We start from the raw sequence: 115,343 nt of genomic DNA, 5'->3' as shown, positions 1-115,343 counted from the left end.
GTATGGGCCCTCCGCCCGAAACCCCTGCTGCATGGGCGGCCCTTGCTACCGAACAGGTCTGCAGATATTCCATATTAATATTAAGCGGTATATCAATGGCAATTGGCTTTATACAACTGCATAAACTGTTAGCACAAACACGGGGTAAAAATTATGCATCGTATGGCAAAACAATGATATGTATAGCCCTGCCATTATTTGTTTTGAACATGGCTTATTGGGGATTTTTTCTCACACATGTCTTTGTCAAATATTCAGAACCCGGGCATCCTGTAAAGCCCGGTTGGATCAGGTCTGTGGGTGATGTTTTCACTGTGGTTCGTATGACTGAAGTGACACTGATCTATCTTGCAACCGCGGCAATGTCATTTGCCTTATATCTTGCTAAGTTGTTATCTAAAAAAAGCACTGTAAGCTATATTACTTTTGCCTGCCTCGGCACTGTTTTTAATCTTCTTCCGGCTTCAGTTGGCGGGCCGCTGGCAGTTGCAGCTTATCTTTCCATAATACCTGCTATTACTTTACTTATGCCTTATTTGTTAGGCGTTAACCTCCTTTACAGGCAATCGTTCAAAAAGCTTGGTTAAATGGTATGTAATGCAACCTAAATTTTAAAACGATAATCTGTTGGCTTTGCATTTACCGGCCAGATACCCTATCATTGCGAAATATTACATGTACTTATTATCATGACTCAAAAAAGAGGTTTTACCACTACCCTGCTGCATGCCGACCGCTTACGCAAACCTGAGTTTGGCGCTTTACACCAGCCAATTCATACTGCCGTAACCTGGGGCTTTGATGATGTACAAGGGCTGGTAAATGTGTTCCAGAATAAAGAAAAAGGTTTTGCTTACTCGCGCCAGGGTAACCCAACAACCGCGGCCTTAGAAAATAAGATTACCATGATGGAAAAAGGCATTGCAACGGTAAGTTTTTCTACCGGTATGGCGGCCATCATGGCAACCGTGTTTGCCCTTGTAAAACAGGGTAGCCATATTGTGGCAAGTTCTTTTTTGTTTGGCAACAGCCGCAGCGTGCTGCAAACCTTTACCGAGATTGGCCTGGACATTGACTTTGTTGACGCAACCGATGTAAATAACATCAGGGCAGCATGCAAACCAAACACCTGCATGGTGTTTGTAGAAACCATTGCCAACCCGGCCACACAAATAGCCGACCTGGAAGCTATCGGTAACTTTTGCGAAGAACATGGGTTGATTTATATGGTAGATAATACCATGACATCCCCATACATTTTTCAACCGGTTAATGTAAAGGCATCCCTGGTGGTAAACTCATTAACAAAATACATAGGCGGCCATGGCAATGCCCTTGGAGGCGCAGTTACCGATACAGGGCTGTTCAACTGGGATGCTTATCCCGGCATTGCCCAGATTTTGCGCCAGCAGATAAAACCCGAACTATTGGGTATTACGCAGATACGTAAACGCGGCTTGCGCGATGGCGGCGGCACCCTTGCACCTGAGGCGGCACATAACATCTCGGTAGGTGCAGAAACGCTTGCCCTGCGTTTACAACATGCCTGTGGAAATGCACAAGCCTTAGCCGAATATTTAAACGATCATCCGCTGGTAGATAAAGTTTATTATCCCGGCCTGCCAGATCACCCTCAGCACGAGCTTTCTAAAAAGTTGTTCCGTTTACATGGCGGATTAATGAGTTTTGCGCTTAAGGATGGGGTGGATATTTTCGCATTTCTTAACCGCCTGCAGGTGGTTATTAAAAGCAGCAACCTGGGCGATACACGCACACTGGCTATACCGGTGGCCCAAACCATATTTTTTGAGCTTGGGGCCGAGCGCAGGGCCGAAATGGGCATACCCGAAGGTATGATACGGCTGTCTGTAGGGATTGAAGACCGGGAAGACCTGCTAAACGACTTTAAGCAGGCTTTTGATGCTATATCATAAACTTTACCGATATTTTATAAAGGCAAACGTAAAACCGTTTGCCTTTTTTATTTGTAGGAATATTAGTCCTTTAGTTGTTTATACAGTTTATAAATAACTGATTTACTTGCTGCACCTTTCAAAAAGCATTAACTTGACATTGAATACCAAATTAGATACCTATGTCTGATAAAACGCCCTGTACATCGCCGCAAAGCGAAGATACTACTGTTGATACCCGTCGCGATTTCATTAAGAAATCCTCCCTGCTTACAGCAGTTGCATTAACACCGGCTACGGCCTTAAAGGCCGCCGAAGATCATGTGGATGAAGCCATTGCAGAAGCGCTGGAAAAGCTGCCCGTAAAACTGGAGGTTAACGGGCAGGTGCATGACCTGAAGGTTGAACCACGCTCTACGCTTTTGGATATCCTACGTGAGCAACTCGACCTGACGGGCACCAAAAAAGGCTGCGACCATGGGCAGTGCGGCGCTTGCACGGTACATGTAGACGGGCACAGGGTAAACTCCTGCCTTACTTTGGGTGTTATGGTAAGCGGTAAAAAAATCACCACCATTGAAGGGCTGTCAAACGGCGATGAATTACATCCCATGCAGGAAGCATTTATCAAACATGATGGTTTTCAGTGCGGATACTGCACGCCGGGACAGATCATGTCGGCAGTGGCTTGCATCAATGAGGGGCATGCCAACTCAGAGGCTGAAATCAGGGAATACATGAGCGGTAACATCTGCCGTTGCGGTGCTTACCCTAACATAGTAAATGCCATACTGGAAGTAAAGAATGGAGGGCAGCCGGCATGAAACAGTTCCAATACCTAAAAGCGACCAACAATGCCGGCGTTATCAGCGCCATAGCTAAGCCGGGCACTAAAATCATAGCAGGCGGCACCAACCTTATCGACTTGATGAAGCGCGGCGTTATGGCTCCGGATAAACTGGTAGACATCAATAACCTGCCTTTAAAAGACATCAGTCAGACAGACACCGGCCTGCACATTGGCGCCCTGGCATTAAACAGTGCCGTGTCTGAAAACAATCTGGTAATGCAACAACAACCATTATTAGCAATGGCGCTAAAAGCCGGGGCATCACCTCAACTGCGTAATATGGCCACCGTAGGTGGCAACATGATGCAGCGTACCCGCTGTACTTACTTTTACGATACCGCCATGCCTTGCAACAAGCGCGAACCGGGCAGCGGTTGCGGAGCCATTGGCGGCTTTAACCGCATGCACGCCATATTTGGCGCCAGCAGCAAGTGTATTGCTGTACATCCAAGCGATATGTGCGTGGCCCTGGCAGCCCTTGATGCAACAGTGACACTCAGCGGGCCAAAAGGTAACAGAACCATTCCGTTCACGGATTTTCATCGCCTGCCGGGCGAAACACCCCAGTTTGATAACCACCTTGCCAACGGCGAAATGATACTGGGAGTTAATATCCCTGCAAACAACTTTGCCAGGAACAGCTATTATCTTAAGGTGCGCGACAGGCAGTCGTACGCTTTTGCGCTGGTATCCTGCGCTGCCGCGTTGGATATACAAAACGATACTATTCAAAACGTGCGTTTGGCTATGGGCGGCGTTGCGCATAAACCCTGGCGCTTGTTTGACGCTGAAAAAGCACTCGTTGGCAAAAAGCCAACTGAAGAAAACTTTGCAGCAGCCGCTCAGTTAGCCATGCAGGGTGCAAAAGGCTACGAGTATAATTCATTTAAGTTAAAACTTGCCCCGGCTACTATTACCGAGGCCCTTAAACATGCCGCAGGCTTAATATAATATGATGGAAGAAGCATTATTCAAAAAGGCCATCCCTTCGTCGGCCGATGGTTTGGGCCGTATAGATGGCAGGGCTAAAGTAACCGGGCAGGCCAAATATACCGCCGAATACAAGCTGGATAACATGGTATATGCCGTATTAGTGGGCAGTACCATCGCTAAAGGAACGGTGGCTACAATAGATACAGCGAAAGCAATAAAAGCGCCGGGCGTTCTGTCGGTATTAACCTATCTTAACGCACCAAAGGTTCCGGGGCATCAAAAGGCAAAAAACCCGGGCAAGCCAGAGGCTAAAAGCGGACCGTTAAAGGTTTTCAATGACAATAAGATCTTTTTTAACGGCCAGCCTATCGCCATGGTGATCGCGGATACTTTTGAAAGAGCCGTTTATGCAGCATCATTAGTTAAAGCCACTTATAATAAAGAAAAACATGACACTACCCCGCCTAAGGATTTAAGCAGGGGCGCTGCCCCCTGGGATGGTAAAGATTTTGTACGCGGCACTGCCGATGCATGGAAAACCGCTCCTGTAAACCTGCAGGAGGAGTACATACAACCCACCGAGGTACATAACCCAATGGAACTGCATGCCATCATCGCCCGCTGGGACGCACCTGATAAATTAACCGTTTGGGATAAAACCCAGGGCGTACAGGCCACACAGGGCGATATAGCCAAAGCTTTTAAGCTGCCCGTAGAAAATGTACAGGTAAACTCCAAATATGTTGGCGGTGCTTTCGGTAGCGCGTTACAGGTATGGCCCCATGAAATTGCCGCGGCTTTAGGTGCGCAGGTAGTTAAACGCCCGGTCAAGCTGGTACTTACACGTATGGATATGTTTACCTCTGTTGGTTATCGCCCATACACCTGGCAGCGTATAGGCATTGGCGCCACAAAAGATGGCAAACTGATAGGCATTACCCACGAAGCTGCCGGGCAAACATCCGTTTATGAAGATTTTGCCGAAGGGCCTATCAATACCAGTAAAGGCCTGTATGATTGCCCCAATGTTACCACCCGCTACAAGCTGGTGTCGCTTAACGTGAACACCCCTACCTGGATGCGCGGCCCTGGCGAAGCTACAGGCGCCTTCGCGCTCGAGTCGGCTTTGGATGAGCTGTCATACAAACTCAAGATGGATCCTATTGAACTGCGCATGAAAAACTACGCTAAAACGGATCCTGACAATAAAAAAGAATACTCCAGCAAATTTCTGGATGAAGCTTATAAAATGGGCGCCGACCGCATTGGATGGGACGCACGCAAGCAGGAACCTGCGTCCGTTAAAGAAAACGGCTGGCTGGTTGGCTACGGCATGGGTAGCGGCATGTTTGGCGCCTACCGCGAAAAAGCTGTGGTACGCGCTACCATGAACGCCGATGGTACCCTGCTGCTGCAAACCGCCGTTAGCGATATTGGTCCGGGCACGGGTACCGCAATGGTGCTCATCGCATCCAAACAATTGGATATCCCTACAGATAAGATCAGGTTTGAAAACGGAGATTCATCATTACCGGATGCCCCCATGCAGGGCGGCTCGGCTACTACTTCAACTGTTGGGTCGGCTGTACATGAAGCCTGCTCTATCCTTAAAGAAAAATTTCAGCAGCTGATGGGTAATGGCGGTGCAGATAAGCTGGATTATGTTAAGATATTGAAAGATAAAAACCTGCCGTCGGTACAGGTGCTCACCAAATCGCAGCCCGGGCCTAACAACGAAAAATATTCGATGCAATCCTGGTCGGTACACTTTGTAAAGGTTCTGGTTCACCCTACAACGGGCGTTACTAAGATAGATAAGGTAGTGTGCGTAGCAGATTCGGGCACCATTGTCAGCCCGAAAACTGCCCGAAGCCAGATAGTAGGCGGCGCTATTGGCGGTATTGGCATGGCTTTGATGGAAGAAGGTGTTATAGATGATCGCTTTGGCCGGTATGTGAACAATAACCTGGCAGATTACCATGTACCTGTAAATGCTGATATTCCGCAGATAGAAGCCCTGTTTGTTAACAAACCCGACCCCTATATTAACCCAATGGGTTCTAAAGGCATGGGCGAGATAGCTTTGATAGGCATGGCCGCGGCTGTTGCCAACGCGGTTTACAACGCTACCGGCAAACGCGTAAGGGATTTACCTATAACGCCCGATAAACTGATTTGAAAGAGATTATTGACATAGTAAACGCTTACGATACTGCAAACAAGCAAGGTAAAAAAACCGCTTTGGCTACTGTTGTGCTGGTTGAAGGTTCGGCCTACAGGCGGGCTGGTGCACGCATGCTGATAACCGAGGACGGACAGCTGACCGGCGCCATTAGCGGCGGCTGCCTGGAAGGTGATGCCCTACGCAAAGCCCGACTGGTTATTTTGCAGCAGCAGCCTATGCTGGTTACCTATGATACTACTGATGATGATGACGCCAGGCTTGGCGTTGGCCTGGGATGTAATGGCATTATCCACATTTTGATAGAGCCGGTTGACGACCGGCAGACCAACAACCCTATTGCCATGCTAAGGGCGGTAGTAGCAAGCAAAGCAAACACTGTATTGGTCACCCTCTTTTCCGTAGAGCATCGTAAAGCACCGCAACCCGGGACTTGCCTTTGCCTTACAGATACCGGTGTGTTTTTGAACGGCCTTGAAAATACACCTTACCGTTTAAGCCTTATTAATGATGCTGAATATGTACTGGAGAACCATCGGTCAGAGGTTAAAACTTACACCAGTGATAATTTAACTTATACCGCCTTTATCGAACATATCAGGCCGCAAATGTCGCTGGTTATTGCAGGGGCTGGTAATGATGCTATTCCGCTTACCAAAATTGCATCCGTATTAGGATGGAATGTCACCGTTGTGGATGGCCGGCCAAATTACGCTACTGCCGAACGTTTTCCGCTGACACAGCAAACACTTGTAGCCAAACCTCAACAGGTACTTGATGGTGTTTCTTTAAATCAGTGGACAGCCTTTGTCCTGATGACACACAACTATAATTACGAAATAGAATTGCTTAAGCACCTGCTGCCCTGCAATTTGCCATACATTGGGATGCTTGGGCCCAAAAAGAAGCTTGAACGCATGCTGGCCGAACTTGAAGATAGTGGCATCGAAATAACCGAAGATCAAATGGCAAATATTTATGGGCCTGTCGGCCTGGATATCGGCTCGGAAGGCGCGGAAGAGATAGCGCTTTCCATCATAGCAGAAATTAAGGCCGTATTCTCGTCGCGCAAAGGGTATTCGCTGAAATATAAGCCCACTCCTATTCACGCCGGGCTTTTAAAACCTGTAAGCAGTAAATGACCGGACTGATCATACTGGCAGCAGGCGCTTCCAGCCGCTTAGGCCATCCCAAACAAAACCTGCTTTATAAAGGCAAAACCTTGCTAGAAAGGGCCGTCGATGCCGGTATCAGATCGCCATGCAGGCCGGTTGTAGTTGTGCTTGGCGCTAACGCCGAAGATATTACACTCAGTAACATAAGCAATGAAGCGGACCTTGTTTACAACAAACACTGGCAGCAAGGTCAGTCGGCATCCATAAAAGCCGGAATTACCGAATTACAAAAGCATCCTAACATCACCAGTGCTATTATGATGCTGTGCGACCAGCCCTTTGTAACGTCTAAATTGTTAAGCAACATGCTCCAGGTTCGCCTGCAAACACAAAAGCCTGTTGTTGCCTGCAGTTATAATGGCACCATTGGTGTACCTGCCCTGTTCAACAAAGGCTTATTTGGCCATCTGCTATCGCTCAGTGGCAACCATGGGGCAAAACAACTATTGCAAGCCCAGGAAAACGATGTTGCCATAGTTGAGTTTGAGGAAGGCAGCATAGATATAGATACACTGGCCGACTATGAGCGTCTGCTTGGGAAATAGCTGTGTAAAAATTCCTTCAACAATAACTGCCGGTTGTGGTTAAATAATAAACCGGAGCAGCAATGGAAAAATTCAATCTGAAAATCAAGTACAACAAACAGGACCTGCAATTAGAGGTAAAGGAATACATTCATCACAGCCATCAGCGCTGCAAACTGGAGGTTTACCAGGACGATAAGTTACTGGTAAGCTTTAACCCCGATGACCATGAAACCTTGTCTGTTTGCCAGAACCCGGGTGGTTTGGATGATAAACTGGTACACCTTATAGCCGATACTATCGAAAAAAAGATAGACCTGTTCGGCTGATCACTTGCCCATCCAAACCTTAAAATCATTTACTTTTTCGCGGCTTACAATGGCCTCCTTATCAAATGCGGGCTTTAATCTCAATATCAGCCGATTACCAAAATAAGGCTGTATCTGGTCTACACTATTGATTGATACGATCACAGAACGACTGATACGGAAAAATTGCTCAGGGTCAATCGTTTCTTCAATCTCGTCCATGGTATAATCAACAATGTAAGTTTTACCATCGCCCGTAGTAAAAAAATTAACCCTTTCGTCACTGTAAAAATACGCTATGGAAGCTACCTCCACAGATACCAGTTTTTGCAGATGCTTTACCAGGAAACGCTTACGGTAACTAATGCCGGTGGTTTGCTTTTGCAGTTCGGTTACCAGTTTTTCAATCTTCAGGGTATGATCATCGGGCTGTATACTTCCGCGCAAATGGTTCAGTTTATCAATGGCCGCCTTTAATTCATTTTGCTGAATAGGTTTAAGCAGGTAATCGATACTGTTAACCTTAAAGGCCTTTAAAGCATATTCGTCATAAGATGTTGTAAAGATCACCGGGCAATCAACCTGCACCTCATTGAAAATAGCGAAGCTTTGCCCGTCGGCCAGCTCAATATCCATCAGTACCAGGTCCGGGCTGGTGGCCGTTTCATTAAACCATTTCACCGATGAGGCTATACTTTCGGTAACCCCTATCACATCAGCCTCTGGCGCCACCTTGTTCAGCGTTTGGGTGAGTTTGGCAACCGCCAGCTGTTCATCTTCAATAATCAGCACTTTCATGGTCATAAATTTTTAATCAGGGGAAGGCTAACGCTAAAAACTTCATTATCCTGGTTGATGATCACGCCGCTATGGTTAAGCAACTCATATTTGGCGATGATATTCTGCAAGCCAATTTTGTTGGACAGCACCTTTGATACTTTTTTCTGCCGGTTATTAATTACTGTTAAAAAGCCGGCTTCATCAGTTTTGATATCAATCTTAAGCGGCCTGTTCTTTAGTATGGTATTATGCTTTACCGCATTTTCAATCAGCATTTGCAACGTCAATGGCGGGATCAGCAGGTCCTGTTTATTATCGGCAACATCAATATGCAGTTCAATACCATCGCCATAACGTGTTTTAAGCATGTGAAAGAAAGAGTGAACAAACTGCAATTCGCTGCTTAGGGGAATCAGCTCAAATTCGTTTGAGCGCAGCAGGTACCGGTATACTTTACTCATCTCATCTAAAAACTCGCTTGCTTTATCCGGGTCGCTGCTGATAAGGGATGAGAGGCAATTGAGGCTATTGAACAAAAAATGAGGGTTTACCTGGTTCTTTAAGCTATCCAGCTGGCTTTGCAGATTGATCTTCTTTAATTTCTCCGTCTCTACCAATGATATTTTCCATTTATCAAACAATTTGATTCCTTCATGAAAACTTGTAGCTACAACATTGATGAGGAAGCCGGTTATAAACAGCGGGCTGTAATTGCTCCAATTAAATTGAAAACGGATAAACCCGGCACCTTTATAGGCAAAAAATAGGCTGATACACATTAGCTGTGTTAAAACAGCATATACCATCATTTGCATGGCAATGCGCAGATGGGTTTTGGTATATTGGGGCACCACATAATTGAGTATGTTGGCTGCGGTAATATGAAACACCCATGAACAGGTACCTATAAGCCAGGTAATAAGTGTGGCATAGATAAACAGCGGTAAAGTGAAGTAAGCATCTTTTAAAAGTAGATAGGCCAGAATCATCATAGCCGGATAAACGGTAACGAACAACACCCAAACATCCTGGCGGGAAAAACTCAGGTACCTCATGGCAAATACGTTTGATCTTAATGTATTTCGCCTCAAGACAAGCTTTCTGAAGAAAATGTTACTCTTGCGGATGATGAAATTATCCATTGATGATGACATAGATTTGGCATTATAAATATAGCCGGAAGAAAGCATATTTCATCCGGCCATACCTAAACTAAATTGCTGCTCCTTCTGATATTTGCTGTTCAACTACCGCCCACCTGTCTTGCGGCAGGTTCTGCTGGCAGGTTTCCAGCAAGGCATTAAATACAAAGTCGGGCGCATGTGCCTTAACCGCGTTAAGCCAGATGATCAGCTCGGTATTATTGATACCTTTTATCATCCATTTAAAATAGGTAAGCATCTTTTCAGGTTCTATCTGTTGCTGTATCTGGTGCTCCATCCCCAATATCTCGGCATCGGTGTAGTTAGTCCATAGTATGGTATTCAGCAACTGCTCCTCTTTGTTCATGTGCTTTAAGTTGAAAGCCACAAAATCATTAAGTGCATAGTATAAATTGTAGCCGGCCACGTACCTTGCTGCATCGCTTTGGCCCAACCTGTAATCAGTAACTTTCTGCCGTAGCGAGTTAGAAAGTGCAAGATCGGTTTCATGCTCGCTTTCGAAATCCTTAATCACCTGCGGCGAGTGTTGTTCTGCCGCGCTTAATATGCAGGTATCCTCATGGTAAGCGTGCGAATCAAAAAGGTGTAAAAGCAATTCGGTTTGCTCTAAAACCGGCGCTGCTGCTTCTGCATTGCTCATATCCGTTTGCTGTATCTGCATAACGGTATCAAATAATAAAGCCCTCAGGCCTTTGTGGATCTGGTTGAATACGTTGAATCTGTTTGTGTTCATTTTAATTAAGATTTAGTGATACAAAAATGTTACGCAATCATCCTATTCAAAATAACAACCTGTATGAAATGCAATTTATCAAGTATGAATTGTAAATGCCTCCTTTAATCCGGTTAACCGGCTGCCGATGCTACTTATTTCAATAAAAACAGCAGTTCAACCAATTGAATTTGCAACTGGTACAATACAGGCTATGAGTGGTGCGGGCGGGCCCACATCTTTGCATTATAATCGAAACACAAATCACAATTAAAATGAAAAAATTACTATCAATCGCAATGGCTGCCTCTATGTTAGCAGCATGCCAGAAAAGCAACGACACAATTTCAACTACTTATACTGTAAATGATGCAGTTTCAAAGGCAGAGTGGAAAGGCTCGGCGCCAGATCATTTCCATGTGGGCTCGTTTAAAGTTACCGGCTCTTTAACCGCGACAGACAGCGGCAAATTACAAACCGGGGACTTTATAATCCCCATCAGCTCGATACAGGACTATGACCTGCCCGACCCGGTAAGGCAAACTTTGCTGGCCGACCTGAGGGACAACTTCTTTAAGATAGCTTTACACCCTGATGCAAAATTTCACTTAACGGGTACCGCGCCTTACACTAAAGCAGATACCGCGGCAATAGCCGGTGCCAACACCCTGTTAACCGGCGACTTTACCATGCTGGGGCAGACACATTCTATCAGCTTCCCTGCTAAGGTTAGCGCTACTGCCGATAGCATAAATACCGAGGCTAAATTTGATATTAACCGTTACCAGTGGGGTATGAACAATTATAACGACTCGACCCAAAAGCTTTACATCTTACCTACAGTAAACATCAGGCTGAGTGTTAAAGCAGGTATTAAAAAATAAACCGATCAACCTTAAAAATAATTACAATGAAAAAGCACATAGTTAACCCATGGAAATGGCAGGACCAGCTTGGGTACGCGCAAGGCGTAGAAGTAAGGAATAACCAGGGTACTTTATACTGCGCAGGCCAGGCGGCCATGACGGCAGACGGGCAACCATCTGAAGGTAATATGGCGCAGCAAATTGAGCTGAGCCTGCAAAATGTAGAAAAAGTGGTTAAACAAGCAGGGTATCATTTAAGCAATATTGTTCGCTTAAATATTTACACTACTTCTATTGACGAATTTTTCCCGGCATATGGCACCCTTGCCGGATGGATGGCGCAGCACAACATACTACCATCAAGCACACTGGTAGAAGTATCGGCGCTGGCGTACCCGCAATTAAAAATTGAGTTTGAAGCGACAGTTGTAGATTAAGCTCAACCAACAACCTACCCTTATCACTATAAAGCCCGTTTCAACCAAACGGGCTTTGCATTTATTAGTTGTTAAGCGCCTGGTTTTTCTTCCAGCGCTTTTACCATTTTATCAGTAATTGGGTCGGCAGTTGGGCCGTAGCCGTTTACCAACACACCCTTTAAATTATATTTGTCTGAAGATATAGCATAAACAATCGCTTCATCTCCGGGGTCGGATGCGCCTTCAAAACGGTAATGACGGTCAACAACAAAATCTTCCGGATGTAATTGTAACTGGTTACCCGCACAGCGCAGGCAGTTTTCATGCAGGTTAAAATCTTCGGTATAACCTTTTTCCCTGAGATGGTTGATCACTTCAGAAACGGTTGTCATTGGTTGCATAAGTATATATAAAGTTTAAGGTGTATCTGAATTGTTTATTTTTTACAAACGGCAACTGTCCTTTTATTGGCTTTTTCAAGTGTAGCGCCTCTTGATGAGTTATCACATTTGCCCAATAGCGTATAAATAATGATAAAGATAACAATGGTTGAAAGGCAGCCTCCACCTAACTTTTTTGCGCCCCAGGCAGCAATAATGGCTCGGAAAAATTTATTCATAGTAGCATGTTTTTCATGCTAACAGCCATTGCATACAGATAGTTTTATTTAGCCCAGCGGCAATGTGAAATAAAATGTGGACCCTATACCGCTTTCGCTTTCCGCCCATATCCTGCCGCCGTGCTGCTTAACAATTTCGGCACTAAGGTATAAGCCTATGCCAAAACCTGATATATGCCGGGTATGATCTGATTCTACCCGGTAATAACGGTCAAACAGCTTGTTAAGGTCCTGCTCTTTTACACCCATTCCCTCATCTTTGATAATTACTTTCACGAAGCCATCTTCAGTTTCGCAGCTTACATCAATCCGTTTGCCTCCGGGCGAATATTTAACAGCGTTACTCAACAAGTTGGATATTACCGAGCCAATTTTCTCTCTATCGGCAGATACCTCAACATGGCTGTTATGGTGCACATAGATAGTATGTATCTGGGTAGTTATCTGTATCTCATCGGCCACTTCGCGCAATAGCTGGTCTACACGAAATTGTTGCTTATCCAGATGGATCTTTCCCGCTTCCAACCGCGAAATATCTAAAAAGCCATTGATAAGGTTACTCATCTTCCTGATCTGGCTGGTTGCCTTACTCAACGCACCGCTTATAAACGGATCGGGGTTATCCTTCAGTTTTACCGACAGCACCTGTACAATTGCTGATAAAGATGTAAGCGGCGTTTTAAGTTCATGGCTGGCTATGCCTATAAAGCCATCCTTTTGTTTTTGCAGCTTTTGCGCCTCCAGCAGGTTTTGCTCTATTCTTTGCCTTGCCAGCACCTGTTCGGTAACATCAATAGAGGCCACTATTATTCCGGTTGTATTACCGCCCGAATCACGGTATGGCTCATAAACAAAATCCTGATAAACAACCTCCTGGGTGCCGTTGCGTATCAATGATACAGGCCTTTCACTTGCCCTGTACGTTTGGCCGGTGTAATATACATCAGCCATCAGCTGTTCCAAACCCTGATCACGAGAATCGGGCAGGCCCTCGAATATGGGCTTATTCCAAACATCGGTAACCGGCTTGCCCCACAGTTTTATCATCATATCATTTGCTACCTCAACTATGTGTTGTGGCCCGGTTAGTATGCACATGGCCACCGGAGCCTGCAAAATCATGTTATACAGGTTTTTTTCGCTTTGCTCAACCCGCTGCTTGGCCAGTACAATATCTGTTACTTCGGCGGCAGTGTTCATTACCCCGTAGATGTTTCCGGCGGTATCATATAAGGGCGTGAAACTATAGTTAAAATAAAAAGGCTGTAGTTTACCGTCAACTACTATGTCTACCTGCTGATTACGAGCATGGAAAGGGATACCGGTAATATATACATCATCTAACTGATCGTATATCTGCTGATTATCCAGTTCTGGCAATAATTCATGATAAGTTTTACCAATAACGTCGTACCCTTTTCCCCAAACATCCATAATTGCCTGGTTAGCTAAAACTATGCGCATTTCGCGCCCCTGGTAAACCCCAATAGGAAAGGGAGCACTTTCTACAAGGCTGCGTATGCGGTGTTCTGTTTCCTTAAGATCACTAACCAAACGCTCCAGCTTTTGCTGGCTTAGCATCAGCTCGTCATTGGTTGCGGCAAGCTCTTCGTTGGTAACTGCAAACTCCTCGTTAATAGCGGTCAGCTCCTCGTTAAGGGTTTGCTGCTCCTGCTCGCTATCTTCAAGTTCGATGGTGCGCACACGCACCTTTTCCTCCAGCTCGTCATTAAGGTTGGCAAGCATGGCTTGTGTTTGATGCAACTCTTTATTAATGTGTTCCAGCTCGGCGTTAGCCGTTTTAAGCTGGCTATTCAGCTTCTGCTCAATTTGCAGTGCATGCGCGCTAATGAACTCCTTTTTTATCCGTTCAGACTCAAGCAGTTCATCAATATCCATACATGAGCCGATGAACCCGGCAAATACGCCATCTGTGTTAAACCTGGGCATACCATGAGCAAGTATCCACCGGTACTGCCCGTCGTGGCGTTTTAAACGGTACTCCAATTTAAATTCCTCGCAGGCGTTATAAGCTTTATTCAAAAGCTCTGTACAACGTTCAACATCATCCGGATGCACACCTTGTATCCAACCTTCGCCGCTTTCCTCCTCGAATGTGCGGCCGGTAAACTGCAGCCAAGTTTTACTGAAAAAGTAACGCATTTTGTCTGCGCCGGATACCCACATCATAACGGGCGCAGTATCTGCCATTAACTTAAATTGTTCATCTACCGGTATAAAAGAGCCGTTATTCTGATGCATGCACAAGTTTACTAAATTGAAAAACGTGAACCTATAATTAATTTTAATTGCATCTCAATTTCCTATGCTTTAACTTGCACAACATGAAAACCGCGATACAGTTTTTTGCCCTTATACTTTTTAGTTTAGCAGTTAAAGCTCAAAATAACCCCGACTGGCCAAATATCAAACGTTACGAAGAAGCTAACAGTAAGGTAGCCGCTCCGGCCAAAGGGGAAAAAAGGGTAGTTTACATGGGCGACTCCATCACGGACTTCTGGATAAACAACGACTCGACTTTTTTTACGCATAACAATTATTACGACAGGGGCATAAGCGGCCAAACTACCGGCCAGATGCTGGTACGTTTCAGGGAAGATGTTATCAATTTAAAGCCTGCGGTGGTGGTTATACTGGCAGGTATAAATGATATCGCGGAAAACAACGGCCCATCAAAGCTGGAGGATGTTGCAGGTAACATCAAATCAATGGCAGAGCTTGCCAGGGCAAACAACATCAAAGTGGTCATATCATCCGTATTACCGGCCAATGCCTTTCCCTGGAGGCCAGCCATTAATCCGGTTGAAAAAGTAAGCAGGCTGAATTCCATGCTAAAACAATATGCAGCCGAGAAAGGAATTGTGTACCTGGATTACTTTACCAAAATGGTTGATGATAAAGCCGGCCTGCCTGCAAAATACTCAAAGGACGGTGTACACCCTAACCTTGAAGGTTACAAGGTAATGGAGCCCCTTGCCCAGCAAGCCATAGCGAAGGCATTAAAAAGTAAGTAACTATTTCCCGGTTTGCATGTGTGGCGCATCAACGGGTTTAGATTCCGGCGAGCCTTTTTGCCGTAGGTAGATGGTCAGGAAAACGATAGAAACGATTGATAAAAACTCGCTTTGCCAGTTCTGAAAGGTTTCGAACCAAAAGGTGGGTTCACCTAAAAATGCGCCCAGGCTTTCCGGAGCTTTATGCTTTAAAAGCTGCTGGTCATTATGATCGGTAAAACTACCGTACAAATGCCCTGCCCAGCTAAGCAGAAACAAACCAAAAAAGCATATCGATAAAGAGTGTTTATAAATTTTAAGCATCCAGCCACCCTTGCGTACCGGCCAGGGCGCATCCGCCGATGGTACAGGCTCACGGTCCACCTCTTCGGCTTCATCCATGCTTTTGGATTCGGCCGAGCCTATCTGCCTTAACCCTACTGTCATCATCACATACATACCCATCTGTAAAAACTCACTCTGAAAGTTCTCAAAAGTGGACGAAAAAAAATGCCCCGAGTGCAGATAAGATAAAAAGCCTAAAGCCCGCCCGCCCTTTTCAAGCACTTCTTCATTATTTTCTTTCCACCCGGTAAATGCCTGTGCAATAAGGGTTATGATAAACAGCGCCATAAAAACTATGGTTAGTCCGTTACGCTTGTAAAATGAATATTTAGAAGGTTGGTTTGGCATAATTTAGTTTATGGATAACAACATCATTCTGAAACTATAGTTTAATCATAGGTAATAATTAAATTAAAACTTAAAACTACAGTGCGCTTATAGCGTTATCTCATTGCTCAAGTCAGCTATATGCAGCTGACTACTTGCCGGTCTGATTAACATTTAAATTTTTAGTATAAACATGAATGGAACATCATTGTGGGCAATTACCGCTGCCGAACAACTGGCAGACCTGAACAACACCCCCCTTTTTACTTATCAAAAACAGAGTTTCAACTTCTCGGTATATTTACTGCATGATACCCTGTGGATAACGGCGAGCAGCGGCAAGAATGGAAAAACAGGATTTCGTACAGCCTTTTCGCCCAATGGGCTGGCAGTTAAAAAGGTAACCAAAAAGGGTGCCGGCGTTATGATAACGCTTGACTCTGAACTGGGTGCTTATAAGGTTGATGTTGAATTTCCGGAGGGAGACAACCCAATTTTACATTACACGGTACGCCTGAAATCAGCTAAAAAAATCACCGTTCCTTATTGGCCGAAAGATGTACTTGGCTTTCACCAACAGAATAGTGGTACGGAAGGAGAAACTTACGTTAGGCAAAGTGGTATCCGCTCGGGCTTAATTTACGCGGGCATGAAAAAGCCCGACGAAACATCATTTTTATATTTCCAGAACCTTACCTCTATTAATGAGTACTGCATTGCAACAGAAACTTCTGTTGCCGGTACCGTTAGTGGCGAATGGCCTGAGTTTGGTTTTTCGCCGCCGGTAACAAAACAAAAACCTATACCGGATAATAAGGAGTTAATTATATCAGACGCTTATGTTTCCTTTAAAGATGGGGTCCCCAAAGATCAGTTTGATATAGCCAAACAGTTTATGGAGCATATTGCGTACATTTACTTGCTTCTTCCCAATCCGGATACTAAATATCATAATTATCCGGAAATTCTTGAAAAATCTCTTTTTGATATTGAGCACAATAAAGGCTGCTGGACCCAGCGCAAAGGCTGCTCTTACCTTAATGCCTACGTGTGCGATTACAATACCCCGCCAGAAATAATGGTACAGCTTGCCGTACTGATGCCGATGTTAGAATACAGCCAGTGGAGTGGTAAGGATATTTATTCTATAAATGCCATCTCAGAAAACCTGAGCACTTTTTATGATGATGAAATGAAAACCATCATGCGGTGGTTGCCTTCTATGGAAAAGAATCTGGATGAATCTGAGGAACAAAAGGTACCAAAGGTTATGGATTCATGGTACCTTCACCACCCGCTGCTTAACCTAAGCAGGATGGCTTTGGATGGTAATAAAACCGCGCATGAACTGTTTTTTAACTCTATTGAGTATGCCATAAAAGTAGCGCACCATTTTAACTACGAGTGGCCTGTGTTTTATAATATGGAAACGCTTGAGATACTCAAGAAGGAATCAAGCCCGGGCCAGGGCGGCGAAAAAGATGTTGGCGGCATATACGCGCATACCATGCTGCAGGCTTATGAAATAAGCAAGGATAAACGCTATCTGCATGAAGCTGAAAAGGCGGCCAAAAAGTTAACCGATTTTGGTTTCGACTTGTTCTACCAGGCTAACAACACTGCTTTTTCTGCGGGGGCCATGATGAGGCTTTATAAGCTGACCAAAAACGAGCTTTACCTTAACTTAAGCTATTTATTTATTGCCAATTTGTTCAAAAATGTTGCATTATGGGAGTGCCAATACGGTTACGGTAAAAACTTTCCTACATTTTTCGCGCTTTTCCCGCTTAATGATGCCCCGTATACCGCCGTTTACGAGGAACAGGAATGTTTTGCCGCGATAAATGATTTTCTGCTGAATGCGCAGGGTGTTGACATTCCGGAAAGTATTTCCCTGTTGCTTGCGGAGTTTGTGCGCCATGTTATTCATCGCGCGGTTTATTACTATCCGCCAATGCTGCCGAAAGAAATGCTGTCTGAAAGCGCCAAAACCGGTGAGCTTGACCCTAAACTATGGATAGCATTGGAAGACATACACGATGGCTGGGAAAAATCAGGAAGTGTGGGACAGGAAGTATACGGGGCAGGACTATGCTTTGGCATTGTACCCCGCCATTTTGTACGTGTGCCCGGCCAACCTTTTTTGATATATACCGATTATCCAATAGCATCTAAGATAATTAAAAACAACACCGTAACCTTGAAAATTCTTGGCGATAAAAAACTTACCTGCCGTTTATGTATTGTAAAATATGGCGAGGGCGAAATGCCGGATATCAGTGTAATGATGGGCGATAAGCAGGACCAGGACAACGGTGATAAAAAAGATTTCAGGAAAGAACCAATGGAGTTTGTATTACATGGCGATCAGACGGTAATTATTAAGTGGGATTAAATAAAGTCAGGCATACAGGTTTACCGAAAGTTTGCGTAAAAAAATTAAACGAGTTAGGCTGTAAGGATGCTTTAATAAAACCCGCAACTACTGTTTACTTGGCATTGATACAGCCAAAGCGCGGTGAGATCATCTCATAACCATCGACCAGTAACCACCATTTGCATCCCAACTGCTAAGATTACTTTTAAGCTTTAACCTATTTACGGTAAGCGGCGAAGCGCTGTATTATTAGGCAATCTAAATACTTTGCAGGTTTATGCATCTCCTTTAATTGCCCTCCCTTACTAAAAGCATGATTTTTATTCAGTTACTGATAACATATCATGCTTAAAACCAATCAAATAACCAACCAGGTAACCGGGCAGGTATTCCGTTTTTTACAAACATCGGCAGACACCAATGGTAAGGTGCTTGAAATGGAAACGGTTTACGCTCCTTTCTCTGATGAGCCGCCCTTACATTACCATCCGCAACAAAACGAATATTTTAAGGTTTTAGCCGGCGAACTGACCGTACGGCTTAACAACGAAATAAAAAGTTATAAACCCGGCGCGGTTATACATATTAAACCCGGCATACGCCATAGCATGTGGAACGCCGGTATCATTGAAACCGTGGTGAACTGGAAAGTAGAGCCAGCGTTAGATACCGAGCACTTTTTGAAAGTAATGACCGCACTTGCCAATGGTGGCCACACCAACAACAAAGGCATCCCACCCTTACCGCAAATGATATACATCTTAAAAAAGCACAACAAAAGCTTTAGGCTGGCTAAGCCCAAAACCGGTGTTATAGGTACTTTATATGTGCTTTTAAAACCTGTGTTTGCTTTGTGCAGCTATAAAAAGAAGTTTAAAAAAGTATTAAACGCCGCTTAACCAATACCCTGCAATATTCTATGAAAAAAGTAATTATCAACCCCATAATTAAGGATAAAGTAACGTTTATAAAAACATCCGCAGAAACCGGCGGGCAATACACCGAAATAGCAGTTGAATTAATGCCCGGCGGGGGCACGCCGTTGCATTATCATCGTGATTTTGCAGAAACATTTATTGTTACCGAAGGGCATTTGACCCTACAGCTTAAACATGGCTTAAAAAGAACATTAGCAGCCAACGAGAGCTTTACCGCCGAAAAAATGCAGCCGCACCGTTTTTTTAACGCCTCAAACCAAAAGGTTTGTTTTAAAACTATCATCACTCCCGGTTCGCCCGGCTTTGAAAATTCATTACGGATACTTTACGGCCTTGCAGAAGATAAGCGCACTAACAGTAAAGGTATTCCTAAAAACCTTACCGAAATGGCCGTAGTATCCAAAATGAGCAACATGAACTTTGGCGGCGTTTTCAGGATATTTAGTCCGCTATTTAACATGCTGGCTAAACGTGGTTATAAAAACGGGGTGGATAAATTATTAATTGCCCGGTATTGCAGATGAAGCAATACCGGGGCATTATTATAAAGCCTGTAGCCTCTTGTAACATTCCGCCTTATAGTTGCGCCCGATAGGCAGCTGTTTACCCAGCATCTCTATAAAATACGCGTGATAACTTTCCACCTTACTCATGGAAACGATGAACGAGCGGTGTATACGTACAAATTTGCCCTCGGGCAGTAGTTTCTCTAAAAGGCTAATTTTTTGCTTGGATATCAGCACCTTATCCTTCAATACAATTTTTATATAATCCTTAAAGCTTTCTATCCAGTAAATATCCATTACATTTATTTTTACCATCTTACGCTCAACACGCAGGTAAATAAACACATCGCTGTTGTGTTCGGCAGGCTTTTCGGCGATGGATATGCTTTGGTTGCCAATTTTGTAAGTAGCAAACACCTTGTCAATCGCTTTTAAAAACCTGTCAAAAGGGATGGGTTTCAGCAGGTAGTCAACCGCGTTAAGGTCGAAACCCTCTAAAGCATAATCCTGGTAAGCCGTTGTAAAAATGATCTTAGGCGGGTTTTTAAGTGTCCGTATAAAGTCGGTTCCCTTTAAGCCTGGCATTTTTATATCCAGAAAGATCAGATCAACTTTGCTTTGCTGCAAAATCTTGAAGGCATCGATGGCATTACTGCATTTGGCTACTATATCAAGCTCCTGAAAATTGGTTGCATAATTTTCTATCACCTCAATGGCATGGGGCTCATCATCCACTATCAAAGTTTTTATTTTCATTGCATTATCAATATAAATCCAGCTCAAGTATGGTTATATACATATCGTCTTCTTCATAAATATGAAGCTGGTTGTTGTCATTGTGCAAAAATTCAAGCCGTTTACGTACGTTGCTAAGGCCAATTTTCCCGAAATGCTGGTCTGCATCTTCCAAAACATTTTCGGGTTTGCTGTTTGATACTTTAAATATCAGTCGGCGATGATCTATCTGCAGGTCGATGTTTATCCATGCATCGTACATGGTTTCGCTGGTGCCATGTTTAAAAGCATTTTCTACCAGTGGCAGCATCATCAGCGGGGGCACCTGCTGATCTTTTACCCTTCCGCGGATACTAAAGTTAAGTTCCAGCCTTTCTTCGTAACGTATCTTTTCGAGTTCAACATAGCTTTGCAGTATTTCAATATCACGCTTAAGCAAAACACTGTCGTTATTGCACTCGTAAAGCATATAACGTAAAATCTGCGACAGCCCCATTACTACGACCGGCGATTGCGGCGACTGCTTCAACGTTAAAGCATATAAGTTATTAAGCGTATTGAACAAAAAATGAGGATGGATCTGGCTTTTCAGAAAGTTAAGTTCGGCCTGGGCCGCGGCCTGGCGCTTATCTACCCACATCATTACAAACTTTACAAAAAGCCCTATCCATATCACCACGTTGGTACCCTCCAGGGCTACCAGCAAATACTCGGGGTTAGAAAAGCGCTCCCAGAAAGTGCCCTGTATGCGCGGCCATTTAAAGTTAGGATCGGCAGCTAATTTGATTTTGTACAGGTAAGGCTCTGCTAAAAATATCTGTAACAACCTGAAAATAACAGCCACAACTATTGCACAGGCCGCAAAAGCCACAAACATCTTTAAATATTTTTTTCGATAAAAAAAGGTGGGTATAACCCAATAGCTTACCGTATAAAAATAGATCATGTCTGCCGGCATCAACATTAAAATGTAAGTTAATGCTATATAAAAATTAGGCAGACTGTAGCCATAAACAAGCGTGGCTACCAATGTGGCAACCGACCAAAACATTATATGCTTTACAATACGCCGTTTATCTGTTTGCATTACCGTTTAAAAATGTTCAATCTGTTACTTTCCTTCAGGTTTACTTTTAACAGCACTATAAAAATATCTTCCTCGTCTACAATATCAATAGCGTGCTTGTGCCGGTACAATATATTCAGCCTTTTTTTGATATTATACAAACCGATATTACCGTATTTGGAAGACCTGCGTGTGGCAATATTTGTTACAGGCTTATTGTTTGATATTTTAAAAGTAAGCCACTGGTCGGCTATGTTTACTTCGATATTTATCCAGCCATCTTCTTCCAGTTTGCTGATGCCGTGTTTAAACGAATTTTCTACCAGCGGCAAAAGCAGCAGCGGTACAATTTTGCAGTTGCTGATATCGCCCTGTATGGAAACATTAACCTCAAGGGTGTTTTTATAGCGTATCCTTTCTAATTCAATGTAACGTTCAATAATATATATCTCCTGCTGTAGGCTAACCAAAGGCGAATTACACTCATATAAAATGTACTTAAGTATCTCTGCCAACCCCATAACCACCCTCGGCGACTCGTCTGACTTTTTTAAACTCAGGGCATACAGGTTATTAAGGGTGTTAAAGAGGAAGTGAGGGTGTATCTGTGATTTGAGTAAACTTAGCTCGATAGATTGGTTTTTATACCGCGATACCATGTAAACAATAACACTTATGGCTGCAAGCAATATTACGGCTGCTATGCTAAAGGCAACATACTTTTTGCTTCGTTGTAACTGGATATTTTTTTCGCTTATCTGGAGCTTTTGCTTGTCTATGGCCTGCTCCTTCAAGGATGTTTGGTATTTGATCTCTAATTCATGCGTTACCTTTTCGGTATGGGCTGTTAATATCGAATCGTTCAGTGCCGCATATTTTTTATAATAACCTAAGGCCATTGCCGGTCGGCCGTTATTTTCAAATATCTCGGCGCCCAATACATATACTTCTTTCAGATCGTTTTTTGGCATCAGTTTACCGGCATATCCAAGGGTTTTGTTGAAGTAATGTTCTGCCTTTGCATAATCCTTTAAACTGGTGTAGCAATTGGCCAAACCAAATAAAGTGTACATTTCATAATCGGTACTGGGGTTGCGTTTAAGTATGTTCAATGCTTTCTCATATAACTTAAGGGCCTTGCTGAACTGCCCTTGTTTGTTATAAATATCGCCCAGGTTGATAGATGCATCAACAATCATCAGGCTGTCCTTCAGTTTTTCAGAGATGGACTTAAGCTGATCCAGATGAACAATAGCCTGGTTGATCTGATTATTGTTAACCTCGCTTATGGCAAGGTTAATTATGCTGAGCGATATTTGTGTGCTATCTTTTGATTGCAGCGCTATATCATAGCTTTTACGCGCGTAGTACAGACTGTTCTTATTGTCCTTTAGATCCAAAAAGATGGATGCCAGGTTACTGTAATAACGCCTTAACAAACCCGGCTCGTTAAGTTTTTCCGACACCTTTAAAGCCTTTATCATATTATCCGCAGCCAACTCCAGGTTGCCAAGCACCCTGTACTGTATGGATATATTGTTATAAGCATTGGCGGCGCTTTTTATATCGTTGATGCGTAATGCCAGCTTTAGTTGCTGTTGGCTTATTTTTAATGCTTCTTTATATCGTAGCTGTTTAAAAAGTAAACGGGCGTAACGGGCAGTATACTCTAAATAATACTTATCAAGATGCTTTTGCCCGGCCAGGTCGCCTGCTCTTTTAAGATAGTATTCAGCTGAATCGTATTTGTTCGCCTCGAAATAATTATCAGCCGTTTTTATCCATAACCGCAGTACAGAAGTATCAGGGAAAGTTTTTTGCACCCCTGCCCCATGCGCAGTGTATGCCAGCGCACCGCATGTTGTTACACAAACTATTATGATGTAAAATCTTAAACAGCGCATTATATTTAAACCTGGCGGTAAGCCTTAAACCTCAAATATATATCAATGCACTTTTTGATAAGGTAAACGTCGATATACCACTTATTTACGTCGACTAATAACAGTCATCATGGATAAAAGCAGGTATTTTAAAACCAATACATCCTTTGGCATCCTTATACGGTCATATACATCTGCAATATACTTTTATATCGCATGCGCTTTTAAGGCGTGCGGCAGGGCTATACCTTCGGGTATTATTTCCAAACTTACTTAGGAGTTTTTTCACGTTGGAGATGATAAAATCGTTAATAGTTTAACAAGCGGACAGCAGCGAGTGGTGTCCGCTTAATTTTGAAATAATCAGCACCTAACATACCTTAACCATATCACAAAAAGCAGAAAAAGCAATACTTTTCAGTATTGCTTTACATCTGCTGAAAGTTGCCAGCCCTGCCGCCGCTTTTGCCAAACCTGTACAAAATAACCGCAATACTTACCCTGCTGCGCAGATGCAGCATCTTTAGCCATACTGCCGTAACAGTAATACATGCTTTTGCTATCATCATATCCACCGCCTTTAACCAGATGTATAAAGTTAATGGTGCTATCCGCCTTATACATGTTTAAAGAGCCTGAACTGTTAATAGCAAACTTTCCCGGCCGAAGCACAAGCGCGTTTGGTGCAAGGTATTTCAATGCTTTTTCCGGATGCCGGATAATCCCATCGTTCAGAGCCTCTAAATAAAGTGAACCATCATTTGTATTATTCGCGATGCTGTTAATAAGTTTAAAGTCCGACTGCATTGCCTGCGCGCTTAAAAAATCGCCGTTAGGTACCGGGTGGGTCACGCCGCCATCAAACATTACTTTAAATTTCCCGCTGCCATCTTTCTTCCAAACCGAAAAAAAGTAACCCGAGGCTACCGGCTTGTCCTTTTTGCTGGCATAGTAGTGATAAGGCCCGCTTGTGAAACCGAAGGTTTCCCGGTCATTAACCTGCGCATACTCCGGGTACCACAGCAGCAGGCTGGTGGTATCTGTTTTTGCGGTACTGTACAATTCCAATCCGTTGACAAAATCGTTCCCATTTACTACAATACCGCTACTGTCAAGGTTGGCTGTAAATGCAGCCTTCATACTTTCATCATGAGCCTTATGTGCAAAGTTGTGTTCAGCATCAATAATGGCTCTTAAATGCTCATTTTTTAAAGTTTGAGCATAACTGCCTGCCGCCAGCAAAAGGCAGCAGGCAGTTAATAGGTTCTTACAGAACATCAATCAAAAACTTTAATATCTGTAATTACCGAGGCTTTCGCATTCTTATTCTCAATTTCCACCAGTTTATCGTTTCGCCAGTAGCAGGCTAACCCGCCCTGCTCACCTGAAGTATAAACATTACCGCCGTTGGTGGCAACAACAGTAGCCGAGCCATAAGTAACTCCGCTCTTTACCTGCAGGTCAATCTTTTTTGTTACCAGTTTCCCTGTATTGTTGTCAAGTTTAAGGGTTATATAGGCGCATTTGTTATCGCTGTTTTCAAAGTAAGGTAAATAGACTGTGTTGCTGGCATAAGCGCCTTTATTGATATGAAAATTCTTTTCCGGCATATCTGCCTTGTACATTTTTACGGCATGGTTAATCAGGTCTATCGTAAAATAGTAAAGATCTGTTATTGGGGTACCTTCTCTCTTACAGTCAACAATAACAATTAAATGGTCATCGTCCTTTGCGAAAATGTTTTCAACGTCAATATAAATATGCCCTGGCACCTGCAATTTATAGTCCTGTATCCAGTTGGCTTCTCTAAACACCTCTACAAAGGTGGCTTTGTTATCCATACTTATAGTTTTTGCGACTATCAGGCCTTTACTGGTGCCGCAATACCATCCGTAACCATTGCCATTAGGAGTTTGAGCAAGCGGATGAAAAGTTTGCTTACCCGTTGCTCCTTCTATTTTATAAAAATAAGAACTGGCGCGTTGCCCCGGGTAGGAACCAACCGCAATAATGTAAGTATCTCCATTATAAGTAGTACTGCCCTGTGTCCACTCAATATATTGTGGATCTAATGTGCGGCCTGTAGCTTCGGCAAGGGAAGTGCTTGTTTGTAAAAACTGGCAAATACGGGAGCCCTTGTTTCCGATTACCTCATTGCCAAAATAAACTATGCCATGGGCAGCGCCATTAGGCGAAATAACAGATGTTTCATAAAGACCGGTCACAACCATGCCACTATGCCTATAGGATACTATGGATGTATCGCGCGTTTTGCCCTGCCAGGCAGTAACTATACCATAAGAATTGTCGGTTACCCATGTTTGTCCAAATAGCAGCGGGTCGGTTGTTGGTTTTAACACGTCCGGGTCCTGGGTGCCTTTGTTAGGGCTGTCTTTTTTACAGCCCCAAAATGCAGCCGATGCTGCGATAATAAGGATAAAGAATTTTTTCATTTTTTTAAATTGTGATAAATAACAACGGCAAGAACCGGTTTAACCCGGCCCCTGCCTGACTATGAAAAGAAAACACTAAACGGTTGCATTATTGGGGTTCGTCGGCCTGGAAGCCGGTGCGATGGAAGCCGGATATCTTAAAGGTTTTTCCTTTAACTTTCAATTCGAAATAAATAGAATCTGCAGGCGAGCGCGATGCTACGCCAACCGTTCCGTTGGTAATAACTTTACCGTTAGCCACTTCAAACTTGGGTATAGCGGTTGCCGTTGCAGCCAAAATATTGGTTAGGCCGGTACCGGCAAATGTTTGTGCAGATAGCTGCACAGGTACTTTACCTTTTATGTTGATGTTTTCATTTGGCCCTACGTCAAGGTCACGCAGGTTTGATGTTTGCACCCAAAACTCGTCCGCCGAATTGGTGGAGGTGTTATAGGTGGTCATGATGTAACGTTTAGGTTTATCATCTATACGTACATACCATTCGCCTGCCATCTTTTCAACTGTGGTACCCTCCCTCTCGGGTATTTTATTGCATGCAGACAGTACCGGGATAAGCAGTGCGGCAAGCGATACATAATTGATATATTTTTTAATCTTCATGGTTTTTTTTATTGATTATTGCATTATTTGCCCCACCAAACCGGGTTAGAGATCGGCACTTCGGCAGGTGTATTGATATTTCTTGAGCGCTCAACATCAGGGAAAAGGAAGCGTTTAGGCAATTTTTGTCCTATCGCGCTTTGCGGAACTATTACCAGCCTGCCTGGCACATATCCAGCATCGGTTGAGTATACATCGCTGGTACGCGGATAGCCTGTACGGTTTTTCTCCAGAAAGGCCTCTATAGCGTGCGAACCAAACAGCGACGCCCATTTCTGAACGATGATGGCTTCCAGCTTTTGCTCAAAAGTGCCGTTTGCGGGGTAAGCATAGGGGCCGGCAAGCAAGGCATCGGCCTGGGCCTCTGTCAATCCATTTTCAACAAATGAAGCCCTTACGCCTTCATTGTATAATTGCTCGGCATCATTGCCGCCATAATAGCGTTCATTTGCCTCGGCTTGTAAAAAGTACGATTCGGGTTTTGATATCAGCCAGGCTGGGTCTGTTGCCTTTTGTACCGCTACTGCCGCCTGCTGCTCCTCAAGCGATGTAGTACCGTAATTACCCTGATTGATATATTTTGGATTAGCCGAACCATAATAAGCCTCTATACGCGGATCGTTATTGGCTTTAAGCCAGCTTACCATGGTATAACTGGCGCGCAAATTGGTTTGGGTATTCTGTTTTCGCACGTTCGACTCGTAGAACGGGTTGCTGGCGTTTGGCGCGTCGGTAAAAGTGGTTACCCCGGCGCCAACGTTCAGGAAGTTTTTGTCGCCATCTATCATCGCACGTATACCCGCTTCTGCCTCGGTTGGTTTAGCGTTCACCATCCGCAGGTACATTTTCAATTTAAGCGTATTGGCAAACTTTTCCCAGTTTTCCATTTCTTCCTCAAAATCGGCAGCGCCCTGATCGCCAAAAATAAAGTCGCCTTTTGTCTGGTTCGATTTAAATGGCGCCGCCCCTGCAAAATCATGTGATAAAGCTTCATCAAGATCGGCCAGCAGGCTTTTGTAAATGGTATAACCATCATCAAACTTTGGTTGTATAAACTTATCGCCCTGCAAAGCCTCGGTATAAGGCACTTTGTCGTACAGGTCTACCAAAACCTCATAAGCATAAACTTTCAGTACAGTAGCCATCAGGTAATACCGCCAGTCTTCCTGCGCTTTAGCTTTGGCAATAACCGAGTTAAGATCTAAAAGCGCCCCGGTATACAATTCGTTATAAGGCCTGTTGATGTAACCGGAAGTTGGGTTCAGTAAAAACGAATCCAGGTCTCTATACTGGCTGGCGGTTGCGCTTTGCGCCCAAAACTGGGCCCACATGCCGCCAACAACGGCCATGCTTGCATGGGTACCACCAATGGTTGACAGGATAGCCGAAGGGAAAAGGGTTTCAATACTTGCCCTGTCTTCAGAAAGGTTGTTTGGATCGTGGTTGATATCCAAAGCTTTTTTACACCCGCTGCCGGCTATTGCGCAGGCCGCAAGGGTAAGTAGTATATGTTTTTTAAAACTTATTTTTTTCATCTTACAGATAGGTTAAAAAGTTACATTGAGCTTAACACCCATATTGCGTGTAGACGGCCCTGTACGGAACTCGCCAAACTCACTGCGCAGGTCGTTACCAAAGTTGGATACCTCTGGATCTATAAACTGGTTCCTGGAAGGCAGGTAGGTGAGCAGGTTACGGCCAAACAGGGTTATTGCCGCGTTGGATATGCCCCATTTGCCAAGCAGGTTCTTAGGCAGCGAGTAGGTAAAGGTTACATCGCGCAGCTTGAAAAAGGTTTTATCCAGAATGCTGTTGCCGTTAGTTACAGCCTGGCCCTTGTTATGATACCAGTAATCATAAAAATTGCTTTCGCTTACCGGTATGGTATTTTCCTGGTAGGTGGTATTACCGGCCGCATCTGTTACTTCAATTACCGAGTTTGGTACGATGAAGGTTCTGCGGTCATTAAACAGGGTTACATAACCATTACCCACAAAGTTGCTCAGGTCGGCTGTGCCTGAGTAAAACACGCCACCCTTACGATAATCCAAAGTAAAACCAAGGGTAAAGTTTTTGTAAGTAAAAGAGTTGGTCATGCCCATGGTATAGTCGCGCTGGGATGTTCCGTATTTATGGCCCTGCTCGGCCACCGGGAAGCCGTTATTGGTAATAATATGCCCCTCGGGGTCATACTTATAGGTTGGTGCCTCAAAAACACCCAAAGGCTCGCCTACTTTGGCCACAAACTCAGCTTCAAAAGCTTTGAGAATAACCACTTTGCTTAAGCCATTGGGCAGCTCCAGTACTTTATTACGGTTTTGAGTGAAGGTATAACCTATGTTCCAGGTAAAGTTGTCGGTTTTTACAGGCGTTGCGTTAACGGCAAGCTCTATACCCCGGTTACGTATGCGGCCAAAGTTAACAATGCGTGTAGCATACCCTGTTGAGGGTGAGCTTACAATAGGTAATATCTGGTCTTTAGTCTCTTTATTATAAAAGGTAAAATCAAAGCCTACCCTGTTGTTAAAGAAACGCATCTCGGTACCAAACTCCATTTCGGTACTTATCTCCGGACGCAGCTTGGCGTTGTTCAACTGGTTGGCTATGGTTTGCCCGGCCACCCCGTTGAATGGGAACAGTATATCGCCAAAAGGCAAAACAATATCGGTATTGTTCAAGATGTTAAATACCCGGTATGGCTCGGTATCGTTACCGGTACGGCCCCAGCTTGCCCTTACTTTAAACAGGCTGATATTGGCCCGGGTAAGATCCAAAGCGTCTGAAAGGACCAGCGCGAGGTTTGCAGCCGGGTAAAAATAACTCCGGTTATTTTCGGGAAGCGTAGAGCTCCAATCGTTACGGGCGTTAAGCGTCAGGTAGGTCCAGCCCTTGTAACCGATGGTTGCCGTGCCATATAGGCCAAACAGCCGGCGGTGGATCATGTTCTGCACTGTAACCGGCGTATTGTTGGAATTGCTTAACTGAAAAAAGTCGGGCACGGCCAGCTCTTCAACCCGGGCATACAAAGTGTTTGCGCCGCGGTCGTTATAGTTCAGTCCCACCAAACCGTTGATCTCAAAATCGCTGCTTACCTTTTTATTGAAAATGGCGTTAAACTTACTGTCGTACTCAAAATTACCTTCAGAACCTTCGGTAACGGCACCTCTTATCGGCGCCTTAACTTCACTTTCGTCATTTGCTCCGGCGGTCCAACTGCCCGGGGTTGGTTCGCTTTTGTTATACCATATTTTGGTGGTAAGGCTGCTCACATCAAATCCCTGCTGAAACTGCAGATCGAGCCAGTTGGTTGCTTTAAAATGCAGGTCTACGTTACCAAACAACCTGTCGTTTACCAGGTGCGAGCCATTTTCGTTTATTGAGTAGTAAGGGTTCTCAGCATAAGTAGTATAATAAGTATCAATGTTATAAAACTTATCCTTGTAGTTTTTCATTGGCGCTATGGGGTAGTTTACCGGTATTTGTATGATCTGATCATAAAATGCGCTGCCTATACCACTTTCATCACCACCGGTGAGCGGATACCTGGAGTTTTTATTGATATAATTAATTGATGAGCTTATGCTGAGTTTTTTATACTTTGTAGAACCGCTTAAGCTAAGCACATTGCGCAGGTACGAGTCGTTTTTGGTTGGCAGGATACCATCACTGGTTGTATTACCATAAGAAAAGTGAAAAGTAGAGGTTTCGTTACCGCCGCTAAAGGCAACAGTATTGTTAAACTCTGTTCCGGTATCAAAAGCGTCCTTAAACCTGTTTTCAACCTTTGAGAAAGGTTTTTTCATTTGTTCCCCATCTACAATGGCACCATACCCGCGTATCATGCCATCCATTTTTGGGCCCCAGCTCCCGTTCTCGTTGATCAGGTCTTTTTTTAACCAGCCGCCGCCCCATACATCCTGGCTGTAGGGTATAAAAGATACATTGGTAAGGGAAGCTGATGATGCCAGATCGACCCTGAACTTACCGGCCTTACCTTTCTTAGTGGTAATAAGCACCACGCCTGATGCCCCGCGCGAACCATACAGTGATGTAGCAGCCGCACCTTTAAGAATGCTTACACTCTCGATATTGTTAGGGTCGATATCGTTAACGGCATTGCCAAAGTCGAAGCTTTCCCCAAGGCTGCCGGCAGTGCCCGGAGGGGCTGTGCTACCCGGCCGACTGTTATTTACCGGTACGCCATCTACTACAAACAAAGGCTGATTATTACCGGTGATGGAGGAAAATCCACGCAGTACGATCTTGCTTGAACCGCCCGGGCTGCCTGATGTTACTGAAATATCCACACCCGCAACCTTGCCCTGCAAACCCGACGCCAAGTTAACCGGCGCGGCGCGGTTGATCTCGGCAGAGTTAACGGCTGTTGTAGCATACCCTATCGCCTTTTTTTCGCGGGATACGCCAAGCGCGGTCACAACCACCTCGGTTAACTGTTTGGCATCCTGTTTCAGCACAATGTTAACAGTGGTTCGGTCATTAACCGGTACCTCCTGGGCAGTGTAGCCCATAAAGCTAACTACCAGCACATCGTTGCCTTTGGCCTTAATGTTAAATTGCCCGCGGGCATCGGCCTGGGTACCGGCGGTGGTGCCCTTAATAACAATGCTGGCACCGGGCACAGTGGCGCCATCATCGGCAGTAACGGTTCCGGTTATGGTAACGGTTTGTGCATAAAGGCCGCTGCATAACCCAAACAGCATTACTATAACAAATAGTAACTTTTGTTTCATGTTCAGATTGATTTTGTTTTAAAACTTTTGTTAAAAACATAAATCTGCTCTAAACCACTAAGAGCCAAAAGCAGCGTCGGCACATGCAGGGCAAGTGCCTGAAACAATTGTATTTTATACGATAAAGTACTTACAGACTGTGAAATACCACTGAGATGAGTTAAACCGGGTTGTTTGTCGATAGGAGCATGTTTTATATCGACGTTGTATCATATTATATGAAATGAGTTTGTATTCCGACGATGCTAATGCCCACATGTGTAGCCGTGGTGACATTGTTTTGTCAGCTATAATTTCATAAGCCTGATTACCAACCTTTTGTTGATGTTCACGGTGTTCACCTGTGTGTTCGTGAACACTACCTATTTTGCTTTACTGAATTTAATTAAAGCTAAAGTTGCCGGTTTACTTGTGAGGGTTAATAACAAGCCATATATTTAAAGCTTAAATCTTATTACATGATTAAAAAATTACTCTTCGCATCAGCCATTGGCATGATTTCTTTTTCAGCTTGTAAAAAATCCGAAGCAACAATCCCACAAAAAAGCCCAAAAGGACAATTTCTTGGTAATCTTGAGGGCAAAACCTGGGTGGTTACTCACAGCGAACTTACTTATACCGCAAATAATGATCAGAACCCGGTTATCCTTGATGTTGCGGACAATCAAAATCTTTGGAGGTTCGGTCACGATGGGGATAAGGCAGACTATAATGACCTGACCCTTGCCACATCAACGAATTTTTCAGACCCTAACACTATAGTAGATATGAAATGGTCGTTAGTAGTAGAGGGTGGAAAGTACTATTCAGTGCTAAGCGGTTTAAAGCGTGAATTTCAAAAAGTAACATCAAATAGTTTCCAACTATCTTACAAAGTAGATGGAGGAGGCTCCGGAGTTGTAAATGGGACTCCGAAAACCTGGGAGTACGTAATTCACAGAGATTATTATACACAGGCAAAGTAGCCAACCAAACCTAATTTAAATTTGCCTTAAGCCCCTGTTAGTGTTTTCACCAAGAGGGGCTTAATAATTTGCTTCGTTGTTATTAAGATACAAGAAACTCAATTAAAATTCAAGGAGAAGAAGAAGCTGATAATGAATTTAAAGCATTAACTTGTACTGATATGCTTAACCTCAATTTTACGCCATTTCCTACAATAACAACCCAACGCCTGGTGTTAAGGCAATTACAGGATAAGGACGTGCATGAACTTTTTGAGCTGCGTACAAACGAACATGTGAACCGTTTTTTAGACAGGCCACTACCACAGTCGTTAAATGATGTCATAAATTTTATTGCGCTGGTCAATCAAATTACGCATGATAACGAGGGCCTTTACTGGGTAATTACCCGTAAAAATGAAGATAAGCTATTAGGCACTATCAGCTTACGGAATTTTGAACCTGAACAATATCAGGCCGAAATAGGCTATGAATTGCATCCGAATCATCAGAGACAGGGTTTTATGCTTGAAGCAACACAAGAAGTATTAGCATATAGTTTTGACCGTTTAGGTTTAAAGGTGATTGTGGCTGATACAGACCCGGGCAACCTGCCATCCATCAAGATACTTGAAAGGCATGGTTTTGTGAAGATGAATGGCCTGGAAAACACTTATATACTGAGTAAGAAAAACTTTTGAGTTAAAACAAGGCATAAAAAAACCTCATATTTCTATGAGGTTTGTTCTCCCGAATGGATTCGAACCACTACAAACAGAGTCAGAGTCTGGTGTGCTACCGTTACACCACGGGAGATTATCTTCATTGCTGACTTTGCAAAAATAACATTTTAGCCAATTTTATATAAATACTATTTTAAAATTATAATCAGATATTCCACCAGTAGGTCCATTTAACAGTCAGCTGGCGGTTTTTAACAGTAAACGGCGAAGGTATAGAGTTATCACCATAAACAATGAACAAATCCGACGCCGGTTTGTAGCGCCATTGCAGCCTGCTGTTGATGTTCATGTTACGGGCCTGCTCGTTGTACTGCACAAATGTGGTAAAGTAAAGTGTATTGGTGAAAGTAATATCAGCCCGCGGACCAATAAGCCAGAATTTATTATGGCCATACGGTGCAGGCAGATGCAGATCGTTATATGATGCATTGAGCAGCAGGTTAACGTACGGCTGAAAGCGGTAGCCTACCTGCCCTATCAGCGTTGTTTTCCTGCCATCATCATAGTAGCCGCCCTGTGCTGCCTCAACCAGATAAGTAAAAACGCTTTGCGGTTTGGACGCATATTGTACATCAATAGTATTCCAGTGGCTTTCAAAGCCTGTAGGTAGCATGGGTTTGCCCGTGTTGGTGGGGTCATAAGGGCGCAGCAGTTTTACATAATCATCCAGCCCGGATATGGTAAGCGTACTGCGGTTGCGAAAGGTTATCAGGTAGCTCAATATCGTTTCGTTATCGGTCGGTTTAAAACCTTCGTCAAAATAATAGATACCGCTGGCCTGTATGCTGTGAGATAGCACTATACCGCTTTTTGGGAAAAAATTATGCTGTATAACCGGGTTCAGCTTGTTGTAACCTGTACGCGGCACATAACCGGCTTCTGCTACATAGTTTTTGCCCACATACTGCTGTTGTATGGCCAGTGTCCAGTATTTGCTGAGGTATTGCAGGTTAAGCGCCTGCACGTAATCGTGGTCCTTTATACCAGGTGTGAACGATTTAAGGCCGAGCAGCTTACCCGTCCACTGGTTATTTGATGATGCTAAATTAAACTCGGCACCTACGTTACGGTTATAGTCATTTGCTGTGCTGCCGGCATTTGGCGCATTGCCGGTACCAGCTTTGTTAACAAACATTACCGCAATATTAGAGCGGGAGAACACGCGCCTTTGCAGGGTTACTATCCCAAAATTCTGCGCAGGCAAATTATCTGCCGAAGATTGGCCTGTTTGTATATCCATTACACCGATGCGCCAGTTTTTATCTATCTTACCGGTAAGCCTGCCACCTGCTCTTATCGGCGCGTTCAAACCTATCCTGCGCGAAAAGAACGGACGTATATCGGCATAACCGAAATTGGCAAACAAATCGCCGTTTTCCAGGAAGAACTGCCTTTTTTCAGGAAAGAACAATTCATACCGGTTAAGATTGATCACCTGCTGGTCTACATCCACCTGCGAAAAATCGGGGTTGACGGTTAGATCCAGATTGAGGGACGAAGTAAGCCCAACCTTAACGTCGCCGCCAATATCATGGCGCCAGTCGGCCTTTTTATTATGCTCAAAATCTTTAGTGATACCGCCAAGCACATAAGGTATCACAGATACGTTATGCGTAGCAACGGGAGGTGCTTCGTCCCACACAATGGTGCCTGTATACGCAAGCGCAGCCGTAGGAAACTGTCTTGGAACCGGCGCCCAGGCAGATTTTTCGGTGGTTTTTAAATCGTTACGGCTAAAGTTAATCCCCCACTCCTTTATACCCTTTTTATAGCGGATGCTTTTGAAAGGTATTGCCGCCTCAAAAATCCATTTGTCCGGAAAGTTTTTTACTGCCGAGTACCATTTGTTATCCCAGCTCAGGTCTACCTTGCTACCCTCGTACATGGTGCCATCCCATTGTGCGCCGGCAGCATTTGCCCCGAAGCTGAAACCATCCGTCCGGGCATCAAAGGGGTCCATAAAGAAGATAAAGTTATCGTTCTTTAAAAAAGCGAAATCGCGCTTAAGCGACTCTACCATATAGCCTGGCGTGGGCGTGTAACAAACCGCAGATACGTAAAAGTTATTGTTATCATAAGCCATGCGCACCACGGTTTTTACGTTGGCAAAGCTGGTATCCATAGGCAGCACCATGTAAAAGTTGGCGGCGCTATCGGCGGTTTGCCAATCGGCCTCATTCAGCAAGCCATCAATTTTAATGGGCAACTGCGCGCGTTTTATATGATACCGGTAGTTAGCGTTATGCTTTTGCGCAAACGCAATGTTGCAAAGCATGCAGCATGCCAGCAGCAAGGTGTAGGTAATTTTATGCAATTTAGATGTATATATCAGGTTATAATGCAGCTAACATCAACGTGTTAACCATACACAATGATATTGATTTAATTACACAATACCTACGCCGGATTATACTATTTGCGCTAATCAACCTTAACGTCAATAGCTTTTACCCACAGCGCCCTGCGGTCATGATTGGTTTTAAAGTTTTGCAGTATGAATTGCTTATCGGCACTTACCTTTCCATTAAAAACCTGCTTACCGTTAACTTTTATGGTAACCGGCTCATTAAGATTTACCATAGCCGGCGATATTAACACCTGCAGTTGCATAACCCGGGAGGTTTTGATATCAAATATGTTATTGGCAAAATGGGCTTTAGCTACGGCTGAAGGACTTAGGTAATTGTAATATAACATATTATCTCTGTATGCTTTTATACTTTTATCATACGCCTTAACATCAAAGTTTTGCTGCCAGGCAGCAGCAGGAAGATTGGTATTGATGCCGGTGATCTTTAGCCAGTCGCACTGGTTAAATAGGGTATCGCTGGCGGTTTCCCAATAGATATCATGCTGATACGGATATCTGCCTTTATCGCTCATGTATATTGCAGCCAATGGCATGTCCTTGTTCAGATGTTTATCATAATGCTCATATCCTCTGTATTCTTTGTAAACTATGCGGTTATCTTCGGCCTTTAGTTTTTCAATCACATCACGCGTCGTTTGTATGGGCCTTATGTCATCCAGATCTGAATGTACCAGATAAAGGTTACGGTTTTTGATATTACGGATGTAATAATCATAGGCAAATATGTTGGTCAGCATAGAGTTGTAACCGATGATAGCTGCAAACATATCTGGCGAATAAACGCCAAGCCCTACGGCACCGTCAGACCCGTCGGAGTGGCCGAATGCGAAAACGCGGTCGTCGTCTATGTTCAGGATACTTTTAAGAGCAATAAGTATGTTAGTGAGTGCTTTATAGGTTAAGTTCGGTTTAGGATTTGCAGGGCTGCTAAAGCGGTCGACCACCCAGTCGAACTTTTTTGATCGATCACCTATCGGCCGTATTATGATGTAGCCCTTGTTTTTAAAGGCATCGAAAAACATGTCGTCATCATTTACTCCGGTACTGTCGATATCGCTGAATTTGCTTTGACCTACTGCACCATGCAGCATAATGATGCAGGGCGTTTTGATGTTTTTATTATAATTTGCCGGAACGAATACCCTTACTGGCACCTTTCCAAAAACAGCATCGTTATAATAGTATACATAGTTAAGGGCATTCTTTGAATTGTTTGGGTAGCGCGACCAGTTAGATACCACATACAAAGCCGAATCGGCATTTACCTTGCTATCCGCGGCAAGGCTTGCAATTAAATCATCGTTTTGTACAGCAGCAGGTAACGGGAGGTTTTGAGCACACATTAAAGAGGGCAGGATAAGCCCTATTAAGGTTAACAGGTAGTTGTGTTTCATTAGTTAATAGTTTAACTACCCTGACAGTAAAAAATGCTGAATGTTGCATTTTAAACGCAAAAAAGCTTCGGTATCCGAAGCTTTTTTGCGTTATTTTATAAACTGTTTATCCAATTTACCAGTTCCTCGCGGGTTTTACCGGTTTTTTGCTGGATGCGGCCAAGGGTTTCATCGTCCTTACCTTCTTCATGAGCTAAATCATCGTCAGTCAAATCGCCGTAGGCCTGTTTGATTTTACCCTTTAACTCGTTCCATCCACCTTTTAATTCTAACTTATCCATAATATGTTTCTCCTATGTTTAGATGTAATAGGAGAACGGATGAAGATTGATTTGGTTTGATAAAAGATAGAAAGATAAAAGACCAAAGATAATTTTCAGTCCTTCGTCTTTTATCTTTCAGTCATTTCACCTACATCGCTCCAGCCTTGATTTCATCCACCACTGCAGGATCAAGCAGTGTCGAGGTATCACCCAGGTTGCTGGTATCGCCTTCGGCTATCTTACGCAGTATCCTGCGCATGATCTTGCCAGAGCGTGTTTTAGGCAACCCACTTACAAACTGGATCTTATCGGGCTTGGCTATCGGGCCAATAATGCGCGATACCGTCATGATGATATCTTTTCTGGTCAGCTCTTCATCGCCATGCTTTTCCGGACTAACAACAAACGCGTAAACCCCCTGGCCTTTTATATCATGCGGATAACCTACCACGGCGCTCTCTACCACGCTGCTGTGCATATTAATGGCATTTTCAACCTCGGCAGTGCCAATTCGGTGACCAGAAACGTTCAGTACGTCATCAACACGGCCGGTTATGCGGTAGTAACCTTCTTCATCGCGCAGGCAGCCATCGCCGGTAAAGTACAGGTTTTCATAAGCTGCAAAATAGGTTTGGCGGCAACGCTCGTGGTCGCCATAAGTTGTGCGCAGCATTCCCGGCCACGGAAACTTGATACATAAATTTCCGCTAACGCCATTGCCTTCAATCTCTTTACCGTTTTCATCAACCAAAACAGGCTGCACACCCGGTAAAGGTAAGGTAGCGTAGCCAGGCTTGGTAGGCGTAACATTCGCAATAGGCGATATCATAAAGCCACCGGTTTCGGTTTGCCACCAGGTATCAACAATGGGGCATTTGCCATGGCCAATCTTCTCGTCAAACCAGTGCCAGGCCTCCTCGTTTATCGGCTCCCCTACCGAGCCAAGCTTCCTAAGTGAGCTCAGATCTTTTCCTTTAATCACATCATCGCCAAAGCTCATTAACGAGCGGATGGCCGTAGGTGCTGTATAAAGTATATTTACCTTAAACTTTTCAACGATATCCCAAAAACGGCCGGCGTTAGGCCATGTAGGTATCCCTTCGAACATTACTACTGTTGCGCCCTGGCTTAGCGGCCCATAGGCAATATATGAGTGCCCGGTTATCCAGCCGATATCTGCCGTACAAAAATAGATCTCGCCCGGCTGGTACTGAAAAGCATTGCTAAAGGTATAGCCGGTATAAACCATATAACCGCCGCAGGTATGCACCACTCCCTTTGGTTTGCCTGTAGAGCCCGATGTGTACAGGATAAAAAGCATATCCTCTGCATCCATTTCCTCCGGCTCGCACTCGGGGTTACCCTGTGTTTCCACCTTTTTTATCTCATCTTCCCACCATACATCACGCCCTTTTATCATAGATACGGGCGTATGGCTGCGGGTCAGTACGATCACCCGTTTAATTGACGGGCATTGAACCAACGCATCATCAATAACAGATTTAAGCGGCACTTCTTTTGTCCCGCGATAACTGCCGTCGGCAGTTACTATGATATTGCATTCCGCATCTTTGATCCTGTCGGCAATAGATTGGGCCGAAAACCCGCCAAAAACCACTGAATGTACAGCGCCAATACGGGCGCAGGCCAGCACAGCTATGGCCAGCTCAGGCACCATTGGCATATAAATGCATATACGGTCGCCCTTTTTTGCCCCGTTATTTTTCAATACGTTGGCAAACTGGCAAACCTTATCATGTAACTGGCGGTAGGTTAAAACGCGGTGATCTTCTGTTGGGTCATTGGGTTCCCAGATAATTGCAGGCGTATCGGCATTGTTTTCCAGGTGGCGGTCGAGGCAGTTTTCGGTGATATTCAACTTGGCGCCTTTAAACCATTCCACTTTAGGCTCTTTAAAGTTCCATTCTAAAACTTTATCCCACTTTTTACGCCATTGAAAATTATTGGCAATATTTTCCCAAAATTGCTCTGGCTGCTCAACGCTTTGCTGATACGCCTGGTGATATTCCTCAAAAGATTTTACTTGCATAACTGGTTATAAATGGTGGCGTAAAATAATAATTTTTGCACTATCTGCTATTACTGTAAGATATCTTTTATATAATCTTACAAACAAGTATTTGTAGCTATTAAATAATGCTAAAAGGTTTTATTTTGCTAAATAACAACTTTTTTGAGATATTATTCATCGCAACTTGTGTTAAGTTTGGATCATCCCATCATAAAAGTTAAACCGGAATAAGTGAGATATGATATTTCTTAAAAATATTTTTTCAACACTGTTGCCTATTTCACCTAAAAACCTGATATTTGCAAACTCTTTTTAGGAAGAAAGGGTAATAAAAAATATTTGTCATGTCAAGAATTTGTGATTTAACAGGAAAAGGTTACATGAATGGCCATAACGTTTCTAACTCAAACGTTAAAACCAAACGTAAGTTTTATCCTAACTTAAAACTTAAGAAGTTTTATATACCTGAAGAAGATAAGTGGATCACTTTAAAAGTATCTACTTCTGCTATTAAAACTATCAGCAAAAATGGTATAACTGCTTGTATCAACAAGTTTGTAAAAAAAGGTTCAATATAATTGCAGCCAGCGATTGGGAGAGCAGTGATGTTCACCGAGACCTGTAGCAGATTAAAAATACATCAAGATGGCTAAGAAAGGTAACAGAGTTCAGGTAATATTGGAGTGCACAGAGCACAAAACCAGCGGCATGCCAGGTATGTCACGTTATATTACCACCAAGAACAAAAAAAATACAACTGAGCGTTTAGAGTTGAAAAAATTCAACCCTGTATTGCGTAAAGTAACCGTTCATAAAGAAATTAAGTAATCAAGTTAGTTGATCAGTTGATTGGGTTAAGCAGTTGATTTGTTATATACTCATTCACTCGTTCCTCTCACTCAAATATTAACAAGATATGGCAAAGAAAGTAGTTGCAACCCTGAAAACAGGTAAAGGAAAAGAATTTTCAAAAGTAATAACAATGGTTAAGTCGCCACGTACTGGTGCTTACTCATTCAAAGAGCAGATCGTTCCAAACGATAACATTAAAGATGCTATTGCAGGTAAACTGTAATTATTTTTGATTGAAAATACAAAAGCCGTCTTGTTTTACAACGAGAGGGCTTTTTTTGTTATAGTTCGTCTGAACTCGAATTAAAAGAATTAAAGAATGATCACAATTCTGTTTTTTTTCAAATTCTTTTAATTCGAGTTCAGACAAATTCTGATCACCCATGGGATTATTTGATTTTTTTAAAAAGAAAGAAACCACCCAGCAGGACAAGCAGGCGCTTGACGCCGGACTTGAAAAAACCAAGGACAGTTTCTTTTCCAAAATAACCAAAGCTGTTGCAGGCCGCTCCACCGTTGATGATGACGTGCTTGATGACCTGGAAGAAGTACTGGTAACATCAGACGTTGGTGTAACCACTACCCTCAAGATCATTGAGCGTATACAGGCGCGCGTTGCCCGCGATAAATATGTCAGCACATCAGAGCTTAACACGCTGCTTAAGGACGAGATACAAAAGCTACTGTCTGAAAACAACAGCAACGATTTCCAAAGCTTTGAATATGGCGATCATAAGCCTTATGTGATAATGGTAGTTGGCGTAAACGGCGTTGGAAAAACTACTACCATAGGCAAGCTTGCCCATAAGCTAAAGCAGGCCGGCAACCAGGTTGTATTAGGCGCTGCGGATACTTTCCGCGCTGCGGCTGTAGACCAGATAAAGCTTTGGGGCGAACGTGTTGGCGTTAAAGTGGTAGCACAGGCCATGGGCAGCGACCCTGCCTCTGTTGCTTATGACACACTGCGGTCGGCCGTTGCCAATGGCGACGACGTAGCAATTATTGATACCGCCGGGCGTTTACATAATAAGGTTGGCCTGATGAACGAGCTGACCAAGATTAAAAACGTAATGCAAAAGGTAGTGCCGGGCGCACCGCACGAAATACTATTGGTACTGGATGCATCAACAGGGCAAAACGCCATTGAACAGTGTAAACAGTTTACCGAGGCTACTGCCGTTAACGCATTGGCATTAACCAAGCTTGATGGCACGGCCAAAGGCGGTGTTGTTATAGGGATATCAGACCAGTTTAAAATACCGGTAAAATACATAGGTGTAGGCGAAGGCATGGACCACCTCCAACTGTTCGACAGGCAGGGGTTTGTAGATAGTTTGTTTAAGTAACAGGACGATTAGCCCCACCAACCCTCCCCGGAAGGGAGGGCTTAGAAAGTAATAATAAGAAGCAATGATAAAAAGCCCTCCCCTGACGGGGGAGATTTAGAGGGGGCTTATGAAGACAAAGGAAATTAGCAGAGTTCAGAAATTAACGGCAAAACCCCGTGTAAACGTGGTTACTTTAGGCTGCTCAAAAAATATTTACGACAGCGAAGTACTGATGGGCCAGCTGAAAGGCAACGCCTATGATGTAGTGCACGAGGCCGACAGGGTAGGTAAAAACGATATTGTTGTTATCAACACCTGCGGATTTATTGATAACGCCAAGCAGGAATCGATAGATACCATTCTGCAGTACAGCGAGCTTAAAGAGCAGGGCAAGGTAGGTAAGGTAATTGTTACCGGCTGCCTTAGCGAGCGTTACAAACCTGAGCTGGAAGCTGAAATTACCAATATTGATGCCTACTTTGGTACTAATGATCTTCAAGGTGTCCTTCAAAACATAGGCGCAGACTATCGCCACGAGCTTATTGGCGAGCGCTTATTGACCACGCCTTCTCACTTCGCCTATTTCAAGATCGCCGAAGGATGTAACCGCCCCTGCTCGTTCTGTGCTATCCCGTTAATGCGCGGAAAGCATGTAAGCACCCCTATCGATCAATTGGTTAAAAATGCCGAAACGCTGGTAAAAAATGGCACCAGGGAACTGATACTGATCGCCCAGGACCTTACCTACTACGGCCTCGACTTATATGGCAAACGCAATCTGGATGAGCTTTTACGTCGGCTGAGCGATGTAAACGGCGTTGAATGGATACGCCTGCAGTACGCCTACCCTTCGGGCTTCCCGATGGAAGTGCTGGATGTAATGAACGAGCGCAATAACATCTGCAAATACCTGGATATGCCGCTGCAGCACATTACAGATAATATGCTGAGATCCATGCGCCGCGGTATCACCAAGCAAAAAACAATTGATATAGTAAACGAGATACGCGACCGTGTGCCGGGCATTGCCATGCGCACAACCCTGATAACCGGTTACCCCGGCGAAACCCAGCAGGATTTTGAGGAAATGGCGCAATGGGTGGAAGATACACGGTTTGACCGCCTGGGCTGCTTTACCTACTCGCACGAGGAAAAAACCCATGCCCATACATTAATTGATGATGTGCCCGAGGAGGTGAAACAGGAACGTGCCGATGCTATCATGGAAATTCAGCAAGGTATTTCTTTCGAGAAAAATCAGGAAAAGATAGGAAACACCTATAAGGTACTGATTGATAAGAAAGACGGCGCTTACTTTGTTGGCCGCACCGAGTATGATTCGCCCGAAGTTGATAACGAGGTATTGATTGACGCAACCATAGATTATGCAGCTGTAGGCAGCTTTGTTAACGTAAAGATCAACACCGCCGAGGACTTTGACCTTTATGGACAAATTGTAAAATAAAACCCTTTTTACAGGCGGCTTGTTGCTAATCAAATATTAAAATCTAATTTCGGCTCGTTACATCGGATTTCGACATTTTAAATTCGATGTTCGACATTACTGATTAAGAATGGAAGCTGCCTGTATTGACTATAAAGACACGGGATATTTTTCCCAAACCGTTATTAACTACCTGGACGATGTGCCCGAGTTAAGATCGTTTTATAGTTACCGCCCCAGCATGCAGGGCTTTGCAGGATTTTTTAATACCAAAAAAGTTATTGCCAACCGTCAGCTGCTTGCAGATGTGCTGTTGGAGCAGTATTTCAGCAAAAACGAAGCCTATCCGCAATTAACGGCAGCTAATGTAGTAAAAGCACAGATAGAGCTGCTGCGCCAGGATGACACGTATACCGTTACAACCGGTCACCAGCTGAATATATTTACAGGTCCGCTTTACTTTATATACAAGATAGTAACCGCCATTAAACTTTGCCGCCAGCTCAAGGCATCGTTCCCCGACAAGAATTTCATCCCGGTTTACTGGATGGCATCGGAAGATCACGACTTTGCCGAGATCAATTATACCAATATAGGCGGAAAAAAAGTACATTGGTGGTACGAGGCCACGGGCGCTACCGGCCGCATTAACCCGGATACGATGCGACAGGCCATTAACCAGTACAAAGGCGTGTTGGGTATCGACGGGCACTCATCAGAACTTGGGGAAATTGTAGAAACAGCTTATACCAAATTTGACAGGCTGGCCGACGCTACACGTTACCTGGTCAACGCCATCTTCGGACATTACGGACTGTTAATCATCGACGCTGATGATCGCAGGCTGAAACAACAGTTTGCCCCAATCATCGAGCAGGACATTATCGAACAAAACAGTTTCAGAAATATTTCTGCCGCAAACGGGCAGCTTGAAAAGCTGGGTGTACATGTACAGGTTAACCCCCGCGAGATCAATTTTTTCTATCTCAAAGAAAAGCTTCGTGAGCGGATTGTTTATGAGGATGATCTGTATAAAGTTATGAATACCGATATCAGCTTTACAGCTGCTGAACTGAAAGAAGAAATAAAAAATACGCCCGAACGCTTTAGCCCCAATGTGGTAATGCGCCCGCTTTACCAGGAATGTATATTACCCAACATTGCTTATATAGGAGGTGGCGCCGAGATAGTTTACTGGCTGCAGCTTAAATCTAACTTCGATTTTTATACTGTTGATTTTCCTATCCTTATTCTGAGGAACTCAGGATTGATTATCCGGAAGGAAACTGCTGACAAAATAAATAGCATGGACCTATCGCCTGCTTTATTGTTTAAAAGCACTGATGAAATAAAAAACGCCTGGGTAAAACAACACAGCAACCACGACCTGACCCTGACGGAAGAATGGCGCGAATTTGAACGTACGTTTGAAAAAATAAAGCTCCGCTCTCATAAAATCGATAGCACCCTGCCCCCATCGGCAGCGGCCATACAGGCAAGGTTGAAACACGCTTTGGATAACTTTCAGAAAAAGCTGGTTAAGGCCGAAAAACGCAATTACAACACCCGACTGGAGCAGATAGAGCATATCAAAACAGACCTGTTTCCTAATAACAGTTTACAGGAACGAACCGAAAACTTTGGCTTAAGCTATGTAAAATGGGGAGGCCTTTTTATAGATGAGCTTATCCGCAACTTTCAGCCGCTTGATTTTAAGTTTACGGTACTGACGGAATAGCTATCCCAAGCCGTAGGTTAATTGCATAATTGATGGCTTGCTTCTGGCCAATCCGCAACGCCTGTACTTTCGTTAATTCATATATATGAACACTCAAAAAATAACTTTTGGCAGCGGCTGCTTTTGGTGTACCGAGGCCATATTTCAAAGTGTTAAGGGCGTCCGGTCGGTAACCTCTGGGTATACTGGTGGGCTTATCCAAAACCCTACTTACATGGATATCTGCAACGGCAAAACCGGCCATGTAGAAGTTGTACAGGTTGAATATGATGCTGATATGGTAACGCTTGATGAACTGTTGCTGATGTTTTTTAAAACCCACAACCCTACTACACTTAACCGCCAGGGTAATGATGCAGGAACACAATATCGCTCGGCTATATTTTACGCTGATGACGAACAGAAACAAAAAGCCGAAGCCATGATCAAACGCCTTACAGATGAGCAGGTGTTTGAAAAGCAAATTGTTACTGAGGTGAGGCTCTTAGGCGAGTTTTACAAGGCCGAAGGTTATCATCAAAACTATTATAACAATAATCTACTGAAACCTTACTGCGTTAATGTGATACAGCCTAAAATGAATAAATTTGCCAAAGAATTCACCGATAAAATAAAGCCCGAACTGTTGTAAGGGCAACCTTGCACACATGAAAAAAACAACCATTGCAATATTAGCAGGCGGTTTAATGTTTACAGCCTGCTCTACTCCTAAACAAACCCAAAGTTTATCAATAGCCAACGGTGGTAAGGTATGGGCGTCGCTGTGGCAGCAGCGGGCTGCAGAATATAAAGCACTCTGCTTTCAGGCCTATAATACTGCTAAGCTGCGATTGGATGAGGCCTTAAAAAATCCCGGCAATAAACCGCTGGCTGTAGTAACCGATATCGACGAGACTTTACTGGATAACAGCCCTTACGATGCTATGCGTGCCATAGCCAACCAGGAATACAGCCCCGAGACCTGGAAAGCCTGGACCGCCAAAGCAGAAGCGGATACGGTGCCTGGCGCCCCAACGTTTTTTAAATACGCCGCATCAAAAGGTGTCGAGGTGTTTTATGTTACCAACCGCGATGAGGACGAGCGTGCGGGTACTACTAAAAATCTGCAGAAATACGGCCTCCCCAATACTGATGATACCCATGTATTGTTAAGGCAAGGATCATCAAGCAAGGAAGCGCGCAGGCAACAAATCCTGGCTAAATATAATATCGTACTGCTTTGCGGCGATAACCTGCCCGATTTTGATATGCTATATGACAATCATCCCGACGAGCAAAGCCGAACCGCTACTACTGAACAGCTAAAACGCGAGTTTGGCAACAAATACATTGTAATACCCAATGTTTCTTACGGCGACTTTGAAAACGCCCTGTTTAAATACAATTACAAGCTTACAGGCCGTCAAAAAGACGCTATAATAAAGGCTAACTTAAAAACAGATAAACAATAACACCTGCAGGCTGGAATTTGCGGCGACAGAAACCTCTGCTGCTTTTGTTTGTTGATACCTATTAACCAACGCTCACAAAAACATGACTATCCTTGAAAACGAATTTCTGAAAGTTGCTATCGATGCCAAAGGCGCTCAGCTAAGTTCGCTGATAAATAAGCAAACCGGCCTTGAGCATTTATGGCAGGCGGATCCTGATGTATGGGCTTATCATGCCCCTAACCTGTTCCCTATCATAGGCGGGCTGCTGAACAACGAGTTACATGTAGATGGCCAAACCTACCATTTGAACCGGCATGGCTTTGCCCGCCAATCGGAGTTTTTGATATTAGACGGCGATGAAGCGCATGCTGCTTTCTCTTTACCTTACTCTGATGCCACTCTCGAGGTTTATCCTTATAAATTCGATTTCCAGGTACTTTATACTTTAATTGACAATGCCCTGCGCGTAACCTATAAGTTAATTAACCGCGACCAGAAAACTGTATATTTTTCAGCAGGCGGTCACCCGGCATTCAATGTTCCTTTTAACGCTGGTGAAACTTACGATGACTATTACCTTGAATTTGAGATACAGGAAGACCTGCAAACGCACAAACTGGATAAAAATGGCCAGTTTAATGGTGAAACAGAACCCATCACTTTAACTAACAAAAAATTGCAGCTTAAACCCAGCCTTTTTGCAAATGATGCTTTGGTGTTTAAAAATCTGCAATCGCGCATGGTTACGATTAAAAGTGACAAACATGACCAAACACTGTCTGTTGAGTTTCCGCATTTTAATTACCTGGGGGTATGGTCTAAACCCGGTGCCAGTTTTGTTTGTATAGAGCCCTGGCTGGGCTGCGCCGACAGTGCCGGAGCACCTAAGGACATCACACAAAAAGAGGCGATACAAAAGGTAGAGGTAGGCCATGTTTTTGAGGCTTCATACTACATCAGCATATAAAATATTAATTTTTTAATGATTTTAAAACATTTAACAGCTCTTAGCGCTTATCAGTAAAATTACTCACTACAATATTTATAACTATGAAAAAGAAAGTTTATCTATTTGCCGTTGCCTTGTTACTTACCGTATTTACATTTAATGCAAATGCAGCTACGGTTGTTGACAACAAGGATGCCTATAAAGAGGCTGCTGCTAAAATGACCAAAGAGCAGAAAGAAGCACGTATTGAAGAAATTAAAGATCGTGTAGAAGAAATCAAAGCGATGGACAAATCGCAACTGAACAAAGCTGAAAAGAAAGAGCTTAAATCAGAGCTTAAGGAGCTTAACAAAGAGGCACAAGCCATGGGTGGCGGCGGTATCTACCTTTCTGTAGGTGCGATCATCATCATCATCCTTGTATTGATATTAATACTGTAATTGCGAGGTACATTATTAAACAAGAAAGGCATCCGTTCGGATGCCTTTCTTGTTTAATATCATTTCCCTGTTTCATTCAACACCGGGTGGTCAATAGTTGATATTTCTTTGTGGCCACTGTTCAGCTCATCAAATATTACCACCTCGTTTGTTCCCTTTTTAAGCCATTCGGCTGGTACATATAGCGTTTGCTGCGGGCCAATATTCCAGTATTTTCCCAGATGATGCCCGTTTACAAAGGCAACACCTTTGCCAAAGCCATGCATATCCAGATAAGTATCCCCTATGCCACGTAACGAAAAAGTGCCGCGGTATAAGGCCGGTACCTGCTCATCCGAATTTGGTGAAGGCAAATATTTAAACCCTGCTGAAGTAGCAAGCGGAAATTTGTACATCTTCCACCCTAACAGCTCTTGTCCGTTAAGCATAACCTTTTCGGTAATACCTTTGCGGTTATCAGTCAGGAAAGGTCCGTAATTAATGCGGCCGTTATTCTCCACCAGGATATCCAGCATGCTATTGGGCGTTACGCCGCTCAGCTGCAGCGAATCCTGTTTTAAGCGCCTGTCCAGGATACCCACACGTTTACCATTCAGGTAAACGGTAGCGTAATCGCGCAATTCTTTGATCTTTAGCAATCCGCTGGCTGCGTTTGCCAGCGTAGTGCGGTATAATACCAGCCCGTACCCCTGGTCAAGGTCCTCAAAGCTCATAGGGCGTTCTGCCTCGGTAGGCAGGCCAATATTATTGAACAGGCTGGCAACACCTGTCACCTTAATTACTTCTAACGCATAAGTACGGCGTTTTTTTTCAGGCACTTCGGGCAATGTTTCGCCCGGCGGCAGGTGTTTGGCAATCACCTCGCGCAACTTATAAAACTTAGGTGTGGGGTTTCCTGCCTCATCCAAAGGCGCATCATAGTCATAGCTTGATGTTTGTGGCGCATAAGGCTCGGTACGACTCATATTAGCGCCGTTCATGAAGTCGCGGGTAGTACCTCCATGAAACATATACATATTGATCGAAATACCTGCCGAAAGCACTTCATCAAGCTTTTTAGCATCCTCCTCGGCATTACTGGTGTTATGCGGCTTTCCCCAACTGTCAAACCAGCCCGGGTACCATTCGGCAATGTAATATGGGCCTTTGCCGTTATGGTATTTATTTATCAGCTCTTTTACTTTTACAGGGTCGTCCTCGCCGTTCACAGCCGGTAAAAAACCTGGTAAATATCCCGCAGGCATTTGGCCAGGGCCATCGCAGGTAAACAATAATCCGTCAAAACCTGCATCCCTGAAGATCTTTTCGTTTTGTGCCAGGTACTCTTTATCGTTACTGTAAGATCCGTACTCATTCTCTATCTGTACCATCAGGATGTTACCGCCATGGTTTACCTGCAGCGGCGCTAACTGCTTACCCAATTCCATCATATATGCGCGGTAGGCATTAATAAAAGCCGGATCTTTACTTCGCACCTTCATGTTAAGGTCTTTTAGCAGCCACCAGGGATAACCGCCAAACTCCCACTCGGCGCATACATAAGGGCTGGGGCGCAATACCACCCAAAGGCCTTCTTCCTTTGCGGTACGTACAAACTCGGCGATGTCGTTATTTCCCGTAAAATCATATTTGCCTTGTACGGGCTCATGGGCGTTCCAAAAAACGTAGGTACCAATAGTGTTCAGGCCCATCGCTTTGGCCATCTTCATGCGTTCGTGCCAATACTCACGCGGGATGCGGGTATAATGCATCTCGCCGGATATCATTTGCAGCGGTTTGCCATCAAGCAAAAAGTCCTTATCGCCAAGGGTAAAAGTATGGGTTACAGGCTGTGCAAACGTAGCCGTAATAGCCATCATCAGCAGCAAGCAGTGCACAAGTAGTTTTTTTAGCATTTTTTCAGTTAAAATAATCCAAGCTGCCCTTTATCATCCATATCAATATCATCCGGATTAGTTATTTCCAGGTCAATATTCTTTTTAGGTTCTTGGGGTTTTGCAGCAGGCGCCTCCTGCTCCTGGTTTATAACGGGATTTGCAGGCCCGGATTGTGGAGCGCTATCCGTTGCCGTCTTGTCTTCAGCGGTTATAATGATTTCGGTATCTTCAACAGAGTCTGGCGCCGGGTCTGGCACGTCCTTTTCGTCGTCATGCTCGGCAATCAGTTCTACCGATTTTACCTGATGGGCAGACAGGCGGTTACCCATGGCCTTCATGCCTTTTACATCAATCAGGTCGGTTAAATTCAGTTCAACCGTTTCTTCGGCAAGCGATTTACCTTTCAACTGCTCTACCTTTACCACAGGTTGTGCCGCTCCGGAGATCAGTACCAGCTTTGAGCCCGCTTCATCACTGATGATGGTACCTTGCCTGCCAATGGCTGTATTTTCAAACACAAAGCGTTTTACCATGTAATTTTTGGATTTACCTTCGTAATGCACCACCGCGAACACCTTGGCCGGATCATACTTTTCAATCACAATCATCTTATCATCAAAGTGATTATTCAGATCGAAACTGGTTAGCTCATAAACGCCGTTGCTCAGCACGGTAAGTATCCGGTCTTCGCCATCGAACTCGCCCAGGTATTTTCCCCGGCCATCTGCATTGAGGCGCTTAAGGATATCATCATACCATATTTTACGACCAGCCAGCGTAGATACCCCTTTGCTCTTCAGCACTACCTTTTTTATGGGGTATTTGGTAACAATGTTACCCATGGAGCCGCGGCCTTTAATGGCTATCTGTGCGAAATCCTCATCAAACTGTAGTTTTTTAAGCTTTGAATGTGGTTTAAGCTGCACATTAACCACCTCTGCCTCGCCGTTAGGGTTGGCTGTAAAATACAGCACTTTTGAGCCTTTTGTACCCTTGGTGAGATCATATTCTTTATCGCGCGTTATGCCGGTTACCGCAAAACGTTTGATGTAGCTAACCCCGCTTTCGCCGTCTTTATAGATCATGTTATAAACGGTACGCTCATCGTTCTTTTTAAATACCGCAACATGCAAAATATCCTTCCCGACGAATACCTTATCCTGCACCTTAGTCACGATGAAACGCCCATCCCCGCGGAATACAATGATCTCATCAATATCCGAGCAATCGCAAATAAATTCATCTTTTTTAAGGCCGGAGCCTATAAAGCCATCCTCGCGGTTTACGTAAAGTTTAACGTTGGCCAAGGCTACCTGCGCTGCCTCAACCCTATCAAATGTGCGCAGCTCGGTTTTACGTTCGCGGCCATTGCCGTATTTTTCTTTTAGCTTTTCAAACCAGGCTATGGTATAATTAATCAGGTGTTTTAAATGATGCTTAACGGTTTTTATTTCAGCCTCAAGGTTTTTTATCTGCTCGTCGGTCTTCTTTACGTCAAACCGGGTGATGCTGCTCATTGGCTTATCAATAAGCTTTTTATAATCATCATTGGTAATGGCACGGTAAAATTGTGGAAAGAACGGCTCAAACAAACGGTTTAAAACAGCAACAACCGTTTCAAAGTCTGATGAGGTCTCATAATCCGGATGCTTATACATCCCTTCCTGGATAAATATTTTCAGCAACGAGCTAAAGAATATTTTTTCCATCAGCTCTTTTAACCTTATCTCCAGTTCCTGCTTAAGCAGCTCTTTAGTGAATTGCGTGCTTTCGATAAGCATATCGTTCACGCTCATAAAGCGTGGCTTGTCGTCCTGTATTACACAGGTATTTGGCGATATAGATACCTCGCAATCGGTAAAGGCATACAAGGCATCTATAGTAACATCAGGCGAAATGCCCGGAGCCAGGTGTACCACAATCTCTACATCTTTGGCGGTGTTATCTTCAATCTTTTTTATCTTGATCTTGCCCTTGTCATTGGCAGATATTACGCTATCAATTAAACCGCCTGTAGTAGTACTGAAAGGTATCTCAGTTATTGCGAGTGTCTTTTTATCCCGTTCAACAATCTTGGCGCGTACGCGTACTTTACCACCACGCTGCCCTTCGTTATAAGCAGATACATCAGCCATACCACCTGTAGGAAAATCAGGAACAAGGTTTGGCCGCTCGCCCCGCAATACCGCCACAGAGCCATCTAACAGCTCTATAAAGTTATGCGGTAATATCTTGGTAGCCAAGCCTACGGCAATACCTTCCGCACCCTGGGCCAACAGTAATGGAAATTTAACCGGCAATGTGATCGGCTCGCGGTTACGGCCATCATAGCTGGCCTGCCAAACTGTGGTATCGGGGTTAAAAACAACGTCAAGCGCAAATTTTGAGAGGCGGGCCTCTATGTAACGTGGCGCCGCTGCCGAGTCGCCGGTTATCGGGTCGCCCCAGTTGCCCTGGCAATCAATCAGCAGGTTTTTCTGTCCTATCTGCACCATGGCATCGCCGATAGATGCATCACCATGCGGGTGATACTTCATGGTGTTACCAATAACGTTGGCAGCCTTGTTAAAGCGGCCGTCGTCCATCTCTTTTAACGAGTGCAATATACGGCGCTGTACAGGCTTAAGGCCATCATTAATATGTGGAACGGCACGGTCCAGAATTACATAAGATGCATAATCCAGGAACCAGTTTTCATAAAGACCGTTAAGGGATGTTACGTTATGAAGTACGTTATCTTCGTTATTTTCAGGAGTATCGTTATGGCTTATATCTTCACTCATCTAAATAGCTAAAAATTTATTACGGATTGGTAAATATAGACAAATGTGCGCAGCTGAGGGCAGCCAATTATTGATATTTTATGAACAAATATGGTGTTTTCAACCTATATTTGGAGGAAACCTTTAACCATCACAATCAATGAATAATACCCTGCAGCTTTTAAGCATTTAATTATGTTTACCTGCTTAACAAAGCTGGTAAACCTTGCCTTATGTCTTTCAATTAAACAGACAACATAAACTCCTAACCTTATCAAACATGAAAAAAAACCTGACCTTCGCAACCATTGCGTGCGTATCGCTATTAAGCGTCACCTTATTTACCGGCTGTTCAAAATCATCTGACGATGGACCAGAGCCTCCTGCAGCAACAACTACCGTATTTTACCGTTTAAGCCGTGAAAATGCCGCAGCAGATGAATTATGGCAAATTAATGATGATGGCACTAATAATCATCAGATTAACATCAGCCTGCCTAATGGCTGGCAGTTAGACGATGAAGACATGGCAGAGGTATCTAACGACGGCAAAACGATTGTTTTCTTAGCATCAGCAGAAAATACAAGTAAATATGCCATGTATAAATGCAACGTAGATGGCAGCAATGTACAACCCATATTGACTAACGTTGATAACGGCCTGGCATTACAGGGTTTTATCAACAATAACACTGTTTTGTTTTGGCAGGCAAACTCTAATTATGATTACGAACTGTATAGCGTAAACTTAGACGGAGGAAACAAGAAAAAAATAAACATCTCGCTACCAGAAGACATCTCCCTCGGCGATGAGGAACTGGCAAAGGTTACCAGCGATGGCAAGACCATTGTTTTCCTTACCCAACACAAAAGCACTGAAGCGCCGTCTGTTTATAAGTGCAATATCGACGGTTCAAACGCGGCGTTGATTAGTGCTGAAGCAGCAGGCACAAGTTTAGCGTTACAGGATATTGCAGCTGATAATACTATACTTTATCGTAAGGGGTCCAATACCTCAGATGATGAAGAGTTATGGGCGGTAAACCTGGACGGCAGCAATAAACATAAGATCAACATTGCACTGACAGCAGGCTTATCATTGCAAAATGAGGAAATGGCTAAAGCAACTGCAGATGGAAACCTTGTGTTTTCAACCACCAATGCCAACTCAGAGCAAGCTATCTATAAAGCAAAACTTGATGGTAGCGGGGTTACACTCATCAGTAAGATACCTTCGCATTATTACGTAGCCATCCAATCGGTAAAAACAATTCAATAGCTTCTTATAGTAACCAGGCATTGTTTTATCAATGCCTGGTTATAAATCAAAATACTGTTACATGAAATTAACTGTTGCGCAGAGCTTTCTGCTTCCGCAGCATAGCGCCGTAATCCATACGGCGGTTTGCCGCATTTATAGTAGCGGCAATGCGGTTGGCACGTGTCTGCTCTGTTTTGGCATCATTTATCCACTTGATAAAATAACCCTGGTGCGATTTTGATAAACCGCTGAAAAATTCAAACGCCCCTTCATCAGAAAAGTCAAAGCACTCCTGCAGGTCATCCGGCATTTCAATCTTAAAATCCTTATCATGCTCTAATCTTACACGCAGCATAGCGCCCTTGCCTTTACCAATGCCTTTACGTATCTGGGCTTTCAGGGCCATGATAAAATTACCCTCACCAACCGGCATTACAGCCATACCTGAAACAACCAGGTTATCTAACCAACCCTTCACCCTGAATGATCTTTTATTGCCTGGCAATATTTGGCAGGCTATGTCATTTGGCACCTCAATGTAAGTCCAGCCGGTTTTGTCGCCCTGTTCGCCATATTGAAGTATGATGGTATTGAAGTCAATCATTACAAATTATATACTTCTGAACGTCAATTGTTAAAAGATTGTTAAATCTCCGAATTTAACATTTAATGCTGTAACTAATTGCTTTTTGGGAACATCTTATAGACAAATAACAAACAACAATTTATAACAACCTTTTAAAAAATATTACCATGAAAACCTTAAAATCATTAACCCTTGCCTTAGCTCTTATGATTACTTGTGGCTTTGTTAAAGCTAACGATGTACCAGCAGCTTATCTTACAAAAACACGCGCTATTAACACTTACCTTGATGCAGTTACCCGTGGTAAACTGGACAACTTTAATGAAGTGGTTGATAAAAGTGCCAAATTCAGCATACTGCGCGGCAAAGAAATTTTGAGCTGTGATAAAAAAGAAATGGCTGAATACCTTAAAGGCCAGAAAAACATTGAGCAAGCCTGCACTACCAGTACAGATGTTGTAGAAAGCAACGCCGACATGACCGTTGTAAAGGTAGATATGAAATTTGAACACTTTACCCGTAGTAATTATGTAACCATTGCCAATACTGCCAATGGCTGGAAGATTACTAACGTTTACAGCGTTTTCAAATAGTTTTATTTAGTGTTTGAGTGTGATTGGCCCCTGAGAAGGGGCCTTTCTTGTTTGGCCTCACCCCAACCCCTCTTCCTCGGAGAGGCGCTAAAAAGTCATCCCTTTTGGGGAGGATGCAGTAGAGGCATTATTTCACCAGCGGCTTCAAAACAGCCTCCCACTTATCGTAGCCTTTGCTGTTAAGGTGCAGCATATCACTTTCAAACAAAGCAGTATCGGGCTGATGCGTTTTGGCATCCAATATTACCGAAACTACATCAACGTAGTGGCTTTTGCTTTTTCCTTTCAAAAAGCTTTTAACCATATCATTAGCTATACGCACCTGCGAGAAGTATTTGGCACGGCTGGGGCTTGGTTTTATAGCCATAAAGTAGATCTCGGCAGACGGTAAATTCTGCTTTATCATAGTCCACAGTTTATAAAACTCGCGTGCAGTAAACTCGCCGGTTTTGCCCGCGGCGATGTCATTTTCGCCGGCGTAAATAAAAATTTTACGGGGTTGGTACGGATACATGATATAAGGCGTATAGTAATCAACCACTTGCTCAATAGTACACCCACCTACTCCACGGCGTATAATGGGCTGGTCGCTAAACCGTTGCTCCAGGTCAGTCCATTTACGTATTGATGAACTGCCGATGAACAGGATACCGCCTTTAGCAGGCATCTGCAGGCTGTCCTGGTGCTTAAATTCGCGTATCTCATCCGCAAACGGAAAGCCCTGCTGCGCATGGACGCTGACAAAGCCAGTGCTTAAAATGAATAGTAAAAAGAGTTTTAGTTTCATAGTGATTTAATTACACCGCTATCGGCAATTCCACATCCTCAATCTTTTCCGCAACCAGCGGGTTAACGCTTTCGTCGTCTTTTTCTACGCGCAGGTTATTTACAATGTGCTGCTGGCGTGTTGGGGTGTTCTTGCCCATGAAGTATTCCAATAACGATTTAACATCAGCATTTTTCAGGATAACCGGGTCAAGGCGCATGTCTTTGCCGATGAACAGGCCAAATTCCTCTGGTGATATTTCACCTAAACCTTTAAAGCGGGTTATCTCTGGCTTGTTGCCCAATTTGGCAATGGCATTGCGGCGCTCTTCGTCACTATAGCAATAAATGGTTTCTTTTTTATTTCGCACTCTGAACAATGGCGTTTGCAGGATAGATACATGGCCGGCCTTTACCAGATCAGGGAAAAACTGCAGGAAGAAGGTCATCAGCAGCAAACGGATGTGCATACCATCAACATCCGCATCGGTAGCTATAACTATGTTATTGTAGCGCAGGTTATCAATGCCATCCTCAATATTAAGCGCGTGTTGCAACAGGTTAAATTCCTCATTTTCATAAACCACTTTTTTAGTAAGACCAAAGCAGTTCAACGGTTTACCCTTTAAGCTGAATACCGCCTGGGTCATTACATCGCGAGATTTGGTGATAGATCCACTGGCCGAGTCGCCCTCGGTTATAAACAGCGTGGTATCCTGTTTACGCTCGTGGTTATCGTCAAAATGCAGCTTACAATCGCGTAGTTTACGGTTATGTAATGATGCTTTTTTTGCCCTGTCATTAGCCAGTTTTTTGATGCCTGCTATGTCCTTTCTTTCGCGTTCCGACTGCAGGATGCGTTTTAACAAAGCATCGGCCGTTGCGGGGTTTTTATGCAGGTAGTTATCCAGCTCTTTTTTCAGAAAGTCGTTTACGAAAGCACGTACCGAAGGCCCTTCCGGACCGACGTTGAGTGAACCCAGCTTGGTTTTTGTTTGCGACTCGAAAACCGGCTCCTGTACTTTTACTGCAATAGCTGCAACAATAGAGGCACGGATGTCTGACGCTTCGAACTCTTTTTTATAGAACTCGCGGATGGTTTTTACCACCGCTTCGCGAAAAGCGGCCTGGTGTGTACCGCCTTGTGTGGTATGCTGCCCGTTAACAAATGAATAGTACTCTTCACCGTAAGATTGCCCATGCGTCATCGCTATCTCGATATCCTCGCCCTTTAAATGAATGATAGGGTAACGCAGGTTTTCGGTATCAGCATTACGGTTCAGCAGATCATATAACCCGCGTTCCGAAAAATATTTTTGATTATTGAAGTTTACCGTAAGGCCCGAGTTAAGGAACACATAGTTCCATATCATATTTTCAACAAACTCGGGGATAAAACGGTAATTCCGAAAGATGCTGTTATCGGGTATAAAATTAATAGCCGTGCCGTTACGTTGAGTGGTATCTTTCTCAGGTTCGTCGCGCACCAGTTCACCTTTTTCAAACTCAGCGATTTTTGTGCGGCCGTCGCGGTAAGATTGAACTGTGAATGAGGTAGACAAAGCGTTAACAGCCTTTGTACCTACACCATTTAAGCCTACCGATTTCTGGAAGGCCTTGCTATCATATTTACCGCCAGTGTTGATCTTGGATACGCAATCGATAACCTTTCCAAGCGGAATACCGCGGCCATAATCCCGTACGGAAACCTTATGATCGCTCATGTTCACATCAATTGTTCTACCGGCGCCCATTACAAACTCGTCTATAGAGTTATCCATGATCTCTTTTAACAACACATACACGCCATCGTCATAAGCCGAGCCATCGCCAAGCTTACCAATATACATACCCGGCCTTAAACGGATGTGCTCTTTCCAGTCGAGGGAACGGATACTATCGTCGTTGTAATTTATATTTTCTGCCATAATCAAATCAGTGTATCAACAGGTGTTGCACCCATTGCAAAAATATACTTCGGCCACTTAAATCAATATTTAAATGTCCTAACTTATTAACATTAATTTTAAGATTTAAACTTTACGCAATTGCTGGCTTTAGCGATGTTTTTAAAAAACTCCGCGCCTTTTTCATTAGAAAACGCTACGGCAAGTATGGTACCTGTGTGGTCCTTTTGCAGTGTGATAAGCAAGGCGTACTTGTAGCTTTTGGTAACAGGCGAATCGAGCAGGTTAAGCAGGTAAGATTTGCCGGCGTCGGCATTATAGCGCAGGGCAATATCAGCCGGAATTGTGCGTACCAGATAATTATCCTGGCCGGCAAAAGCTATGGCACAAGCTTTACCCATGCCTATGTAAAGCGAATCAGGATTGGCTACGGCTCTGCTTTTATTACCTAAATTACGCTCATAACTAGCCCAGTTTTCTTTTTGCGATTTTACCTGAAACCATATCTCAAAATCTTTTCCGGGGAGCTCAATAGCATAATCAAAAGATACATCTTCATTATCGGGCGCGTTGATTTCCCGGAACCCTTTAGGAAAAGTAAAGCTAACATTTGCAGCGGCGGCGATTTTTAAAAAGTTTTTAAGCTGTTCGCTGGGGTTGCCGTATTTTAAAGTTTCCGTTTGTTTTGAAGCTGGCAGGCGCTTCTGCGCATTTGCTCCAAACCAGGTTATGCTACACAGCATAAGCACTGCTATCAGGAATATTTGCTTAAATTGCTTCAAAATAGTTATTAATAGGGAGATAAAAACCAAACGAATTTAAAAGTAATTTTTAAATACAATATAATTAAAATATAAATTTAGAATATTAACACCTAAGTAATAATGAGCATTCAACCGCGCCTTAACCGCTTTGATCTGAGTATGATTGTGATAAGCCTGGTGATAGGCATGGGCATATTTGGCAGCCCAAGCGATGTAGCCCAAAAAGCGGGTAGTGCCTGGATATTTTTTGGCGCCTGGATATTTGGAGGCCTGGTTACCCTGTGCGGTGCTTTAACTTTTGCCGAGATAGGTGCACGCTATCCCTCTACGGGCGGCTTTTATAAAGTTTTTTCTTATTGCTACCACCCGGCTTTTGCCTTCATGATCAACTGGGTATTGGTTATCAGCAATGCTTCATCCGTTGCGGCGGTAGCGCTGTTAGGGGCCGAATATATTAATCCTATCCTGTTACCTGCAAGCCTGCAAAACAACGCAGGTACAAAGCTAACTACAATTGTTACGGTACTTATTTTATACGTTATAAACTTTTTAGGCATCAAGCTAAGCGCCAGGGCACAAAACATACTCAGCATCTTTAAAGTAGCTGCCATACTGGTACTTTGTACTGCCATATTTAAAAGCAATGCACCTGCCGTTGCGCCGGCAGCAGCAAAAGCTATAAGCACTAACCCTGTAACCGCGTTCGGGCTTAGCCTGGTGGCAGTGTTTTTTACTTATGGCGGTTATCAGCAAACCATCAACTTTGGGGGCGATATCATTAATGCCAAGCGTAATATTCCAAAGGCGATAGTATTTGGCATAAGCACTGTAATTGTGCTGTACTTAAGTATAAATTATGCTTATTATGCCGTGCTGGGTATAGGCGGCCTGCAGCAAACGCATACTTTAGCCGCTAAGCTGGCGGGTATTATCTTTGGTAACACCGGTTACAAAATAACATCAGTGTTGATGTTTATTTCCGTACTGGCTTATGTAAACGTAAATATACTGGCTAACCCAAGGGTATATTACGCGATGGCCGATGACGGCATACTGCCGCCTATATTTAAACGCGTTAATCCAAAAACACAGGTTCAGGAATTTGGTATGACGGTATTTGTTGCCGCCGCGCTAATCATTCTTTTTTTTGTAGGCTCATTTAGCGCCATGCTAAAATATGTCATGTTTTTTGATACCATTGGCCTATCTCTTTGCGCGCTTACCATTTTTATATTAAGAAAAAAAACTAAGGACCTGGATACGAAAGATATATACGTGATCAAATGGTTCCCGCTGGTACCTGTTATCTTCATATTGGCCTACTGGTTTGTAACCATCAATATATTTTTAACTTTTCGCGAAGATCCTTTTGCAGCTTTGTGGTGCCTCGCCGCTTATGCCCTGGGGCTTGCCATTTATTACCTGGGCGTACGCAAAAAGAAACCGTCGCAACTTACTTAACTTATGGATCTATCATACATACTGAACGAACTGGGCGAAGAACGTGAAAGTTATTATAACGCCGTTTCTCCGCCCATTATCCAAACCAGCAATTTTACTTTTAATACTGTTGATGATTTTCGGCAGGCGCTTGCTGATGAGTATAGCGCTACCCTATATTCAAGAGGGAATAACCCTACAGTAGATATCCTGCGTAAAAAACTTGCCGCGCTTGATGGTGCTGAAGATGCCCTGGTTTTTGGCAGCGGAATAGCGGCCATTACCGTACCTGTACTTTCTCTGCTTAAACAAGGCGACCATGTAATCGCCGTTGAAAATCCTTACAGTTGGACAGTCAAACTCTTTAATAACCTGCTTATTAAATTTGGTATTACCACCACTTTTGTAAATGGGGCTGATGCCCAAAACATCCGGAAGGCCATACAGGGCAGTACAAGGCTTATCTACCTGGAAAGCCCTAACACTTTTAGTTATGAACTGCAGGACTTGGCAGCCGTTGCGGCAATGGCCAAAGAACGCAACATTATTACAATGGTGGATAACAGTTATTGTACACCTTTATATCAACAGCCCATTAAGTTGGGGATTGATCTGGTGGCGCAATCTGCAACCAAATATATCGGCGGCCACTCCGATGTAGTAGCAGGTGTGCTCACCGGCCGAAAGGCTTTGATCGAAAAAATTTTTAACCATGAGTTTTTAAACATTGGCGCCGCATTATCTCCGCATTCAGCCTGGTTGCTCATTCGCGGTTTGCGTACCTTGCCTTTAAGGTTGCAGCGCAGCTTTGAAAGCACTAAAACTGTTGTAGCATGGTTAAAACAACAACCGCAGATAGATAAAGTGATATGGCCATACGACGAGGATTTTCCGCAAGCCGAACTTGCCCGCCGGCAAATGCAGGGCTGCGGCGGCTTGTTTAGTTTTACGCTAAAAAACTCCGCATTACACCGCATTGAAACTTTTTGCAACAGCCTTAAACACATTCTGATGGCTGTATCATGGGGCGGCCACGAAAGCCTTATCATTCCTTCAGTTGCCGGTATCCCGGTGCCAGACTTTGACAATGAGAATCCACGACATCAATTGATACGCATGTATGTTGGCTTAGAAGAAGCTGATTATTTGATTAACGATTTAAAAAACGCTTTACAACAATTATCTTTTTAAATTATTTTAAAAAGTATTTTGATTATAAACATTGCTTTTGCTAAGTTTGCACTAATGATGATGCAAGCATCGCTATATAAAGCGCTTAATATGCCCTCAGGAGAGGGTTTAAATATTTAATTACCTGGTTGTTGTCCTCTCCCTTGGGTGAGGATTTTTTTTGCAGTTATACCTCGAAAAAGACTTACATTTAAACAGATAAACCTCAATTATGGCACGATTAAACTTATTAGAAGAAACACGTTACGAAAAACTGCCCGTAACCGTTTATTCCGATCAAACAACTGCATCAGTAGCAGTGGCCGGACGTATAGCAACCTTAATACGGAAAAAGCAGGCTGCTCAACAACCTGCAGTATTAGGACTGGCAACCGGTGTTACACCTATCAGGGTATACGCCGAACTTGTACGGTTGCATCGCGAAGAGGGCTTGTCTTTCTCCAATGTGATTACCTTTAATCTTGATGAGTACTACCCCATGAAGCCTGACGCTGCACAAAGCTACGTTACCTTTATGAACGAGAACCTGTTTGACCATATCGATATCGACCGCAAAAATATTCATATCCCTAATGGTACGCTTGCGGCTGATGATGTAGCTGCTTTTTGCCTGGAATATGAAAGACAGATCGAAGAGTTGGGCGGCTTAGATCTGCAGATACTGGGTATAGGCCGTACCGGCCACATCGGGTTTAACGAGCCGGGGTCGGCGCCAAACTCGGGCACCCGCCTGGTTACTTTGGATGACCTTACCCGTAGTGATGCTTCGCGCGATTTTGGTGGTAAAGAAAAAGTGCCTGCAAAAGCAATTACCATGGGCATCGGCACCATTTTTAAGGCCCGCGAAATTATTTTGATGGCCTGGAGCGCTAAAAAAGCCCCTATCATACGCAAAGCAGTTGAAGGTGAGATATCAAGCGAAGTGCCAGCTACCTACCTGCAGTTGTCTGACAATGTTGAATTTGTACTTGATTTTAATGCGGCGTCCGAGCTGACCCGTTTTGATACCCCATGGCTGGTAAAAGATTGCGTGTGGACCAACATCCTGAAAAAGAAGGCTGTGATATGGCTTTCTAACGAAGTTAATAAGCCTATACTTAAACTTACGGAAGAAGATTATAATAACCATGGCATGGCCCAGCTGGCTGTTGAGCAAGGCCCGGTTTACCAGATCAACATAGATATTTTTAACCAGGTACAACATACCATTACCGGTTGGCCGGGCGGTAAACCAGGGGCAGATGACAGCCAGCGCCCTGAACGTGCCGAACCTGCTCGTAAGCGTTCTATCGTATTCTCTCCGCACCCTGACGATGATGTAATTTCAATGGGCGGTACTTTTATCCGCCTGGTAGACCAGGGGCACGATGTACATGTAGCTTACCAAACATCGGGCAATACCGCGGTATGGGACGATGATGTTTTACGCTTTGTTGAGTTTGCCATAGACTTTAAAGACAGCGTTGGCGAAGACAGCACAAAGATGAAGGGCATTTATGAGGATATGCGCAATTTTATAGCCTCTAAGCAACCAAACCAGATCGATACACCAGAGATACGCAACGTAAAAGGCTTTATACGCAAAACCGAAGCTATATCGGGTGCAAGGTATGCTGGTGTGCCCGATAGCAATATCCATTTCCAGGCCCTGCCTTTTTATGAAACCGGTAAAACCAAAAAGAATTCGGTTGGCGAAGAAGATATCAGGCTGACGATGGAACTGCTGCAAAGCATAAAACCGCACCAGGTGTTTACAGCCGGCGATTTTGCCGATCCGCATGGTACGCATGTGGTTTGCTTTAATATTATAATTGAGTCGTTGCGCCGCCTGCGCCAGACAGAAGATTGGGTAAACGATTGCTGGGTATGGATGTACCGCGGCGCATGGCAGGAATTCCCGACGCATGAAATTGAAATGGCTGTACCACTTTCACCTGCAGAGGTGATCCGTAAGCGTAACGCGATATTCAAACATCAGTCACAAAAAGACCTTCCGGTGTTTCCGGGCGATGATGCGCGTGAGTTTTGGGTACGTGCAGAAGACCGTAACCGCGAGACGGCACAATCTTACGATAAATTAGGCATGGCCGAATATGCGGCTATGGAAGCCTTTGTAAGATATCACTTCTAATTTCCTGATAAAACAAGAAAGCCGCTTAAGCGGCTTTCTTGTTTATTAATGATTACTTTTTTTGAGCGTCGGCAATTTTTTGTATTTCCTCCAGGTGATGCTGCAAAACCGGAACCGTTTTAGCAGCAAAAGCTTTCAGCTCGGCATCTTTACCGTCGGTAGCTTCTTTCTTAAACTTATCAATGTCCTCCTTATGGTCTTTCACCATAAATTCTACATACTGCTTTTCAAACTCAGTTTTATCCAGCTTAGCCATCTTATCAAATTCCATTTGCGATTTGTTGGCTAAAATAGCCGGTAATGTAATGATTTTTGATGCAGCAAGGGCTTTAAGCTCGGTATTGGCTTTTGAGTGATCTGTTACCATCATTTTACCAAAGGCAACCACCTGCGGGCTTGATGCTTTTTGCTGGGCAAGTTTACCCAATTCAACCTCCATCATACCGCCGTTTGCCGCTTCAACAGCAAACTCGTAATCAGCTTTTACTTCTGTAGAATCTTTTGCTTTTAACTCTTTTTCATTACTGTCTGCAGCTGCCTGTGTGCTGCTGCTCATGATGTTTGCTGTACTGTCGGTATCGGTAGCCCCACTATTACCATTACCGCTGCATGAGGCCGCCGCAATAATCACTGTACCTAATAATAATTTGAATACGCTTTTCATATTTGATAATTTTAATTATAAATTAACCAACAATTATGCCATGCTATTCTATTACTACCTTTATTGCCTTGAATATTAGTGTTAATCTGACTTGTTTTTTAATACATACTCTATAATTCGCTCCTGTGGGTTAAACGGAGCTAATTCATCCAGCCCCATTGTTTTTACTGCTATATCTATCAATTCGGTTTCGCTAAGCTCCCCCGATGATGATTGTTTTTGATGAAAATATTTACCCGCATCGATCATAGCTTTTAAAGGTATCAGCCCAATCAACTCGCTTCCGGTTACTTTCACGCCATGTTCAATAGCTTTTTTACTCACCTCATCAAACGCGATATGTGTAGGGGTAGTATTGATGTTAGTAAGGTTCATAGATACCTGGGTAATGCCATATTCTTTAATGTACCAGCCTATAGCTTTTACGCTTTTCAGGCTGCCGGGAATACGCCTTGGCTTACTATTTTCATCTTTGATAACTTTACCCGTTTTCTGTTCACCCTCACGCAGCAAGCGGCCGGATTCGCGTACATCAGCAGCTATAGCGTTCGCAATTTCGGTAGATGAAGTGTTCAGATTTATATTATAAGCGATCAGGTAATCCCTCGCGCCAATAACGGTTGCCCCGCGCTTAACATCGTTTTCTGTCGGGCCAAAATCCGGCTTCCATCCCGGATGCTTTATTTTTTCGAAGAACCCTTCGTACTCACCTGATCGTATTACCGACAGGTTGCTGCGGCTTCTATCCGGCTGCGAATATTCGTAAAGGTAAACCGGTATCTGCAATTCCTCACCAACCCGCCTGCCCAGTTGGCGGGCATATTGCGCAGTTTCTTCTATGGTGATACCGGCAATCGGTATCAGCGGACAAACGTCTGTAGCGCCCATGCGTGGATGTTCGCCTTTTTGCCTGCTCATATCAATCAGTTCCCCGGCTTTTTTTATCGCTAAAAAAGCGGCTTCAATTACCTGTGCCGGCGCACCTGCAAAAGTTACCACTGTACGGTTAGCTGCCTTGCCGGGATCAACGTTCAGTAAGCGTACTCCGTCTACCGACTCAATTTCATCTGTTATCTTTTTGATAACGGCCATGTCAACGCCTTCACTAAAATTGGGTACACATTCTATCAGTTGGTTCATTAGTTTAGTGGTGGATTGGTTCATTAATCGGTTGGTTCATTGGTTTAATGGTTAATAAGCAAGCATCACGTTTTTTTTAAATTGTATTTTTAAGATTAGATACCAGATGACTAATTCCTAAAGAACTAATCAACGAGTGAACCAACCCACCAATGAACTAACAAACCAACATTAATAAATCCCAAAATCTTTAGTATCCTGCAAATTAACGTTATGTGTTTGAGCAGCCTCGTTGACTGTAGTAAGCAATTGGCCGCTTTTAATTAATCTGTGCAAGATATTAATATCATTAGCGAAAACTCTGTCATCTTCAATAATGGGTACATGTTGCCTTACTAATTCAAAACATGCTTCAATAACCGGCGTAGATTTCAACGGCCGCCTGAACTCAAGCGCCTGGGTTGCGTAAAGCAGTTCAATAGCCTGTATGTATTCCAGGTTGTCTATCACCTGGTTAAGCTTTCTGCCGCTTATGGAACCCATTGAAACATGATCTTCCTGGCCTAAAGATGTGGGCACACTATCGGCACTTGCCGGGAAACAAAGGGTTTTATTCTCGGTTACCAATGCCGCCGTGGTGTATTGTGGTATCATCAGTCCCGAGTTTAAGCCCGCGTTCCCGGTCAATAACTTGGGCAGTCCATATCGTCCTTCGCTCATCAGGTAGCAGCGGCGGTCGGCTATATTTCCAAGCTCCGCTGCAGCTATGGTAGCATAATCCAGCGGGATGGCCATTGGCTGGCCATGAAAGTTACCCCCGCTTATAGTATCCCCGGCATCAAAAACAATGGGGTTATCAGTAACCGAGTTCAATTCAATTTCAGTCATCTCCTTCAGATGCAGCCAGGCATTGCGCGATGAACCATGCACCTGCGGCATGCAACGCAGCGAGTAAGGGTCCTGCACCCTGTCGCAATCGGCATGTGCGCTGCCAATTGCCGAGCCTTGCAGCATAGCCGCTAAACGCTCTGCAACATGCTGCGTTCCCTTATAAGGGCGTATGGCATGCAGACGCGCGTCAAAAGGGCGGGCCGAACCCATCAGGCCTTCTAAAGACACCGCGCCGATAATATCAGCGATATTTAAGGCATTGTGCAAACGCTCGACAGCTTTTACAGCAAAGGACAAAATAAACTGTGTACCGTTGATGAGCGCCAGTCCTTCCTTAGGCCCAAGCACCAATGGCTTAAGGTTCTTATCATTAAGAACCTTATCGGCAGGTTGTATTAGGCCGTTAACAAATAACTCGCCCAGGCCAATAAGCGGCAAAAATAAATGCGATAATGGTGCAAGATCACCCGAAGCACCTACCGAGCCTTTTTCGGGTACAACAGGAATGATATTGTTATCGATATGCCAGATAATGCGCTCAAGCGTTTGCCGGGATACACCCGAGTACCCCTGCGCCAAAGCCTGTACCTTGGTGATCAGCATCAGCTTGGCAATCTCCTGCGGGATAGGATCACCTATTCCTACGCTGTGGCTTTTAAGGATATTGCTTTGTAACAGGCTGGTATCGTTTTCAGATATGCGCGTGTCGCAAAGCGGACCAAAGCCTGTGTTGATACCATAAACAGCGACATGCCCGTGCGCTATCTTTTCAACTTCGCGCCATGATGCATCAATACGCGCTGCGGCTTGGCCGTTTATAAGGCCTTTCAGCCTTCCCGATGCTATATCAAGGCATAACCCTACCGTTAGTTGATCAACTCCGTAATTAAAGTTTTGCACCTGTATCTGCTTTAAGTTTTTCCGCTACCTTGCCAGAAAGGTCATATCCCCTGAATGTATCTTCCATTGCCGCGATAGCGGGCAGTAAATCTTTTATCCGTTGATTATCGCCTTCAAGCCCGGTCATACCTGCGGTTATAGCATCCCAAATAGGTAATATTTCCTGTAACAAAGCCTTTCCCTTTTCTGTCAATTGAACAATTTGCCTCCGGCCGTCATCTGCGCTAACGGTAGTTTCAACAAGATTTTTATTCCTGAGATTAGTTATCAGCTGGCTTGCCGCCGGATGCGAAACTTCTGTCCGCTCGCTTAGCTCCTTTATTGATAAAGAGTTATTTTGAGATAAAAGGTAAAACACCGGGAACCAACTGGCATCAAAGTCGATGCCCTCATTTTGATAAATGCGGTTTATTTCGGATAAAAAGGCCTCACTCAGTCGGCGCAGGCGACTACCTAATACCAGATAACCCAAACTTTGATATAAATTCATATATTATGTATGCGATTATATAAGCGCTTATATAAATACAAATGTATTATAATCTTAATTCTCCTGGCACGTATGTCTTAGTAAAACCTAAAATTGTCGCGTTTGGCCCTCACTGCCCACCTGTATTGATACCGATATTTGATTTATAACCCTACAATTATGGAATATTCAAAATTTGAGGTTTCTATTGATGCCTCGACAGAAAAAGTCTGGGATTCGCTGTGGAGCGACGCTAACTATCCAAAATGGACAAATGCTTTTTGCGAGGGCTCGCATGCGGTTACCAACTGGCAGGAAGGCAGCAAGGTGCATTTTCTTGATGGTAATAACAGCGGCATGTTCGCGGTGATTGAAAGGAACGAACGTGAAAAATTCATGTCTATCAAAGCGCTTGGCGAAGTTGTAAACGGAAATGAAATTGTAGACACTGAGATGGCGAAAGCATGCGCCGGCTCGTATGAAAACTATACCCTGACGCGGGAAGGCGATAAAACCCATCTTTTGATTGAACTAATAGCAGATACGCTTCCTCCAGAGTTTAAAGATTTCATGGATAATGCTTGGCCAAAAGCGCTGAAAGCTTTAAAAGCCGTTGCAGAAAGCAATTAATGTATCAGTGATTTTACGGTAATAATCAGCGTATTTCGGCATTTAAGCTACATTTGCCATTATGAAAAAATACGCATTACTACTACTATGCAGCATATATGCAGGCGCGAGCTTTGCCGGTGGCATAGATACGCTGAAAAAAAACGGTTACACGCTTATCGTATCCGGTAACGACGATAACTTTGACAAAGGCTTGAAAGATAAACTGATCAATACTTTTTTTGAGGTTTATCCCGGACTGGTTAAAGAGTACAACAAGAACAGCTTAAAACAGGTGGCTTTTTTTATTGATACGGCTTATCATGGCGTGGCCGCTACTGATAACGGGCGTGTAGTGTTCAGCTCCGAATACATGACCAAGCACCCGGGCGATATTGACGTGGTTACCCATGAAGTAATGCACATTGTGCAGGATTACGGCCAAACCAACGGACCATGGTGGATTACCGAAGGCATTGCCGATTATGCCCGTAATGAGCATGGTGTAGCCAATGCGGCGGCAGGCTGGAAATTACCCGACTATAAACCCACTCAAAATTTTGATAACAGCTACCGCGTCACCGCTCGTTTTTTTACCTGGATAGAGAAAAAGGTTAAAAAGGGCACCGTTAAAAAGCTGGATGATATTATGCGCAAACACACTTATACCAATAATACTTTTAAAGATCTTACCGGAAAAACGGTTGAGGAATTGTGGAAGGAATATTCGGCTAATCCTCTGGTGTAATATGTCGAATAAAGCATGTCCGTCTGAACCCGTCAAAGACCTGTACACTTTGACAATGGTTCGACAAGCTCACCATGACAAAGCAGGCTCATTAAAACTAACCTTGTGTCCGTCTGAGCCTGTCGAAGACCTGTACGCTTTGACAATGGTTCGACAAGCTCACCATGACAAAGTGTACTAAAATAGCACCAAATAAGAAAGGCTTTCCAAATTGGAAAGCCTTTCTTATTATATTTTAAAATGTGGATTAGCCTGCAAGAGCTGCTGCACCGCTCACAATCTCGGTAAGCTCAGTGGTGATAGCTGCCTGGCGTGCCTGATTGTATGAAAGTTTTAAAGCTTTCAGTAACTCGCCGGCGTTTTCTGTTGCTTTATCCATTGCAGTCATACGCGCACCATGTTCAGATGCATTTGAATCCAGCACTGCACGGTAAAGCTGAATCTTTATATTCTTAGGGATAAGCTGTTCAACAATCTCTTCTTTAGAAGGCTCGAGTATGTAATCAACCTGGCTTTCCGTAGTAGCTTCTTTTTTAGAAGCAGTTGCTTCTTTAGTTTCCTTTTCGGCTTTTGGTACCGGTAACAATTGCTCTGTTATAAGGTACTGTACGGCCGCATTCCTGAAGTGGTTATACACCAGTTCAACACGGTCATACTGTCCATTAACAAAACCCTTCATTATTTCTTCAGTTATCTTTGAAGCATTGATGAAGTTAAGGTCAAGATAAAGGTCGTTGTGGTTACCAATCACATTATACTTGCGGCGGGTATAAAAGTCGTGCCCTTTTTTACCGATAGCAACAACTGATACATTACCAGCTTTTAGCTGAGCGCTGTATTTTTCGTTGATAAGGTTGTTGGCAGCTTTAATAGCATTGGTATTAAAAGCACCTGCCAAACCACGGTTAGAGGTAACAACTACTACCAGCACACGTGCCGGTTCGCGATCCTGCAAATATGGCGAAGCACCATCCTCAAGACTTGCAGAAAGGTTGGCAAGCAGATCTTTTAATTTGCTTGCGTACGGGCGCAATTGTACAATGGCATCGGTAGCCCTTCTCAGCTTTGCCGCCGAAACCATTTTCATGGCTTTAGTGATCTGCTGAGTTGAATTTACAGACGCAATCCTGTTTCTTACTTCTTTTAAATTAGCCATTTTTTGAGATTTGAGATATGAGATTTGAGACGTGAGAGCAACTCACTTCAAACCCTATCCCTATTATTATTTAGTATGAGATGTAAGTATATCTCAATACTCACATCTCATATCTCACATCTAATTAATAGTTCGCTGCTATTTCCTTAGCTACGGTTTCAAGTACGCCGGTTAGCTGATCATCAAATTTACCTGCTTTAAGTGCTGCAAGCACCTCAGGGTGGCGCAGTTCAAGCTGGGTGGTAAATTCATTTTCAAAAGCTTTTATTTTATTGATAGGCACATTACGCATCAGGTTTTTAGTACCTAAGTAAATAATGGCTACCTGCTTTTCAACAGATACCGGAGAGTACTGCCCTTGTTTAAGGATCTCCACGTTACGTGCGCCCTTATCAATTACGTTCTTGGTTGAAGCATCAAGGTCTGACCCGAATTTTGAGAAAGCCTCAAGTTCGCGGTACTGTGCCTGGTCAAGCTTTAAGGTACCGGCAACTTTCTTCATCGATTTGATCTGCGCGTTACCACCCACACGTGATACCGAAATACCTACGTTGATAGCCGGACGGATACCTGCCAGGAACAAGTTAGATTCCAGGAATATCTGGCCATCGGTAATTGAAATTACGTTGGTTGGTATATAGGCAGATACGTCACCCGCTTGTGTTTCGATGATCGGAAGCGCTGTTAACGAACCACCACCTTTAACAATGCCTTTGATAGACTCCGGCAGGTCGTTCATTTGCTGAGCGATGCTGTCATTTGAGTTGATCTTAGCGGCACGCTCTAATAAACGGCTGTGCAGGTAGAATACGTCACCAGGATAAGCCTCACGGCCCGGTGGGCGACGAAGTAATAACGAAACCTCGCGGTAAGCAACTGCCTGTTTAGAAAGATCATCATAAACGATCAATGCCGGGCGGCCGGTATCGCGGAAGTACTCGCCAATTGCAGCACCGGCAAACGGAGCAAAGAACTGCATGGTAGCAGAGTCTGAAGCGTTTGCAGCAACAATGATAGAGTAAGGCATAGCGCCGTTCTCTTCAAGCGTACGCACAATGTTTGCTACGGTAGAAGCTTTCTGTCCGCAGGCAACATATATACAGATAACCGGTTTGCCGGCATCATAAAATTCTTTTTGGTTGATGATAGTATCGATACAAACCGCGGTTTTACCAGTCTGGCGGTCGCCAATAACCAACTCACGCTGGCCACGGCCGATAGGGATCATCGCATCGATAGCTTTGATACCTGTTTGCAACGGCTCTGTTACCGGCTGGCGGTAAATAACACCCGGCGCTTTACGTTCAAGCGGCATTTCATACGTTTCGCCAACAATAGGGCCTTTACCATCGATAGGGTTACCCAATGTATCAACAACACGGCCAAGCATACCTTCGCCAACGTTAATTGATGCAATGCGGTTGGTACGTTTAACAGTATCACCTTCTTTAACATCGTCAGACTTACCTAACAATACCACACCCACGTTATCTTCTTCAAGGTTAAGTACGATGCCTTGTAAACCGCTATCAAACTCAACCAGCTCACCTGATTGTACTTTAGATAATCCGTAAACGCGTGCAATACCGTCACCTACCTGCAGTACGGTACCCACTTCTTCTAACTCAGATTCTGACTTAAAGCCCGCTAATTGCTGACGCAAAATTGCTGATACTTCGTCGGGTCTTACCTCTACCATTTTTGTATTTATTAGAGTTTTATTGTTTTTATTAAACTGCCTTAGCGGCAAAATCTTTCTTTAATTTTTTCAGGCTGCTTTGTACGCTGGTATCCAGTTGCCTTCCACCTACGGTTAAAACAAAACCACCTATAAGTTCGGCATTAACCTTAGCGTCCAGTTGTATGGTACCGCCAATAGCACTTTGTAACTCATCAGCAATAACCTTTTTATTTGCTGCCGATAAAGGAGCGGCAGATACAATAGAAGCTTTGGTAATGTTCTTAGCCACATTGTATAGGTTTATATATTCCTTAGCAGTAGTATAAATAATTTCGCCTCGGCCCTTATCTACCATCAGTTTAAAAAACCCAAGGGTAGCCTTGTTTACGATGTTGCCAAAAACAGCATTTATTATCTGCGTTTTTTTCACATGAGCAATAATAGGATTACTCAATACAGCTTTAAGCTCGGGCGACCCTTTCAGCGTTTGAAGAAAGGTATCCATATCGGCCTTTAACTCATCAACAATATTTTGTTCCTGAGCAAGATCAATCAATGATTTGGCGTATCTTATTCCTATGGTTACTTCTGACATATTCTTTTGAGATGTGAGATTTGAGATGTTAGATTTGAGATAGCGAACGTAAAGTCTAACCTCTCATATCTGATACCTCATATCTAAACTATAATTTCACTTCTTTTAACAATTGTGCTACCAGTTCATCTTGCTTTTGCTGATCCTGTAACTGGGTTTGAAGTATTTTTTCAGCAACCTGTATAGATAATTCAGCTACCTGGTTTTTAACATCGGCCATTGCAATAGCTTTCTGATTGTTAATTTCTATACGTGCCAGTTCTATCTGGCGTGCACCTTCTGTATGGGCAGCTTCTTTAGCTTCGGCAATAATGTTATCCTTTATCTTCTTAGCTTCAGAAAGTATCTGATCACGCTCGGCACGGGCCTGTTTCAACAACACCTCGTTTTCATTAGTAAGGCGGCTCATCTCCTCTTTTGCAGCTTCTGCTTTAAGCAAAGCATCTTCAATAGAGCGTTCGCGATCGTCTATAGCGCCCATTATAGGTTTCCAGGCAAATTTTGCCAAAATAAAGAACAGCACTAAAAACGATACCGTGGTCCAAAAAACCAAACCAATTTCAGGAGTTACTAATTCCATTTTTTATTTTAAAGTTTAAATGTCTTTGATCTTTTAATAACCGTATCTGCCGCCAACCGCTGCAGATACGGTTAAATTTTGTTCCGGGTTAAATTATTTTAAGCCCAGGAATGATACAACCACACCGAACAGAGCAGCACCCTCGATAAGAGCGGCAGCAATGATCATAGCAGTTTGGATTTTTGAAGCAGCTTCAGGCTGGCGAGAGATACCTTCCATCGCTTTACCACCTACCTGGCCGATACCGATACCAGCACCGATTACTGCTAAACCTGCACCTAATGCAGCAATACTTCCAATCATTGTTTTAAATTTAAAAGTGAATATATGTATATAGTTATTTACAAAATTAATGGTGATGCTCTTCAATAGCTGTACCTATGAACAAAGCCGTAAGCAAAGTAAAGATAAACGCCTGCAGCGCTGCTACCAGCAACTCAAGCACATCCATAAACACCACAAACGCTACAGACACCGGGGCTATCGCAAAGCTTTTGAAAACAAATATCAGTGATATTAAGCTTAATACGATAATGTGCCCTGCTGTGATGTTGGCAAATAAACGTATCATCAACGCGAACGGCCTTGATATAATACCTACAAGCTCCACCGGCCACATGATAGGGTAAAGCCAAAAAGGCACATCCGGAGCAAAAATGTGTTTCCAGTAGTATTTGTTACCGTTAACGTTAACCACTATTAAAGTAATAATTGACAGTACAAAAGTTACAGCGATGTTACCGGTAAGGTTAGAGCCACCTGGAAAGAATGGCACCAGGCCTATAAGGTTATTGATCCAGATAAAGAAAAACACGGTTAAAAGCAGCGGCATAAAGCGCTGATATTTGTAACCGATATTAGGGCGGGCAATATCATCGCGCACAAACAGGATAATAGGCTCCAGGAAAGATTGTAAACCTTTAGGCGCTTTACCTTCGCGCTTTTTATAAGCTGCAGATACACTTAAAAATATAACCAGCAATATAATGATGGAAAGCCAAAGGCTTACCACGTTTTTAGTGATTGAAAGATCAATAAGTTTACCATGCACATTCAGCATATTAGCACCGGCAGTAAGCTCTTCGCCCGGGCCAACAATGCTAACTTTATCTTTTATTAAACGATAGGTATAATACTTACCGGCATAATCGGCATGACCATGCTCAAAATGCGCTGAAGAAAAAACCTCAAATCCTTTATCTGTATACAGTATTACAGGCAGCGGAATAGTAGTTGTTCCCCACAAATGCCAGCTATGCGAATCGGCAATGTGTTCAAGTATCACCTCACTCGGGCTAAACTCTTCCTGGTTGTGGGTTTCTTCAGTTACGGCCGCATGCTCTTCATGCTGTATAGCAAAAGTTTTACAAGTGACAAACACCAGAAAAACGCCTAAAATAAGGCTTAAAGCTATTTTTTTTGAATTCAAAATATGGCTTAAATACATTAAATGAGTGTTTTTTGCTTTCAATTTTGGTTGCGCAAGTTACGCAACAAAATGTAAACTTCAAAGGCGGTATTCAAGAAATATAAATAACAAAAATTACACAAAAAAACGGCGTTGTCGATGTGTATTTTTGACACAAAAACCAGTGCAAAACCCATGCAGGCAAGCATCTTTACAATGGTAGTTGCCAGGAAGGTTTGGGCAAATAAATCGGGCTTAATGCGCTGTATAGCCTGCATTGACACAATTACCAAAAATGTAAAGGCAGTTATAAAGAAAAACAGCACCCAAAATTTAGGCACCAGCCAGGCATCATGCCCTGTGAAAATAAGTGCAACGGGCGCCACGCAAAGCAGCGCAACAAAGGCAGCAAACTGAAAAAAAACTTTCAACATTTTCAATCTTTTACCGCCCTTACTACTAAGTATAATGACACAAAAACACCGGCCAGAGACAAGGTTGCTGTAACCCACTTGGTAGTATGTGCGGTAGCCTCATCAATTTTGTAACCTGCAAAAGCAAAAATACCTATCACAGCAATCATCTGGAAAGCTATACCTGTGTATTTTGCATAGGCGTTGACTACCTTTTTACCGTTATTTCCATTTTGTTCATTTTCTGCCATCGGGCAAATTTATTAAACCTATTGCATAATGTTTAGTATTTTAGCATGGCATTTCAATGCCGTTTATAATAAACCCGCCATGCTGCGGTTATGTCGTTTAAACAACCAGTTTCCATTGAGCCGAACTTCTATTTCCATTATATTAAAATGTTACAGAATTGCAGCTTTTGCAGCTATTTTACTTATTTGTAGCTGCTCGTTCGAGAAAAAAACCGCTTTTAACCGCGGCATGCAAAACCTTACCGCGAAATTCAACATACTTTTTAACGCTAATGAACAGCTAAGGCAAAAACAGGAATTGTATGAAGCATCGTACATTGATGATTACAGCGAACTTTTAAGCGTTTACCGCGATACCATTGCAAACAATCGCGATAACCCCGACCCTGATATGGATGCCGTTAAAGCACGCGCCAATAAAATTATCAGTGTTAAGGAACAGAGCCGCTACCTGGGCGATGCCTATTTACTACTAAGCAAGGCTAATTTTTATGATGCCAATTTTTTTGATGCCATAGAATATGCCAATTATGTTGTCCGTTCGTTTGGTAACCAGCCCGATTTGAAACAGGAAGCATTGGTTTATAAAGCGCGCGCCTTACTTTACATCAATCAGCCGGCCGAGGCCAAGATTACGTTGGATAGCGCGCTTATCAACATCAACCCAAAAAAACGCATAACCGCCGATGTTTATGCATCAAAACTACAATATGATATCAATGTGCGCGATTATCCTGATGCCGAAGAAATGGCAAAACTTGCCATTCAATATAGTCATACCAACGTGCAGGAATTGCGCTGGACATTCATATTAGCACAGTTACAGGAACTTAATAACAAGCCCGCCGATGCCATTGCCAGTTATAATAAGGTAGCTAAAAGCAATGCCTTTTTCGATATGGCTTTTAATGCCAATCTTAACAGGATACGCATCGAAGACAGGCAAAGCGGCGTAAAGCTTACTAAAACAGCCCGTTTGCGCAGCCTGCTTAAAAACCCTAACAACACCGACTTTGCCGACCAGATCTATTACCAGATTGCCGGGCTGCAATACAACGCAGGAGCAGTAGACAGCGCCTTAAACAGTTACAAGCAGTCGGTAAAAAGCAGTACCAGGAACCAGCCCCAGAAAGGGCTTTCGTTTTTGCGAATGGCCGATATTTATTTTAAGGATAAAGCACAGTACGCGCTGGCTAAGCAATATTATGATAGTACGTTGCTGAACCTTCCGCCCGGATATCCTAAATATAACAGCATCCGTAAAAAAAGCGACAACTTGCAGCTACTTGCCGACAAGCTGCAAATCATCAGTCGCGAAGATACGCTGCAGATGCTGGCCAAACTGGACGAGCCCACTCGCGAAGCCATGATTGATAAAATGGTTGACGCTTACACGCTGCACTCGCAACCTACGGCCGTTAGCCAGGCACAGGCAAAGGGTGCAATAAATGTTAATCAGGCGCCTGCGGAAAGTATGCCCTATGGTGGCAACTTTTATTTTAATAACAGCAGGGCAATAAGCCAGGGTATTGCCATTTTTAAGCGTATTTGGGGAAACCGTAAACTGGAAGACAACTGGCGCAGGGCTAACCGTGCCGAAAGCGATATAACACAAAATAACCAGGCAGCCATAGCCGCTACAGATCCCGACGCCCCATTAAACGCTGCTCAGAATATAGCCGATCCTTTTATGGTTACAGCAAGCGGCTACCGGCAGGATATAGTGAATAATTTACCGCTCACTCCTGCCCTACTAACGCAATCCAACAGGCGTATTTTTGAGGCTTACATGGATATCGCCAATTTTTATAGGGATGAACTGAACGATAAAAATGAAGCTATAGCAGCTTATAAGCAGATACTGGCCCGCTTTCCGGATAATAATAACCTGCCGGCCATCTACTATAACCTGTACCGTTTGTATAGCGAAACAGACGCAGCACAAGCAGACGGATATAAAGCTCTGCTGATTAGTAAATATCCTGAAACACCTTTTGCTAAGACTATCCTGGACCCTGAGTATGGCAAGCATCTTAACGATGATATTACCGGCTTTAGCCTGTTATATAATAAAGTTTATGATTTGTATGCGGCTAAACAATATGCGCAGGTAATTACTGCTGCTGACGCCCTGTTAAGCCAGTACCCGAATAATCGGTACGCCGCCCAATTATATTACCTGCGTGCTTTTGCTGCCGGCCATCAGGAAACACTGGACCCGTTTAATGCCGATTTGCAACAGATAGTCAGCAAATACCCGGACGACAGGCTGATTACACCGCTTGTCAACAGTCACCTGGCGTATATAGCAGCCAACCAGGCAGAATTAGCTTCGCGTAAGATTGTTTTAACCGACCGCGAACTGAACGACCCGTTGTTTACCATCCCGATAGTATACCAGGAAAAAACCGAATACCGGGTACCTGCCGCAAAAATGGAAATTGTACCTGATGTACGTAAGCCGGAAGAAAAAAAGGTTGAAGCCGCTGCTCCTGTGATACCGGAAAAAGCATCAGAAATAACTCATACAGAACCCGAAAAGAAACCTGAACCGGTTACAGTTCCGCCAGAACAATCCGCACCTACACCTGCAAAGCCATTGCCGTCTATCTTTAACAGAAGCGATAGCACCAATTATTATTTTGTAGTAAATGTTAGTTTGGGCACAACTAATCTGGCATCATCACGTTTTGGTATCGGGCAGTTTAACCGGGTAAATTTTCAGGGTAACAACATCAGGCATCAGCTAAAATTTGTGGGCGCCGATAATCAGTTGATCTATGTTGGACGTTTTTCAAATCTGAACAATGTAAAGGATTATGCCCGCGCCATTATCCCTCTGATGCCTGATATTATGAAGGTACCTAAGGATAAATACAGCTTTTTTATCATTACAAAGGAAAATCTGGATAAATTAGCCGACAAAAATACACTGGATAGCTATATCGAGTATTACGAAAACAATTATTGAAAAGAATGAAGGCTAAACTTGCTCAACAGGATATAAGACAATATAACTGGTATTTCTGGCGATTTTTTATTGCCTGCTTTGCGCTGTTTGTAATCATGTTATTATTAATAGCATTCCAGGTATTCGGGCCGCTTCCCTCTTTCCGGGAGCTTGAAAACCCTAAAAGCGACCAGGCATCGCAGGTACTATCTGCCGATAACCAGATAATAGGGAAATATTATATCAAAAACCGCACAAGCGTTACTTATAAGCAAATTTCACCAAATGTGATCAACGCACTTATAGCAACCGAAGACGCACGTTTTTACCAGCACTCCGGTATAGATTTTCAGCGTACATTCTCCATAGTGCTGTATAATCTGGTAGGTAAAAAGCAGGGTGGTAGCACCATTACGCAGCAGCTGGCGCTTAACTTATTCTCAGAGCGGTCGCATAATGTATTTAAACGGGTTATACAAAAACTGCAGGAATGGATAACCGCTGTTAAAATAGAGCGCAACTATACTAAAGAAGAAATACTCACCCTGTACTTAAACACGGTGGATTTTGGAGCTTATAATACTTATGGTATCAGCTCGGCGTCGCGCACTTATTTTAATACCACTCCCGATAAACTCACGCCCGACCAGGCTGCCTTACTTATCGGCATGATCAACGGGCCGGGCATTTACTCGCCTATCAATCACCCCGAAAACGCGCTTAACCGCCGTAACTTTGTTTTACGACGCATGGGCGAGGAAGGCTATTTAAGCGACGGGCAGGCTGATGAGTATAAAACAAAGCCACTTGGACTCAAATTCCATCCGATAGATCATAACGACGGTATTGCAACTTATTTTAGGGCGGTACTAAAAAAAGAGGTACAAAAAATACTTGTTGATAAGGCCATATTTAAACCAGACGGTACTACGCCTTACGATCTGGACCGCGACGGCTTAAAGATCTACACCACTATTGATGCTACCATGCAGAAGTATGCCGAAGAAGCCCAGAAAGAGTATATGCGCACGCTTCAGGCACAATTCAATGCGCATTGGAAAGGTATAAGCTTATGGAAAACCATCCCTACGTTTAAATCGCTGCTGGATAAGGGCATGAAACGGTCGGACCGCTACCTTGCCGCCAAACAGCAGGGCAAATCTGATGATGAGATCAAGGAAGAATTTAATACGCCTTCAAAAATGAACCTTTTTACATGGCGTGGCGATATAGATACGGTAATGAAACCTATCGACTCGATCGTGTACTGTAAAATGATGCTGCGCAATGCCCTGATGAGTATGGACCCTACCACCGGTTATGTGAAAGCATGGGTAGGTGGTACCAATTTTGAGCATTTTAAATACGATCAGGTAAAAATGGGTACACGGCAGGTGGGCTCTACCGCCAAACCGTTTACTTATGCGGTAGCTATTGAAGAAGGATTTTCACCCTGCATGCAGGTAGCAAACGAACCTGTAACCATTACCGGTTACGGGGCCGACTGGACACCACGCTCATCACCAAGCGAAACTGTACCGGGTGTAATAACTTTGCGCACTGCGCTTGCCCGCTCACAAAACTGGGTAACCGCTTATGTGATGAACGAGGTAAAACCCCAACCCGTGGCAGACCTGATAAAGAAAATGGGAATTACCAGCAATGTGCCTGCATACCCTTCTATCTGCCTTGGTACGTTTGACGCGTCTGTATTTGATATGACCGGAGCATACGGCGTTTTTGCCAACCAGGGGCTGTGGACAGAGCCTACCTACCTGCTTAGGATTGAGGACAAAAACGGAAATGTTTTATATAACCACTCGCCACGGGTAGTACAGGCCATGAACCCGCAAACCGCCTACGTAATGACCTACATGCTAAAAGGTGTTGTTGATGAAGGTACTGGTTGGCGTTTAAGAAGTAAATATGGCATTACCAACCCTGTTGGTGGTAAAACCGGTACTACTAATGATAACTCCGACGGTTGGTTCATTGGCATTACACCACAATTGGTCACCGGTGTATGGACAGGTTGTGAGGACCGTGATATTCACTTCCGCTCAACACGTTTAGGAGAAGGCGCTAATACGGCATTGCCTATCTTTGCCCTGTACATGAAGAAAGTTTATGCCAATCCGGCGCTGGGCATCAAAAAGAGTGTTGATTTTGCCCCGCCAAAGTCGGGCGTAACCATTACGCTGGATTGCAATGCCTACAGCCAGCAGCAAAAAGGCACTACAGAAGTAGAGAAGAAGTTGGATTTTTGAGTTTGTTTACTGGTTTATCAGCTCATTGGTTTATTAGTTAACTGGTAATAGTTATAAAAGTGAGTTATTACATTCTTGAAGATTTAGAGCTATACCAGTTGGCCGAAACATTCAGTGACGAAATTTGGTTGTTGGTAGAAAAATGGGATTCATTTGCTAAAAACACAGTTGGAAAGCAAATTGTAAGGTCGGCTGATTCTATTAGCGCAAATATTGCTGAGGGTTATGGCAGATATCATTATAAAGAAAACAGAAATTTTTGCTTTTTCAGCAGAGGTTCAGTAATGGAAACTAAAAGCTGGCTAAAAAAGGCGAAAAACAGGGGGCTGATAAGTGAAGAAGGGTTCAATATGCAGCTTGAAAAACTGAATATCATTCATCTCAAGTTAAATGCGTATTTAAAGTTCATAGGTAAGTTGGCAGTGAAAAGCGAAACCAATAAACCAGTGAGCTAATGAACCAGTTAACCATGACATGGAAAAATTTGATTACAGGGAAGCTTTAAAAAATATACCGCACAGGCCGGGGGTTTACCAGTATTGGGACAGCGAAAACGAGCTGATATATATTGGTAAGGCAAAGGACCTGCGCAACCGTGTATCCTCCTATTTTAATAAGGACACGCAGTTAAATGGCAAAACACGCGTCCTTGTATCTAAGATACGTAAGATAACATTTACCATTGTTGACACCGAGGTAGATGCATGGCTGCTTGAAAACAGCCTGATCAAAAAGCATCAGCCCCGCTACAATGTAATGCTTAAGGATGATAAGACCTATCCCTGGATCATCATCAAGAACGAAAACTATCCACGCATTTACTGGACTCGCCGTATCATACGCGACGGATCGAAGTACCTTGGCCCTTATGCATCTGTTAGCATGATGCATACCATACTGGGCCTGATAAAAGAAACCTATCCATTGCGCACCTGTAACCTCGCCTTAACTCGTGAGAATATCGAAAAAGGCAAGTTTAAAGTGTGCCTGGAGTACCAGTTAGGCAACTGCAAAGGCCCTTGCCAGGATCTGCAGTCGGAAGAGGATTACAATAACAACATCAGCGAGATAACCGATGTGCTTAACGGTAAGATAGGGAATGTGGTGCGTAACCTTAAGCGTGATATCGACGAGGCTGTTGCCGATCTGAATTTTGAGCTGGCACACCGGTTGAAAAGAAAGTCGGACCTGCTGGAAAATTACCAGAGCAAATCAACAGTGGTTAACTCGTCTATAACTGATGTAGATGTTTTCAGTATCGCCTCTGAAGAAAAATACGCCTTTGTAAACTATTTAAAGGTGATGAACGGTACTATCATACAAACCCAAACTATTGAGCTTAAGAAGCGCCTGGATGAAACTGATGAAGAGCTACTGAGCATAGCCATCAGCGAGTTCAGGAGCCGTTATAACAGTCACTCTAAAGAGATCATCGTACCGTTTGACATTGACCTTGAAGACAGCCGCATCAAATTCACGGTACCTAAACTGGGCGAAAAAAGGAAACTGCTCGACCTGTCGCAGAAGAATGTACAATTCTTTAAAAAAGAAAAGATCGATCAGTACGAAAAACTGAACCCCGAGGTACGCACCGAGCGGCTGCTTACCCAAATGATGAAAGACTTGCGCATGAACCAGTTGCCAAGGCATATCGAGTGCTTTGATAACTCAAACTTTCAGGGTAAATACCCGGTATCGGCAATCGTGGTTTTTAAAGATGCCAGACCATCAAAAAAAGACTACCGCTTTTTCAACGTAAAAACTGTAGAAGGCCCTAACGATTTTGCCACCATGGAAGAAGCGGTTTACCGCCGCTACCGTCGCGTTTTAGACGAGGATACAGGCCTGCCTCAACTGATCATTATTGATGGTGGTAAAGGGCAGCTATCGTCTGCATTGAAAAGCCTGAAGCTGTTAGGTATTGATAAGCAGGTGACCGTTATAGGCATCGCCAAAAGGCTGGAAGAACTTTATTACCCCGGCGACCAGTATCCTTTGTATCTAGATAAAAAGTCCGAAACCTTAAAGGTTATTCAGCAATTACGAGACGAAGCCCACCGTTTTGGTATAACCGCCCACCGTAAAAAGCGTGATAAAGGCACATTGGCAACCGAACTGGAACTGATTGCCGGGATAGGGAAAACCACCGCCGAAAAGCTTTTAAAATACTTTAAGTCGGTCAAGAAAATAAGAGAGGCTACCGAGACAGAACTACAGGAAGTAGTTAATCTTAAACAAGCCAAAGCCATAGCGGCTTACTTTAATCCCGAGGTTAGCGAACAAAAGGCGGGTGGTTTACTACCATAAAAGCTTAAAACGAAAAGCCCCGCCTGTATAACAAGCGGGGCTTATATTTTAGTAATTTAATTACTCACTATTTCCTACTCACCACTCACCATTAGTATTCCCAAAGGTTAAGCTCCCAGTCTAACAGGTTCTTTTTTATCCTTTCCGATTCGTATAACTTATCTATGCCTTGTGCATAATCACGTATTCGTTCGTCCCTGTCGTTAGACTCCTTGACAATGTAGCTCGCAAACAAGCGTTTTACAAAGCAATCGTCAAAGCTTAGGCCGGTAGCATCGTTGTTACGGCTAACCGCCTCTTTGGTGGCCAGTATAGGGCGGGCTTCAGGAAAATATATCCAGAACACTGGCTGGTAATCCAGGTCAAGGCCTGCTGCTTTAGGTTTTATCAGCGGGGCAATACCAATTATACGTGGTTCAAAAATAGAGCGTTGTTTATCAAACACCCAGTCCTCTTTGATCCTGAATTTCACGATACTATCCGGATTGAATTCGCCGGCCTGCACTACTGATCCTATTTTGTTTCCATCCTGGTCAAACTTATCAACTACAGCGCTATCAGCCATTTTACCTCGTGCCTGCGCAGCAGATAAGGGTTTTGAAAAACTATCCCCGTTCGGGTCGTCTTTAGATGCCGTTGGATCATAAGCAGTCAATTCGCCCGCATCAATAGCAGCCATCAGTACATCAATAAGCCTTTGCTTTGGCGATGCCAGATATTGGTTCATTTTTTCGCGCACATCAATTTCACGCCATACGCGTTTGGCAAACATTACATCGGCTTCGCGCAGATTAGCATAAGGAGTTACTCTTGCGCTAAGGATATTATTTTTTTTGTAATAACCATCCAATGGCCTGTCAAAAGGCTTTCTGCCGGTATCTATAGGCGCAACGCCTGCGGTGTTGGTTTCAGACGCACCCGCTAAAGATGTTTGAGGCGTAGCTTGTGCCGTTGCCACCGGTTTTTTCTTTCTGGTGGTTGTTTTTCTGCGCTGCGCAAAGCTAACACTGCAAGCAAGGCAAAGCAAAATAACCAAATATCTCTTTTTCATATCCTTCTATTAATTAGCCGTCAACACTATTGCATCCAGCCCGCGCTGGGTACCATCGGGGCCAACCGCAACAATATCTTTAAATACAACGGTTGAACCCGGTGTAACGGTATTGGTGGCCGCGCGCATAGCTCCAGATAGTTCGCCTCCGCTTGTTGTCAATATCATGGCATCCTGGCGAGGTTTGATCACTATAAGGGTAAACCTTGTTACGTTAAATTTCGCGTCGAAATCAAAGTTATCCAGGCGTGCAAATAACCTATCCTGACCGCGGATGTTGGCAGCGCTTGTAGAGCCACCGCTTTTACCGGCAAACATCGCTTTAGGATCTGGTATACGTTTTACACGGAATGTTGAAGTACCCAGCACAGTACCCTTGTCGCCTGTAACAGTCACCTTAGCTGTACCTATCGAGCTTACTTTGGCAACATAGTGGCCATTTGAACCACTGATAGAGCCGCCGCTCATGCTCACTTTGAGGTTTTCTTTGGCAACGCCTGGCGCAGATACTGATAAAGGGTTATCCACGCCAATATACAATACGTTCATTTTATCAGGAGATACAACTGCCGATGGGCGCGCTACCTGGTAGGTTTGAGGGGTTGTTTTATACTCTTTATAAGTGCCGTCATTTTGGCGTACACGTATAGTACCTACCCATGTAAATGTACCCTCAGAACCGGTGCTTACGCTATACTTACCCTTACCATCCTGCACGGCAAGCTTATTACCATTAACGCTGATGTCGGGGCTTGATTTTGAATCTGAAGCGGTAAGGAACACCTCTGCTGTGTATGGTTGTCCTGCTATCACATAGCTTGACGGTGCAACTGCAACCGCGCTGAATTTATCCAGGTTAACTACGGCCTGGTCTACCTCACCTAATATTTTCTTGACAACTTCGTTTTCGGCATTTTTGGCGTCGGCTTGTATTTTCGCTAACGTTGTCAGGGCAGCACCCAGCGGAATGCCATCTCCAAAGTTAGCTTCCTGCCATGATTTTTTTACATCGCCGTTTTTTGGCGGGTCGATGGCGTTTAACGAGAAGTTTACACCCTGCCTTTCGCGTTCGGGCAGTATGTTTATTAATTTATCACGGGTTTCATCAATCATCTTGCGCAATTTGTCGGCATTTTTTTGCTCAACCATTACGCGTGGCGATATATCAAGGTTGTCCCTTGCATCAACATCATTAATGGTTGGGTTAATGCCCCCTCCCTCTTTTATAAGGGTTGCTTTTAATGATTCAATGTAATTGTTCAGATCTTCGGCTATCTTACTCGCCTGCTTAGCCCTATCATAAATAGGTTTAGCACGCTCTGGCTGTTCCTTAAGCTTGGTTTGCTCAAATGCCGAGTAGGTATTTTGTATACCGGTGGTTACGTTAGCTCTTGATTTATCTAAACTGTTTGTGATATTTCTGAATGCGTCCAGCAAACTGTCTGGTACGTTTAGAGCAATAAGCCCTAAAAGAACCAGGTACAGTATACCTATCATTCGCTGTCTTGGGGTTTCTTTACCTCCGGCCATGCTTTATACTTTTCTGCTGTTGAATACTATCAAATAAATTGGTTAAACACGCGGCTGGTTCATAGCAGTTAGCATATTACCATAAATAGCATTTAATGATGCCAGGTTTTTAGCTAAACGGCCTACCTCTTCTTTAAACTGTTTTGAATCTTCAAGCGACTCGTTGAAGTTGTTCATAGTTAATGAAAGGTTTTGATAAAACTTGTTCATCGATTTTAAGTGCGCGCTTGAATCCTGCAGTTCCAGTTCGTATACAGCGTTTAAAGATGAAAGATTTTTAGCCAGATTGTTTACCTGCTCGTGGTAAGCCTTGGTATCCATATTAGTGTTAGCCATCTCATTAAGATTGGCAGATGCCTTTTCAAATGCTGAGCTTAAATTATCGTAGCTGGCGGTTGCCTGTTTTACTTTATTAGTAAAAGCAATAGTAGCATCGCCTGCATCTGTAACCCGTGATATAGAGTTTACTTTATCGCCAAAGGTCCTTAAACCTTCACCAAGGCTGCTGATAAGCTCAGGGCCGATCTTGGCATCCTCAAGCATTTTATCAAGCGCTACTGTGTTTGAATAACCTGACGCAACTGCTGCTACCGGCCTTGCAGATGCTGCAGGCAACTCGCCCTTATAATCTTCGTCAAGCTCGGGATAGGCCCTTGTCCAGTCAATCTCTTTGTCTTCGCGTTGAAAGCCTAACAGTAAAAATAATAATGCTTCAACCGTTAAACCACCTGCAATAAAGTAGGTAGCGCCAGGCCAGTGCAAAATTTTAAACATTAAACCCACAATAACCACGGTAGCCCCCCATGAAACGATGTTACCTATTCCGTAAGGTTTTTTCTTTCCAGCCATAATTTTAAAAGTATACTTGTTTGATTGTTTTTATTTTGATTAACGTTTGTCTTTGATATCCCTGCCGGGGTAAATAGTTACACAACGGAAACCGATGTATGATTTTGCGGTATCCTGGTACTCAAAACTGCGGGTGGAGTTTTGTAAAAAGTAACCAATATCTTTCCAAGAACCGCCACGAACCACCTTGCGTTTTAACACTTCCGGGTCGGCAGCTTTAGCTTCATATCTGAATGTAGGGTTCAGGTCATGCACAAATGTAGATGCAGATTCATCGTAGGCCGATGATGTCCACTCGGCAACGTTACCAGCCATATTGTACAAACCAAAATCATTAGGGAAGTAAGAGCGAACGTTTACAGTATATGCCCCGCCATCGTCTGTATAATTACCGCGGCCCGGTTTAAAGTTGGCCATTAAACAGCCTTTGGCGTTTTTAATATACGGGCCTCCCCATGGATAATCTGTACCGATACGGCCGCCTCGTGCAGCATACTCAAACTGCGCTTCGTCCGGAAGGTCAAAAGCCGGGTTATGTGGCAAATGTTTTTTGTCTTTAGCGCCATCCATTAAACGTGTGCGCCATACGGTAAACGCCCTCGCCTGGCGCCAGGTAACACCCACAACCGGGTAATTGCGAAAAGCAGGGTGCGAAAAATAACCCTCAACCATAGGCTCGTTGGCTGCATACGAAAAATCATTTAGCCAAACCAGCGTGTCCGGGTAAACGCCAACAGTATCACGGATAATGAAATCAGAACGGCGTTTATTTTTATCATACCTGTAGTTAGACGCATCACGTAACGACATGATAGAGTAATTGTATTTTAACAAACGCACATCAACCTCATTACGGTCAAAAATACGGTCGTCGCCCTGGTAATACAACCCTTGCAGTTTTTGCTGGTTTGCAGAAGCGTTTCTGCCACGGGTGCTGAATACAGGATTTTTTGCTACATAATCCCAGTTGATATATTTACGGCCATTGGCATTGCCCTGCCCGCCATTTTTTGGCTGCAAATAGTATTGCTGATCGTTTAAGTAATTGGTGATAGCTATCGAATCGCGTACCCAGAATACAAACTGCTTATACTTTGAATTGGAGATCTCCGTTTCATCCATAAAGAAAGGCGACACGGTAACCTGTTTGGTTTGTGCAATTTGCGCGAAGGTTACATCCTGGTCTGTTTGGCCCATTAAAAAAGTACCGCCTTTTACATAAACCATGTTTAATGGCGTGGTTGCCCGAAAAGACCGCTGCCTTACCCCCGTTACCTCTCCATTATTGCCCCCCGTACCGCAACCGGTTAATACAGTACCGGCTAAAACTGCAATTAAAAAGTATAGTTGTTTCATTTGATATCCAAAATCAATAACACGTTTGCCAGCCTGCTGCGACAAATCGCCCGAATATATTAATTTTTTAATGTACCTAAAGCCAAAAATGTTTTTCCTGAAACAGTTAAAAATCACCATTTATGAAAAAACTTATCTTTACTGCTATAGTAAACAAAAAAAACGGTGAAAATATTTAAGTTATCACATAAATACTTTCACCGTTATACGCTTTTAACTATTAAAAGTTGCAACAAACAACCTTTAAATTCAATTATTTATTCGCTTGTTTAACATATTGCTCAATAGCCATGGTCATGGATGGGGCGCCTGGCGTAGGTGCCGGTATATCCAAAATTAGCCCGGCATCAAGTACAGCCTTATGGGTTGTGGCCCCAAAAGCCGCTATACGGGTGTTATTTTGTTTAAAATCAGGGAAGTTTTTATATAGCGACTGGATGCTCGACGGGCTGAAAAATGCAATGACATCATAAAATACATCGGCCAGGTCGCTCAAATCGCTGCAAACCGTGCGGAACAGTACAGCCGGGGTAAAATCATACCCGTTATCCAGCAGAAATTTTTGTGTTTCTTCGGCTGCTACGTCAGAGCATGGGTATAAGAATTTTTCTGACGAATGCTTTTTCAAAACTTCGGCAAGGTCTGCAGCCGTTTGTTTGCCAAAAAATATCTTACGCTTACGGTACTGAATATACTTTTGCAGGTAAAGCGCTATGGTTTCAGACAGGCAGAAGTATTTCATCTCTGCAGGCACTTCAAAACGCATTTCCTCGCATATACGGAAGAAATGATCTGCAGAATTACGACTGGTGAAGATCACCGCTGTAAAATCGGCCAGGTTGATCTTTTCTTTGCGGAAATCCTTGGCAGGCACCCCCTCAACATGAATAAACGACCGGAAATCGATCTTTAAGTTCAGCTTCTTGGCCAATTCAGCGTAGGGATTTTTGTCATTTTCAGGTTTGGGTAACGTTACTAATATACTCTTAACCTTTTTCTTTCTGTCTTCCAATGCCATGCTTTGTATCTACCTAAATCCAATATTAAGCGCCTTTATCAGTATTAATATAGGGCAAATTTCGAGGGCACAAAGATACACAAATAAATAAAACTTATGAAATCTGAAATTAGAAATAATACCTACGCTGCTACGCAGGTATTGCCATATAAATATAACTATTACAAGTATTAACGTTGCTGCAAGTAAAAACGGGATAAAGGTATCGGCTATCAAACTAAAGCATAATGCAACCGGCAAAAACACAAATGTTATATTAAAATAAGTTAATGATAATATGGATATATATTCGCTTACAAGCTTATTAATATCAAATACAAAACCTATAAACCGCAGCACTAAAAACTTGGCTGCAAACAATACAATTATTACGAATGACAGAGTTAAGAAAAGCTGAAAGCCTGCAATAGTGTAATACACTTTGTAATAACCCGTTGTTAACAGGTACAAAAACAGGCCGAAAGTAAACCCAAACAAAATAAAAAGGCCGATAAATGTCCATGCGTTTATAGGGCTTTCCTCCTTGCCGGCCTGCCCGGTGTTTTTACGCTGATAAAAAGCCTGAAAAACATTGCTGACATCCTTACTTGATGTAATATTTATACTTGCAGCAAATAAAAGCAAGGTGATGATCACACCAATTACCCATATATCGCGCGAAGGGCGGGTATGCCCGTAGCCTTGTAAAATCTTTTTTGATTTTAATGAAAAATTAAGAAACTGATCGCCTTTATAAGCATTTGCTTTAAGTACGCTGTCGATAAACGCGTTTGGCCGGTTTGGGTCGGCCGCTTTAATATAGCGCATGGCCAGCGAGTCTGAAACATATTGTTCATGTAACGCGCTTGCCCTGGCTACCGAGTCCAGAAAGGGCAAGGGGCCTGTGTAGCGCGGCCGTGGCTTCACAATTATGGTATCGGGTTGTACGGCATTGGTATCAACCTGCGCATAAGCGCCGTAACATACCACCATAGCAAAAAAAATAAAACAGATAAGCCGGCGCATTTAACCCTTTTAACCCGCAAAGTTATCTTATTTATGGTGGCTATACAAAAGATATGATACAGGCCTAACCTTTTAACTCATTAAAATTAAATTAATATAACGATTTTTGCGGCTGATGGCCGGTATCTATATACATATCCCCTTTTGCAGGCAGGCCTGCCACTATTGTGATTTTCATTTCAGCACATCATTACGATACAAAGATGATATGATGCAGGCAATACTGCATGAAATAGAAATGCAGAAAGACTACCTGGGCAACGAAAACATCGAAACTATATATTTTGGAGGCGGCACGCCTTCGGTGCTATCCGCTGATGAGATCGACCGCCTGATCAATCAAATCACACAATTTCACCATGTGGCCGCTGACGCCGAAATTACACTTGAAGCAAACCCTGATGACCTGGACCGCGAAAAGATAAACGCTTTAAGGCAAACGCCTGTTAACCGTTTCAGTATAGGCATCCAATCTTTTTTTGACGAAGACTTAGTATGGATGAACCGTGCGCACCGTGCGCAGCAGGCCGAGGCATGTGTAAAGCGCGCCCAGGATGCTGGCTTTGAAAATATAACTGCCGATCTGATATACGGCTACCCGCTGCTAACAGATACCAAATGGAAACATAACCTTACCACAATGTTTCAGCTTGGCATTCCACATATTTCTGCTTACAGCATGACGGTTGAGCCCCAGACCGCGCTGGCTGCTTTCATCAGCAAAAAGAAACAACCGCCCATGAGCGAGCAGCAAAGCGCTAACCAGTTTAATATGATGCTTGATGCCATGCAAACCAATGGCTTTGAGCAGTATGAAATATCAAACTTTTGCAAACCAGGCCAATACAGCCGCCACAACTCCAATTACTGGAAGGGTATCAGGTATCTGGGTATCGGTCCTTCTGCACACTCTTTCAACGGTGAAACACGGCAATGGAACATTGCCAACAACGCACGATACCTAAAATCGATATCAGAAAACGTTATCCCGGCCGAAATAGAAACCTTAAGTGAGAGCGATCGCCTTAACGAGTATATCATGACATCGCTCCGCACTATATGGGGCCTTGATCTGGATAAATTGAATAACATTGCAGCCGGCGCCCCTGCAGAGGTATTAAAAAATGCGCAACAATTTTTTGATAACGGCACTTTACAGCGCAATAATCAAATCCTGACACTCACCGCCAAAGGAAAGTTGTATGCCGATGCCATAGCTGCAGAACTATTTTTTTAAGCTGCCGTGCATTTGTAAATTACTCCTGATCCCTGTGTACACATTTGTCAGGAAAATATAAAAAGCGTTAAATACGCATTCATTCAGCTTTGTAATATTTATTTTTGCTTGTTTAACGTACTTTACTATGGGCTTGTTGCTAACTGCTATTGACAAAGTTGATCATATCAGCAAAGAGGATTTTGTTAACAATTACTTAAAACCACGAAAACCTTTAGTTATTCGTAAGGCCACTGAAACCTGGCCTGCCCTTCAAAAATGGACCTTTGATTATCTTAAAGAAGTTGTTGGAGATAAAACCGTTCCTTTATATGATAGCTCTAAGGCTGATCCGTCAAAACCTATCAACGCTTCCGCTGCCGAAATGAAATTTGGCGATTACATCGACCTGATACAAAAAGAACCTACTGACCTTCGTATATTTTTATTCGACCCTATTAAACACGCTCCCGGCTTGCTGGATGATTATCGGTCACCATCAGATCTGATGGGTGGCTTTCTGGATAAATATCCTAACATGTTTTTCGGTGGGCAGGGTTCGGTTACCTTTTTACATTACGACATAGATCTGGCACATATTTTTCATACACACTTTAACGGCCGCAAGCATGTTATTTTGTTTGATTACAAATGGCGTGAGCGCCTTTATTGTATCCCTTTTGCAACCTATGCATTAGAGGATTATGACATTGCCAACCCCGATTTTGATAAATTTCCGGCTTTGAACGGCATCGAGGGCCAGGAAACTATACTTGAGCATGGCGACACTTTGTTTATGCCTACCGGCTACTGGCATTGGATGAAATATCTTGATGGCTCGTTCTCTATTTCCCTACGGGCCTGGGATAAATCATGGGCCATAAAAGCCAAGAGCCTATATAATTTAACCCTTCAGCGCAAGTTTGATGATATCATGAAGAAGAACTTTAAAAGCCGCTATATGGACTGGAAAGAGCATTTAGCCATTAAACGTGCTAACAAAGCCCTGGCAAACGGGAAGCCGTTTTAAACTACTCACCCCGACTACGCCTCCGGCTGGTCGACCCTCTCTGCTACGCAAAGAGGGTAAGAAACACAAACAAAAACTTTTATACCCTCTTTCCGCTCGCGGAGAAAGGGTGGTCGAGCGATAGCGATGACCGGGTGAGTCAGTCAAGCCATATTAAACTACTCACCCCGACTACGCCTCCGGCTGGTCGACCCTCTCTGCTACGCAAAGAGGGTAAGAAACACAAACACAAACTTTTATACCCTCTTTCCGCCCCGCGGAGAGAGGGTGGTCGAGCGATAGCGATGACCGGGTGAGTCGGCTAAACCAGCAGGATCAGCAAATTTAACACCACCTTAACTGCTACTAAACAAGCCAAAGTTTAATTTGCAAAATTAGGATCAGTGCAACATGGCATTATAATCCTTTGATGCAAATATGAGTTTCATCCTTACCCCTATTGATACTGTCGATTTTATCAGTACCAGTGATTTTCAAAATAATTATCTAAAGCCACGCCGGCCGCTGATTATTAAAGGATTGACCAGCAACTGGCCCGCACGCGAAAAGTGGACACCCGGGTACCTTAAGCAAGTGGTTGGCAATAAAGTAGTACCACTTTACGACAACGCCAAAGCAGACCCATCCAAGCCCATCAACTCTGCCGCTGCAGAAATGCCTTTTGATGAGTATATGGATTTAATACGCTCACAGCCTACCGAGCTGCGCATCTTTTTCTTCAATATATTTAAGCATGCGCCACAGTTGCTTAACGACATTGTATTGCCAAAAGACCTAATGGGCGGCTTATTAGAAAGTATGCCTGCGATGTTTTTCGGCGGCTCAAATTCGGTCACCTTTTTACATTACGATATAGATCTTCCGCACATTTTCCATACTCATTTTGGCGGGCGTAAGCACGTGATTTTGTTTGAAAATAAATGGAAGCGCCGCTTATACTGCCTGCCTAACGCCACTTATGCTCTTGAAGATTATGATGTGTTAAACCCCGACATAAAAAAATACCCTGCACTTGCAGGTATACCAGGCACCGAGGCCTTTTTAGAACATGGCGATACGCTTTTTATGCCCACGGGTTACTGGCACTGGATGAAGTATTTGGATGGCTCCTATTCGTTAAGCTTGCGTGCATGGGATGCCTCTGTTAGCCGCAAAGCGGCAAGTGTTTATAACCTGGCTGTAAAAGGCGGCTTAGATAGCTTGCTCAAAATGGCCTTGAAAGACCGCTATGCCCGGTATCGGGAAAACGTGGCAATCCGGCGTGCGGAGAAAGCCCTGGCCCAGGGGAAACCTTATTAAAGTACCAACCTCTCTTGCTTTGTATTAATCCGCAAAAAAATAAATCCCTCCCTCGGGAGGGCCAGGGAGAGGTCTGCACTAATCCATAACCCCTTCCTCCTCCTTCCCCAGGGAAGGAACCGCACAGGCCTTGCCTTAATAACAATTATGATATTAAAGTTCCCTCCCTTGGGAGGGCCAGGGAGGGGTTAACATTTGCATGCCCCCCTTCCCCTTCTTTGCCCGGGAAAGGAGCCACACCAGCCCTTGCTATAGCAATAAGTATAATTCCCTCCCCACGTTAGGTTTAAGTGAGGAAGGCGACACTTGCTATAAACGCCTCGGAGTTAGAATAAAGAGCTTTTTGTTTTACCAATTGGATGTACTACCCGATGAATCATCGGTATCATCACTAAAACCACTGTTATCTGTAGAATTGCTATCATTATAAGATTCGGATTCATCATCAGAAAAACCGCTGTCGTCGTCATTGCCGCTTTCATTCCAGTTTCCCCAATTATTCGGATTATTATCGCTGGTGATAGTGCTGTTCGCAAAAGAATCTTGCGTTGTTTGTCTGTTATCTTCGCTTTCTTTGTGATGGTCTTCGTTTATTTTATCTTGCAGATATCGTGCGCCATACCCACCTGCAGCGCCTAACGCCGCACCTGTAATAAAACTACCTGCAGACGAAGATCGCCGGTTTGAAACTGATCTGCTATAACCGCGATAAGTATTATCATTGTAACCGGCATTAACTGCGCTGCCATCATTTAAATTATTGTAGATGTTCGGTTGAGATTGGCTCATTCTAACCATGCTTTCAAACATCTTTTCTTGAGCTTTAAGTTTACGTCTGTAATAAATAATGACTATCAGCAAAATAATACCAAACCAGATAATTGCGCCAATAACGGTAGCCTGGACCTCGTCTTTTTGACCATTGTTATTGTTTTGAACTTTACTGTCTTTTTCCTTTTCTACAGCTGTTGATGTTTCTGCAACAGAACTTTCAACTGGTGTAATTTCTGTTTGTGGGGCCAGCGTTCCATGTATCTTATTCACTAAAATTTTAAGCCCACCAGCATAATCTTCCTTTCGATAAGCGCTTTTCATAGCACTTAAAATAGCCTCTGTTTTTTTAGTAGTAAAAATACTGCGTAGGTTTTTTGCGACCTCTAAACGCTGTGTATGCTGTTTAATAGCTGCTACGTAAACTAAACCTCTTTGATTTTTTCCAACATGCCATTGACGTCCAATGGCTGTTGCAAACTTTTTGATATTATAGGCCGACGGAATTTCATCAACTAAAACAACGGCCATCTGAACATCTGATTCCTTTTGAATTATGTATATTTTCTGGTTAAGGGTTTTAATGTCATTGACACTTAATACGCCAGAATAATCATTTATAAAGGTTTGCTTTTTAGGTTTCGGTACTTGAGCAGATACTTGTACTGCTAATGCAAGGAACAGGATAAGGATTTTTTTCACTAAAGTTATTGCGATGATTTAAGTAAGCGTAAATATATATTATAAAAACATAATTATTTAATACTTTGTATAGTAAATGACCAGATATAAATTCTCTGTGAATACTTATACGATCAAACCTAAGTTGCTTATTTAACATTTAAAATAACGGCCCATTTATTTAAAATTTAACATTGAAAAAGCTAAATCCTTTATAGCTTTGCAAAAATTTGATTTAACCGATAGGTATGAAGAACAAAGTTTTATGTTTTGGTGAGGTTTTGTGGGACGCCTTTGGCGACGAAAAGAAAGCAGGTGGAGCACCGATGAACGTAGCCAGGCACCTGGTGCAGCAGCATGTAAACGTAGGCTTTGCCAGCAGGGTTGGCAGCGACGCATCAGGGAACGAACTTTCTGCTTTTCTGAAGGACAGCAACCTGTATTCAAACCTTATTCAAAAAGACAACAATCTGCCAACCTGCGAGGTTACTGTACAACTGGATGAAAATAATCAGGCTACCTACATTATACCCGAGCCGGTATCATGGGATAACATACAGCTGACTAATGATCTGTTGGGTGAAGCTAAGCGATCTTCTATTATCATTTACGGAAGCCTGGCATGCCGCAATAAAACCACTCAGAACACCTTACTTAACCTGCTCGACGAAACAGACGCCTTAAAGGTTTTTGATGTAAACCTGCGCTCCCCGCATTATACTTTAGAAACTATTGAAACCTTTGCCGCACGGGCCGATATTATTAAAATGAACGACGAGGAAGCTGCCTTGCTAAGTAATAACAGTACCGGCGACCTAAAAGATAAGATCATCGAGTTTCAGAAAAAGTATCATCCACAAACCATATGTGTTACCCGGGGTGGCAATGGCGCTATCATCTGGCATGATCACGAGTTTTTTGAGCATCCTGGCTTTAAGGTTAACGTAGCGGATACTGTAGGTGCAGGCGATGCTTTTTTAGCTACATTTATTGCAGGCACTATAGCAGGATATTCCAAGCCGAAATTATTGGCCAATGCCTGCGCTATCGGCGCTTTTGTGGCAGCCAACCGCGGCGCTAACCCGGTTTATAATCAGGATGAGATAGCCCGTATCAAAGCCGGGTAACCGTGGCTTGTTCTTCCAAATGTCATATTAGTATTACAAATACACATTGGCAGCGCTGTAAGTAAACTTTTAAAAGTATTTATCCGTTACTTTATATCAAGAAAGGGTATAACATGCGCGGTTTCGGGTTTTCAAAGTTCACGCCAAATCAAATCCCTAAAGGAGGGTTTGAAGAATTACTTAAATTATTTCTGGAGTTATTAAACTATACTGCCGGCGATGCGGGGGAAGCCCTGGCATGGCTTAACGAGTTAGATAAACAATACAACATCACCAATGACGATTATGGCATGGGTGATTTTATTGATGAACTGAAACAAAAGGGCTACCTTGATGAAAACAAGCAGGATGGCAGTTTCAGCATCACAGCGAAAGCCGAGCAAAGTATAAGGCAATCTGCCCTGGAAGAAATATTTGGCAAGCTCAAAAAATCAGGCAAGGGTAATCACCGTTCGCCGCAAAGCGGACAGGGAGATGAAAAGAATGCCGAGCGCCGCGAATTTGAATTTGGCGACAGTCTCGACCAGATCGACATGACCCAATCTATCCATAACGCGCAGATCAACCATGGTATAGGCGGGGATTTTATGATGACAGAGCGCGATCTGGAGGTGGAAGAAATGGATTACAAAACCCTTACTTCTACCGTGCTGATGATAGATATATCGCACTCGATGATACTTTACGGCGAGGACCGCATTACACCCGCCAAAAAGGTAGCTATGGCCTTGGCCGAACTTATCCGCACCAAATACCCTAAAGATACTTTGGATATTGTTGTGTTTGGCAACGATGCATGGCCAATTACCCTGCAGGATCTGCCTTATTTACAGGTGGGGCCGTACCACACCAACACCTATGCAGGCCTTGAACTGGCTACGGATATGCTGCGTCGCCGTAAAACGCATAACAAGCAGATTTTTATGATCACCGATGGCAAACCTACCTGTTTAAAGGAAGGTACACGTTATTATAAAAACAGCATCGGGCTGGACAGGAAAGTGGTGAATAAAACCTTGAATATGGCCGCGCAGTGCAAGCGGCTAAAGATACCTATCACAACTTTCATGATCGCTAAAGACCCTTACCTGCAGCAGTTTGTACGCAAATTCACCGAAACCAACGGTGGCCGTGCATTTTACAGCTCGCTTAACGGTTTGGGCGAATACATATTTGAAGATTACATCAAAAACAGAAGAAGAACAGTGAGATAAATGTGCGAATTTGCAAATATGCAAATTTCAATATCACCAATGAACAATTGAACAAATGAGCAAATTATTAGATATAAAAAACCTTGGTCAGCTAAAAGAAACCGGCTATGTGAGCCGCTCCGTGAAAGATGAACTGAGGGCCAACCTGATCACTCAGCTTCAGAAAAAAGAAGGCGGATTTGAAGGCATTGTAGGCTTTGAGGATACCGTTATCCCAGACTTGCAGACTGCTATTTTATCCCGCCATAATATATTACTGCTTGGCTTACGCGGGCAGGCTAAAACCCGTATAGCCCGTTTGCTGGTAAACCTGCTGGACGAGTATGTGCCTTACATAGCAGATTCCGAACTGTTTGACGATCCTTTGGCGCCCATCTCCTGGTATGGCCACGAAATGGTTGAAAAACATGGCGACGACACTCCTATTGCCTGGGTACACCGCAGCGAACGTTATACCGAAAAGCTGGCTACACCGGATGTTACCGTTGCCGATTTAATTGGCGATGTTGACCCGATAAAGGCCGCTACCCTTAAACTTACTTACTCTGACGAGCGTGTTATTCACTTTGGCTTGATTCCACGCGCCCACCGCGGCATTTTTGTGATCAATGAATTGCCCGATCTGCAGGCACGTATCCAGGTATCGCTGTTCAATATTTTGCAGGAGCGCGATATACAGATACGTGGCTTTAAACTGCGCCTTCCGCTCGACCTGCAGTTTGTTTTTACCGCTAACCCAGAGGATTATACCAACCGCGGTTCTATCGTTACGCCGCTTAAAGACCGTATAGAAAGCCAGATATTAACACACTATCCGCGTTCGGTCGAAATCTCGCGCAAGATCACTCAGCAGGAAGCCCTGCTAACACCAGAACAACGTACTGCTATCGAGGCAGACGGCCTGGTGAAAGATCTGGTAGAGCAAATAGCATTTGAAGCCCGGAATTCTGAATTTATTGATAAAAAATCGGGAGTTTCCGCGCGCCTGACCATTGCTTCTTATGAAAACCTGATCAGCAACGCGGAGCGCCGTATGATCATAAACGGCGAGAAATCGACGTTTGTACGCATATCCGACTTTTTAGGTGTTATCCCTGCCATCACCGGTAAAATCGAGCTGGTTTATGAAGGCGAACTGGAAGGCCCGGGTAAAGTGGCTAATATCCTTATCGGCAAAGCCATTAAAAGCTTATTACTGCAATTCTTCCCTGATCCTGAGAAAGCTAAAAAGGCCAAGGCGCCAAACCCGTACCTGGAAATCATTAACTGGTTTGGCGATGGCAATACAGTATCGCTGATTGATGATCTGCCTTTCACTGAGTATAAAAAGCTATTGAACGAGGTACCCGGATTAAAAGCGCTGGTTAAAACCTTCCATCCGCGTCTAAGCGAAAACCAGCAATTATTATTGATGGAATTTGTACTGCACGGGCTGGCCGAGTTTTCGCAATTGAATAAAGGCTTCCTGGATAACGGCTTTGCATTTTCAGATATGTTCAACAGTCTGTTTAACCTGGAGCCGGATGACGATGACGATCTGGACCTTGATGACCGGTATTAATTGATACCTTTGCATTGATACATCTATGCAAGGAAATGCGCTTTCTACCATCCTGGTTATTATTGTACTGTTAGCTGCCGACTATTACATTTTACGGGGCCTTCAAACGGCCTTTCGTAAAAAACAATTTCCGTTTAGCAAATGGTTTACCGGCTTATACTGGGTTGGCTCGGTATTGCTTATTGCCGGTTTGGTCATCAGTATTTATGCTGATATCGGCGTAGGCTTGCGCGGCGCTATTTTCCTGCTGTTTTTCCTCGTGCTTATCTTTAAAGTATTTTACCTGGTGTTCATCGCCGTTGATGACATCAGGAGGTTAATTACCTTGCAAATACGCAAGCGTAAAAACAAAGAATCATCTGCACCGCAACCCAAATTAAACGACATTCCCCGGTCGGAGTTTCTGATGAAGGCCGGTATATTGGCCGGGGTGGTGCCGCTTTATTTACTGAAACACAATATGTCTAAAGGCATATATGATTACCGGGTAGAGAATGTCACGCTTTACCTGCCCAATTTACCCAAAGCCTTTGATGGCATGCGTATAGGGCAGATATCTGATATACATGCGGGCAGCTTTCATAGCGTACATAACATGCAGGGCGGCGTTGAACTGCTTATGCGGCAAAAGGCGGATGTAATATTTTTCACAGGCGACCTTGTTAACGGGCAAACCGCAGAAGTGGAGCGGGTGTTAAAAGTATTTCAACAGGTTAAGGCGCCAATGGGCGTTTATTCTATCCTGGGTAATCATGATTACGGTGATTATGGCAAATGGCCTACCCCTGCTGCAAAAGCTAAAAACCTGAACGACATGTACCAGGCCCATAAAACCTTAGGCTGGGACTTGCTGATTGACGAGCATCGCCGCCTTAAAGTAAACGGTGAGGAGATAGGCGTTTTAGGGATTGGTAACTGGGGCGAGATGAGCCGTTTCCCCAAATACGGCAAAATGGAAAAAGCAGTACAGGGCACTGATGACCTGCCGGTTAAATTATTGCTCTCGCACGACCCATCACACTGGCGGGCCGAAGTTATCCCAAAGTACCCGCAGATAGACATGATGTTTTCCGGCCACACACACGGCATGCAATTTGGCGTTCGCACCGATGATTTTCAATGGAGCCCCATACAATATGTATATTCAGAATGGGCCGGCCTTTACCGCGAAAAGCATCAGCAAATTTATGTAAACGTGGGTTATGGGTTTTTAGGTTACCCCGGCCGAATTGGAATTTTGCCGGAGATTACGATATTTGAATTAAAAGCCGCAGCAGATGCATCATACAAGGCTTAACTGCAAGGCCAACCCCAAATGAAAAAAGCGTTTTATAGTGCGTTTGATTTTCTTCTGTTCAGCAATATATTTATGGCGCTTTGCGCCGTTACCCAGGCATTAGTTACTTTTCATTTAATAGATGCCAAGCCCGATTACAGAGTTTTAGGGCTACTGTTCTCATCAACTTTGGGTATTTATAATTTCAGCATATTGCTTAGCAAGCCCAAACAGCCCGATGCATCCCCGTACAGGCGCGTGCGCTGGTTTTTTTCGCATTACCGGTTAATGGTAACCTTTACCATGATATCGCTGCTTTCGCTTATCCCGCTGTTTTTTCTGCTCTCGATGGAGTCGCGTATATTGCTGGTATTCCTGGCGGTACTGTCTTTTTGCTATAGTCTGCCCCTTTTTACCGTTGGCGAACACAAGTTTGGGTTGCGTAATATACCCGGCTTAAAGCCTTTTTTAATAACCCTTGTATGGACTTTGAGCTGCGTATTATTGCCGATATTGGAAGCGCAGGATCAGCACCTGGCAGATGTTTCTACAAGAGATATTACAATACTTATAGCAAAGCGATTTTTATTTATTGGCGCGCTCACCGTTCCGTTTGACATACGCGATTTGTTTCAGGATAAGCAGTTTGGCTTAAAGACCATAGCGGTTGCCTGGGGCGAAAAAAATGCATACCTCTTTTGCCAGCTACTGCTTACGGGTTATATTGTTTTGCTCTTTATGTTCCGTAACGAAGGTTTTAATCCCGATTTTTGGGCACTTACTTTAACTGTTGTACTGACCGGCTGGCTCATATTCAAATCTGCCTGGAAAAAAAACGAGTACTATTACTTTTTTTATTTAGATGGCGTACTGATATTGCAGTATGTGATACTGGCCATATTCGGTTTTGCATTTGAATCGCGCTGATGGCAGCCAATTATGATAACTTGGCCTTTTTTTATGACCGCCTTTCGCGCCTGGTGTTTAGCAATGCCCTGGTGAATGCACAGGTATATTTGTTAAGCCATATCCGCACGGGTAACCGCATACTTATTGCAGGCGGTGGTACCGGCTGGATATTGGAAGAGATCAGCAAGCAGCATCCATCAGGCCTGCAAATTACCTATGTAGAGATATCGGCCAACATGATGGCTTTATCAAAAAAAAGAAACGTTGGAAACAATCAGGTGACCTTTATTAATAAACCGATAGAAAAAGCTTATCCGTTGCATGATTTTGATGTAGTAATAACTCCGTTTTTGTTTGATAATTTTACTGATAAGCAACTTCCAGATGTGTTTATGCCCATACATCATGCACTCAAAACCGGTGGCGTATGGCTGTATACCGATTTTCAGTTAACCGGCAAATGGTGGCAATACCTTACTTTGAAAAGTATGCTCCTTTTTTTTAAAATGCTTTGCGGCGTCCAGTCATGGCGTTTGCCGGATGTTGGCAGCTTGTTTGATAAACAAGGATATCATACCATTAACCAGCGAAGTTTTTTTGGAGATTTTATAACAAGTAAGGCTTTAGTTAAGCAATAGATGGTGTATTGCTAAAAGGTACGACGAAGCAAACTCAACATACCCGCTTGTTCGAGATCAAAGCCTGGAATGGTGCGATTTCTTCCCTTGGGGAAGGAGTTACCAGTGGGTATGATTAACAAAAATAAATAAAACCCCTCCCTGCCAAAGCACAGTCAACCGCACCCCTTCCGGCGAGGGAATCTTGGAGGTACAACGAAGCAACCTCAATATATCCGCTTTTTCGAGATCAAAGCCTGAAATTGTGCGATTCCTTCCCTGGGGAAGGAGTTACCAGTGGGTATGATTAACAAAAATAAATAAAACCCCTCCCTGCCAAAGCACAGTCAACCGCACCCCTCCCAAGGGAGGGAATCTTGGAGGTACAACGAAGCAACCTCAAAATATCCGCTTGTTCGAGATCAAAGCCTGGAATTGTGCGATTCCTTCCCTGGGGAAGGATGAGGAAGGGGTGCTCTACTAATGTTCACCCCTCCCTAACCCTCTTAAGGGAAGGAGTTTGGAATATGGCGAAGCAATCTCAGCATATCCGCTTATAATTATGAGATTGCTTCACTATTGTTCGCAATGACATAGTTTGATACTATGAATAACGACCGGAATGCAATCAATAAACAAACTTATAACCTATACCCCTCACCGTTTGCAAATAGGTGGGCGAATCTGGGTTATTCTCTATTTTTTTACGCAGGCGCACAATGTGCATATCCAGCGTACGGGTATTTACATCGGCATTGTAACCCCAAACTTCCATCATCAATTCCTCGCGGTTAATTACCTTGTTCTTGTTTTTTAGGAAATAAAGCAATATGCGGTTCTCCAATATCGTCAGCTCAATTTTGCGGCCTTCCTTAATAAGCAGGTGGGTGTTGGGCTGATGCTCCATATTACCAAACCTGTGCGATTCGTTTTTATCGCTATTCAGCGAAAACTTTATCTTGCTTTCTATCATAGCAACCAGCACATCCATATTAAAAGGCTTGGTTATATAGTCGCTCACACCAAAGTTGTAAGCACCTATTTTGTCTATATCCTGCGCTTTGGCAGTCATCATGATAACAAGCTTATCAAAACCCTTTTCCCGAAGGCTTGTGCAAACTTCAGAGCCTTGCTTGCCGGGCAGCATCCAATCAAGCAGTACAATATCCGGTTGTTCATCCAGTATCATCTTTTCAGCCGCTTCGCCGTTGCCGTTTTCCAAAACTTTATAACCTTCTGTTTGCAGGCGTTCTGCAACTAAAAAGCGCAGGTTCTCGTCATCTTCTACAAGTGCTATTTTAATCTCCTTGTTCATTTTGTAGTTTACTAATTTTCAAACGGTAATGTTACTATAAACGTCGAGCCTTCATTTATCTTACTTGTTACCGTAATATCTCCACCCATAAAGTTAGCCAGTTCTTTGCAAAATGCAAGTCCAAGCCCAACACTTCCGTTTTGGTTGTACTGGTTTTCTATACGGTAAAACTTTTTAAACACTTCGCCCTGCTCATTTTTGGCCATGCCTATCCCTTTATCTGAAAAAGCGAATACAGCATTTTTTCTTTCTGCATGTATCCTGATACTCATCTCCTTTTTGCCAGGGTGCGAATATTTATAAGCGTTTTCCATCAGGTTCTGGAAAATACTGCCCAGCAATACAGGGTCGGTATTAAAAGTGCCGATATCATCAACTTCATAACTAAGTTTAAAGTCGGGATATTTGATCTTGAAAGTATTGATATAGCCTTCTACAAACTGAGGAAGGTTGATCTCTTCGCGATTTAAGGATATTGACCGGTTTTCCAACTGGGTGAATGACAAAAGCTTGTTCATCAGATCGTTCAGCTTATCGGCCTCTTCATCAAGTATTTTTCCGTAGTGGCGTCGCTGCCTTTCGCTAAGCTCGGCATCGCCCCGCAGGTTTGATCCGGCTATCTTGATAACACTTACCGGAGTTTTAAATTCATGGGTAAAGTTGTTGATGAAATCGTACTGCAGCTTAAATATCTTTAAATTGATCTTAAGATTGCGGTATATCAACCAACTTATCAGTACCATAAAAAAATAGATCAGTAATATAACCGCCCCTGTTGGTAAAAACCGGCGGTCAACCTCCTGCTGCAAATGCTCGTTGGTTGAGCTGAAATACAATTTGAAGTTAGAAAAAGCGCCGGTAAGCGCTGCTTCGGTTACCTTGCGGCCGCCTTCAATATCAAGCGGATCATATACAACCGGCTGTATACTTACCTGCTGGTAAAGCTCGGGATGTGTATTTTTTACCTTCAGCAGTTTGGCATCCAATAAAAAAGTCATCATGTTTTGCTTATAGTAAGCTTTACTGTTACGATTTTTAAGGATGGACTGATATATCTTAATATCCTCCCGGCGCGGAATATTCAGATAACTTATCTTATCAGGATTTACATTATAAAAAGTATGAAAAATTTCATCCTGTGTAGGCAGCCGGGTAGTATCGGCAACGCTTATGAAATTACTAAGCTTTAAAGCCATTTCACGAAAATCGTCTCCATTGGCCCATATCATGTCCTTTACACCGCGTACAGTACCGTGTTTTGGTTTATACTGATAAATTGCTTTTACAGATATTCCCTTGGTGTCTGCAAACGGCTTTTGGGCTTCCGGGCTGCCTATCTGCAAATCGTAAAATAAAATGCGTTGTACAAACGGATAAGTTTTAAATACCGTACCCGCATAATTAGCGGCCGAGGCAGAATCCAGGAAACCCTGGTATGAAGTTATTTCGGGGATCTTTAACTGAAAAAAATCGTTGTAAGGCTTTGAAGTTTGCTCAAGCACTTCAATTTTGGCCGATGCAAATTCATTCTCTACATACTTGGTGGTAAGGTTATAAGAAATTATAACAGCTATTACCAGGCTTACTGTTATCACAACCAGGAAAGCCGTTATCAGCGTAAAGTTTTTGCGGTATATGTTATTAGGCGCCTTCATAACAGGTTAATTTTTAACCTGCAGGTTTTTGCTCAAAAAATTCTCTATTTCTTCATACATTTCTGTACGGTTATGCTCGCTTTTAAAGTAGGCCCGTTCGTTCTCTTTAAGGCGATACGTTACGGGTACATTACGCTTCTTAAGCTCGCGAACAAACTGGTTTAGCTCGCTGATGTTCGCGCGCGGATCTTTAGCGCCCTGAAATATCAATAACGGGCATTTTATCTTATCGGTATGAAATACCGGGGAGATTGCCCTTAACTGGTCGGCATCGGTTTCAGGGTTGCCTACCATTTCATACGTCATTTTTAAGTATGGCTTAAAAAACGGCGGCGCATCTTTTAAATAAGTAAAAAAATTGATGAGCCCGTATTTTACCACAGCACAATTGTAAAGCTCGGGATGAAAAGAAACGCCGTATAGTGCTGAAAAACCACCGAAACCACCACCAAACACGGCTATTTTTTTGGGGTTGGCAATCTTTTTTGCGATCAGCCACTTAACCCCATCTGTTATGTCCTGTTGTATCTTGCCCCCTACCTGTTTAAAGCCCGCCTTACGAAATGCTTTGCCATAACCGGCAGAACCACGGTAATTTACCTGGAACACGGCATACCCCCTGTTAGCTAAAAACTGCACTTCTGCATCATAATCCCAAGAGTTACGGCCCCAGATGTTATCATGCGGCATTACCACTACCGGTAGGTTTTTCATTTCTTTACCTTTAGGTATGGTAAGGTATCCATTTAAAACCATACCATCGCTTGCTCTGAAACTTATGGGTTGCATATCGCACAGTTCTTCCTGCTTTATGCCCGAGTTAATATCGCCTAACTTGTTTAATTTATCGCCTGCACGTTCATAAAGATAATATGACCCTGGATTTTTATCGGTATAGCTAATGATAATGAATTTGTTTTCGGCACTATCGCGGTCTACAATCTCTATTTTGTTCCCTTTTATCTTTTGGGAAAGGTTGTTATACAATTGCTGTATCTCTGCATCAAGATAATGTTTTTGGGGTTTGGCTTCATCCCACGATACAAATTCAATATGCCTTTTATTCCTGGAGTAGCTTACATCCATAATATCCGCCTTATCGCTTGCATAAACAACCTTTTCCTGCTTGCCGGATGATGCATCTATCTCCACAAGCGCCGTTTTATCGCGGTTAACATTTGATAGCGCGTAAAAATTTTCGCCATGGCCTGTAAATGCTATAGGTTCTACACGGTCATTAAAATTGCTTCTAATAATCGCTTTAAAAGGTGCCTTTTCGTTGGGGCGAAAAAGAATACTTTCATTTACCCCGTCAGACACTTTAACCAGCCGTATTGCACCATTGGCATCAGGGTACCACTTAATAATATTGCCCGGGTTTAGCAAATAAGGCTTCAATTCGCCGGTTTTAACATTAAGGCGGTACACATCAAAATTAACCGGGTCGCGCTTGTTCATGGCAACCGTAATAATATCAGGCTGCATACGGTTACGGTTCAATATCTTGATGCGTGCCTTATCCAGGTCAAGCAATTTTTTAAATTTTAAAGAGGCCGCGTCAAGCGTGTACAGGCGGTATATATCATCAACTATGATATCTTGTGTAAATACAATCTGGTTTCCAAATGTCCAGGTGTAATCACGTACCGAATAATCGCTGAATGATGTTGCCATATGCTCAATGCCGGTAATCAGCGACCGGATGTAAATATTCTGCTTATCTTTATATGGTTTTAAATAGGAGATGTATTTGCCGTCAGGAGAGATTTTGAAATAGCTTTTTTCGGGTGTCTTGAAAAAATCACTTACAGGGATGCGTCGTACCTCGTTTTGCTTACAGGCATATAAAAAGACAATAGCGGCAATTAAAAAAAATGATCTTATCCGACCCGGCATTTGTTATTTCATTTTGTTAAGAAAGGTCAAAATAAATATTTTAGTCAATGTTTATGATAATGTCACTACAATTTTACCCGTTAACACCGTTATATAACCATAGGTAATCATCCTAATGTAAATAAAAAATGCCTAAGCACCTGTGCGTATTTATACTTTTGATATGCGGCTTTATTACAAGCGTTTATGCGCAGAATAATGATATTCTGCTTGCGCAGCAATACTTGCGCAATGGAGAGCAGGAAAAGGCTTTAGACTTGTATCAGAAGCTTTACAGGCAGGATAACCAAAGCTTCTATCAGCCTTACTTTAATGCGCTTATCAGCTTCAAAAAATACGATGAAGCCGAAAACGTCACAAAAAAAATGATAAGAAAGTACCCCCAAAGCAGCGAATATGCTGTTGCTTTAGGTACCGTTTACACACAGCAAGGAAAAACAGATAAAGCCGATGATGTTTTTAATGATCTGATCAAGAAAATGCCTGCCGAGCAGACCGCTATTGAAGCGCTTGCCGCACAGTTTTATCAGAATGCCAATGCCGACTACGCCGTACGTATATTCTTGCAGGGCCGCAAATTACTGCATAACGATGCCGCTTTCACTTTTCAGCTCATATCGCTGTACCGGTATAAACGCGATAAGGTTAACCTTACCGAAGAATATCTTAATTTCTTGCCTCAAAACCCGGTGTATTTAGGGCAGGCACAAAATACGCTGGCAAATATATATGAAGGCGCGCAAGACTATGACATGCTGAAAACAGCACTGTTAAAGCGTATCCAGAAAGCACCTCAGGATATTGTACTTACCGAATTGCTTACCTGGCAGTACCTGCAGCAAAAAGAATATGACATGGCGCTTAACCAGGCGCTTGCCCTTAGCCGCAGGCAAAATAACGAAGGCTCTAATATTTTTGAGCTTTGCCGTACGCTTGTTAATAACGGCGCTTATGATGCTGCAATCAGGGGGTATACTTACCTGATTGAAAACGGCTCAAAAGAAAGCGGGTTTTATATACCAGCCAGAATTGACTTGCTGAACACCAAAAATCTAAAAATTACCGAAGGCATTTATACCCAGGCCGACCTGGTTAGCCTTGAAAATGATTATAACAATTTGCTCCAGGAGTTTGGCCGCAATAAAAATACTGTCTTCGCTATGCAAAAACTGGCATCGTTACAGGCATTTAAATTGAACAAACTTGCTGATGCGCAAACTTTACTTGAGGCTGCTATTGCCGTCCCCGGCACACGGCCCGAGCTGTTGGCCAACTGTAAACTTTTGTTGGGCGATGTTTACCTGATAAATAATAAACCCTGGGATGCAACCCTGATGTACAGCCAGGTAGAAAAAGATAATCCTAATACGGCTATTGCGCAGGAAGCGATATTACGAAACGCTAAAATGGCTTATTATACCGGCGATTTTAACTGGGCCAGCCGTCAGCTTGATATTTTAAAAGCCGCTACAACCCAGCTGATAGCTAACGATGCGCTCAACTTATCGCTGCTGATAACTGATAACCTGCAGGCAGACAGCAGCGGCAAAGCCTTAAAAATGTATGCAAGGGCTGATCTGCTGATATTCGCCGGGCAACCGGCCAAAGCTTTGGCCACACTGGATAGTATTGATAAGGTTTACCCTGGCAACACACTAACTACCGATATATTGATGGCCAAGGCCCGGATTAGGATACAGCAAAAAGACTTTAATGATGCTGTTGCCCTGCTTAAAAAAATTACCGAAAACTACAGTTACGACCTTTGGGCAGACGATGCCGTATTTATGCTTGGCGATATCTATGAAAATAAACTTAACAATGCCGAACTGGCTAAAACCTATTACCAGAAAATTATTACCAATTATGCCGGAAGCCTTTGGATAAATGAAGCACGAAAAAGGTTCAGGGTGTTAAGGGGCGATAAAACAGAGGGCGCCTGATAAACATTAACTATAATAGCAACTAATTACTATTTTTACCGAATGATCATTTATAACGAAACCGTTATTTTAGAGGACGGCACCGAGCAGGAATGGCTCAGCTGGATGAAAGAAGTACACATACCCGCTATTATGGCTACAGGCTATTTCAGCTCGTACAAGATACTCACTATTGTCGATTCGCCCAATGATGGCATTACTTATTGCGTACAGTACAATGCCGATACAATGGAGCAGTTTCAGCAATACTACAGCAAGCATTTGTTCAAATTCAAAGATCAGCATGAGCAACAATTTGCAGAAAGGTTTGTATTATTTAACACGTTAATGAAAACGGTTGAATAATGATCATTACTGAAACCAATATACCCGGCCTGTTATTATTTGAACCTAAGGTATTTGCCGATAGCAGAGGCTACTTTCTGGAAAGCTTTAATAAAAAGCATTTTCTGGATAATGGTATAGATATCGACTTTGTTCAGGATAATCAGTCTTTATCACAAAAAGGCGTGGTACGCGGGCTGCATGCCCAGAAACCGCCGTTTGCACAGGCTAAATTGGTAAGGGTGCTGCAAGGCGCCGTACTTGATGTTGCTGTAGATGTAAGGATAGGCTCTCCTACTTATGGCAGGCACTTCTCTGCCGAGCTTTCGGCCGAAAATCATCTGCAATTATTTATACCCGCAGGTTTTATGCATGGCTTCGCCGTGTTAACGGATAATACCATTTTCACTTACAAAGTGAGCAATTACTATAGCAAAGAATCGGAAATAGGATTGATATGGAATGACCCTGCACTGGCAATTGGTTGGGGCATTGCTGAAAAGGACGCCATAGTTTCTGATAAAGACCAGCTTTTACCCGATTGGGATAAATTTCAAAGCCCCTTTACTTATCAAGGATTGTAGTGTTAATGCCTTTTTATTGAATTGTCAGCGTAACAATTATGTGACTATGACGTCTATAAGGCATATTTAACACTTTTTAACATACCGCTTCAATCTATTACTAAAAATTTAGTTATATATTGGCGGTATAAATCCTAAGTATGAAATTCACAATTACAGCCCTGGCTTTTTTTTGCCTGTGCTCCCTTACTGCGCTTGCGCAAACCCCTTACTCAGTAAAAGGCGTTGCCATAGACAGTGTTGCCAATGTTAAGCTGGCCAATACATCTGTGAGCGTTTTGAATGCCAAGGATTCCATCCTGGTTAATTTTACACGCGCCAAAACCGACGGCTCATTCAACATCCCAAAGCTTAAGAAGGGCAGCTTTATTTTGTTAGTGACCTACCCGGGTTACGCCGATTATGTAGAGCGCTTTACGCTCGATTCGGTAAAAACCACTCACAATTTTGGCAGCATCAGCATGAACCTTAAATCGAGATTGCTGAAAGAAGTTATTGTGAAAGGTACTGTAGCAGCCATTAAAATTAAAGGCGATACTACCGAATTTAACGCCAAAGCTTTTAAAATTGAACCTAACTCAAAGGTTGAGGACCTTTTAAGGCAATTACCTGGTATACAGGTGGATAAGGATGGTAAAATAACCGCGCAGGGGCAATCTGTACCCAAAGTACTGGTTGATGGCGAAGAATTTTTTGGCGACGACCCTACCCTGGTAACCAAAAACATCCGTGCCGATATGGTTGATAAGGTGCAGCTTTATGATAAAAAAAGCGATCAGGCCACTTTTACCGGTATAGACGATGGGGAGAAAACCAAGACGATTAACATCAAGCTGAAAGAAGATAAAAAAAGCGGGTATTTCGGCAAGGTTCAGGGTGGCATCGGTACCGACGATTATTATGAAACACAGGCTTTGTTTAACATATTTAAAGGCAAAAAAAAGTTTTCTGCTTATGGCACTATCAGCAACACCGGCAAAATCGGCCTTGGCTGGCAGGATAACAACCGCCTTGGTACGCAGGATAACATGACCTTTGGCGATAGCGGCGAGATTTACTTTATGGGCAGCGGGGACGATCTCGACTCTTTTGATGGCCAATACCGTAATCAGGGCCTGCCAATTGCACGTACCGGCGGTGTGCATTACGATAGCAAGTGGAATGGTGATAAGGAATCCATCAATGCCAATTACAAATTAGGATCGCTTGAGGTTAATGGTACGCGTAGTTCGTTATCTCGAAATACCTTGTCAGATAGTTTAGTGCTTTCCAGCCAATCAAACGAAACCGACCATAATTATATGTTCAGGCAAAAGGCCGATGTAATGTACCAGGTAAAACTGGATAGCACCTCAAACCTTAAATTAACTGTTGATGGTACGCTAAAAAATTCTGATACGCATACCGTAGAAAATTCATCTACATCCAATAATGATCAGCTGGTAAATACCCAAACCCGTACGCTGGATAATAACCTGGATGGCAAGATCTTTAACGCGACAGCTTTTTACACCAAAAAACTAAAAAAACCTGGCCGTACCTTTTCTATAAACTTATCCACGGGTATTAACGAAAGTAAAGCGCATGGAAATTTGTTTTCAAACATAGATTATTATAAAGGGGGCGCATTAGATGACAGCACACGGATAGACCAGCGTAAAACAAATGATTTAAGGAGTACAAAGCTTTTATCTAACATTACCTATACCGAGCCATTGAGCAAAACCTGGTCTTTAGTGCTTAATTATGGCGTAAACATTAATAACAGCAGTGCCGACCGTAAATCATTTTCACCCTCTGCCGTTGGTGAATACAATATGCTTATCGACTCGTTAAGCAGCGATTACAAGTTTAATCAGCTAAGCAACCAGGGTGGCGCTATGCTTAATTTTAAGCAAGGCAAGCATAATCTTAACTTCGGCACCCGATTAGCCAATGTGCAGTTTAAACAAATAGATGAAGAGACGGGGACTGAATTTAAACGCGATTTTTCTAACTGGGCACCGCAATTGACCTATCAATACAGGTTTTCGCAACAAAAACAATTCAGGATCAACTACAGTGGCAGCCAAACACAGCCAACGCTTGATCAGATACAGCCCGTACGTATAAACAACGACCCCTTGAATATCACTTTGGGTAACCCTAACCTTGACCCCGCATTTACACATCGCTTTTTTGCTAATTACAATTCGTACAGGGTATTAAGCGATCAGTATATATCAGGTTACGGCTCGTTCTCGTTTACAACTAATCCAATAGTAAACAATTTAACTACTAATACCGAAACCGGTAAAAATACCATCCAATACCTTAATTTACCCGGTAAAAAGCCATTTAACTACAACGGTGGTATCTGGATGGGCCAAAAGTTAAGCTGGTTGTTTGATATCAGTATCGGTGCCGATCTTGGCTTTAATGGTAGTATTTATTACAGCATGAAAAACTCTGATGTTAACCGTACTAACTCCAACACTTACCGCGGAAGCATAAATATTAACAAATACGTTCAAAAGAAATATTCATTTAATATATCAGGCGGGCCTACTTACACGGTCGGTCAGTCGTCATTAAGCCCTAACTTAAATAATAACTCAAGAGGCTTTCAAAGTAATGGCAGGATCAGCGTGAACCTTCCTTTTAAACTGATCATCTCTACAGATGGGGATTATACTTACCAGGCGGCAAGCCAGTCATTCCCTGAACCATTCTCTCAGTTTATCTGGAATGCCAACATCACAAAGTCGTTTTTTAAATCAGAGAACTTAAAACTTGTAATAGCCGGTAATGATCTGCTTAACAAAAACTCCGGCTTTAGCCGCAACGCTGATGGGCTGAATTATAACGAAACACGTTATACCACTATTCGCAGGTATTTCTTATTCTCTATTGTTTGGGATTTTAACAAAATGGGCGGCGGAGCGCCGTCAAAATAATAACATGAAAAAGTTAATATTAACAGTTATAAGCAGCCTGTTTTGCACAGCGTTATTTGCGCAGGCAAATGCTCATTTCACCACATCAGGTAAAATAGAATACGAGAAACGGGTAAATATGTATGCCGTGATAAAAAAACGTTTAGGTAACGATGATAACGGCTTTGCATCACAAGCCTTTGATAACTATAAAAAAAATCAACCTCAATTTAAAACGCTGAAAAGTACCCTTACGTTCACAAACAACAAAACATCTTTTACACCTGCGCCGGTAGAAACAGTTAGCAACAACTGGTTTGGGGATATGCCCGAGAGCCATCAGGATAACATTATTTATACAGATTTTGATACCCAGGTTAGCACCAGCAGCAAAAAGGTATTTGAGGAGCAATTTTTAGTAAAAGATACCGTACGTAAAATTAACTGGAAAATAACCGATGAAACACGCGAGATTGCAGGTTATACCTGCCGCAGGGCGAATGCTTTAATAATGGATTCTATTTATGTAGTAGCCTTTTATTCTGATGAGATACCGGTATCAGGCGGGCCTGAGTCGTTCACCGGTTTACCGGGCATGATCCTGGGCCTTGCGCTTCCGCATGATAACATTACCTGGTTTGCCACAAGCGTAACCGACGTTACTGTGCCCGAGGCGCAGCTAACCATACCAAAAAAAGGTAAAGCAACTACCTATAAAGGGCTTGAAACTACCTTGAAAAAAGTAATGAAAGACTGGGGCACGTGGGGGCAATCTTACCTCAAAATATTTTTGCTATAGCTCATATTCAGATCAGTTAGTTAAGCCAGCCGCATGCTTTTTAAGTATGCGGCATTTTTTTGCGCGCTTTGTAAAGGAGTTTCATTATAAAAGCGGCTTTGCTCCACAAAAAAATATCGCATACCATTATCAATACCGGATGATATTAACTTAGGGAAGTTGATGATACCTTCACCCAGATCACAAGCAGATTCATCTTTGCTGCCGGCAGGCAATCGCTGCTTTAACACATCACGCAGATGCGCCATGGTGAAACGCCCTTTATGTTTTTTCATGTAAGCATAGGGGTCGGCACCTTCAGTTACAGCATAGTAAACATCTAATTGAAAATCTACTAACTGTTTATCCGTATAGTTTAACAATACATCAATAGGTAACTGCCCGTCGACAGGTTTGTAAGGATAATCATGAGGATGATACCCAAATTTAAGGCCATGCTTTTTGCATATGGCACCACGTTGGTTAAAATCCGTGGCAAAACGTTTAAAACTGTCTATGGATTTTTGAGGGCCAAGCCATGGGCAAACCAGGTATTTCATTCCGATAGCAGCGGCCTGCGCCGCTAATCTGTCAAATTCGTCAAGCGTACATGGGTTATAGTGTGAACTTACCATTTCAAGCCCATGATCATTAGATATCTTCTTAAACTCCGTATTGGTGTACCCCCAAAAAATGCCTTTATCGCTGCCATAGCTTTCAATTTGAGAGTAGCCCATTGCCCCAAGCCTTTTAAGCGTATCAACAGGATTGCGCTCCATATCCTCCTTCACCATATACAGTTGGATGCCAAGGGGTGGTTTTTTATGCCTCTTACCAGCACTCAAGGCCCTTGCCGGTGACGCAGCCAAAGCGGCTAACATGCCGCTGTTGTAGATAAAGTTTCTTCTGTTCATTTAATATTGTTTTGTAGCTATACGTGATTGCGAACCTAATTTTGTCATAGTGGCTTGTCTTTGTCATGCTGAGCCTGCCTTTTGTCATGGTGAGCCTGTCGAACCACTCGCAGCTTTAACAGGTCTTCGACAAGCTCAGACTGACATTCTAAAAGAGCCATGTTAAGCCACTCTTGTCATGGTGAGCTTGTCGAACCACTCGTCGCTTTGATAGGTCTTCGACAAGCTCAGACTGACGCTCCAAAAGAGTCATGTTTAATAGACTTATTTAAAATACACAAAATAAATTAACCTTTTGCTGTCTTTGCTAATTCCGGAAGAAGGTCCCACCGACCAGCAATCAACGCCTCCTTTTTAGCTCTTCTCCAACCTTTTATTTGCTTTTCAAAAGCTATTGCCTGATTAATATCACCGAAATCAGTAGCAAAAACCAGTTTTAAAGGACGTCTTTTGAAAGTATAACAATGAATATTTTCACCCGATTCATGTTCAATCATCCGGCGTTCAATATTATTTGTTACGCCCGTGTAATAAGAGCCGTCCCGGCACAACAAAATATAAACATGATAAAGTTTCATTAAATCAACATATAAATATAATAGTTGTTGAAATCGGTACTTTTTTGTCATGGTGAGCTTGTCAAACCACTCGTCGCTTTAATAGGTCTTCGACAAGCTCAGACTGACACACATTTTTTATATTCAGCTGCCCTTGTCATGGTGAGCCTGTCGAACCACTCGTCGCTTTAATAGGTCTTCGACAAGCTCAGACTGACACCTTCAAAAAAGTGATAGTGGTTTGTCCTTTGTGATGATGAGCCTGTCGAACCACTCACCGCTTTAACAGGTCTTCGACAAGCTGAGACTGACACCTTTAAAAAACACCAACCTACAAATCCCGCACTATCACTTCACCGCTTTGTTTATCTTTCAGGATAAGCTTACGTTCGCCATGGGGCAGTATTTCTTCTTTGATCAGATAATACTGCTCATCAAACTCCGCAAACTTACTGGCGTTATCACTTTCTGTTCGACCACGCCAGTCATCAATTTTAACAGGCTCCCATGTACCGCTCCTGGCTGATGCATAAGCCGCATCAATAATTGCGTTGACTACATAACCATCGTAAAAAGTTTCAAAAGGCGGGCGTTGTTGCTCTATTGCCTCAAACATATCGGTAAACATGTGATTATAGCCCAGCTCGTTTACCTCATCACCAACAGGAAATAACCAACCGGTATTACTTTCGGCTTTTTCGGCCACATAACCACCTTCTTTACCTGTGCTGAACATGTCAAAACCTGTACGTAAAAAGTTATTAATCCAAATAGTACCTTCTGTACCCATTACCTCGTCGCGCAGGTCCATTCCCCCCCTAAAACACCAGCTCACCTCAAATTGTCCAATGGCGCCGTTAGCATATTTAACCATACCAATGGCGTTATCTTCCGCATCTATCGGGTGTACCTGTGTAGCTGCCCAGCACATCACTTCTATCGGCCGAACATCTTTACCTATATAGTTACGGGCAATTTCGATACAATGGCATCCGAGGTCAACTATTGCGCCGCCACCACTTTGTTCTTTATTCCAAAACCAGTTACTGTGAGGCCCGGGGTGTGCTTCGCGGCTTTTAGCCCAGAGTACACGCCCAAGGCTGCCTGCTTTTACACTTGCTAACGACTTACTAAACTTAGGCGTATAACATAAATCTTCCAGATAGCCGCCCATTATGCCGGCTTGCTCAACCATATTAAGCATCTGCTTAGCCTCTGCCGCGGTACGGCCAAGCGGTTTTGTACACAGAACATGTTTACCGGCTTTCGCACAGGCTTCAACAGCTGCCAAATGAAGATCGTTCGGTAGCGATATGATCACTACATCAACTTCCGGATGGCCTACAACTTCATCCATATTGTCGCTGTAAATAGGCAAGCTATAGTCTGCCGCGAATGTTTTGGCCTTTTCCAGATTACGGGAGTAAACAGCGTGTAATTTATCTACACGACGGTGACCAATCAGCGAATCGGCATAAAAACGCGCAATAAAGCCAGAGCCCAGCATAGCAATTTTCATAATAAGAAGGTATTATATGGTTTATGTGCTTAAGATAGCGGTAGCAGGGCAGATATGCAAATTGGGCTTAACAATTCAGTTTTGGATATTAAGTCCGCTGCTTTCTATAAAAGCCTTTATAGCTAATACAGCCTCGTTTCCTTTATCATCAATGTCCAATTGATCTATTGATTTGAGATAGCCAGCTAACTTTTCCGTTTTGCTAACATCAGTAACAGCGAAACCCATTAACCATTCTTCAAAACTCTTTTCCGTAACTGTTTCGTTTACAAGTGTAATGATATCTGTATGCCGCTCATCGGCTAGTATACGTTTGTACAGTGCATCTAAGATGGTATCCCTTCCCTCTAACAGTTGAATAAATATACTTTCGGCATAAAGCAAAACGCCGGATATATTCAGCGCTGCATTGTGTATCCGCGAACTGTGCAAAATATCAAGCAATTGATTCTCATGCATCGGATACGCAGATTTGCTTAAGTAGACAATAGTTTTCATGTTGATGAGTAGATGCCCCAATAATAATAAAAATTTTTTTTTGAGCCAAGATATCCGTGCAAAGCAATGAATAGAATGAGCGCTGACGCGATTGTGTCACCAATAATCAGATAGATCTGATCCATAGCGGTTTGCGCGTGTTCACGTTGTTCACCTGTGTGTTCGTGAACATGGAGTTAGGTGCGGCTTGCGGTGATGGGGCAGGCAACCCGCAACAGGCAACCGCTTTAAACGCAGAAAACCCCTCATCTTTTGGATGAAGGGTTACTGATAAAGGGTGGCACCGACCTACTCTCCCACATTTTACTGCAGTACCAT

The 115,343-nt window shown here is 43.4% G+C and carries 103 protein-coding genes and 1 tRNA gene (1 of these 104 running past the window's edge); 51 read left to right on the top strand and 53 right to left on the bottom strand.

The window, feature by feature from the left end; translation table 11 throughout:
- The 8 genes from ACFQZX_RS03830 to ACFQZX_RS03795 all read left to right on the top strand — a co-directional run.
- A protein-coding gene (locus ACFQZX_RS03830) for a hypothetical protein (RefSeq protein WP_377111471.1) crosses the window boundary here: on the top strand, positions 1–587 show its 3' portion. It extends 250 nt beyond the left edge of the window; only the last 587 of its 837 coding nucleotides appear in the window; its start codon lies beyond the left edge, outside the window; it ends in the stop codon at positions 585–587.
- Positions 588–689: 102 nt separating this feature from the next.
- Positions 690–1,934 (top strand): cystathionine gamma-synthase family protein, encoded by a 1,245-nt coding sequence (locus tag ACFQZX_RS03825; protein WP_377111469.1) that lies wholly within the window; start codon positions 690–692, stop codon positions 1,932–1,934.
- Between the two features lie 161 nt (positions 1,935–2,095).
- Complete coding sequence (locus ACFQZX_RS03820; RefSeq protein WP_377111467.1) at positions 2,096–2,737, top strand: (2Fe-2S)-binding protein; 642 nt, start codon at positions 2,096–2,098, stop codon at positions 2,735–2,737.
- Positions 2,734–3,714: an FAD binding domain-containing protein gene (locus tag ACFQZX_RS03815; RefSeq protein ID WP_377111465.1), complete on the top strand. Its 981-nt coding sequence runs from the start codon at positions 2,734–2,736 to the stop codon at positions 3,712–3,714. The genes ACFQZX_RS03820 and ACFQZX_RS03815 overlap by 4 nt, the downstream gene beginning before the upstream one ends.
- A 1-nt stretch (position 3,715) precedes the next feature.
- Positions 3,716–5,875: a xanthine dehydrogenase family protein molybdopterin-binding subunit gene (locus ACFQZX_RS03810; RefSeq protein WP_377111463.1), complete on the top strand. Its 2,160-nt coding sequence runs from the start codon at positions 3,716–3,718 to the stop codon at positions 5,873–5,875.
- On the top strand, positions 5,872–7,020 hold the full coding sequence (locus tag ACFQZX_RS03805; protein WP_377111461.1) for an XdhC family protein: 1,149 nt from the start codon (positions 5,872–5,874) through the stop codon (positions 7,018–7,020). Before ACFQZX_RS03810 ends, ACFQZX_RS03805 begins: the two co-directional genes overlap by 4 nt.
- Positions 7,017–7,598 carry a nucleotidyltransferase family protein gene (locus tag ACFQZX_RS03800; RefSeq protein WP_377111459.1) on the top strand — a complete coding sequence of 194 codons (582 nt, stop codon included), beginning with the start codon at positions 7,017–7,019 and terminating at the stop codon, positions 7,596–7,598. The genes ACFQZX_RS03805 and ACFQZX_RS03800 overlap by 4 nt, the downstream gene beginning before the upstream one ends.
- 62 nt (positions 7,599–7,660) lie before the next feature.
- The gene (locus ACFQZX_RS03795) at positions 7,661–7,906 is read left to right on the top strand and encodes a hypothetical protein (protein WP_377111457.1); all 246 of its coding nucleotides are present in this window, start codon (positions 7,661–7,663) and stop codon (positions 7,904–7,906) included.
- On the opposite strand, the gene ACFQZX_RS03790 is transcribed toward ACFQZX_RS03795, so the two are convergent.
- From ACFQZX_RS03790 to ACFQZX_RS03780, 3 genes are all read right to left on the bottom strand, one after another.
- Positions 7,907–8,683: a LytR/AlgR family response regulator transcription factor gene (locus tag ACFQZX_RS03790; RefSeq protein ID WP_377111455.1), complete on the bottom strand. Its 777-nt coding sequence runs from the start codon at positions 8,681–8,683 to the stop codon at positions 7,907–7,909.
- 2 nt (positions 8,684–8,685) lie between these two features.
- Positions 8,686–9,720, bottom strand: coding sequence for a sensor histidine kinase (locus ACFQZX_RS03785; protein WP_377111453.1), 1,035 nt, complete (start codon positions 9,718–9,720; stop codon positions 8,686–8,688).
- A 157-nt stretch (positions 9,721–9,877) separates the two neighbouring features.
- Positions 9,878–10,561: a hemerythrin domain-containing protein gene (locus ACFQZX_RS03780; RefSeq protein WP_377111450.1), complete on the bottom strand. Its 684-nt coding sequence runs from the start codon at positions 10,559–10,561 to the stop codon at positions 9,878–9,880.
- A gap of 254 nt (positions 10,562–10,815) precedes the next feature.
- Between ACFQZX_RS03780 and ACFQZX_RS03775 the strand changes: the two genes are divergently transcribed.
- Both ACFQZX_RS03775 and ACFQZX_RS03770 read left to right on the top strand, forming a co-directional pair.
- Positions 10,816–11,424, top strand: coding sequence for a YceI family protein (locus ACFQZX_RS03775; protein WP_377111447.1), 609 nt, complete (start codon positions 10,816–10,818; stop codon positions 11,422–11,424).
- A gap of 26 nt (positions 11,425–11,450) precedes the next feature.
- Positions 11,451–11,843 carry a RidA family protein gene (locus ACFQZX_RS03770; RefSeq protein ID WP_377111445.1) on the top strand — a complete coding sequence of 131 codons (393 nt, stop codon included), beginning with the start codon at positions 11,451–11,453 and terminating at the stop codon, positions 11,841–11,843.
- Between the two features lie 71 nt (positions 11,844–11,914).
- Here ACFQZX_RS03770 and ACFQZX_RS03765 read toward each other — a convergent pair whose 3' ends face one another.
- From ACFQZX_RS03765 to ACFQZX_RS03755, 3 genes are read right to left on the bottom strand one after another with little or no spacing between them, the layout of a single operon-like run.
- Positions 11,915–12,217, bottom strand: a complete 303-nt coding sequence (locus ACFQZX_RS03765; protein WP_377111443.1) for a phosphoribosylpyrophosphate synthetase — start codon at positions 12,215–12,217, stop codon at positions 11,915–11,917.
- A gap of 44 nt (positions 12,218–12,261) precedes the next feature.
- A complete protein-coding gene (locus ACFQZX_RS03760) occupies positions 12,262–12,444 on the bottom strand; it encodes a hypothetical protein (RefSeq protein WP_377111441.1) in 183 nt (60 codons plus the stop codon).
- Positions 12,445–12,492: 48 nt separating this feature from the next.
- Positions 12,493–14,706, bottom strand: a complete 2,214-nt coding sequence (locus ACFQZX_RS03755) for an ATP-binding protein (protein WP_377111440.1) — start codon at positions 14,704–14,706, stop codon at positions 12,493–12,495.
- 83 nt (positions 14,707–14,789) lie between these two features.
- Between ACFQZX_RS03755 and ACFQZX_RS03750 the strand changes: the two genes are divergently transcribed.
- Positions 14,790–15,479 (top strand): SGNH/GDSL hydrolase family protein, encoded by a 690-nt coding sequence (locus tag ACFQZX_RS03750; RefSeq protein WP_377111438.1) that lies wholly within the window; start codon positions 14,790–14,792, stop codon positions 15,477–15,479.
- Here the strand turns inward: ACFQZX_RS03750 and ACFQZX_RS03745 are convergent, their stop codons facing one another.
- Entirely contained in the window at positions 15,480–16,151 is a 672-nt protein-coding gene (locus tag ACFQZX_RS03745) for a DUF6766 family protein (RefSeq protein WP_377111436.1), read from the bottom strand.
- A gap of 172 nt (positions 16,152–16,323) precedes the next feature.
- Here ACFQZX_RS03745 and ACFQZX_RS03740 point away from each other — a divergent pair, with 172 nt between their 5' ends.
- The 3 genes from ACFQZX_RS03740 to ACFQZX_RS03730 all read left to right on the top strand — a co-directional run bounded on the left by ACFQZX_RS03740 (position 16,324) and on the right by ACFQZX_RS03730 (position 19,969).
- Positions 16,324–18,525 carry a hypothetical protein gene (locus tag ACFQZX_RS03740; protein WP_377111433.1) on the top strand — a complete coding sequence of 734 codons (2,202 nt, stop codon included), beginning with the start codon at positions 16,324–16,326 and terminating at the stop codon, positions 18,523–18,525.
- Positions 18,526–18,851: 326 nt separating this feature from the next.
- The gene (locus tag ACFQZX_RS03735) at positions 18,852–19,406 is read left to right on the top strand and encodes a cupin domain-containing protein (RefSeq protein WP_377111430.1); all 555 of its coding nucleotides are present in this window, start codon (positions 18,852–18,854) and stop codon (positions 19,404–19,406) included.
- A 20-nt stretch (positions 19,407–19,426) separates the two neighbouring features.
- Positions 19,427–19,969: a cupin domain-containing protein gene (locus ACFQZX_RS03730; protein WP_377111427.1), complete on the top strand. Its 543-nt coding sequence runs from the start codon at positions 19,427–19,429 to the stop codon at positions 19,967–19,969.
- 18 nt (positions 19,970–19,987) lie between these two features.
- Here ACFQZX_RS03730 and ACFQZX_RS03725 read toward each other — a convergent pair whose 3' ends face one another.
- The 8 genes from ACFQZX_RS03725 to ACFQZX_RS03690 form a co-directional block, all read right to left on the bottom strand.
- A complete protein-coding gene (locus tag ACFQZX_RS03725) occupies positions 19,988–20,707 on the bottom strand; it encodes a LytR/AlgR family response regulator transcription factor (protein ID WP_377111425.1) in 720 nt (239 codons plus the stop codon).
- Between the two features lie 7 nt (positions 20,708–20,714).
- Positions 20,715–21,773, bottom strand: coding sequence for a sensor histidine kinase (locus tag ACFQZX_RS03720; RefSeq protein WP_377111423.1), 1,059 nt, complete (start codon positions 21,771–21,773; stop codon positions 20,715–20,717).
- Positions 21,773–23,656: a tetratricopeptide repeat-containing sensor histidine kinase gene (locus ACFQZX_RS03715; protein WP_377111420.1), complete on the bottom strand. Its 1,884-nt coding sequence runs from the start codon at positions 23,654–23,656 to the stop codon at positions 21,773–21,775. Before ACFQZX_RS03715 ends, ACFQZX_RS03720 begins: the two co-directional genes overlap by 1 nt.
- 396 nt (positions 23,657–24,052) lie before the next feature.
- On the bottom strand, positions 24,053–24,913 hold the full coding sequence (locus tag ACFQZX_RS03710) for a hypothetical protein (protein WP_377111418.1): 861 nt from the start codon (positions 24,911–24,913) through the stop codon (positions 24,053–24,055).
- Positions 24,913–26,088: a hypothetical protein gene (locus ACFQZX_RS03705; RefSeq protein WP_377111416.1), complete on the bottom strand. Its 1,176-nt coding sequence runs from the start codon at positions 26,086–26,088 to the stop codon at positions 24,913–24,915. The genes ACFQZX_RS03710 and ACFQZX_RS03705 overlap by 1 nt, the downstream gene beginning before the upstream one ends.
- Positions 26,089–26,176: 88 nt before the next feature.
- On the bottom strand, positions 26,177–26,689 hold the full coding sequence (locus tag ACFQZX_RS03700; protein WP_377111413.1) for a lipid-binding protein: 513 nt from the start codon (positions 26,687–26,689) through the stop codon (positions 26,177–26,179).
- Positions 26,690–26,712: 23 nt separating this feature from the next.
- On the bottom strand, positions 26,713–28,224 hold the full coding sequence (locus ACFQZX_RS03695) for a SusD/RagB family nutrient-binding outer membrane lipoprotein (protein WP_377111411.1): 1,512 nt from the start codon (positions 28,222–28,224) through the stop codon (positions 26,713–26,715).
- 12 nt (positions 28,225–28,236) lie between these two features.
- Complete coding sequence (locus ACFQZX_RS03690) at positions 28,237–31,440, bottom strand: SusC/RagA family TonB-linked outer membrane protein (protein WP_377111409.1); 3,204 nt, start codon at positions 31,438–31,440, stop codon at positions 28,237–28,239.
- 458 nt (positions 31,441–31,898) lie between these two features.
- Here ACFQZX_RS03690 and ACFQZX_RS03685 point away from each other — a divergent pair, with 458 nt between their 5' ends.
- Together ACFQZX_RS03685 and ACFQZX_RS03680 are read left to right on the top strand one after the other, a co-directional pair.
- Positions 31,899–32,405 carry a hypothetical protein gene (locus tag ACFQZX_RS03685; protein ID WP_377111406.1) on the top strand — a complete coding sequence of 169 codons (507 nt, stop codon included), beginning with the start codon at positions 31,899–31,901 and terminating at the stop codon, positions 32,403–32,405.
- Between the two features lie 161 nt (positions 32,406–32,566).
- Entirely contained in the window at positions 32,567–33,085 is a 519-nt protein-coding gene (locus tag ACFQZX_RS03680) for a GNAT family N-acetyltransferase (RefSeq protein ID WP_377111403.1), read from the top strand.
- A gap of 44 nt (positions 33,086–33,129) precedes the next feature.
- Here ACFQZX_RS03680 and ACFQZX_RS03675 read toward each other — a convergent pair.
- From ACFQZX_RS03675 to acs, 5 genes are all read right to left on the bottom strand, one after another.
- Positions 33,130–33,200: transfer RNA gene (locus ACFQZX_RS03675), tRNA-Gln, on the bottom strand.
- A 72-nt stretch (positions 33,201–33,272) separates the two neighbouring features.
- Complete coding sequence (locus tag ACFQZX_RS03670; protein ID WP_377111401.1) at positions 33,273–35,441, bottom strand: carbohydrate binding family 9 domain-containing protein; 2,169 nt, start codon at positions 35,439–35,441, stop codon at positions 33,273–33,275.
- 107 nt (positions 35,442–35,548) lie between these two features.
- The gene (locus ACFQZX_RS03665) at positions 35,549–36,892 is read right to left on the bottom strand and encodes a hypothetical protein (RefSeq protein ID WP_377111398.1); all 1,344 of its coding nucleotides are present in this window, start codon (positions 36,890–36,892) and stop codon (positions 35,549–35,551) included.
- 95 nt (positions 36,893–36,987) lie between these two features.
- Entirely contained in the window at positions 36,988–37,173 is a 186-nt protein-coding gene (locus ACFQZX_RS03660) for a CsbD family protein (protein ID WP_117382861.1), read from the bottom strand.
- 130 nt (positions 37,174–37,303) lie between these two features.
- Entirely contained in the window at positions 37,304–39,205 is a 1,902-nt protein-coding gene (gene acs, locus ACFQZX_RS03655) for an acetate--CoA ligase (protein ID WP_377111395.1), read from the bottom strand.
- Between the two features lie 326 nt (positions 39,206–39,531).
- On the opposite strand from acs, the gene rpmB reads away from it, so the two are divergent.
- The 10 genes from rpmB to ACFQZX_RS03605 all read left to right on the top strand — a co-directional run bounded on the left by rpmB (position 39,532) and on the right by ACFQZX_RS03605 (position 47,371).
- Positions 39,532–39,765, top strand: coding sequence for a 50S ribosomal protein L28 (rpmB, locus tag ACFQZX_RS03650; protein ID WP_095705630.1), 234 nt, complete (start codon positions 39,532–39,534; stop codon positions 39,763–39,765).
- 67 nt (positions 39,766–39,832) lie between these two features.
- Positions 39,833–40,015, top strand: coding sequence for a 50S ribosomal protein L33 (rpmG, locus tag ACFQZX_RS03645; protein WP_022830075.1), 183 nt, complete (start codon positions 39,833–39,835; stop codon positions 40,013–40,015).
- 88 nt (positions 40,016–40,103) lie between these two features.
- A complete protein-coding gene (locus ACFQZX_RS03640; RefSeq protein WP_095705631.1) occupies positions 40,104–40,262 on the top strand; it encodes a DUF4295 domain-containing protein in 159 nt (52 codons plus the stop codon).
- Between the two features lie 160 nt (positions 40,263–40,422).
- Positions 40,423–41,385, top strand: a complete 963-nt coding sequence (gene ftsY, locus ACFQZX_RS03635) for a signal recognition particle-docking protein FtsY (RefSeq protein ID WP_377111392.1) — start codon at positions 40,423–40,425, stop codon at positions 41,383–41,385.
- 109 nt (positions 41,386–41,494) lie between these two features.
- On the top strand, positions 41,495–42,832 hold the full coding sequence (rimO, locus tag ACFQZX_RS03630) for a 30S ribosomal protein S12 methylthiotransferase RimO (protein ID WP_377111389.1): 1,338 nt from the start codon (positions 41,495–41,497) through the stop codon (positions 42,830–42,832).
- A 109-nt stretch (positions 42,833–42,941) separates the two neighbouring features.
- Positions 42,942–44,549: a bacillithiol biosynthesis cysteine-adding enzyme BshC gene (gene bshC, locus ACFQZX_RS03625; RefSeq protein WP_377111387.1), complete on the top strand. Its 1,608-nt coding sequence runs from the start codon at positions 42,942–42,944 to the stop codon at positions 44,547–44,549.
- 85 nt (positions 44,550–44,634) lie between these two features.
- Positions 44,635–45,180 (top strand): peptide-methionine (S)-S-oxide reductase MsrA, encoded by a 546-nt coding sequence (gene msrA, locus ACFQZX_RS03620; RefSeq protein WP_377111385.1) that lies wholly within the window; start codon positions 44,635–44,637, stop codon positions 45,178–45,180.
- Between the two features lie 16 nt (positions 45,181–45,196).
- Positions 45,197–46,000 carry a 5'-nucleotidase, lipoprotein e(P4) family gene (locus tag ACFQZX_RS03615; RefSeq protein ID WP_377111383.1) on the top strand — a complete coding sequence of 268 codons (804 nt, stop codon included), beginning with the start codon at positions 45,197–45,199 and terminating at the stop codon, positions 45,998–46,000.
- An 82-nt stretch (positions 46,001–46,082) separates the two neighbouring features.
- Positions 46,083–46,949, top strand: coding sequence for an aldose 1-epimerase family protein (locus ACFQZX_RS03610; protein WP_377111381.1), 867 nt, complete (start codon positions 46,083–46,085; stop codon positions 46,947–46,949).
- A gap of 83 nt (positions 46,950–47,032) precedes the next feature.
- Positions 47,033–47,371, top strand: a complete 339-nt coding sequence (locus ACFQZX_RS03605; RefSeq protein WP_377111379.1) for a hypothetical protein — start codon at positions 47,033–47,035, stop codon at positions 47,369–47,371.
- A gap of 59 nt (positions 47,372–47,430) precedes the next feature.
- On the opposite strand, the gene ACFQZX_RS03600 is transcribed toward ACFQZX_RS03605, so the two are convergent.
- Both ACFQZX_RS03600 and ACFQZX_RS03595 read right to left on the bottom strand, forming a co-directional pair.
- Positions 47,431–49,266, bottom strand: a complete 1,836-nt coding sequence (locus ACFQZX_RS03600) for a glycoside hydrolase family 35 protein (RefSeq protein WP_377111376.1) — start codon at positions 49,264–49,266, stop codon at positions 47,431–47,433.
- Positions 49,267–49,274: 8 nt separating this feature from the next.
- A complete protein-coding gene (locus ACFQZX_RS03595; protein ID WP_377111374.1) occupies positions 49,275–52,031 on the bottom strand; it encodes a DNA gyrase/topoisomerase IV subunit A in 2,757 nt (918 codons plus the stop codon).
- Positions 52,032–52,290: 259 nt separating this feature from the next.
- Here ACFQZX_RS03595 and ACFQZX_RS03590 point away from each other — a divergent pair, with 259 nt between their 5' ends.
- The gene (locus tag ACFQZX_RS03590) at positions 52,291–53,289 is read left to right on the top strand and encodes a TolB family protein (protein WP_377111372.1); all 999 of its coding nucleotides are present in this window, start codon (positions 52,291–52,293) and stop codon (positions 53,287–53,289) included.
- Positions 53,290–53,356: 67 nt separating this feature from the next.
- Here the strand turns inward: ACFQZX_RS03590 and ACFQZX_RS03585 are convergent, their stop codons facing one another.
- The gene (locus tag ACFQZX_RS03585) at positions 53,357–53,875 is read right to left on the bottom strand and encodes a YdeI/OmpD-associated family protein (RefSeq protein WP_377111370.1); all 519 of its coding nucleotides are present in this window, start codon (positions 53,873–53,875) and stop codon (positions 53,357–53,359) included.
- 149 nt (positions 53,876–54,024) lie between these two features.
- On the opposite strand from ACFQZX_RS03585, the gene ACFQZX_RS03580 reads away from it, so the two are divergent.
- Entirely contained in the window at positions 54,025–54,450 is a 426-nt protein-coding gene (locus tag ACFQZX_RS03580; RefSeq protein ID WP_377111368.1) for a nuclear transport factor 2 family protein, read from the top strand.
- Positions 54,451–54,577: 127 nt separating this feature from the next.
- Here ACFQZX_RS03580 and ACFQZX_RS03575 read toward each other — a convergent pair whose 3' ends face one another.
- The 3 genes from ACFQZX_RS03575 to ACFQZX_RS03565 all read right to left on the bottom strand — a co-directional run bounded on the left by ACFQZX_RS03575 (position 54,578) and on the right by ACFQZX_RS03565 (position 57,904).
- Entirely contained in the window at positions 54,578–55,237 is a 660-nt protein-coding gene (locus ACFQZX_RS03575) for a GDSL-type esterase/lipase family protein (protein ID WP_377111365.1), read from the bottom strand.
- A gap of 10 nt (positions 55,238–55,247) precedes the next feature.
- Positions 55,248–57,143 carry a DNA topoisomerase IV subunit B gene (locus ACFQZX_RS03570; protein WP_377111363.1) on the bottom strand — a complete coding sequence of 632 codons (1,896 nt, stop codon included), beginning with the start codon at positions 57,141–57,143 and terminating at the stop codon, positions 55,248–55,250.
- Positions 57,144–57,241: 98 nt separating this feature from the next.
- Positions 57,242–57,904, bottom strand: a complete 663-nt coding sequence (locus tag ACFQZX_RS03565; protein ID WP_377111360.1) for a hypothetical protein — start codon at positions 57,902–57,904, stop codon at positions 57,242–57,244.
- Positions 57,905–58,006: 102 nt separating this feature from the next.
- Between ACFQZX_RS03565 and ACFQZX_RS03560 the strand changes: the two genes are divergently transcribed.
- From ACFQZX_RS03560 to nagB, 3 genes are all read left to right on the top strand, one after another.
- A complete protein-coding gene (locus ACFQZX_RS03560; protein WP_377111358.1) occupies positions 58,007–59,347 on the top strand; it encodes an APC family permease in 1,341 nt (446 codons plus the stop codon).
- 3 nt (positions 59,348–59,350) lie between these two features.
- The gene (locus ACFQZX_RS03555; RefSeq protein WP_377111355.1) at positions 59,351–60,517 is read left to right on the top strand and encodes a trans-sulfuration enzyme family protein; all 1,167 of its coding nucleotides are present in this window, start codon (positions 59,351–59,353) and stop codon (positions 60,515–60,517) included.
- Between the two features lie 211 nt (positions 60,518–60,728).
- Positions 60,729–62,648: a glucosamine-6-phosphate deaminase gene (gene nagB, locus ACFQZX_RS03550; protein WP_377111352.1), complete on the top strand. Its 1,920-nt coding sequence runs from the start codon at positions 60,729–60,731 to the stop codon at positions 62,646–62,648.
- A 52-nt stretch (positions 62,649–62,700) separates the two neighbouring features.
- Here the strand turns inward: nagB and ACFQZX_RS03545 are convergent, their stop codons facing one another.
- The 4 genes from ACFQZX_RS03545 to ACFQZX_RS03530 all read right to left on the bottom strand — a co-directional run bounded on the left by ACFQZX_RS03545 (position 62,701) and on the right by ACFQZX_RS03530 (position 66,673).
- Positions 62,701–63,312 carry a DUF4142 domain-containing protein gene (locus ACFQZX_RS03545; protein ID WP_377111350.1) on the bottom strand — a complete coding sequence of 204 codons (612 nt, stop codon included), beginning with the start codon at positions 63,310–63,312 and terminating at the stop codon, positions 62,701–62,703.
- An 81-nt stretch (positions 63,313–63,393) separates the two neighbouring features.
- A complete protein-coding gene (gene ftcD, locus ACFQZX_RS03540) occupies positions 63,394–64,476 on the bottom strand; it encodes a glutamate formimidoyltransferase (RefSeq protein WP_377111347.1) in 1,083 nt (360 codons plus the stop codon).
- Positions 64,477–64,623: 147 nt separating this feature from the next.
- Positions 64,624–66,183: a histidine ammonia-lyase gene (gene hutH / locus ACFQZX_RS03535; RefSeq protein ID WP_377111345.1), complete on the bottom strand. Its 1,560-nt coding sequence runs from the start codon at positions 66,181–66,183 to the stop codon at positions 64,624–64,626.
- Positions 66,170–66,673 carry a MarR family winged helix-turn-helix transcriptional regulator gene (locus ACFQZX_RS03530; protein ID WP_377111343.1) on the bottom strand — a complete coding sequence of 168 codons (504 nt, stop codon included), beginning with the start codon at positions 66,671–66,673 and terminating at the stop codon, positions 66,170–66,172. The genes hutH and ACFQZX_RS03530 overlap by 14 nt, the downstream gene beginning before the upstream one ends.
- A gap of 159 nt (positions 66,674–66,832) precedes the next feature.
- Between ACFQZX_RS03530 and ACFQZX_RS03525 the strand changes: the two genes are divergently transcribed.
- Both ACFQZX_RS03525 and ACFQZX_RS03520 read left to right on the top strand, forming a co-directional pair.
- Positions 66,833–67,282, top strand: coding sequence for an SRPBCC domain-containing protein (locus ACFQZX_RS03525; protein ID WP_377111342.1), 450 nt, complete (start codon positions 66,833–66,835; stop codon positions 67,280–67,282).
- A gap of 61 nt (positions 67,283–67,343) precedes the next feature.
- Positions 67,344–68,009 carry a basic secretory protein-like protein gene (locus ACFQZX_RS03520; RefSeq protein WP_377111341.1) on the top strand — a complete coding sequence of 222 codons (666 nt, stop codon included), beginning with the start codon at positions 67,344–67,346 and terminating at the stop codon, positions 68,007–68,009.
- Between the two features lie 247 nt (positions 68,010–68,256).
- Here the strand turns inward: ACFQZX_RS03520 and atpG are convergent, their stop codons facing one another.
- The 8 genes from atpG to ACFQZX_RS03480 form a co-directional block, all read right to left on the bottom strand.
- Positions 68,257–69,165, bottom strand: a complete 909-nt coding sequence (gene atpG, locus ACFQZX_RS03515) for an ATP synthase F1 subunit gamma (protein WP_377111340.1) — start codon at positions 69,163–69,165, stop codon at positions 68,257–68,259.
- Between the two features lie 124 nt (positions 69,166–69,289).
- Positions 69,290–70,864 (bottom strand): F0F1 ATP synthase subunit alpha, encoded by a 1,575-nt coding sequence (gene atpA / locus ACFQZX_RS03510; RefSeq protein WP_377111338.1) that lies wholly within the window; start codon positions 70,862–70,864, stop codon positions 69,290–69,292.
- Between the two features lie 31 nt (positions 70,865–70,895).
- Positions 70,896–71,441, bottom strand: a complete 546-nt coding sequence (gene atpH / locus ACFQZX_RS03505) for an ATP synthase F1 subunit delta (RefSeq protein ID WP_377111337.1) — start codon at positions 71,439–71,441, stop codon at positions 70,896–70,898.
- Positions 71,442–71,529: 88 nt separating this feature from the next.
- Complete coding sequence (atpF, locus tag ACFQZX_RS03500) at positions 71,530–72,021, bottom strand: F0F1 ATP synthase subunit B (protein WP_377111335.1); 492 nt, start codon at positions 72,019–72,021, stop codon at positions 71,530–71,532.
- 93 nt (positions 72,022–72,114) lie between these two features.
- On the bottom strand, positions 72,115–72,324 hold the full coding sequence (atpE, locus tag ACFQZX_RS03495; RefSeq protein WP_022830206.1) for an ATP synthase F0 subunit C: 210 nt from the start codon (positions 72,322–72,324) through the stop codon (positions 72,115–72,117).
- 46 nt (positions 72,325–72,370) lie between these two features.
- Entirely contained in the window at positions 72,371–73,450 is a 1,080-nt protein-coding gene (atpB, locus tag ACFQZX_RS03490; RefSeq protein WP_377111333.1) for a F0F1 ATP synthase subunit A, read from the bottom strand.
- A gap of 38 nt (positions 73,451–73,488) precedes the next feature.
- Positions 73,489–73,863 carry a hypothetical protein gene (locus tag ACFQZX_RS03485; RefSeq protein ID WP_377111331.1) on the bottom strand — a complete coding sequence of 125 codons (375 nt, stop codon included), beginning with the start codon at positions 73,861–73,863 and terminating at the stop codon, positions 73,489–73,491.
- Between the two features lie 2 nt (positions 73,864–73,865).
- Positions 73,866–74,093: an AtpZ/AtpI family protein gene (locus ACFQZX_RS03480; RefSeq protein ID WP_377111330.1), complete on the bottom strand. Its 228-nt coding sequence runs from the start codon at positions 74,091–74,093 to the stop codon at positions 73,866–73,868.
- A 28-nt stretch (positions 74,094–74,121) separates the two neighbouring features.
- Between ACFQZX_RS03480 and porW the strand changes: the two genes are divergently transcribed.
- The 4 genes from porW to uvrC are packed head-to-tail and all read left to right on the top strand — an operon-like array spanning position 74,122 to position 81,617.
- Positions 74,122–77,064 (top strand): type IX secretion system periplasmic lipoprotein PorW/SprE, encoded by a 2,943-nt coding sequence (porW, locus tag ACFQZX_RS03475; RefSeq protein WP_377111328.1) that lies wholly within the window; start codon positions 74,122–74,124, stop codon positions 77,062–77,064.
- Between the two features lie 5 nt (positions 77,065–77,069).
- Complete coding sequence (locus ACFQZX_RS03470) at positions 77,070–79,310, top strand: penicillin-binding protein 1A (RefSeq protein WP_377111327.1); 2,241 nt, start codon at positions 77,070–77,072, stop codon at positions 79,308–79,310.
- A 59-nt stretch (positions 79,311–79,369) separates the two neighbouring features.
- Positions 79,370–79,765 (top strand): four helix bundle protein, encoded by a 396-nt coding sequence (locus tag ACFQZX_RS03465; RefSeq protein WP_377111326.1) that lies wholly within the window; start codon positions 79,370–79,372, stop codon positions 79,763–79,765.
- A gap of 19 nt (positions 79,766–79,784) precedes the next feature.
- Complete coding sequence (gene uvrC / locus ACFQZX_RS03460; protein WP_377111325.1) at positions 79,785–81,617, top strand: excinuclease ABC subunit UvrC; 1,833 nt, start codon at positions 79,785–79,787, stop codon at positions 81,615–81,617.
- Between the two features lie 91 nt (positions 81,618–81,708).
- Here uvrC and porN read toward each other — a convergent pair whose 3' ends face one another.
- From porN to ACFQZX_RS03430, 6 genes are all read right to left on the bottom strand, one after another.
- Positions 81,709–82,668, bottom strand: a complete 960-nt coding sequence (gene porN, locus ACFQZX_RS03455) for a type IX secretion system ring subunit PorN/GldN (protein ID WP_377111324.1) — start codon at positions 82,666–82,668, stop codon at positions 81,709–81,711.
- 9 nt (positions 82,669–82,677) lie between these two features.
- Entirely contained in the window at positions 82,678–84,198 is a 1,521-nt protein-coding gene (porM, locus tag ACFQZX_RS03450) for a type IX secretion system motor protein PorM/GldM (RefSeq protein ID WP_377111323.1), read from the bottom strand.
- Positions 84,199–84,240: 42 nt separating this feature from the next.
- Entirely contained in the window at positions 84,241–85,047 is an 807-nt protein-coding gene (gene porL / locus ACFQZX_RS03445; protein ID WP_377111322.1) for a type IX secretion system motor protein PorL/GldL, read from the bottom strand.
- 39 nt (positions 85,048–85,086) lie between these two features.
- A complete protein-coding gene (porK, locus tag ACFQZX_RS03440; RefSeq protein WP_449288923.1) occupies positions 85,087–86,403 on the bottom strand; it encodes a type IX secretion system lipoprotein PorK/GldK in 1,317 nt (438 codons plus the stop codon).
- Positions 86,404–86,656: 253 nt separating this feature from the next.
- Positions 86,657–87,421, bottom strand: a complete 765-nt coding sequence (locus ACFQZX_RS03435) for a uroporphyrinogen-III synthase (protein WP_377111319.1) — start codon at positions 87,419–87,421, stop codon at positions 86,657–86,659.
- A 9-nt stretch (positions 87,422–87,430) separates the two neighbouring features.
- Entirely contained in the window at positions 87,431–88,393 is a 963-nt protein-coding gene (locus ACFQZX_RS03430; RefSeq protein WP_377111317.1) for a DUF4271 domain-containing protein, read from the bottom strand.
- Between the two features lie 148 nt (positions 88,394–88,541).
- On the opposite strand from ACFQZX_RS03430, the gene hemW reads away from it, so the two are divergent.
- From hemW to ACFQZX_RS03415, 3 genes are all read left to right on the top strand, one after another.
- Positions 88,542–89,663, top strand: coding sequence for a radical SAM family heme chaperone HemW (hemW, locus tag ACFQZX_RS03425; RefSeq protein WP_377111316.1), 1,122 nt, complete (start codon positions 88,542–88,544; stop codon positions 89,661–89,663).
- 127 nt (positions 89,664–89,790) lie between these two features.
- Positions 89,791–90,672 carry a cupin-like domain-containing protein gene (locus ACFQZX_RS03420; RefSeq protein WP_377111314.1) on the top strand — a complete coding sequence of 294 codons (882 nt, stop codon included), beginning with the start codon at positions 89,791–89,793 and terminating at the stop codon, positions 90,670–90,672.
- Positions 90,673–91,089: 417 nt separating this feature from the next.
- On the top strand, positions 91,090–91,971 hold the full coding sequence (locus ACFQZX_RS03415) for a cupin-like domain-containing protein (RefSeq protein WP_377111313.1): 882 nt from the start codon (positions 91,090–91,092) through the stop codon (positions 91,969–91,971).
- Between the two features lie 348 nt (positions 91,972–92,319).
- Here the strand turns inward: ACFQZX_RS03415 and ACFQZX_RS03410 are convergent, their stop codons facing one another.
- Positions 92,320–93,444 carry a TPM domain-containing protein gene (locus ACFQZX_RS03410; protein ID WP_377111311.1) on the bottom strand — a complete coding sequence of 375 codons (1,125 nt, stop codon included), beginning with the start codon at positions 93,442–93,444 and terminating at the stop codon, positions 92,320–92,322.
- A gap of 227 nt (positions 93,445–93,671) precedes the next feature.
- Here ACFQZX_RS03410 and ACFQZX_RS03405 point away from each other — a divergent pair, with 227 nt between their 5' ends.
- The 6 genes from ACFQZX_RS03405 to ACFQZX_RS03380 all read left to right on the top strand — a co-directional run bounded on the left by ACFQZX_RS03405 (position 93,672) and on the right by ACFQZX_RS03380 (position 100,148).
- Positions 93,672–94,550: a carbohydrate kinase family protein gene (locus tag ACFQZX_RS03405; RefSeq protein ID WP_377111309.1), complete on the top strand. Its 879-nt coding sequence runs from the start codon at positions 93,672–93,674 to the stop codon at positions 94,548–94,550.
- Between the two features lie 113 nt (positions 94,551–94,663).
- A complete protein-coding gene (locus ACFQZX_RS03400; RefSeq protein WP_377111308.1) occupies positions 94,664–95,764 on the top strand; it encodes a vWA domain-containing protein in 1,101 nt (366 codons plus the stop codon).
- 55 nt (positions 95,765–95,819) lie between these two features.
- Positions 95,820–97,325, top strand: coding sequence for a sigma 54-interacting transcriptional regulator (locus ACFQZX_RS03395; protein ID WP_377111306.1), 1,506 nt, complete (start codon positions 95,820–95,822; stop codon positions 97,323–97,325).
- 25 nt (positions 97,326–97,350) lie between these two features.
- Positions 97,351–98,622 carry a metallophosphoesterase gene (locus ACFQZX_RS03390; protein WP_377111304.1) on the top strand — a complete coding sequence of 424 codons (1,272 nt, stop codon included), beginning with the start codon at positions 97,351–97,353 and terminating at the stop codon, positions 98,620–98,622.
- Between the two features lie 18 nt (positions 98,623–98,640).
- Positions 98,641–99,528: a hypothetical protein gene (locus ACFQZX_RS03385; protein WP_377111303.1), complete on the top strand. Its 888-nt coding sequence runs from the start codon at positions 98,641–98,643 to the stop codon at positions 99,526–99,528.
- Positions 99,528–100,148: a class I SAM-dependent methyltransferase gene (locus ACFQZX_RS03380; RefSeq protein WP_377111302.1), complete on the top strand. Its 621-nt coding sequence runs from the start codon at positions 99,528–99,530 to the stop codon at positions 100,146–100,148. The genes ACFQZX_RS03385 and ACFQZX_RS03380 overlap by 1 nt, the downstream gene beginning before the upstream one ends.
- 607 nt (positions 100,149–100,755) lie before the next feature.
- Here the strand turns inward: ACFQZX_RS03380 and ACFQZX_RS03375 are convergent.
- The 3 genes from ACFQZX_RS03375 to ACFQZX_RS03365 are packed head-to-tail and all read right to left on the bottom strand — an operon-like array spanning position 100,756 to position 104,993.
- A complete protein-coding gene (locus ACFQZX_RS03375; RefSeq protein WP_377111300.1) occupies positions 100,756–101,442 on the bottom strand; it encodes a response regulator transcription factor in 687 nt (228 codons plus the stop codon).
- An 11-nt stretch (positions 101,443–101,453) separates the two neighbouring features.
- On the bottom strand, positions 101,454–103,097 hold the full coding sequence (locus tag ACFQZX_RS03370; RefSeq protein ID WP_377111299.1) for a sensor histidine kinase: 1,644 nt from the start codon (positions 103,095–103,097) through the stop codon (positions 101,454–101,456).
- A 6-nt stretch (positions 103,098–103,103) separates the two neighbouring features.
- Positions 103,104–104,993 (bottom strand): alpha/beta hydrolase family protein, encoded by a 1,890-nt coding sequence (locus ACFQZX_RS03365; RefSeq protein ID WP_377111298.1) that lies wholly within the window; start codon positions 104,991–104,993, stop codon positions 103,104–103,106.
- A 128-nt stretch (positions 104,994–105,121) separates the two neighbouring features.
- On the opposite strand from ACFQZX_RS03365, the gene ACFQZX_RS03360 reads away from it, so the two are divergent.
- From ACFQZX_RS03360 to ACFQZX_RS03340, 5 genes are all read left to right on the top strand, one after another.
- Positions 105,122–106,936 carry a tetratricopeptide repeat protein gene (locus tag ACFQZX_RS03360; protein WP_377111296.1) on the top strand — a complete coding sequence of 605 codons (1,815 nt, stop codon included), beginning with the start codon at positions 105,122–105,124 and terminating at the stop codon, positions 106,934–106,936.
- A gap of 42 nt (positions 106,937–106,978) precedes the next feature.
- A complete protein-coding gene (locus ACFQZX_RS03355) occupies positions 106,979–107,281 on the top strand; it encodes a DUF4286 family protein (protein ID WP_377111295.1) in 303 nt (100 codons plus the stop codon).
- Positions 107,281–107,844: a dTDP-4-dehydrorhamnose 3,5-epimerase gene (gene rfbC, locus ACFQZX_RS03350; RefSeq protein WP_377111294.1), complete on the top strand. Its 564-nt coding sequence runs from the start codon at positions 107,281–107,283 to the stop codon at positions 107,842–107,844. Before ACFQZX_RS03355 ends, rfbC begins: the two co-directional genes overlap by 1 nt.
- A 140-nt stretch (positions 107,845–107,984) precedes the next feature.
- Positions 107,985–110,780, top strand: a complete 2,796-nt coding sequence (locus ACFQZX_RS03345) for an outer membrane beta-barrel protein (RefSeq protein WP_377111292.1) — start codon at positions 107,985–107,987, stop codon at positions 110,778–110,780.
- A gap of 4 nt (positions 110,781–110,784) precedes the next feature.
- Positions 110,785–111,558 carry a GLPGLI family protein gene (locus ACFQZX_RS03340; RefSeq protein WP_377111291.1) on the top strand — a complete coding sequence of 258 codons (774 nt, stop codon included), beginning with the start codon at positions 110,785–110,787 and terminating at the stop codon, positions 111,556–111,558.
- Positions 111,559–111,578: 20 nt separating this feature from the next.
- On the opposite strand, the gene ACFQZX_RS03335 is transcribed toward ACFQZX_RS03340, so the two are convergent.
- From ACFQZX_RS03335 to ACFQZX_RS03315, 5 genes are all read right to left on the bottom strand, one after another.
- The gene (locus ACFQZX_RS03335; protein WP_377111289.1) at positions 111,579–112,451 is read right to left on the bottom strand and encodes a sugar phosphate isomerase/epimerase family protein; all 873 of its coding nucleotides are present in this window, start codon (positions 112,449–112,451) and stop codon (positions 111,579–111,581) included.
- Between the two features lie 287 nt (positions 112,452–112,738).
- A complete protein-coding gene (locus ACFQZX_RS03330) occupies positions 112,739–113,080 on the bottom strand; it encodes a GIY-YIG nuclease family protein (RefSeq protein ID WP_377111287.1) in 342 nt (113 codons plus the stop codon).
- Between the two features lie 259 nt (positions 113,081–113,339).
- Positions 113,340–114,527: a Gfo/Idh/MocA family protein gene (locus ACFQZX_RS03325; protein ID WP_377111286.1), complete on the bottom strand. Its 1,188-nt coding sequence runs from the start codon at positions 114,525–114,527 to the stop codon at positions 113,340–113,342.
- Between the two features lie 75 nt (positions 114,528–114,602).
- Positions 114,603–115,025: a BLUF domain-containing protein gene (locus ACFQZX_RS03320; RefSeq protein WP_377111284.1), complete on the bottom strand. Its 423-nt coding sequence runs from the start codon at positions 115,023–115,025 to the stop codon at positions 114,603–114,605.
- Between the two features lie 106 nt (positions 115,026–115,131).
- On the bottom strand, positions 115,132–115,343 hold a 212-nt coding region (locus tag ACFQZX_RS03315), incomplete at its 5' end, for a hypothetical protein (RefSeq protein ID WP_377111282.1).

Origin of the sequence: Mucilaginibacter litoreus (genome assembly GCF_042676805.1) — a bacterium.
Taxonomy (GTDB): domain Bacteria; phylum Bacteroidota; class Bacteroidia; order Sphingobacteriales; family Sphingobacteriaceae; genus Mucilaginibacter; species Mucilaginibacter litoreus.
This window is presented reverse-complemented; position numbering and strand designations above follow the sequence as displayed.

Coding starts and splice junctions, on each gene's coding strand:
- ACFQZX_RS03770 (WP_377111445.1), top strand. CDS start 11,451: ATGAAAAAGCACATAGTTAACCCATGGAAATGGCAGGACCAGCTTGGG.
- ACFQZX_RS03745 (WP_377111436.1), bottom strand. CDS start 16,151: ATGCCAAACCAACCTTCTAAATATTCATTTTACAAGCGTAACGGACTA.
- ACFQZX_RS03520 (WP_377111341.1), top strand. CDS start 67,344: ATGAAAAAATACGCATTACTACTACTATGCAGCATATATGCAGGCGCG.
- ACFQZX_RS03720 (WP_377111423.1), bottom strand. CDS start 21,773: ATGCAAACAGATAAACGGCGTATTGTAAAGCATATAATGTTTTGGTCG.
- ACFQZX_RS03685 (WP_377111406.1), top strand. CDS start 31,899: ATGATTAAAAAATTACTCTTCGCATCAGCCATTGGCATGATTTCTTTT.
- ACFQZX_RS03595 (WP_377111374.1), bottom strand. CDS start 52,031: ATGAGTGAAGATATAAGCCATAACGATACTCCTGAAAATAACGAAGAT.
- ftsY (WP_377111392.1), top strand. CDS start 40,423: ATGGGATTATTTGATTTTTTTAAAAAGAAAGAAACCACCCAGCAGGAC.
- ACFQZX_RS03700 (WP_377111413.1), bottom strand. CDS start 26,689: ATGAAGATTAAAAAATATATCAATTATGTATCGCTTGCCGCACTGCTT.
- ACFQZX_RS03680 (WP_377111403.1), top strand. CDS start 32,567: ATGCTTAACCTCAATTTTACGCCATTTCCTACAATAACAACCCAACGC.
- ACFQZX_RS03585 (WP_377111370.1), bottom strand. CDS start 53,875: ATGATTGACTTCAATACCATCATACTTCAATATGGCGAACAGGGCGAC.
- acs (WP_377111395.1), bottom strand. CDS start 39,205: ATGCAAGTAAAATCTTTTGAGGAATATCACCAGGCGTATCAGCAAAGC.
- ACFQZX_RS03435 (WP_377111319.1), bottom strand. CDS start 87,421: ATGGCATTGGAAGACAGAAAGAAAAAGGTTAAGAGTATATTAGTAACG.
- ACFQZX_RS03755 (WP_377111440.1), bottom strand. CDS start 14,706: ATGCATCAGAATAACGGCTCTTTTATACCGGTAGATGAACAATTTAAG.
- ACFQZX_RS03795 (WP_377111457.1), top strand. CDS start 7,661: ATGGAAAAATTCAATCTGAAAATCAAGTACAACAAACAGGACCTGCAA.
- ACFQZX_RS03715 (WP_377111420.1), bottom strand. CDS start 23,656: ATGCGCTGTTTAAGATTTTACATCATAATAGTTTGTGTAACAACATGC.
- ACFQZX_RS03725 (WP_377111425.1), bottom strand. CDS start 20,707: ATGAAAATAAAAACTTTGATAGTGGATGATGAGCCCCATGCCATTGAG.
- nagB (WP_377111352.1), top strand. CDS start 60,729: ATGGCACGATTAAACTTATTAGAAGAAACACGTTACGAAAAACTGCCC.
- atpE (WP_022830206.1), bottom strand. CDS start 72,324: ATGATTGGAAGTATTGCTGCATTAGGTGCAGGTTTAGCAGTAATCGGT.
- ACFQZX_RS03815 (WP_377111465.1), top strand. CDS start 2,734: ATGAAACAGTTCCAATACCTAAAAGCGACCAACAATGCCGGCGTTATC.
- porW (WP_377111328.1), top strand. CDS start 74,122: ATGTTTAGTATTTTAGCATGGCATTTCAATGCCGTTTATAATAAACCC.
- ACFQZX_RS03760 (WP_377111441.1), bottom strand. CDS start 12,444: ATGAATAAATTTTTCCGAGCCATTATTGCTGCCTGGGGCGCAAAAAAG.
- rpmB (WP_095705630.1), top strand. CDS start 39,532: ATGTCAAGAATTTGTGATTTAACAGGAAAAGGTTACATGAATGGCCAT.
- ACFQZX_RS03420 (WP_377111314.1), top strand. CDS start 89,791: ATGGGCTTGTTGCTAACTGCTATTGACAAAGTTGATCATATCAGCAAA.
- atpG (WP_377111340.1), bottom strand. CDS start 69,165: ATGGCTAATTTAAAAGAAGTAAGAAACAGGATTGCGTCTGTAAATTCA.
- ACFQZX_RS03525 (WP_377111342.1), top strand. CDS start 66,833: ATGGAATATTCAAAATTTGAGGTTTCTATTGATGCCTCGACAGAAAAA.
- ACFQZX_RS03785 (WP_377111453.1), bottom strand. CDS start 9,720: ATGAGGTACCTGAGTTTTTCCCGCCAGGATGTTTGGGTGTTGTTCGTT.
- uvrC (WP_377111325.1), top strand. CDS start 79,785: ATGGAAAAATTTGATTACAGGGAAGCTTTAAAAAATATACCGCACAGG.
- ACFQZX_RS03740 (WP_377111433.1), top strand. CDS start 16,324: ATGAATGGAACATCATTGTGGGCAATTACCGCTGCCGAACAACTGGCA.
- ACFQZX_RS03370 (WP_377111299.1), bottom strand. CDS start 103,097: ATGAAGGCGCCTAATAACATATACCGCAAAAACTTTACGCTGATAACG.
- atpF (WP_377111335.1), bottom strand. CDS start 72,021: ATGGAATTAGTAACTCCTGAAATTGGTTTGGTTTTTTGGACCACGGTA.
- ACFQZX_RS03530 (WP_377111343.1), bottom strand. CDS start 66,673: ATGAATTTATATCAAAGTTTGGGTTATCTGGTATTAGGTAGTCGCCTG.
- ACFQZX_RS03665 (WP_377111398.1), bottom strand. CDS start 36,892: ATGAAACACAACTACCTGTTAACCTTAATAGGGCTTATCCTGCCCTCT.
- ACFQZX_RS03825 (WP_377111469.1), top strand. CDS start 690: ATGACTCAAAAAAGAGGTTTTACCACTACCCTGCTGCATGCCGACCGC.
- atpA (WP_377111338.1), bottom strand. CDS start 70,864: ATGGTAGAGGTAAGACCCGACGAAGTATCAGCAATTTTGCGTCAGCAA.
- ACFQZX_RS03360 (WP_377111296.1), top strand. CDS start 105,122: ATGCCTAAGCACCTGTGCGTATTTATACTTTTGATATGCGGCTTTATT.
- ACFQZX_RS03390 (WP_377111304.1), top strand. CDS start 97,351: ATGCAAGGAAATGCGCTTTCTACCATCCTGGTTATTATTGTACTGTTA.
- ACFQZX_RS03470 (WP_377111327.1), top strand. CDS start 77,070: ATGAAGGCTAAACTTGCTCAACAGGATATAAGACAATATAACTGGTAT.
- ACFQZX_RS03660 (WP_117382861.1), bottom strand. CDS start 37,173: ATGGATAAGTTAGAATTAAAAGGTGGATGGAACGAGTTAAAGGGTAAA.
- ACFQZX_RS03560 (WP_377111358.1), top strand. CDS start 58,007: ATGAGCATTCAACCGCGCCTTAACCGCTTTGATCTGAGTATGATTGTG.
- ACFQZX_RS03820 (WP_377111467.1), top strand. CDS start 2,096: ATGTCTGATAAAACGCCCTGTACATCGCCGCAAAGCGAAGATACTACT.
- ACFQZX_RS03325 (WP_377111286.1), bottom strand. CDS start 114,527: ATGAAAATTGCTATGCTGGGCTCTGGCTTTATTGCGCGTTTTTATGCC.
- ACFQZX_RS03335 (WP_377111289.1), bottom strand. CDS start 112,451: ATGAACAGAAGAAACTTTATCTACAACAGCGGCATGTTAGCCGCTTTG.
- ACFQZX_RS03600 (WP_377111376.1), bottom strand. CDS start 49,266: ATGCTAAAAAAACTACTTGTGCACTGCTTGCTGCTGATGATGGCTATT.
- ACFQZX_RS03330 (WP_377111287.1), bottom strand. CDS start 113,080: ATGACAAAAAAGTACCGATTTCAACAACTATTATATTTATATGTTGAT.
- ACFQZX_RS03695 (WP_377111411.1), bottom strand. CDS start 28,224: ATGAAAAAAATAAGTTTTAAAAAACATATACTACTTACCCTTGCGGCC.
- rimO (WP_377111389.1), top strand. CDS start 41,495: ATGAAGACAAAGGAAATTAGCAGAGTTCAGAAATTAACGGCAAAACCC.
- ACFQZX_RS03590 (WP_377111372.1), top strand. CDS start 52,291: ATGAAAAAAAACCTGACCTTCGCAACCATTGCGTGCGTATCGCTATTA.
- ACFQZX_RS03485 (WP_377111331.1), bottom strand. CDS start 73,863: ATGTTGAAAGTTTTTTTTCAGTTTGCTGCCTTTGTTGCGCTGCTTTGC.
- ACFQZX_RS03810 (WP_377111463.1), top strand. CDS start 3,716: ATGATGGAAGAAGCATTATTCAAAAAGGCCATCCCTTCGTCGGCCGAT.
- ACFQZX_RS03790 (WP_377111455.1), bottom strand. CDS start 8,683: ATGAAAGTGCTGATTATTGAAGATGAACAGCTGGCGGTTGCCAAACTC.
- ACFQZX_RS03765 (WP_377111443.1), bottom strand. CDS start 12,217: ATGACAACCGTTTCTGAAGTGATCAACCATCTCAGGGAAAAAGGTTAT.
- ACFQZX_RS03385 (WP_377111303.1), top strand. CDS start 98,641: ATGAAAAAAGCGTTTTATAGTGCGTTTGATTTTCTTCTGTTCAGCAAT.
- ACFQZX_RS03800 (WP_377111459.1), top strand. CDS start 7,017: ATGACCGGACTGATCATACTGGCAGCAGGCGCTTCCAGCCGCTTAGGC.
- ACFQZX_RS03355 (WP_377111295.1), top strand. CDS start 106,979: ATGATCATTTATAACGAAACCGTTATTTTAGAGGACGGCACCGAGCAG.
- ftcD (WP_377111347.1), bottom strand. CDS start 64,476: ATGAACCAATCCACCACTAAACTAATGAACCAACTGATAGAATGTGTA.
- ACFQZX_RS03430 (WP_377111317.1), bottom strand. CDS start 88,393: ATGGTGGTATGTTACGGCGCTTATGCGCAGGTTGATACCAATGCCGTA.
- ACFQZX_RS03555 (WP_377111355.1), top strand. CDS start 59,351: ATGGATCTATCATACATACTGAACGAACTGGGCGAAGAACGTGAAAGT.
- ACFQZX_RS03395 (WP_377111306.1), top strand. CDS start 95,820: ATGAGCAAATTATTAGATATAAAAAACCTTGGTCAGCTAAAAGAAACC.
- ACFQZX_RS03405 (WP_377111309.1), top strand. CDS start 93,672: ATGAAGAACAAAGTTTTATGTTTTGGTGAGGTTTTGTGGGACGCCTTT.
- ACFQZX_RS03545 (WP_377111350.1), bottom strand. CDS start 63,312: ATGAAAAGCGTATTCAAATTATTATTAGGTACAGTGATTATTGCGGCG.
- atpH (WP_377111337.1), bottom strand. CDS start 71,441: ATGTCAGAAGTAACCATAGGAATAAGATACGCCAAATCATTGATTGAT.
- ACFQZX_RS03320 (WP_377111284.1), bottom strand. CDS start 115,025: ATGAAAACTATTGTCTACTTAAGCAAATCTGCGTATCCGATGCATGAG.
- msrA (WP_377111385.1), top strand. CDS start 44,635: ATGAACACTCAAAAAATAACTTTTGGCAGCGGCTGCTTTTGGTGTACC.
- ACFQZX_RS03605 (WP_377111379.1), top strand. CDS start 47,033: ATGAAAAAGAAAGTTTATCTATTTGCCGTTGCCTTGTTACTTACCGTA.
- ACFQZX_RS03415 (WP_377111313.1), top strand. CDS start 91,090: ATGAGTTTCATCCTTACCCCTATTGATACTGTCGATTTTATCAGTACC.
- ACFQZX_RS03780 (WP_377111450.1), bottom strand. CDS start 10,561: ATGAACACAAACAGATTCAACGTATTCAACCAGATCCACAAAGGCCTG.
- porM (WP_377111323.1), bottom strand. CDS start 84,198: ATGGCCGGAGGTAAAGAAACCCCAAGACAGCGAATGATAGGTATACTG.
- ACFQZX_RS03340 (WP_377111291.1), top strand. CDS start 110,785: ATGAAAAAGTTAATATTAACAGTTATAAGCAGCCTGTTTTGCACAGCG.
- ACFQZX_RS03480 (WP_377111330.1), bottom strand. CDS start 74,093: ATGGCAGAAAATGAACAAAATGGAAATAACGGTAAAAAGGTAGTCAAC.
- hemW (WP_377111316.1), top strand. CDS start 88,542: ATGGCCGGTATCTATATACATATCCCCTTTTGCAGGCAGGCCTGCCAC.
- ACFQZX_RS03615 (WP_377111383.1), top strand. CDS start 45,197: ATGAAAAAAACAACCATTGCAATATTAGCAGGCGGTTTAATGTTTACA.
- ACFQZX_RS03570 (WP_377111363.1), bottom strand. CDS start 57,143: ATGGCAGAAAATATAAATTACAACGACGATAGTATCCGTTCCCTCGAC.
- ACFQZX_RS03365 (WP_377111298.1), bottom strand. CDS start 104,993: ATGCCGGGTCGGATAAGATCATTTTTTTTAATTGCCGCTATTGTCTTT.
- rfbC (WP_377111294.1), top strand. CDS start 107,281: ATGATCATTACTGAAACCAATATACCCGGCCTGTTATTATTTGAACCT.
- bshC (WP_377111387.1), top strand. CDS start 42,942: ATGGAAGCTGCCTGTATTGACTATAAAGACACGGGATATTTTTCCCAA.
- porL (WP_377111322.1), bottom strand. CDS start 85,047: ATGGCTGGAAAGAAAAAACCTTACGGAATAGGTAACATCGTTTCATGG.
- ACFQZX_RS03575 (WP_377111365.1), bottom strand. CDS start 55,237: ATGAAACTAAAACTCTTTTTACTATTCATTTTAAGCACTGGCTTTGTC.
- ACFQZX_RS03705 (WP_377111416.1), bottom strand. CDS start 26,088: ATGAAAAAATTCTTTATCCTTATTATCGCAGCATCGGCTGCATTTTGG.
- rpmG (WP_022830075.1), top strand. CDS start 39,833: ATGGCTAAGAAAGGTAACAGAGTTCAGGTAATATTGGAGTGCACAGAG.
- ACFQZX_RS03610 (WP_377111381.1), top strand. CDS start 46,083: ATGACTATCCTTGAAAACGAATTTCTGAAAGTTGCTATCGATGCCAAA.
- ACFQZX_RS03580 (WP_377111368.1), top strand. CDS start 54,025: ATGAAAACCTTAAAATCATTAACCCTTGCCTTAGCTCTTATGATTACT.
- porK (WP_449288923.1), bottom strand. CDS start 86,403: ATGAAACAACTATACTTTTTAATTGCAGTTTTAGCCGGTACTGTATTA.
- ACFQZX_RS03730 (WP_377111427.1), top strand. CDS start 19,427: ATGAAAAAAGTAATTATCAACCCCATAATTAAGGATAAAGTAACGTTT.
- porN (WP_377111324.1), bottom strand. CDS start 82,668: ATGAAAAAGAGATATTTGGTTATTTTGCTTTGCCTTGCTTGCAGTGTT.
- ACFQZX_RS03345 (WP_377111292.1), top strand. CDS start 107,985: ATGAAATTCACAATTACAGCCCTGGCTTTTTTTTGCCTGTGCTCCCTT.
- ACFQZX_RS03710 (WP_377111418.1), bottom strand. CDS start 24,913: ATGTTCTGTAAGAACCTATTAACTGCCTGCTGCCTTTTGCTGGCGGCA.
- ACFQZX_RS03640 (WP_095705631.1), top strand. CDS start 40,104: ATGGCAAAGAAAGTAGTTGCAACCCTGAAAACAGGTAAAGGAAAAGAA.
- ACFQZX_RS03750 (WP_377111438.1), top strand. CDS start 14,790: ATGAAAACCGCGATACAGTTTTTTGCCCTTATACTTTTTAGTTTAGCA.
- ACFQZX_RS03375 (WP_377111300.1), bottom strand. CDS start 101,442: ATGAACAAGGAGATTAAAATAGCACTTGTAGAAGATGACGAGAACCTG.
- ACFQZX_RS03735 (WP_377111430.1), top strand. CDS start 18,852: ATGCTTAAAACCAATCAAATAACCAACCAGGTAACCGGGCAGGTATTC.
- ACFQZX_RS03690 (WP_377111409.1), bottom strand. CDS start 31,440: ATGAAACAAAAGTTACTATTTGTTATAGTAATGCTGTTTGGGTTATGC.
- ACFQZX_RS03400 (WP_377111308.1), top strand. CDS start 94,664: ATGCGCGGTTTCGGGTTTTCAAAGTTCACGCCAAATCAAATCCCTAAA.
- ACFQZX_RS03775 (WP_377111447.1), top strand. CDS start 10,816: ATGAAAAAATTACTATCAATCGCAATGGCTGCCTCTATGTTAGCAGCA.
- ACFQZX_RS03380 (WP_377111302.1), top strand. CDS start 99,528: ATGGCAGCCAATTATGATAACTTGGCCTTTTTTTATGACCGCCTTTCG.